This window comes from Citrobacter sp. wls711 (assembly GCF_005281055.1).
Taxonomy (GTDB): Bacteria; Pseudomonadota; Gammaproteobacteria; order Enterobacterales; family Enterobacteriaceae; genus Citrobacter; species Citrobacter gillenii.
In genome coordinates this window covers 1-115343 of record NZ_SZXC01000009.1, presented here as the reverse complement: position 1 = coordinate 115343, position 115343 = coordinate 1, and the positions used below count along the sequence as shown (strand labels likewise).

98 protein-coding genes and 1 riboswitch (1 of these 99 running past the window's edge) are annotated in these 115343 nt (G+C 50.8%); of the genes, 33 read left to right on the top strand and 65 right to left on the bottom strand.

Going from position 1 to position 115343, the window contains the following annotated elements; all coding sequences use genetic code 11:
• The 38 genes from ugd to FDW98_RS04770 form a co-directional block, all read right to left on the bottom strand.
• A protein-coding gene (ugd, locus tag FDW98_RS04955) for a UDP-glucose 6-dehydrogenase (RefSeq protein ID WP_096756616.1) crosses the window boundary here: on the bottom strand, positions 1 to 377 show its 5' portion. 790 nt of this gene lie to the left of the window's left edge; 377 of the gene's 1167 nt are visible here — the first part of the coding sequence; it begins with the start codon at positions 375 to 377; its stop codon lies off the left edge, out of view.
• 235 nt (positions 378 to 612) lie between these two features.
• Positions 613 to 2019 carry an NADP-dependent phosphogluconate dehydrogenase gene (gene gndA / locus FDW98_RS04950; RefSeq protein WP_096756615.1) on the bottom strand — a complete coding sequence of 469 codons (1407 nt, stop codon included), beginning with the start codon at positions 2017 to 2019 and terminating at the stop codon, positions 613 to 615.
• A gap of 171 nt (positions 2020 to 2190) precedes the next feature.
• Entirely contained in the window at positions 2191 to 2940 is a 750-nt protein-coding gene (locus tag FDW98_RS04945) for a glycosyltransferase (protein WP_096756614.1), read from the bottom strand.
• A 36-nt stretch (positions 2941 to 2976) separates the two neighbouring features.
• Positions 2977 to 3873 (bottom strand): glycosyltransferase family 2 protein, encoded by an 897-nt coding sequence (locus FDW98_RS04940; protein ID WP_226794672.1) that lies wholly within the window; start codon positions 3871 to 3873, stop codon positions 2977 to 2979.
• Positions 3874 to 3878: 5 nt separating this feature from the next.
• Positions 3879 to 5369: a glycosyltransferase gene (locus FDW98_RS04935; RefSeq protein WP_096756612.1), complete on the bottom strand. Its 1491-nt coding sequence runs from the start codon at positions 5367 to 5369 to the stop codon at positions 3879 to 3881.
• A complete protein-coding gene (locus FDW98_RS04930) occupies positions 5353 to 6444 on the bottom strand; it encodes a DegT/DnrJ/EryC1/StrS aminotransferase family protein (RefSeq protein WP_096756611.1) in 1092 nt (363 codons plus the stop codon). The genes FDW98_RS04935 and FDW98_RS04930 overlap by 17 nt, the downstream gene beginning before the upstream one ends.
• 13 nt (positions 6445 to 6457) lie before the next feature.
• Complete coding sequence (locus FDW98_RS04925; protein WP_096756610.1) at positions 6458 to 9007, bottom strand: FkbM family methyltransferase; 2550 nt, start codon at positions 9005 to 9007, stop codon at positions 6458 to 6460.
• A 2-nt stretch (positions 9008 to 9009) separates the two neighbouring features.
• Positions 9010 to 9990 (bottom strand): GNAT family N-acetyltransferase, encoded by a 981-nt coding sequence (locus FDW98_RS04920; RefSeq protein WP_096756609.1) that lies wholly within the window; start codon positions 9988 to 9990, stop codon positions 9010 to 9012.
• Complete coding sequence (locus FDW98_RS04915) at positions 9980 to 10210, bottom strand: acyl carrier protein (protein WP_096756608.1); 231 nt, start codon at positions 10208 to 10210, stop codon at positions 9980 to 9982. The genes FDW98_RS04920 and FDW98_RS04915 overlap by 11 nt, the downstream gene beginning before the upstream one ends.
• A 2-nt stretch (positions 10211 to 10212) precedes the next feature.
• Positions 10213 to 11817 (bottom strand): HAD-IIIC family phosphatase, encoded by a 1605-nt coding sequence (locus FDW98_RS04910; protein WP_096756607.1) that lies wholly within the window; start codon positions 11815 to 11817, stop codon positions 10213 to 10215.
• Positions 11801 to 12208, bottom strand: a complete 408-nt coding sequence (locus FDW98_RS04905; RefSeq protein WP_096756606.1) for an FdtA/QdtA family cupin domain-containing protein — start codon at positions 12206 to 12208, stop codon at positions 11801 to 11803. Before FDW98_RS04905 ends, FDW98_RS04910 begins: the two co-directional genes overlap by 17 nt.
• 10 nt (positions 12209 to 12218) lie before the next feature.
• Complete coding sequence (rfbC, locus tag FDW98_RS04900) at positions 12219 to 12767, bottom strand: dTDP-4-dehydrorhamnose 3,5-epimerase (RefSeq protein ID WP_096756605.1); 549 nt, start codon at positions 12765 to 12767, stop codon at positions 12219 to 12221.
• Between the two features lie 4 nt (positions 12768 to 12771).
• Positions 12772 to 13647 (bottom strand): dTDP-4-dehydrorhamnose reductase, encoded by an 876-nt coding sequence (gene rfbD, locus FDW98_RS04895; protein ID WP_096756604.1) that lies wholly within the window; start codon positions 13645 to 13647, stop codon positions 12772 to 12774.
• Positions 13644 to 14507, bottom strand: coding sequence for a glucose-1-phosphate thymidylyltransferase RfbA (gene rfbA, locus FDW98_RS04890; RefSeq protein ID WP_096756603.1), 864 nt, complete (start codon positions 14505 to 14507; stop codon positions 13644 to 13646). Before rfbA ends, rfbD begins: the two co-directional genes overlap by 4 nt.
• A 1-nt stretch (position 14508) precedes the next feature.
• A complete protein-coding gene (gene rfbB / locus FDW98_RS04885) occupies positions 14509 to 15564 on the bottom strand; it encodes a dTDP-glucose 4,6-dehydratase (protein ID WP_096756602.1) in 1056 nt (351 codons plus the stop codon).
• A gap of 32 nt (positions 15565 to 15596) precedes the next feature.
• Positions 15597 to 16337, bottom strand: coding sequence for an ABC transporter ATP-binding protein (locus FDW98_RS04880; RefSeq protein WP_096756601.1), 741 nt, complete (start codon positions 16335 to 16337; stop codon positions 15597 to 15599).
• Complete coding sequence (locus FDW98_RS04875) at positions 16337 to 17104, bottom strand: ABC transporter permease (RefSeq protein WP_096756600.1); 768 nt, start codon at positions 17102 to 17104, stop codon at positions 16337 to 16339. Before FDW98_RS04875 ends, FDW98_RS04880 begins: the two co-directional genes overlap by 1 nt.
• A 730-nt stretch (positions 17105 to 17834) precedes the next feature.
• Positions 17835 to 18725: a GalU regulator GalF gene (gene galF, locus FDW98_RS04870; RefSeq protein WP_096756599.1), complete on the bottom strand. Its 891-nt coding sequence runs from the start codon at positions 18723 to 18725 to the stop codon at positions 17835 to 17837.
• 164 nt (positions 18726 to 18889) lie between these two features.
• Positions 18890 to 20284, bottom strand: a complete 1395-nt coding sequence (gene wcaM, locus FDW98_RS04865; RefSeq protein ID WP_096756598.1) for a colanic acid biosynthesis protein WcaM — start codon at positions 20282 to 20284, stop codon at positions 18890 to 18892.
• 11 nt (positions 20285 to 20295) lie between these two features.
• On the bottom strand, positions 20296 to 21516 hold the full coding sequence (wcaL, locus tag FDW98_RS04860; protein WP_096756597.1) for a colanic acid biosynthesis glycosyltransferase WcaL: 1221 nt from the start codon (positions 21514 to 21516) through the stop codon (positions 20296 to 20298).
• Positions 21513 to 22793 (bottom strand): colanic acid biosynthesis pyruvyl transferase WcaK, encoded by a 1281-nt coding sequence (gene wcaK / locus FDW98_RS04855; RefSeq protein ID WP_096756596.1) that lies wholly within the window; start codon positions 22791 to 22793, stop codon positions 21513 to 21515. The genes wcaL and wcaK overlap by 4 nt, the downstream gene beginning before the upstream one ends.
• Positions 22794 to 22858: 65 nt before the next feature.
• Positions 22859 to 24337 carry an MOP flippase family protein gene (locus FDW98_RS04850; protein WP_096756595.1) on the bottom strand — a complete coding sequence of 493 codons (1479 nt, stop codon included), beginning with the start codon at positions 24335 to 24337 and terminating at the stop codon, positions 22859 to 22861.
• A 2-nt stretch (positions 24338 to 24339) separates the two neighbouring features.
• The gene (gene wcaJ, locus FDW98_RS04845) at positions 24340 to 25734 is read right to left on the bottom strand and encodes an undecaprenyl-phosphate glucose phosphotransferase (RefSeq protein ID WP_096756594.1); all 1395 of its coding nucleotides are present in this window, start codon (positions 25732 to 25734) and stop codon (positions 24340 to 24342) included.
• A 54-nt stretch (positions 25735 to 25788) separates the two neighbouring features.
• The gene (cpsG, locus tag FDW98_RS04840) at positions 25789 to 27159 is read right to left on the bottom strand and encodes a colanic acid biosynthesis phosphomannomutase CpsG (protein WP_096756593.1); all 1371 of its coding nucleotides are present in this window, start codon (positions 27157 to 27159) and stop codon (positions 25789 to 25791) included.
• Between the two features lie 136 nt (positions 27160 to 27295).
• Positions 27296 to 28732 carry a mannose-1-phosphate guanyltransferase gene (cpsB, locus tag FDW98_RS04835; RefSeq protein WP_096756592.1) on the bottom strand — a complete coding sequence of 479 codons (1437 nt, stop codon included), beginning with the start codon at positions 28730 to 28732 and terminating at the stop codon, positions 27296 to 27298.
• Between the two features lie 3 nt (positions 28733 to 28735).
• Entirely contained in the window at positions 28736 to 29959 is a 1224-nt protein-coding gene (gene wcaI / locus FDW98_RS04830) for a colanic acid biosynthesis fucosyltransferase WcaI (protein ID WP_096756591.1), read from the bottom strand.
• Positions 29956 to 30435, bottom strand: coding sequence for a GDP-mannose mannosyl hydrolase (locus FDW98_RS04825; RefSeq protein WP_096756590.1), 480 nt, complete (start codon positions 30433 to 30435; stop codon positions 29956 to 29958). Before FDW98_RS04825 ends, wcaI begins: the two co-directional genes overlap by 4 nt.
• 2 nt (positions 30436 to 30437) lie before the next feature.
• On the bottom strand, positions 30438 to 31403 hold the full coding sequence (locus FDW98_RS04820) for a GDP-L-fucose synthase (RefSeq protein ID WP_096756589.1): 966 nt from the start codon (positions 31401 to 31403) through the stop codon (positions 30438 to 30440).
• A gap of 2 nt (positions 31404 to 31405) precedes the next feature.
• The gene (gene gmd / locus FDW98_RS04815; RefSeq protein ID WP_096756588.1) at positions 31406 to 32527 is read right to left on the bottom strand and encodes a GDP-mannose 4,6-dehydratase; all 1122 of its coding nucleotides are present in this window, start codon (positions 32525 to 32527) and stop codon (positions 31406 to 31408) included.
• 24 nt (positions 32528 to 32551) lie between these two features.
• On the bottom strand, positions 32552 to 33106 hold the full coding sequence (gene wcaF, locus FDW98_RS04810; protein ID WP_096756587.1) for a colanic acid biosynthesis acetyltransferase WcaF: 555 nt from the start codon (positions 33104 to 33106) through the stop codon (positions 32552 to 32554).
• Positions 33107 to 33115: 9 nt separating this feature from the next.
• Positions 33116 to 33862 (bottom strand): colanic acid biosynthesis glycosyltransferase WcaE, encoded by a 747-nt coding sequence (gene wcaE / locus FDW98_RS04805; RefSeq protein WP_096756586.1) that lies wholly within the window; start codon positions 33860 to 33862, stop codon positions 33116 to 33118.
• Positions 33863 to 33867: 5 nt separating this feature from the next.
• Complete coding sequence (gene wcaD, locus FDW98_RS04800; protein WP_096756585.1) at positions 33868 to 35085, bottom strand: colanic acid polymerase WcaD; 1218 nt, start codon at positions 35083 to 35085, stop codon at positions 33868 to 33870.
• Positions 35060 to 36277, bottom strand: a complete 1218-nt coding sequence (wcaC, locus tag FDW98_RS04795; RefSeq protein WP_096756584.1) for a colanic acid biosynthesis glycosyltransferase WcaC — start codon at positions 36275 to 36277, stop codon at positions 35060 to 35062. The genes wcaD and wcaC overlap by 26 nt, the downstream gene beginning before the upstream one ends.
• Positions 36274 to 36762, bottom strand: a complete 489-nt coding sequence (wcaB, locus tag FDW98_RS04790; protein ID WP_096756583.1) for a colanic acid biosynthesis acetyltransferase WcaB — start codon at positions 36760 to 36762, stop codon at positions 36274 to 36276. Before wcaB ends, wcaC begins: the two co-directional genes overlap by 4 nt.
• Before the next feature lie 2 nt (positions 36763 to 36764).
• Positions 36765 to 37607, bottom strand: coding sequence for a colanic acid biosynthesis glycosyltransferase WcaA (wcaA, locus tag FDW98_RS04785; RefSeq protein ID WP_096756582.1), 843 nt, complete (start codon positions 37605 to 37607; stop codon positions 36765 to 36767).
• A gap of 75 nt (positions 37608 to 37682) precedes the next feature.
• Positions 37683 to 39845 carry a tyrosine-protein kinase Wzc gene (wzc, locus tag FDW98_RS04780; protein ID WP_096756581.1) on the bottom strand — a complete coding sequence of 721 codons (2163 nt, stop codon included), beginning with the start codon at positions 39843 to 39845 and terminating at the stop codon, positions 37683 to 37685.
• Positions 39842 to 40291, bottom strand: a complete 450-nt coding sequence (wzb, locus tag FDW98_RS04775; protein WP_096756580.1) for a low molecular weight protein-tyrosine-phosphatase Wzb — start codon at positions 40289 to 40291, stop codon at positions 39842 to 39844. The genes wzc and wzb overlap by 4 nt, the downstream gene beginning before the upstream one ends.
• 5 nt (positions 40292 to 40296) lie before the next feature.
• Complete coding sequence (locus tag FDW98_RS04770; protein WP_096756579.1) at positions 40297 to 41436, bottom strand: polysaccharide export protein; 1140 nt, start codon at positions 41434 to 41436, stop codon at positions 40297 to 40299.
• Positions 41437 to 42091: 655 nt separating this feature from the next.
• Here FDW98_RS04770 and FDW98_RS04765 point away from each other — a divergent pair.
• Entirely contained in the window at positions 42092 to 43678 is a 1587-nt protein-coding gene (locus FDW98_RS04765; protein WP_137398747.1) for a TerC family protein, read from the top strand.
• Positions 43679 to 43726: 48 nt separating this feature from the next.
• Here FDW98_RS04765 and asmA read toward each other — a convergent pair whose 3' ends face one another.
• The 3 genes from asmA to udk all read right to left on the bottom strand — a co-directional run bounded on the left by asmA (position 43727) and on the right by udk (position 46921).
• Positions 43727 to 45580: an outer membrane assembly protein AsmA gene (gene asmA / locus FDW98_RS04760; RefSeq protein WP_137398746.1), complete on the bottom strand. Its 1854-nt coding sequence runs from the start codon at positions 45578 to 45580 to the stop codon at positions 43727 to 43729.
• Between the two features lie 26 nt (positions 45581 to 45606).
• Positions 45607 to 46188 (bottom strand): dCTP deaminase, encoded by a 582-nt coding sequence (dcd, locus tag FDW98_RS04755; RefSeq protein WP_096756576.1) that lies wholly within the window; start codon positions 46186 to 46188, stop codon positions 45607 to 45609.
• 91 nt (positions 46189 to 46279) lie between these two features.
• Positions 46280 to 46921, bottom strand: a complete 642-nt coding sequence (udk, locus tag FDW98_RS04750; RefSeq protein ID WP_005128328.1) for a uridine kinase — start codon at positions 46919 to 46921, stop codon at positions 46280 to 46282.
• A gap of 315 nt (positions 46922 to 47236) precedes the next feature.
• Here udk and FDW98_RS04745 point away from each other — a divergent pair, with 315 nt between their 5' ends.
• Positions 47237 to 50566, top strand: coding sequence for a diguanylate cyclase (locus FDW98_RS04745; protein WP_096756575.1), 3330 nt, complete (start codon positions 47237 to 47239; stop codon positions 50564 to 50566).
• Here FDW98_RS04745 and alkA read toward each other — a convergent pair.
• Positions 50534 to 51403, bottom strand: coding sequence for a DNA-3-methyladenine glycosylase 2 (alkA, locus tag FDW98_RS04740; protein WP_096756574.1), 870 nt, complete (start codon positions 51401 to 51403; stop codon positions 50534 to 50536). The two genes, FDW98_RS04745 and alkA, sit on opposite strands and share 33 nt — an antisense overlap.
• A 136-nt stretch (positions 51404 to 51539) precedes the next feature.
• Here alkA and yegD point away from each other — a divergent pair, with 136 nt between their 5' ends.
• Positions 51540 to 52892, top strand: coding sequence for a molecular chaperone (gene yegD, locus FDW98_RS04735; RefSeq protein WP_096756573.1), 1353 nt, complete (start codon positions 51540 to 51542; stop codon positions 52890 to 52892).
• Between the two features lie 98 nt (positions 52893 to 52990).
• Here yegD and FDW98_RS04730 read toward each other — a convergent pair whose 3' ends face one another.
• Complete coding sequence (locus FDW98_RS04730) at positions 52991 to 53050, bottom strand: type I toxin-antitoxin system Ibs family toxin (RefSeq protein ID WP_101741518.1); 60 nt, start codon at positions 53048 to 53050, stop codon at positions 52991 to 52993.
• Positions 53051 to 53328: 278 nt separating this feature from the next.
• Here FDW98_RS04730 and FDW98_RS04725 point away from each other — a divergent pair, with 278 nt between their 5' ends.
• The 8 genes from FDW98_RS04725 (at position 53329) to yegQ (ending at position 66603) form a co-directional block, all read left to right on the top strand.
• Positions 53329 to 54576: an MdtA/MuxA family multidrug efflux RND transporter periplasmic adaptor subunit gene (locus tag FDW98_RS04725; RefSeq protein WP_096756572.1), complete on the top strand. Its 1248-nt coding sequence runs from the start codon at positions 53329 to 53331 to the stop codon at positions 54574 to 54576.
• Entirely contained in the window at positions 54576 to 57698 is a 3123-nt protein-coding gene (locus FDW98_RS04720) for an MdtB/MuxB family multidrug efflux RND transporter permease subunit (RefSeq protein ID WP_096756571.1), read from the top strand. Before FDW98_RS04725 ends, FDW98_RS04720 begins: the two co-directional genes overlap by 1 nt.
• Positions 57699 to 60779 (top strand): multidrug efflux RND transporter permease subunit MdtC, encoded by a 3081-nt coding sequence (gene mdtC, locus FDW98_RS04715; RefSeq protein WP_096756570.1) that lies wholly within the window; start codon positions 57699 to 57701, stop codon positions 60777 to 60779.
• Positions 60776 to 62188, top strand: a complete 1413-nt coding sequence (locus tag FDW98_RS04710; protein ID WP_096756569.1) for an MFS transporter — start codon at positions 60776 to 60778, stop codon at positions 62186 to 62188. Before mdtC ends, FDW98_RS04710 begins: the two co-directional genes overlap by 4 nt.
• Entirely contained in the window at positions 62188 to 63591 is a 1404-nt protein-coding gene (baeS, locus tag FDW98_RS04705; RefSeq protein ID WP_096756568.1) for a two-component system sensor histidine kinase BaeS, read from the top strand. Before FDW98_RS04710 ends, baeS begins: the two co-directional genes overlap by 1 nt.
• Positions 63588 to 64310 carry a two-component system response regulator BaeR gene (baeR, locus tag FDW98_RS04700; RefSeq protein WP_096756567.1) on the top strand — a complete coding sequence of 241 codons (723 nt, stop codon included), beginning with the start codon at positions 63588 to 63590 and terminating at the stop codon, positions 64308 to 64310. Before baeS ends, baeR begins: the two co-directional genes overlap by 4 nt.
• 79 nt (positions 64311 to 64389) lie before the next feature.
• The gene (locus tag FDW98_RS04695; RefSeq protein ID WP_096756566.1) at positions 64390 to 65121 is read left to right on the top strand and encodes a tetratricopeptide repeat protein; all 732 of its coding nucleotides are present in this window, start codon (positions 64390 to 64392) and stop codon (positions 65119 to 65121) included.
• 120 nt (positions 65122 to 65241) lie between these two features.
• The gene (gene yegQ / locus FDW98_RS04690; RefSeq protein ID WP_096756565.1) at positions 65242 to 66603 is read left to right on the top strand and encodes a tRNA 5-hydroxyuridine modification protein YegQ; all 1362 of its coding nucleotides are present in this window, start codon (positions 65242 to 65244) and stop codon (positions 66601 to 66603) included.
• Between the two features lie 246 nt (positions 66604 to 66849).
• Here the strand turns inward: yegQ and clpA are convergent, their stop codons facing one another.
• Together clpA and clpS are read right to left on the bottom strand one after the other, a co-directional pair.
• Positions 66850 to 69126, bottom strand: a complete 2277-nt coding sequence (gene clpA / locus FDW98_RS04685) for an ATP-dependent Clp protease ATP-binding subunit ClpA (RefSeq protein WP_096756564.1) — start codon at positions 69124 to 69126, stop codon at positions 66850 to 66852.
• 29 nt (positions 69127 to 69155) lie between these two features.
• Positions 69156 to 69476 (bottom strand): ATP-dependent Clp protease adapter ClpS, encoded by a 321-nt coding sequence (clpS, locus tag FDW98_RS04680; protein ID WP_003036810.1) that lies wholly within the window; start codon positions 69474 to 69476, stop codon positions 69156 to 69158.
• A gap of 322 nt (positions 69477 to 69798) precedes the next feature.
• Between clpS and cspD the strand changes: the two genes are divergently transcribed.
• Positions 69799 to 70023, top strand: coding sequence for a cold shock-like protein CspD (gene cspD / locus FDW98_RS04675; RefSeq protein WP_096756563.1), 225 nt, complete (start codon positions 69799 to 69801; stop codon positions 70021 to 70023).
• 84 nt (positions 70024 to 70107) lie between these two features.
• Here the strand turns inward: cspD and macB are convergent, their stop codons facing one another.
• Together macB and macA are read right to left on the bottom strand one after the other, a co-directional pair.
• On the bottom strand, positions 70108 to 72054 hold the full coding sequence (macB, locus tag FDW98_RS04670; protein WP_096756562.1) for a macrolide ABC transporter ATP-binding protein/permease MacB: 1947 nt from the start codon (positions 72052 to 72054) through the stop codon (positions 70108 to 70110).
• Entirely contained in the window at positions 72051 to 73166 is a 1116-nt protein-coding gene (gene macA, locus FDW98_RS04665; protein ID WP_096756561.1) for a macrolide transporter subunit MacA, read from the bottom strand. Before macA ends, macB begins: the two co-directional genes overlap by 4 nt.
• Before the next feature lie 169 nt (positions 73167 to 73335).
• On the opposite strand from macA, the gene FDW98_RS04660 reads away from it, so the two are divergent.
• Complete coding sequence (locus tag FDW98_RS04660; RefSeq protein ID WP_096756560.1) at positions 73336 to 74286, top strand: VirK/YbjX family protein; 951 nt, start codon at positions 73336 to 73338, stop codon at positions 74284 to 74286.
• Here FDW98_RS04660 and FDW98_RS04655 read toward each other — a convergent pair.
• The gene (locus FDW98_RS04655) at positions 74283 to 75941 is read right to left on the bottom strand and encodes an ATP-dependent endonuclease (RefSeq protein WP_096756559.1); all 1659 of its coding nucleotides are present in this window, start codon (positions 75939 to 75941) and stop codon (positions 74283 to 74285) included. The two genes, FDW98_RS04660 and FDW98_RS04655, sit on opposite strands and share 4 nt — an antisense overlap.
• Positions 75942 to 76311: 370 nt before the next feature.
• On the opposite strand from FDW98_RS04655, the gene aqpZ reads away from it, so the two are divergent.
• From aqpZ to FDW98_RS04620, 6 genes are all read left to right on the top strand, one after another.
• The gene (gene aqpZ, locus FDW98_RS04650) at positions 76312 to 77007 is read left to right on the top strand and encodes an aquaporin Z (RefSeq protein WP_167456053.1); all 696 of its coding nucleotides are present in this window, start codon (positions 76312 to 76314) and stop codon (positions 77005 to 77007) included.
• Positions 77008 to 77276: 269 nt separating this feature from the next.
• Positions 77277 to 78176, top strand: coding sequence for a lysine exporter LysO family protein (locus FDW98_RS04645; protein ID WP_096756557.1), 900 nt, complete (start codon positions 77277 to 77279; stop codon positions 78174 to 78176).
• Between the two features lie 154 nt (positions 78177 to 78330).
• Entirely contained in the window at positions 78331 to 79983 is a 1653-nt protein-coding gene (gene hcp, locus FDW98_RS04640) for a hydroxylamine reductase (protein WP_096756556.1), read from the top strand.
• 11 nt (positions 79984 to 79994) lie between these two features.
• On the top strand, positions 79995 to 80963 hold the full coding sequence (gene hcr / locus FDW98_RS04635; RefSeq protein ID WP_096756555.1) for an NADH oxidoreductase: 969 nt from the start codon (positions 79995 to 79997) through the stop codon (positions 80961 to 80963).
• Between the two features lie 218 nt (positions 80964 to 81181).
• Positions 81182 to 83440 (top strand): NACHT domain-containing protein, encoded by a 2259-nt coding sequence (locus FDW98_RS04630; protein ID WP_137398745.1) that lies wholly within the window; start codon positions 81182 to 81184, stop codon positions 83438 to 83440.
• A 698-nt stretch (positions 83441 to 84138) separates the two neighbouring features.
• Entirely contained in the window at positions 84139 to 85755 is a 1617-nt protein-coding gene (locus tag FDW98_RS04620; RefSeq protein ID WP_096756551.1) for an FAD-NAD(P)-binding protein, read from the top strand.
• A 74-nt stretch (positions 85756 to 85829) separates the two neighbouring features.
• Here FDW98_RS04620 and FDW98_RS04615 read toward each other — a convergent pair whose 3' ends face one another.
• Positions 85830 to 86264, bottom strand: a complete 435-nt coding sequence (locus tag FDW98_RS04615; protein ID WP_096756550.1) for a DoxX family protein — start codon at positions 86262 to 86264, stop codon at positions 85830 to 85832.
• A 151-nt stretch (positions 86265 to 86415) separates the two neighbouring features.
• Here FDW98_RS04615 and poxB point away from each other — a divergent pair, with 151 nt between their 5' ends.
• From poxB to FDW98_RS04595, 4 genes are all read left to right on the top strand, one after another.
• The gene (gene poxB / locus FDW98_RS04610) at positions 86416 to 88134 is read left to right on the top strand and encodes a ubiquinone-dependent pyruvate dehydrogenase (protein WP_096756549.1); all 1719 of its coding nucleotides are present in this window, start codon (positions 86416 to 86418) and stop codon (positions 88132 to 88134) included.
• A 36-nt stretch (positions 88135 to 88170) separates the two neighbouring features.
• The gene (gene ltaE / locus FDW98_RS04605) at positions 88171 to 89172 is read left to right on the top strand and encodes a low-specificity L-threonine aldolase (protein ID WP_096756548.1); all 1002 of its coding nucleotides are present in this window, start codon (positions 88171 to 88173) and stop codon (positions 89170 to 89172) included.
• 10 nt (positions 89173 to 89182) lie between these two features.
• Positions 89183 to 90613 carry an SDR family oxidoreductase gene (locus FDW98_RS04600; protein ID WP_096756547.1) on the top strand — a complete coding sequence of 477 codons (1431 nt, stop codon included), beginning with the start codon at positions 89183 to 89185 and terminating at the stop codon, positions 90611 to 90613.
• 98 nt (positions 90614 to 90711) lie between these two features.
• Positions 90712 to 91725: an NAD(P)-dependent oxidoreductase gene (locus FDW98_RS04595; RefSeq protein WP_096756546.1), complete on the top strand. Its 1014-nt coding sequence runs from the start codon at positions 90712 to 90714 to the stop codon at positions 91723 to 91725.
• On the opposite strand, the gene FDW98_RS04590 is transcribed toward FDW98_RS04595, so the two are convergent.
• From FDW98_RS04590 to cspG, 6 genes are all read right to left on the bottom strand, one after another.
• Positions 91722 to 92552: an N-acetylmuramoyl-L-alanine amidase gene (locus FDW98_RS04590; protein WP_096756545.1), complete on the bottom strand. Its 831-nt coding sequence runs from the start codon at positions 92550 to 92552 to the stop codon at positions 91722 to 91724. The two genes, FDW98_RS04595 and FDW98_RS04590, sit on opposite strands and share 4 nt — an antisense overlap.
• Positions 92549 to 92872 carry a heavy metal-binding domain-containing protein gene (locus tag FDW98_RS04585; protein WP_096756544.1) on the bottom strand — a complete coding sequence of 108 codons (324 nt, stop codon included), beginning with the start codon at positions 92870 to 92872 and terminating at the stop codon, positions 92549 to 92551. The genes FDW98_RS04590 and FDW98_RS04585 overlap by 4 nt, the downstream gene beginning before the upstream one ends.
• A gap of 119 nt (positions 92873 to 92991) precedes the next feature.
• Complete coding sequence (locus FDW98_RS04580; protein WP_096756543.1) at positions 92992 to 94290, bottom strand: AppA family phytase/histidine-type acid phosphatase; 1299 nt, start codon at positions 94288 to 94290, stop codon at positions 92992 to 92994.
• 285 nt (positions 94291 to 94575) lie between these two features.
• Positions 94576 to 94749 (bottom strand): GnsA/GnsB family addiction module toxin, encoded by a 174-nt coding sequence (locus FDW98_RS04575; RefSeq protein ID WP_096756542.1) that lies wholly within the window; start codon positions 94747 to 94749, stop codon positions 94576 to 94578.
• Positions 94750 to 95043: 294 nt separating this feature from the next.
• A complete protein-coding gene (locus FDW98_RS04570) occupies positions 95044 to 95232 on the bottom strand; it encodes a cold-shock protein (RefSeq protein WP_096759373.1) in 189 nt (62 codons plus the stop codon).
• A 10-nt stretch (positions 95233 to 95242) separates the two neighbouring features.
• Entirely contained in the window at positions 95243 to 95455 is a 213-nt protein-coding gene (cspG, locus tag FDW98_RS04565; protein ID WP_046479624.1) for a cold shock protein CspG, read from the bottom strand.
• Between the two features lie 511 nt (positions 95456 to 95966).
• On the opposite strand from cspG, the gene FDW98_RS04560 reads away from it, so the two are divergent.
• The 7 genes from FDW98_RS04560 to yegS all read left to right on the top strand — a co-directional run bounded on the left by FDW98_RS04560 (position 95967) and on the right by yegS (position 101516).
• Entirely contained in the window at positions 95967 to 96482 is a 516-nt protein-coding gene (locus FDW98_RS04560) for a lipoprotein (protein ID WP_096756541.1), read from the top strand.
• Between the two features lie 226 nt (positions 96483 to 96708).
• On the top strand, positions 96709 to 97437 hold the full coding sequence (gene artP, locus FDW98_RS04555) for an arginine ABC transporter ATP-binding protein ArtP (protein WP_096756540.1): 729 nt from the start codon (positions 96709 to 96711) through the stop codon (positions 97435 to 97437).
• 16 nt (positions 97438 to 97453) lie between these two features.
• Positions 97454 to 98185, top strand: a complete 732-nt coding sequence (artI, locus tag FDW98_RS04550) for an arginine ABC transporter substrate-binding protein ArtI (protein WP_096756539.1) — start codon at positions 97454 to 97456, stop codon at positions 98183 to 98185.
• Between the two features lie 6 nt (positions 98186 to 98191).
• Positions 98192 to 98908 carry an arginine ABC transporter permease ArtQ gene (gene artQ / locus FDW98_RS04545; RefSeq protein ID WP_096756538.1) on the top strand — a complete coding sequence of 239 codons (717 nt, stop codon included), beginning with the start codon at positions 98192 to 98194 and terminating at the stop codon, positions 98906 to 98908.
• Positions 98908 to 99576: an arginine ABC transporter permease ArtM gene (gene artM, locus FDW98_RS04540; protein ID WP_096756537.1), complete on the top strand. Its 669-nt coding sequence runs from the start codon at positions 98908 to 98910 to the stop codon at positions 99574 to 99576. The genes artQ and artM overlap by 1 nt, the downstream gene beginning before the upstream one ends.
• Before the next feature lie 178 nt (positions 99577 to 99754).
• Complete coding sequence (artJ, locus tag FDW98_RS04535) at positions 99755 to 100486, top strand: arginine ABC transporter substrate-binding protein ArtJ (protein WP_096756536.1); 732 nt, start codon at positions 99755 to 99757, stop codon at positions 100484 to 100486.
• A 130-nt stretch (positions 100487 to 100616) separates the two neighbouring features.
• Complete coding sequence (gene yegS / locus FDW98_RS04530; RefSeq protein ID WP_096756535.1) at positions 100617 to 101516, top strand: lipid kinase YegS; 900 nt, start codon at positions 100617 to 100619, stop codon at positions 101514 to 101516.
• Here yegS and FDW98_RS04525 read toward each other — a convergent pair.
• From FDW98_RS04525 to fbaB, 7 genes are all read right to left on the bottom strand, one after another.
• Positions 101513 to 102286: an ABC transporter ATP-binding protein gene (locus FDW98_RS04525; RefSeq protein WP_096756534.1), complete on the bottom strand. Its 774-nt coding sequence runs from the start codon at positions 102284 to 102286 to the stop codon at positions 101513 to 101515. The genes yegS and FDW98_RS04525 overlap by 4 nt on opposite strands.
• Complete coding sequence (locus FDW98_RS04520; RefSeq protein WP_096756533.1) at positions 102283 to 103155, bottom strand: ABC transporter ATP-binding protein; 873 nt, start codon at positions 103153 to 103155, stop codon at positions 102283 to 102285. Before FDW98_RS04520 ends, FDW98_RS04525 begins: the two co-directional genes overlap by 4 nt.
• Complete coding sequence (locus tag FDW98_RS04515) at positions 103127 to 104032, bottom strand: ABC transporter permease (RefSeq protein WP_096756532.1); 906 nt, start codon at positions 104030 to 104032, stop codon at positions 103127 to 103129. The genes FDW98_RS04520 and FDW98_RS04515 overlap by 29 nt, the downstream gene beginning before the upstream one ends.
• Positions 104029 to 105066 carry an ABC transporter permease gene (locus tag FDW98_RS04510; protein ID WP_096756531.1) on the bottom strand — a complete coding sequence of 346 codons (1038 nt, stop codon included), beginning with the start codon at positions 105064 to 105066 and terminating at the stop codon, positions 104029 to 104031. The genes FDW98_RS04515 and FDW98_RS04510 overlap by 4 nt, the downstream gene beginning before the upstream one ends.
• The gene (locus FDW98_RS04505) at positions 105063 to 106679 is read right to left on the bottom strand and encodes an ABC transporter substrate-binding protein (RefSeq protein ID WP_096756530.1); all 1617 of its coding nucleotides are present in this window, start codon (positions 106677 to 106679) and stop codon (positions 105063 to 105065) included. The genes FDW98_RS04510 and FDW98_RS04505 overlap by 4 nt, the downstream gene beginning before the upstream one ends.
• Positions 106680 to 106752: 73 nt before the next feature.
• Positions 106753 to 107907: a mandelate racemase family protein gene (locus FDW98_RS04500; RefSeq protein ID WP_096756529.1), complete on the bottom strand. Its 1155-nt coding sequence runs from the start codon at positions 107905 to 107907 to the stop codon at positions 106753 to 106755.
• A gap of 259 nt (positions 107908 to 108166) precedes the next feature.
• On the bottom strand, positions 108167 to 109219 hold the full coding sequence (gene fbaB, locus FDW98_RS04495; protein WP_005129139.1) for a class I fructose-bisphosphate aldolase: 1053 nt from the start codon (positions 109217 to 109219) through the stop codon (positions 108167 to 108169).
• Between the two features lie 253 nt (positions 109220 to 109472).
• On the opposite strand from fbaB, the gene FDW98_RS04490 reads away from it, so the two are divergent.
• Genes FDW98_RS04490 through FDW98_RS04480 form a run of 3 tightly spaced genes read left to right on the top strand, consistent with a single transcriptional unit; the run spans position 109473 to position 112713 of the window.
• The gene (locus FDW98_RS04490; RefSeq protein WP_096756528.1) at positions 109473 to 110750 is read left to right on the top strand and encodes a nucleoside permease; all 1278 of its coding nucleotides are present in this window, start codon (positions 109473 to 109475) and stop codon (positions 110748 to 110750) included.
• Positions 110747 to 111751 carry an ADP-ribosylglycohydrolase family protein gene (locus FDW98_RS04485; protein ID WP_096756527.1) on the top strand — a complete coding sequence of 335 codons (1005 nt, stop codon included), beginning with the start codon at positions 110747 to 110749 and terminating at the stop codon, positions 111749 to 111751. The genes FDW98_RS04490 and FDW98_RS04485 overlap by 4 nt, the downstream gene beginning before the upstream one ends.
• Positions 111748 to 112713 carry a PfkB family carbohydrate kinase gene (locus FDW98_RS04480; RefSeq protein ID WP_096756526.1) on the top strand — a complete coding sequence of 322 codons (966 nt, stop codon included), beginning with the start codon at positions 111748 to 111750 and terminating at the stop codon, positions 112711 to 112713. Before FDW98_RS04485 ends, FDW98_RS04480 begins: the two co-directional genes overlap by 4 nt.
• Here FDW98_RS04480 and FDW98_RS04475 read toward each other — a convergent pair.
• Genes FDW98_RS04475 through thiM form a run of 3 tightly spaced genes read right to left on the bottom strand, consistent with a single transcriptional unit; the run spans position 112687 to position 115071 of the window.
• Positions 112687 to 113433 (bottom strand): GntR family transcriptional regulator, encoded by a 747-nt coding sequence (locus tag FDW98_RS04475; RefSeq protein WP_096756525.1) that lies wholly within the window; start codon positions 113431 to 113433, stop codon positions 112687 to 112689. The two genes, FDW98_RS04480 and FDW98_RS04475, sit on opposite strands and share 27 nt — an antisense overlap.
• Positions 113434 to 113485: 52 nt before the next feature.
• Entirely contained in the window at positions 113486 to 114286 is an 801-nt protein-coding gene (gene thiD / locus FDW98_RS04470) for a bifunctional hydroxymethylpyrimidine kinase/phosphomethylpyrimidine kinase (RefSeq protein WP_096756524.1), read from the bottom strand.
• Entirely contained in the window at positions 114283 to 115071 is a 789-nt protein-coding gene (thiM, locus tag FDW98_RS04465) for a hydroxyethylthiazole kinase (RefSeq protein ID WP_096756523.1), read from the bottom strand. Before thiM ends, thiD begins: the two co-directional genes overlap by 4 nt.
• Before the next feature lie 32 nt (positions 115072 to 115103).
• Positions 115104 to 115200: riboswitch (TPP riboswitch) on the bottom strand.
• Positions 115201 to 115343 lie beyond the last annotated feature (143 nt).

Genomic DNA, 115343 nt, shown 5'->3' with positions numbered 1-115343 from the left:
CTCTGAGTAAAGCCAACGGGCACGGTAGATTTAATAACCATTGTTGCACTGGGGTTTATTTCAATAACATCTTTAATTACAGATTCAACGCTGGACGTATTGAAATAATTTGTTTCAGGATCATAATCTGTCGGCGTTGCGATAATGACAAAATCTGCATCCTGATAAGCATAGGACTTATCTAACGTAGCTTTAAAATCAATACCGTTTGACTGTAGATACTGTTCAATTTCTTTATCGACTATCGGAGACATCCGATTATTTAGCATCTCGACACGTGAAGCGACAATGTCCAGAGCAATGACCTGATGATGTTGGGCGATAAGAAGACCATTTGACAGGCCAACATATCCGGTACCAGAAATGGTAATTTTCATTTCATGCTCTCAGTATTAACTTAATATTTAATCATGATGTCGTACATCCTGATAAGAGAATAATGTTTTAACGTTTTGATGAATATTGTGTCAACGAAGGTTAAAACAATTCAGATTTTCTTTATCAGGGTACGCCAGAAATATTAAGTAAAGATTAAGCAATCAACGTAAATCAATCAGATTTAAGATAAAAAAAAGCCCGGTTAGAGAACCGGGCCAGTGACTATCAGAAGACTTATTCCATCCATTCGGTATGGAAAACACCTTCTTTATCAGTACGTTTGTAGGTATGCGCACCGAAGTAATCACGCTGGGCCTGGATTAGGTTAGCGGGCAATACTTCTGCACGATAACTGTCGTAATAAGCGACAGCAGCAGAGAATGTCGGTACCGGGATACCATTCTGCACGGCATACGCTACGACATCACGCAGTGCCTGTTGGTATTCATCGGCAATGTTCTTGAAGTATGGGTCGAGCAGCAGGTTCGCGATACCAGGATTTTTAGCGTAGGCATCGGTGATTTTCTGCAGGAATTGCGCGCGAATAATACAACCCGCACGGAAGATTTTTGCAATCTCGCCGTAATTCAGATCCCAGTTATGCTCGTCGGATGCGGCACGCAGTTGTGAGAAGCCCTGAGCGTAAGACACAATTTTACCCAGATACAATGCACGGCGCACTTTCTCAATAAATTCTGCCTTATCACCCGCAAGCTGAGCTTTAGGTCCAGACAGGACTTTAGAGGCCGCAACACGCTGATCTTTCAGCGAAGAGATGTAACGTGCAAACACAGATTCAGTGATCAGCGACAGTGGTTCACCAAGATCCAGAGAGCTTTGGCTGGTCCATTTACCGGTACCTTTGTTCGCCGCTTCATCCAGAATGAAATCCACCAAATATTTACCATCTTCATCTTTTTTGGTGAAGATATCTTTGGTGATGTCGATCAAATAGCTGCTCAGCTCACCGTTATTCCACTCGGTAAAGGTGGTGGCCAGTTCTTCGTTGCTCAGGTTCAAACCACCTTTCAACAGTGAGTAGGCTTCAGCAATCAGCTGCATGTCACCGTATTCGATACCGTTGTGAACCATCTTCACGTAGTGACCCGCACCGTCGGCACCGATATACGTAACACACGGCTCACCATCTTCAGCAACCGCGGCGATTTTGGTCAGGATTGGCGCTACCAGTTCATAAGCTTCTTTCTGTCCACCCGGCATGATGGAAGGGCCTTTCAGGGCGCCTTCTTCGCCACCGGAAACACCAGTACCAATGAAATTGAAACCTTCTGCAGACAGTTCACGATTGCGGCGAATAGTGTCCTGGAAGAACGTATTACCGCCATCAATGATGATGTCACCTTTATCCAGATAAGGTTTCAGGGAGTCGATAGCAGCATCAGTTCCCGCGCCCGCTTTCACCATCAACAGGATCCGACGAGGCGTTTCAAGGGATTCAACAAACTCTTTTACCGTATAGTAAGGAACCAGTTTTTTCCCCGGATTCTCGGCGATAACCTCTTCCGTTTTTTCACGTGAGCGGTTGAAAACGGACACGGTGTAACCACGGCTTTCGATGTTGAGCGCCAGGTTGCGTCCCATCACAGCCATACCAACGACGCCGATTTGTTGCTTAGACATTATGTACTCCTGTCAGATTTGATTGCACATCAACCCAAGAGATGAGGTCAATGTTACCAATATCATTTTAACTTACAACTTTACTGCTGTGTAATATACAGATAACTTCTATGGTAGATTAAATCTGTATAAATATTCTATAGACTATATAAATCAGCGCCAGACTCTCGTTTACCAACCAGTATGATAAGCAATATAACTCCGTAAATACCATACAAAATTTTTCGATAAAATGTTTCTGTTTCGATATGCACCAAAATGAGTAGCTTTCAAATCTGGATAATATATTATCTTATACCCATATTTTCTTGCCCGACGGCATATGTCAACATCCTCAAAATACATGAAGTATTTTTCATCAAAACCACCTAACTCCTCATAAACAGATGCTTTAAAGAGTAAAAAAGATCCAGCAGCCCAATCAACAAAAACCTCACAATCAATAGACTCCTTATGATATTCATCAGGATTCCTCCCTAATAAAAAAGTAATCGCAGGAGTGAATACACCGGGAAACCTTCTAATAGAACCTTCTGTATTTTTCAATTCTAAATCTTTAAATAAGTTAATGGTTGCAATACCTATATTTCTATTAACTACCCGATCTAGTAATTGATGAATAATATGAATATCAATAATAACATCTGGGTTAAGAGTTAAGAAATAGTCATCAGGCTGCATTCCTAAATTACTTTTACAATACTCAAAAGCAATATTATTGTTATCACCAAAGCCACGAGAATACTCATCATCAATGATATGAATGTTATTTTCTTTCTCTAACGAACGGAGAAGATCTGTGCATTTGGTATTACATTTAACAACAACCTCATAATTAGAACTTAACGAAGGCAAGACATTGTTCTCGACAATCATCTGATCATTATTATGACTTACCGTCGAAACAAACAAGCGCACCATCTTTATTAAAACCTCGTTATCACATCGTCAAAATTTTTATTTGAGCAATAAATAAAATACTCGTTTAATGAGTTTTATCTTCTCAAACTCATACTCACACTTATAGAGAGGGGTAGCATTAAAGGCACTGGCATGATTAACTACTTTAAGTAACTGATCCATTTGACGCAAATAATGTTTTGTTTTTTTTATTTGCTGGAAGATACTCATTACATACCCAACATAACTCTTAGATTCCTTAGCACCAACTTGATTACCACCATGTTGTCTGTAGTAAAGTAATGGCTTATCAATGTAACTTACTACCCCAAAGTATTTTGCCAAGATAGCAAGCCACCAATCATGCATACTAATAGATTCAACTTCAATACAAGTCAATGATTTCAAAAGTAAATCGCGAAGCTCAGCATTAATGGCAGATGAGGCTCCTTGTACACAATTTTCAAGCAAAATAGAATCGTCAAGTAAAATGTCAATATTCAAACTGGCAGAATTAATAAAACTATCACTCAATACCCTGAGCTTCTCATCAGTTATATATGAATCCGAAAAAACGAGCGCAGGAACAGTATTATTTATACTAGTAAATGAATCAGCAAATATAACAGCCTTATCTTTTGTCCATACATCATCCTGATCAGAAAAGAAAAGATATTCAGAGGTTGAATATTTAGCACCATGAAAAAAATTATTCGCTATCCCATTGCATGGCCCTTTAATTATTTGAAAATTTGTATATTCGTGAGTATTAAAACATGACACGCAACGAAAGAGCGTTGAATCTGTAGACTCATCATCTGAAATAATTATCTTTTGCGGTTTAATTTCTTGCTCTAAAATACTTTCAATTTGGCTTTCAATGTATTTTTCTCCATTGTAAGTGCAAATTAAAACATCATACTCAAAATTATCAAGAAAACATCTATTTTTCATCGTATTCAAATTGTCATATTGAGTTTAAATAAAGATATCCTGAATCGTCTCCGCCCATTAATAAAATAAGAACACACCTTAACCTTCTTGCCATGGCAATATAAAACACGAGGTTTCGCGTTAAATAAATATATGAATCTATCGAGAAGACTAAAATCGACTACCATTTCTTGAAGCGTATTTTTAACACCGGTTTTTCTATTACCATCAGCTAACTTATAAGCAGCTTTAACTTTCGATTGCCATAGAAATAAACTTTGATGTTTACTAAAAGCTTCGAAAGAAGAGTAAATAAGATGTTCTTTGTATTTAGCATCATCAAGTAATTTATGAGTTTTATCAATTAACTCTTTAGGCGTTGCACAATAAGATTCTGTTTGATATGTATAATCAAGATGCCCAGTTACGCAGCATAAAGATAGTGTAGCCTTGCCTGACTCAACAACATCACTCAATGCCGTTCCGCCGCTCATAGGGAAGCTATCAATAATAATATCACTATTATTAATACACCGCCTGTACTTATCTCCAATTAGTTTGCCATGCATTTTCACTCTATCACCGTACTGACTTATCAAGTTTAACCACTCAGGATAATCAGATGGAGTTGGTCCTACAATATTAAAAACCACATCATCACGGGACTTAAGAATAGCGGTCATGTAATCAAATAATGAGAATTCTCCTGGTATGTCTAAAAATTTATGTGGCATTCCAATACTTGTAATTACTTTGACTTTTTTATATTTTCGTACTTCTAGCCCATTACGGACATTTAAATTATTATTATTTGGAATTCCAAGCACAATGTTTTCAGAAATCCCTCGATAATTTTTAGAGAAAATCATACCCCATGAACGAGTCTCACAGATGAGATGTGAGATGTTTGCCCCAATCCAAAACAAATGATCGGCATGGTTATATAATATGACTGTCCTTTTAAACTGCTCAGAACCAAACGCCAGAAGAGGAATGATATCATCCATATGAGTATGAAGAATAACTCGTTCATACTTCATAGCAATACGTCTCAAATGTAAAGCATTGCCAACATCAAAGAAATGCTTCTCACCTGTATATACCTCACCTCTAGTCTCTTTTACGCAACGAAAAAAAACATCATTGACTTTATTCATTTTCATGCGAGTAAAATAAATCGAATGCTTCTCACCTGGAGCATGATAGTTAATCCACCTTTCAACTACCTTTGAATGCCCACCAACACCGTAACATTCACTCACAACGTGTAAAATAGATTTTTCTTCATAGGACTGAGGAAGTTCAACATTAAATTTATTAGCAACCGAAATAAAAAAATTTTCAATTTCTGATGATCCGTAAATCCCAACGCTTCCTCTTACAGCCAGTTTAATAGCCCTTTTATATAGAATAAATTTCTTTAAAAAAAAACTAGTTGACCGAGCCCGGTCAGTTAAACTCATAAAATGGGCTCGGTCTTCCTCTAGAAATACGGCAAGTTTATCCTTTATATTCATTTATTAGGCCAACAACTTTCTCAACCTCTAGCATAGTCATTACAGGACTAATAGGCAATGAAACCACTTCAGCGTGAATTTTTTCTGTTATTGGAAACGCTAAATGATTCCATTCTCTATAAGCTACCTGCTTATGTGGAGGTATTGGATAATGGATAAGTGTTTCTACACCATGCTCTTTAAGATATGTAATGAAATTTTCGCGATTAGCAACACGAACAGCAAAAATGTGCCAAACATGAGCAAGGCGCTCTGCAACATTAGGCAATATAACTTGAGTATTATTAATATTATTCAGATAGAATTCAGCAATCTTACGACGATACTCATTATCCACATCAATATAAGGCAATTTAACATTTAAAACTGCAGCCTGTACTTCATCTAATCGCGAATTAACACCCTTATAAATATTGTGATACTTGATTTCAGATCCATAGTTTGCTATTGCTTTAATCTTTTTATATAACTCCAAATCATTTGTCGTAATACCTCCAGCATCACCTAAAGCTCCAAGATTTTTACCAGGATAGAATGAAAATGCTCCGGCATCACCCAAATTACCGATCCGCCGATTCTGATACAAACCGCCGTGAGCTTGGGCACAATCTTCGATTATTTTTAAATTATACTTTTCTGCCAATTGCCAAACTTTTTCCATCTGCACAGATTGTCCATATAAATGAACCACCAAAATAGCTTTTGTTTTTTCTGTGATATGTTGCTCTATCAAATCCACATCAATGTTGTAAGTATTGATGTTAGGTTCAACTAATACTGGAGTACAACCGTTTTCAGAAATTGCTAAAATCGAGGCAATATAGGTGTTTGCAGGAACAATAATCTCATCGCCTTTACTGAAATCATATGCCCTAATGATCAAATTTATTGCATCAAGCCCGTTGGCAACACCTACGAAATATTTTACCCCGCAAAATTCGGCGAAGTTCTTGGCAAACTCATTATTTTTTTGGCCAAGTAAATACCAGCCACTGTCCAGAACTTCGCTGATAGCAGCATTTATATCAACACCGTATTTATCATTAATTTTTTTCAAATCTAAAAACTTAATCATTATCACCTCTAAATTAATAAACTTCAGCGATTAGCATTGTATCGACAATTATAGACTTATCAGAAGGCTTACGTATTTTAAATTTATACCCAAGGTTGTATCGGTCTATGATATTTTTTATTGTGAAAAAATCTTCAGCACTATGATATATGCTTATAATTAGAATCGGCTTTTGTTTTCTAATCGTTTCCTCTGCACCCTTAAGAAAATTCTTTTCAAACCCTTCAATATCTACTTTGATTAAGCCAACATCGATGCTATTAGCTTCAACATAACTATCAAGAGTTATAACTTCTACATTTTCTGTTTGATACACATTCCCATTTTCTCGATTTAATGATGAAAAATCATCATTAATTGATATTTCTAAGTGTTCATTTTTATCACCCAGTGCAAGTTTATTCAATACAACGTTACTTATATTATTCTCTGAAATTGTTTTTTTTGCAAGATTAAACATTTTTGTTGTTGGTTCAAAAACGTAAACCTTTGATTTCGTTTCATGTGCAAAAATTAAAGCTGAGTCACCAAAACTTCCACCAACGTCAATGATAGCTTTATTTTTAAATTTAGCATCGTCTAATAATTCGTTGATGAAATATTTATAGTAGAATACAGTAGTAGTTATTAACTTAACGGGGATGATATATCTTGCATAGGCAAAATATTCACAATTAAGTCTGATGATACTTGAGGCATGCTGATCTTCTATTTTGCTTAGTGCGTCCCGCTCCTCCATAGTGAAATGAAAATAGCTGGTACCTTGCTCTCGGTATTTTTGGATTCTTGATATAACTCTATTAACTACACGAACACTTTCATCATCAAGACCAGAAATAAGATTAATATAATCGTTTTTTATATCACCACAAAAATAACTTAGTGACTCCTCAGAAAGAAGTTTCTCACAAGTATCCATCTGCTGGATTTGTTTATTCAATAACAATTGGTTATTTGTTTTTATTTCTAAATATTGAGAGGAAATTGAATTATGCAACTCAGCAATATGCGTTTGCATCATATCTTTATTTTCAAGAGATAACTTATCTAATTTTCCAGAGATATTGAGAATCTGTTGATGCAAATGACTTACCACTTCGATAAAATTAGTGTCTGTAGGATATTTTCTGGAAAACTCTATTTCCTTTTTCAGCTCTTCTTTGATATGCATATTTAAAGCTGTCAGATGCTGACCTTGCATAGTAATTTGATTACGAATTTGGCTAAGGAAACGGAATTTAAATTTTTTACCCCCAAGATATGCAATCTCAAAACATGGAAGTCCCATGAAATATAATCTTTTCCAAGGTGAATCAGGCATTGGCCTAAAATGAAAGAGATTTATTTTTTGTAATACCCGCGCATATAAATATCCAAACTTTCCTTTATACAGGTCGAAAACTGGGAATCCTAATAAGTTAATTGATTTTATAACAGGGACAAAATTCTTAGTTGAATTACAAAAATCACGGTAAAAAAGAGATGAGTTTTGTAATATGTTTTTAAATGGTTTGATCGTATTTTCAATACTATGATTGGCTTCATAATATTCATAAGCCATTTGACCAAGAATAGCTTTCTTGTTATTTATATAAATATCATCAAATATTGATTTCAAAGAAATAGGTGTGATTTGTAGTTCATCGAACTGGTCATCATACCATCCTAGACAATATCCACTCGAATCCTGCAAATATACATAGCTATCACAACTAATGGGATGCATATTGTGCGGGATAATTATTGAAGGTAGATAAAGGGCTGCTCCCTCAAGGACTGACGTTCCCATCGCGAAAAGTATATCAACATACTGTGTCAAGTATATTTCAAGCTCTTCGCTGGAAAGTGTGCCTACAAATATAACATTTGATTTTTTGTAATGGGCTTCATTGATAATTTCCTTATCTGGGCCATCGCCAATTATATGCACATTAACTTTACTTTCAATATCAAGTTTTTCAATATTGTCTAACAAATTTATGATGCTATAAATTTTATCCGTACAGAGCCTTCCTAACACAGCAATATTGTAATTATCCTGAGAGATAAGACTAGTTAATGCTCTTGTACTTTTCTTAGGCAAACTAATAGGAACAATATCTTTAGAGAAAACTATATTATCAGTATTTTGTCCTAAGCGATGCGACTCGTCACAAAAGAAAACAGAGGATGTATCCCGTACAAGTCGAAGAAAAACTTGCATGTCTTTATCCGAGATACGCCAGTTATACTGCAGGGTTGACACACAGCACATATGCCAGTTTATAAATACAATTTTACTATCTGGGTGTAATTCAGGTATCCAACCTGCAAAATAAATAGGTGTAATAAGAATGACCGGGAACGGTTGCTTTATTGAAAAATCATCAACAGAAACAACTATTTTTTTCACCTTAGTGTTTTTTATAAGACTATCAGAAAGACTATTCTCATAATCTGTATAGTATACTTCATAGTCATCAAATTCTGCTAGTTTATCTGCCAGCCTTGTCAGATAAATAGGCCCACCTGAAACTTCATTCCAAGGGAAATAAAAAACAACTTTAACAGGCGTCCCGACCATTTTTACACCTCAATAAACTCAATGATAAATTTATTCGGAAGAACAAAAAAACAAATACGTTTTTTAAAATACACCGAAATTTCTGGTTTTGTTAAAGCACGAATTCTTTTATGCCTAATAGATTCCAGCATCGAATCAAATTCTTTAATTTTGTAAGCAAAGTGATAATTCTTAACATTAGCATCTATCCATTTATCTAATGTATTTCTTCCTGGTAAATTCTCCAAAAGTTCGAGCCTAGGTCCGTTGTCACTTACAATAAACTGACCTTTAATCCCCTGTATCTCATCGGTGAAAGATTTACCCTCTCGGCGATATCCAAAAGTTCGATAGCAACTAAACTCTTTCTCAATATCTGAGGTTGCAACACCAATATGGTGGAACTCTAAATCTCCAAAATACTTCCTAAGATTTCTTTTATAAATAAATAATGACTTACCTTCTAAAACCTCACGTATATTTTCATAATAATAATCTTTTGGAACAAAATGCTCTACGACATCAAATAAAACGTCATCCAATTTTACATGATTCTCAATCACACCACGTTTTAACTCATTTAATGAGTCATGAAAAGACACAACAGCATGGTTATTTGTAATAGTGCGGCAATAGACCTCAGATAATCCGATATAATCAAACGCTGCCTTAAAAATCAAGTCAACACTTTCAATTGCAGCAAGACTCGATCTCTCGATTACCCAACGCCCCCACTCGCCACGTCCATTTTGAATATCGTAAATTCCAATTAGACCTTCTGGATTCCCTGAAAATAAATTTTCCACTACAAAATAATAGTCATTATTCCGGTTTAAATATTTCTTAATCCATTCTTCCTGAGTTTCAATATCATGAGAAATTTTATTGATAAATTTATTCCGTTCAGCATCAGCCAAACGTATATCAATTATAAATTTTGCATCTGATAATTTTACTGGCCGAATTCGATATGATGCTCCATCGATAATGATGTTATGATTCATTATTCAACTTATCCTCTACACCTCTGATTAGAAGTTCTGGTGTCAACATTTCTGATATTTCTTCTGGCTCAAACATAATACTAAATTTTTCCTCAAGTGCCAAAATAAGCTCTAAGTGAGTAAACGAATCCCACAGCCCTTTCTGATCAGAATTATCAATAATTTCACTAACATTTTTTTTTGCAACGGTAGATATAATCTCAAATATTTTATTACGCATTATTAATCCTTAATATTAATTTGTACAAGTTCATTTGGAATCGTATATTCAAAAACTGAAGGAGTTAAATACTGTTCCAATTTTGAATCGAAGAATATTTTTGCTGGTAAATTTCGTTCGCCTTCTATGTAGCTAGCACGAAGCACTTTTATACCTAATTGCTTTAAGCCAACAGATATTGCTCCTAACACGATAATATCATCAATTCCTCGACCCAGAGCGCGGCAACTAACAAAACATTCTTCAAGCTTCGCGCATTGATTTTCTTTGTCATTTTTTAATACCAATACTCCGACGATTCCAGAGTTTGCCAGTTTATCTTTAACTGAAACAGCAACAACTACACTTTCTCTAGCATCTATAATATTTTCAATTTCAGCTGTAGTATATCTTTTGTAGTTAAAGATGAATTGATTTGTTTTATTGGAAAGTTCAGAAATACGATAAGCTTCATTCTTAGGATCAATCATGAAATCTAACTGAATATTCATCTGTTTAATAAAATCTTCTTTTGTCGTTGCATCGATGATTTTTTTTCTTTCTTCGTTAGCCTTAGAGTCAATATTTCGCAAGGAGTCTTCGTTTGTTTGACCACGTTTTAACAAGCCAGGATAATTATTCAGAACATCTAATGTAACAGTAGCATCCTCTTTTGCTAAGATCGTTTTTATAGATGGATGTATCTGTTTTACCGAAAGAAGTTCTCCTATGTTATCATCAATAAATAATATACTATCAATGCCAATATTCAATTGTTCCGCAATTTCAGAAATTGCTTTTGCCTTAGCATCCCATGAGGCCTTAGAGATTATTATATTTTTGCTGTTTACATAGAAATCGTTACGATTCCGTAGAAGAAAATCAACATCACGTTGATCATTTTTAGATACAATGCAAACAAAAAATCCATTCGATGCAAGCTCTGCAACACGTTTTTGTAGTTGCTTATGGGCTTCGGTTAATTCAATACCATCAACTCCATCCTCACCTAGTACACCTCGATATAGAGTATTATCCAAATCCAGAACAATACATTTAACTGAGGGTCTTAGGAGAGATGGTAGATAATTTAAACCCAAGTCTCTAGATACCGTCAGCATCAGTGGCATACTCATTTTGGTTCCAGAGAATCGTTCAAGTCTTAGATCTTCGTATTTGTCACCAAATTTTTCACGCCATTTACTTATATTGTATAGTGTTATTTGTGAATCAGCTATTGCGATGTCATTTTCAATATCATAGCCATAGTAGCAAAATAAAATATTCCTTTTATAGATATTTTTCAAGATTGCCAACCGTTGCTTGATAAAACTATCAACATCAGATAAATACCGACTCAGATCTAACCAAATAATCACAAGATCGGCTTCAACATCAAGCTCAAAGAAAGATAATGAATCATCATAATCACTATAAGCAAACTCAATATTCAGTTCTGCGAAATCTAAGAATGCAGAAATAGACTTTTCAATTATTTCAAATGAGTGATTTCGATATATGTAGACCTTAAATGTATTTCCATCATTATTTTTTTTATAATTTAATAATTCTTGTCTACCCGGATTAGATTCAAATATAAAATTCTGGAGTTCATAAGTTTGATTCATTTCTAATCTCCATTAAATACTCATCATAATCAAAAACGTATTCATGTTTATCATATGGTTCACTACATAACACTAAAAGAACAGCGTTATCACTAAAATGATGCATTTCTTTCCACACCATTTTGTCCAAGAATAATCCTTTCGTCGGATTATCGAGAACAATATCGACATCATTGACACCGTCCTTTACAGTTACTGTGCATGAGCCATTAACTGAAACCAGGACAAATTTTGTTTTTCGATTTGCATGACAACCTCGCGGCACATCACCTTTGGTACCATACACATAGAAAACTCGTTTGAGGTCAAAAGGAATATGAACTCCCCCTTCTAATGCCACAAGCGCGCCTCTGGAATCTCCCATCTCTGTAAAATCAATCAATTGATACATTATCTAGCCTTTAAATTTCTATGTAGTCTGCATTTTTAAACAAACAACCATTATCATCTTTTGATGAAATAATCGGGGTGTCAATCCCCCAATTAATACCTATATCAGGGTCGTCCCATTTAATGGTCCTTTCACTTTCAGGATGATAGTATGCGGTCGTTTTATAAAAAATCTCCACATCATCCGTCAATGCCAGAAAACCATGTGCGTAACCCTCAGGGATCCATAATTGATAGTTATTTACATCACTAAGATTTATACTAAACCAATGACCTAATGTTTTAGAGCCTGCACGAATATCAACAATGACATCAAGCACCTCTCCTTTCAAAACCCGAACTAATTTTCCCTGTGCATTAGGATGTAATTGATAGTGTAATCCTCTTATCACATCTTTTTTACTTCTACTCTGATTATCTTGTTTGAAAGAAATAACTTTACCCACGACAGTATCGAAATCAACGGAGTTATAACTCTCATAGAAATGACCTCGAGAATCCGTATGAACAGTTGGCACTAATATTTTAACATCACTGAATTTTGTGCTAATAGCTTTCATAAATTCACTTTAAGTCAAGTATTATATTTTCTAACGTATCATTCCAGTTTTTTTGCTCAACGCCAAAAATAGATTTGATTTTACTACAATCTAATCGGCTATTTAATGGCCGTTTTGCCGATAATCCTAAATCGCCAGACAATATATTATTTACTTTTATACTGCTGTTAACTAATTTTTTTTTCTGCGCAAGTTTAATAATTTCTTTGGCAAAAAGATTCCAGTTTGTGTATGGTGAACCACTATAATGATAAATGCCATACATGAACTCTTTGCCATACTCTATGTGATCTATAATATCGAGGACAGCATTCGCAATATCAGGTGCGTATGTTGGTGCACTATATTGATCTGTTACGATATCAAGCGATTCATTTTTCATTGCAAGTTGTAATAACTTTTGAGGAAAGCTATTTCCTTTCGTTGAAAAAACCCATGATGTACGAATTATAAAATATTTATCCATGTTGTTTTGGACATTTTTTTCTCCAATTAACTTAGTTTTACCGTAAAAATTAATAGGGAATGCTTTATCACTTTCATGGTATGCGTAGGAGCTAGTTCCATCGAATACATAATCAGTTGAAAAATGGAATAAAATAGCCCCTATTTCCCTAGCACCCTCAGCAATATATTCTAACGCTGTGCCATTGACTCTTAGAGCAACGTCTCTTTCTCTTTCTGCTGCCTCTACATTTGTGTATGCTGCGGCATTGAATATATAGTCAGGCTGAAATCTACGTATTTCATTTATTACCAATTCCTTGTCGGTGATATCCAACTCCTGACGGCCTTTAGCAAGTACGTCATACTTATCGTTGAATAAATGATGTAAATGTTTACCTAATTGCCCCTGAGCTCCAAGTATCAATATTTTCATTTTATCAATTCTAATAAATATTTCCCATATTCGTTTTTTGACATACTCAATGCTATTTCATATACCTCATTGGTTGACAACCAACCATTTCTCCATGCTATTTCCTCAAGACAAGCAACCTTGAGCCCCTGAACATCCTCAATCGTTTGAACAAATGAAGATGCGCCATGCAAGCTTTCATGAGTACCTGTATCCAACCAGGCAAACCCACGTCCAAATAATTCTACATTTAGTTGATTTTTATCCAGATACATCTGGTTAATAGTTGTAATTTCTAATTCTCCACGTTTAGATGGCTGTACACATTTTGCCATATCAATAACTTGGTTATCATAGAAATACAAACCTGTTACAGCGTAATTAGATTTTGGTGATATTGGTTTTTCCTCAATTGATATTGCTCTCATATTTTTATCAAATTCAACAACACCAAATCGTTCTGGATCTTTGACTTGATAACCGAATACGGTAGCACCATCTTTCTTTTTCGCCGCATTACTTAGCATTTGGCTAAATGATTGACCATAAAAAATATTATCCCCTAAAACTAGGCACACATTTTCATCGCCGATGAATTTTTCACCAATAATAAAAGCTTGTGCTAGCCCTTCAGGTTTCGGTTGCACTGCGTAGGTAATATTGATGCCAAAACTACGACCATCCCCCAATAACCGTTTAAAACTTTCGTTATCCTCTGGTGTTGTGATAACCAGAATATCCCTTATACCTGCTAACATTAGCGTCGATAGTGGGTAGAAAATCATAGGTTTATTATATACAGGTAGTAACTGCTTAGACACTCCACGCGTAATTGGATATAAACGGGTGCCGGAACCACCTGATAAAACGATGCCTTTCATGCTATTGACTCTCTTTTAAATTATTAGGTTTATTTAGGATGTTGCCCCACCAATTTTTATTATTTAAATACCACTCTACCGTTTTCTTTATCCCTGTTTCGAAAGTTTCATGTGGTTTCCATCCCAACTCCACCTCAATTTTATTTGCATCAATTGCATATCGTACATCATGGCCAGGACGGTCTTTAACAAATTTAATTAATGAATGATAGCTAGATATTTCATTAACTTTTTTAGAAATAATTTCATCTAAGATAGTGCAAATTATTTCAACAATTTCTATATTAGCTTTCTCATTATGCCCACCAATATTATAAGTTTCCCCAACTAGACCCTTTGTTACAACCGTATATAGAGCTCTTGCATGATCTTCAACATAAAGCCAATCTCTAATCTGTTGTCCATCTCCATATACCGGTATGTCTTTTCCTGAAAGCGCGTTAATTATTATTACTGGAATGAGCTTTTCAGGATAATGATAAGGACCATAATTGTTAGAACAATTAGTAATTATTACCGGCAGACCATAAGTGCGGTGCCAGGCTCGTACAAGATGATCACTAGATGCTTTTGATGCTGAATATGGACTACTGGGATTATAGGGCGTTTGCTCAGTAAAAAATAGTCCTGAATTTTCTAAATCACCGAATACTTCATCAGTCGAAACATGATGAAATCTAAAATTATTTTTCTTATCATTATTGAGACTACTCCAGTATTTGCGCGCAGCCTCCAACATAGTATAGGTTCCAACGATATTAGTTTGTATAAATACTGCAGAGCCATTAATGGAGCGATCAACATGTGATTCTGCAGCCAAATGCATAACCGCATCAGGTTGGTATTGGTTGAATACTCTATCTAGTTCTATTTCATCACAAATATCTATTTGTTCAAAAAAATATCTTGAGTTGCAATTTACTTCTGATAACGAATCTAGATTGCCAGCATAAGTTAATTTATCTAGATTAATGACGCTATCATTTGTGTTGTTGATTATATGGCGGACAACTGCAGAACCAATAAAACCAGCGCCCCCAGTGACTAATATTTTCATAACATTTCTCATTAGTGAATTACTAGAGCTTATTAACTCATTGTTTTTACAAATTCATCAGTAACTTTTTTTGCATCACCGATCATTTTTACTTTATGATCTTCAATCCATACAACTTTATCACAAATTTTAACCACATCGCTCATACTGTGACTGACAAAAAGGATTGTAGTACCTTTATCTCTGAAAGCATTGATAGTATTTATGCATTTATTTTGAAATGCTATATCCCCAACAGCTAGAACTTCATCAATAATTAATATATCAGGCTGTATTTGAGTTATAACAGAAAAACCTAACTTGGCTAGCATACCGCTTGAATAGACCCTTATTGGCTCATCAATAAATGTACCCAACTCTGAAAAACATATTATTTCATCTATTTTCTGTTCTATTTCTTTTTTTCGTAAACCAAGTAAGGAGGCATTTAATTTGATGTTTTCCCTACCCGTTAGATCTGGATGAAATCCGCCACCCAATTCAAGCATTGAAGCAACACGACCATGAACAATCACGTCACCAGAAGTTGGCTTTATTACTCCAGCAACCAAACCTAGAGACGTACTTTTACCCGCACCATTTCGACCAATAAGAGCAACTGACTCACCTTTTTTAATATTGAAACTAACACCATCGATAGCCAGATAAGACCTTTCTTTAAGCATCTTCCATGCATTTCGTGGATTAAATATTAACCCTTTAATACCAGCACCCAAATGATGGTAGAGAGGATAACGTTTGACAACGTTAACAAACTGGATAACATTTTCCATTATAAAATCTCAGCAAATCTAAATTTAAGCTTATTAAAAATAATGAAACCTATAATTAAAGTCACAACCCCGATGATATACAATGATGTAATCTCTCCCCAATTTAGATAACCATTGAGGAATAAATCTCGCCAGCTATTAATCATAGCAGTTAATGGATTATACACCTCAACCCATTTATATTTTTCTGGAATTAAATCACTTGAATATAATACCGGCGTACAGTAAAACAACAACATAATACCTAAGGTTATAAAGCGTTCTAAATCCCTTAGAAATAAATTTAAAGTAGAAAAAATTAGAGAAAAACCATAGAGCAATATAATTTGCCCTAAAGAAATAATGGGAATTCCGATAAACCACTCTACTGTAGGTGATATACCATAGACTTGCAAAAAAATTATAATCACTGGAATTGTACAAATAAAATGCAGAAACTCCATTAGCACATTGCTTAGTGGTATTATAGAACGTGGAAATAGTGTTTTTTTTATTATCTGAGCATTAGCAACATATGCTAACAACGATGACGATACTACACCAGCAAACCACTGCCATGGAAATAATCCAGTAATGAGAAATGCTGTATAATTTGGAATTTGAACTCTCAAAATCAATTTGAATATGAAATAATAAATCATTGCAAATAATAAAGGATTTGCAACAGACCATACATAGCCAAGTATGCTATTTTTATATCTCACTTTCAATTCTTTCTGCGTAATAATCAAGATTAAATCATAAATATATCCAATACTATACTTCATATTATAGACTCTTAAACATTTCAAAATAAATATAATGGAGTTAGAAGGAGAATAGCATACTACATCAAGAGTACTTATCTTAACAATATAATAAATTATTTGAATTCTAAGACAGCGATGTCCCTGTATGATTCATTTATTAATATGATAATGACTCTTATAAGTGTAGATAAGCTGTAGTAACCGTACTCAAATCGGATAGTTACATACTTATAATCTCTTACCAGTCAAACACTGTTCACTTTGCAGCCAGAACTACCGTAATTCAAGTTTTAACGGATAAGTACGATTTGATGTCTTGCCCAAGGAAAGGGGCGATGATTGTGATTTTTATAATCATCACAAACACCCGTAAAAACCTTATTTATCAGTTAGTTAATAACAAAATGATAGAATAATATCATCTCCATTCAACGAGAATTGGGCACGCTACCGCACTGGCTCTACAGCTACCAGGACACTGCTCACGTTTTGTTGGGCTAAAAAATCACAGACAGCCCCTGAATTAAGGAATATCTAAGCCGGATATTCTCTTATGTATTTACGGTGTAGACAAGAAAAATGTCCCTATGCAGACCAGTAATTTCTTACTGGCCTACCTGTTTTAGTATTTGAAATTTATGAAAAACATTTGTAGCAGCATGCTGCGGGTATCAGACAAATCATTACTCTTTACATATACTGCTGCGATACTTGGTGCAAATCCTGGGCAATGATAGTTGCAGTGGCACTAGCTCAGCAGTTTTAAAATTCGACCCCTGAACTTCGGCCCTTCCTTCAGGTTGCGCAGTCCGTACTTCACAAATGCCTGCATGTAGCCCATTTTCTTACCACAATCGTAGCTATCTCCGGTCATCAGCATGGCATCAACAGACTGCTTTTTCGCCAGTTCAGCAATAGCATCCGTTAACTGAATACGCCCCCAGGCACCAGGTTCCGTTTTTTCCAGTTCAGCCCAGATATCAGCTGACAGCACATAGCGCCCTACTGCCATCAGATCGGAATCCAGCGTTTGCGGCTGATCGGGTTTTTCAATGAATTCAACGATGCGGCTGACTTTACCTTCGTTATCTAACGCTTCTTTGGTCTGAATGACCGAGTACTCAGAAAGATCGCCATCCATACGCTTGGCCAGCACCTGGCTGCGCCCGGTTTCATTAAAACGTGCCACCATCGCGGCAAGGTTGTAACGCAGCGGATCGGCACTCGCCGTATCAAGCACAACATCAGGCAGCACCACCACAAATGGGTTGTCACCGACGATGGGGCGCGCGCAGAGGATAGAATGGCCCAGACCCAGCAATTGCGCCTGGCGCACGTTCATAATGGTCACGCCCGGCGGACAGATGGACTGTACTTCTGCCAACAGTTGACGCTTCACGCGCTGCTCAAGAAGTGATTCTAATTCATAAGAGGTGTCGAAGTGGTTCTCAACGGCATTCTTGGATGCGTGCGTCACCAGAACGATTTCTTTGATCCCAGCAGCCACAACCTCGTCGATAATGTACTGAATCATCGGCTTGTCGACGATCGGTAGCATCTCTTTAGGGATGGCCTTCGTGGCAGGCAACATATGCATCCCCAGACCCGCTACCGGAATAACTGCTTTCAAATTAACCATTAAGTCATTCACCTATTTTATAGTTGCTGAATTATAGCTTTTTAGCGTGTTTTAGCCAGTATGAATTACATCGTTCAGTTGGCGAGTATGTTACGCCGCTTATCCCCAGAATGCAGTAATCATAATCCCAAGCTGCAGCCCTTTAGCCAGGAATGGTCGTAAAATTACCTTCCCCGCTCCGGCAGTCGAAAATTCACCGCCTCGACGTTCACCACCTGATGATTCACTCTGTCGATATCAACCGAGCTTTGCCCGGTTTCATTCACCGCATGGACGTTGGCCAGTGACAGCAGCGTGTCCTGTTTAGCCATAAACTTGCCGCGCACGTCCTGACGAAGATCGAAGTGCATCTTCAGCGCGGGCCCAACCGCGGATTTTTGCATCACCTTAATATTGCGTAAAAAAAGATGTTGCGGTTGATTGTGCAGTTCCAGCGTCGCCCGCGTCATCTCCACGTTGGTAATGGCGACAAACGACGTTGCATTGCCTGATGAAATTTGAATACCGCGTAATGTAGACTCGAGCTGACTGTTATCCAGATGAATATTATTTAGCTTAAAGTTTTGCGGGATAGATAAATATCGCCCTTTGATGACGCCGTAACCAATTAACATGCCTGCACTCTGTTTCATATTGATATTATCAATAACGAAATTGTCACAACCATAAATAGCTATCGTGGCATTATCGATGCCCGCTTTCTTACTGAAATCCGGAGTGATGTTGCGGGCATTAACGTTACGAATGATAAAGTGCTTGCCGTTCTCCACGTGGACTAACTGGCGACAATCAGAACCGGTGATATTCGCCACCACAAAGTTTTTCACCGCCTGCGCGTCCGGGTAGCTATTGTCATACGTGCTGCCCGCCAGTCCGATGCCAATTCCCCAGTTCACGTTGCCATTGGTACAGTTAATGCGCTCAATAACATGATCCGAGATGAGAATGTCGCGGTCGTTAATCGCCACATTCCACTCGATGGCATCGCCCTGCAAATCACTAAAATGACCGTTAGTGATCCGTACGCCGTCCATCTGGTTGTGAAATCCCTGGCGCAGGATGCCATAGTTCGCGTGGCTGACGCTGATATCATCAATCATCAGATTGCGCATCTGCCGCGGGGTCTTGCCGCCGATATAAATTTGTGTCACCGGGCCGAAACCGCTCATCGCCAGTCCTTTGATAACACAATCTGAACCCCGCACGTCGAGGGTGATATTGTGCAGGCTCCCACTGCCCTCCCCGGTTACCTGACTTCCCTCCTGCAGAACAAACCGCCCGCGCCCGTTGCCGCTCACGCGTCCAAGTATGCGTAACGTTTTGCCCGGTGGGATAAATACGCCGGTATTCATGTTTTCACAGACCACACCCGCAGGGACCACGACGGTTTGCCCCTCAGCGAAGGCCTGGAGGAAAGAAGCGACCCAGTCATTCGGGTTATAATCCTGAATATTGACGCTGCGCGCGGCTTCCAGCGCCCTTACAGCGGGAGAATGGAGTACGACAAGCGCAGAGCCTGCCGTAATAAAGGTACGTCGGGAGAGTTTTTTCTCTGGCATACAACCTCGGTTTACAGCGCGTGCAGCAGGCTGGCTAACTGTTTATTGATGGCGTATTGATTGAATTCCGTGGCGATTTTTTCACGCGCGCGCAGCACAATCGGTGTCACCTCCTGACTATCAAGCTGGCTGAACGCCGCCAGCCGTTCAGCCAGCGACTGCGCATCGTTTTCAGGCGCCAGCCAGCCGGACTTACCGGACTCCACCAGCTCAGGAATACCGCTGTGAACAGTAGACACTACCGGGATCCCCACCGCCATCGCCTCCATCAACGCTACCGGGATCCCCTCCATGTCGCCATCCGCTCCCGTGATGGAGGGCAGCAGAAATACATCCGCCTGTTCTAACATCGCTTTGACCTGATGACTGGGCATAAAGCCGGACATCTCAATCACATCATCGAGTTGATACTGTTCAATCAGCGTGCGCAGGCGCCGCTCCCACGGGCCAATTCCCAGAATGCGATACCGAAACGCCACACCCTGCGCTTTTAGCTGACGACAGGCTTCGATAGCCACATGCAGCCCTTTTTTCTCGGTGAGTCGCGCAACCGAAAGAATTTCCAGCGTTTCTCCCGGCACTTTCATCTCGCGGGGGGTAAAGCGCGTCATATCAATACCCATGCGCGATACGGCAATCTTCTGCGGCGGACAGCCCATATTTTTTAACCTTCCGGCCCACAGATGGCTGATGGGCAGCATCAGATCGCCGCGCTGAAACAGCGTTTGATACTCCGGAGTATAGCGGGCGAGCACCTCCCGGTGCGAAATGTCAATGCCATGAAACACCGTGGCAATTTTGCCGCTTAACACGCCCAGTTCACGCAGCTTCGCCGCCGTCACGCCCGCCGGTCCAAAGTGGGCAATAAACACGTCGGCATGAAACGTTTTACGGGTTAACCCGCATATCGCCGCCAGAATTAGGTTGCGCGCCTCTTCGCCATAGCGAGAGATATTCAGCGCTTTCCAGGTCGCAGCCCGGCTAATGCCCTGCCACGCCGCCACGCCCCGGTATTGCAGCTTAGCTCGCTTGCCTTGCGGCTCGTCGAGCAGCCAGTGCGTTTTGTCTGCTAATCGGTACGCCTCATAGGCAGCATGTGTGTTTTCGAGATCGCCCTTGTGCAATGCGACAATTTCGACGTCATGACCCATATCGATAAACGCGGTTATCTGATTCAGCACAAAGGTCTCAGATGAGAGCGGAAATTTAAGCAGAAAAAAGCCAACCTTCATTTTTGCTCCTCAATGCGCGTCAGTACCGATTGCACCATGCGCATGCCGTGTTCACGCTCACGCTGCACGGCCTCTTTCAGCCGTATACTGAGGGCTGGCAACTGCCCGAGCACGTCGGCCACCTGCGTTTGCAGACTGCCGTCCAGCAGATAGCTGATGTCAATCGCCATCTCCGACAGCCCCAGCTGCTGCATAATCCCCGCTGATTTATGCTCGTAGTTGATGGCAATCGCCGGGGTATCAAAGTTCATGGAAATAATGGCGGAGTGCAGACGGGTGCCCACGGTTAACTCGCACGCCCCGAGAATTTTCCCCATCTCGAGGTCGTTCAGTTCGTCCATCACCACATGATATCGGGCCGGATCGTTAACGTACTGACGCAGGTTCAGTGCTACCATGCGGTCATCTTTGTTGTAACTGTCGATGCCGGTACAGGTTGACAGCGCCATCACCTGGTAACCCTCGTCGAGGATACGGTTCACCACCCCGGCAAACGCCTGCTCATAGGCCTGCTGCGTGGTGCCCAGACGTTTATCAAACGGCGCCAGCTCCCGCAGGGTGATGGCGACGGTTTTTTGCTGTGCCACTGTGTGTAGCCAGTGCCGGACGGCATAGCTGGGTTCAAAATCGGCCTGATGATTATCAACCAGCCAGGCGGTATCGACGCCGTGCTCCACTTTCTCGGTAGTGATTTCGCTGCGTTTCATCAAGTCCAGACTGACGGACTCACGCAAAATCAGGGCATTACAGTGGCCGAAGACGTAATTTGCCAGTTGGTTAAATTGTGCATCCTGGAACGGCCCGACGCTGTGACCGATCATGTACAGCGGCTTTTTCGCCATAAATGTGCACAGAGCATGTTCAAACTGCGGCACGCCGTACAGATCGACAAAAAACGATCCCCCCACCTGGATGATGGCGTCATAGCGCGACAGCAGACGGACAAAATCAGTAAACCCCTGGGCAATGGCGATATTGCGCAGGTTACCGGAATCGGTCACGCGCGAGAGCAAAACCTGATGCTGATAGCGCCGACGCAGGACTTTCTTCACCCGCCCCACTACGCCGGCGGCGTTATTGTGCTGCTTCATCTGCGAATACAGCGGATCCCCCATCACCGGGCGATTGAGCAGCCAGGAAGAGCTCACCGGATAACGGCTCATCACATCCACTTCCGTCTGCGGTTGCAGCGTGTTAATGGCATCCAGCAAACCGCGCAAAATGGCGCTGTCGCCACGGTTGCCGCAGGTATGGTTGCCGAGAATTAATACTTTCATCATGACCTCTTTCAATCATTGCCGGATGGCGGCTGTCGCCTTATCCGACCTACAACAAACCCAATTCAGCCTGCGCGGAGCAAGGTTTTCATTTTTTCACTGCGGCAAAACGGGCGTTTGAGTTCCGCCACCAGCGGGTGGCGCGACAGCACAATCGTCACCGCAAATGCCAGCACGCCCGCCGCTACCTGCAGACCCAGCAGCAGGCTTAACGCCAGTTGGCCCTGCAGCACAATGCCCAGTCCATAGCTAATCACCAGCGTCGGTATGGAGAGATAAAACGGCAGCCACAGGCTGAGCATGTACTGCCTGTAGCTCGGCCCCAGCACCGGTTTAATCATCACGAAGTAGCTGAGAATGGTGTTGACTACCTGCACCAGCAAAAAGCCCAGCGTCACGCCCATCGCGCCTGCCAGATGTCCGCCAACGAGAATGGCCGGAATAAAGAGACAGGTTTTGAAGACATTGAATTTGAAGCTGATATCAACGCGGGCTTTTGCCATCAGCAGCGAACCTATCGGATTACCGACAGAGCGCAGCAGCCCAACGACGCACAGCAATTGCAGGATGGGGACGATGGCGCGCCATTTCTCACCGAACACCAGCGGTACCAGATTGTTCGCCACTACCATCAGGCCCAGCAGCGCCGGGAAGTTGATAATGCCGACCACCGACAGGAGCTTGTAAAAATTCACCCGCAGTTTTTCGCTGTCGTCCTGTATTTTGGCAAACGCCGGAAACAGCACGCGGGTGATAATCGGGTTCAGCTTGATGGGCGGGACCACCGCCACGTTCCAGGCCAGATTAAATCCGCCCGCCACGCCTGCGCCCAGCGTTCGGGCCAGCACCAGCGTGGAAAGGTTGGTATTGACATAATTGATGATGCTGTCGGCCGTCAGCCAGGCACCAAAGCGCAGATTCGACATCACCGATGCAAGTGAAAAATGCAGCCCGGGGCGGTAAATCTGGCGACCCAAATAACCAAACAGCAGCGTACGCAGCGCGCAGTTCACCAGATACCCCAGAATGGCAGTCATCGCCAGCGGCCAGAAATGGGCGCCGATCACGGTCACGGTAAACCCGGCCAGTACCGCGCTGGTTTCAATCATGCCAATTTTGTTGAACGCCATGTCCTTTTGCATCAGCGCACGGAACTGCTGCCCGTGCGGGATCAGCACAAACGCCAGCGACAGCGTTTTAATCAGCGGTGCCAGGTCGGGGTTATTCAGGACATCAGCAATCACCTCACTGAGCAGGAACATCGCCAGGCACACCACCATACCCAGCCCGACGTTCAGCCAATACAGGGTGGTAAGTTCAAGATAACCAATCGCTTTGCGCTGGATAATGGAGTTGGCAATGCCGAAGTCGGAGAGCGTATCGGCCAGCGCGATAATCACCAGCGACACGGTCAGCAGACCGAACTGATGGGCGTCAATGATGCGCGCCAGCACGGTCATCTGAATCAGCCCAAGGCCAATGATGAAAACCGTGGCAATCGCCGACCACTTGGCACCGTTAAGGGTTTTTTCTCGTAAGCTCATGTTTAATACGCCGCTTTGTTAACAAAACCCTTAAATACCGTCAGAAAAACAATCTTGATATCGAACCACACGCTCCATTCGCGAATGTACTCAAGGTCAAATTCCACTCGTTTTTCCATTTTTTCCAGCGTGTCGGTTTCCCCGCGCCAGCCGTTGATTTGTGCCCAGCCGGTAATGCCGGGTTTCACCTTATGGCGCAGCATGTAGCCTTCAATAAGCGTGCGGTATTGCTCGTTGTGTGCCACCGCGTGCGGGCGCGGCCCGACGATCGACATACCACCGGTCAGCACGTTAATAAACTGCGGCAGCTCATCGAGCGAGGTGCGGCGCAGGAAATTACCCACACGGGTGACGCGCGGATCGTTTTGTGTCGCCTGGGTGACGACCGCGTCGTTTTCCATCACCTTCATCGAGCGAAACTTCCACACCTTGATCGGCTTGCCGTCCATGCCGTAGCGGGTCTGGCGGAAAATCACCGGCCCCTTTGAGGTGAGCTTCACCGTCAGCGCAATGCCGCACAGCACCGGGGAAATCAGCAGCAGGATCAGCGAAGCCAGCACGATATCTTCCGCGCGTTTCAGCAAGCGATTAATGCCCGACAGCGGCGTGTCGTACAGCGGCACCACCGGCACGCCATTCATCTCTTCAATGCGTGAATGCAGGATGTTGAAGGTAAAGACGTCGGGGATCAGGATCACCGAACAGGTGGTGTCGGCCAGGTCGCGCACCAGTTTTTTTACGCGGGTGCCGTCATTCATCGACATGGCGATATAGACATTGTGAATGCGGGCAGCTTTAGCGTCATCCACCAGCTGTTGCAGATTTCCGGCCCAGTCGCGGGAGTTTTTTCCTGGGACGGGATCGTGATAGACGCCCGCTACTTCAAAGCCCAGCCACGGTTCATGACGAAAGCTGTCCAGCAGCAGCTGTCCGGCAGGGAGATCGCCCGCTACCGCCACCCGACGGGTGTTATATCCACGATTGCGCAGCCACCCTGCAATGTAGCGAATAAACGCGCGACACAGCAGCAGACCGACGCTGGACAGCAGATACCACGCCAGCCAGACGGCGAATCGGTTATCAAAATCGTTGTTAAAGGCAATTAACCCTGCGCTGAAGACCAGGCTCAGCGTCCAGTTTTGCAGCAGCAGCACCAGCTCGGTGGAAATTTTGACGCCGCGCCAGGAACGGTAAAAATCGGTGATCCCCCCCAGCATCTGAAAAACCACCAGCGTGATCAACGCCACCAGCAGGTGCATGTACAGGAAGGGCAAACCGCTCAGTTCACAGACCAGCCACAGTCCGCCAAACATGATGGTGATATCTGAAAAGCGTTGCACCATTGAGATTAACGACGCATTGGTTTTCGCGCGTTGGCGCTTTTTTAGATGTGTCATCGTGGTTCCTGTTAGTCACCCCTTGCCCACTGTAGGGCAAGGGAAGCACCGGCATTACTGATTCAGCAACGCCAGAAGAGTGCGCGTTCGCGCTTCCATCAACGGAATGTCTCCGCGCGATTCCACGTTCAGGCGCACCACCGGTTCGGTATTGGAGGAACGTAAATTGAAGCGCCAGTCGACAAACGACATGCTGATACCATCGGTTCTGTCCACCGCCAGCGCCTCGCCGGAGAAATGCTGCTCTACCCGGTCAATCGCCACCTTCGGCTCTGCCAGAGTGCTATTGATTTCCCCGCTCGCCGGATACGCCGCCATGCGGTCGCGAACCAGTTCGCCAAGCCGCTGTCCTTTCAGGCACACCAGTTCCGCTACCAGCAGCCACGGGATCATTCCGCTGTCGCAGTAGGCAAAATCACGAAAATAGTGATGGGCGCTCATTTCGCCACCGTAAATGGCATCTTCATGACGCATTCGTTCTTTAATGAAGGCATGACCGGTTTTCGACATCACCGGCTTACCACCCGCCGCCGTCACCACATCGACCGTGTTCCACGACAGACGCGGGTCATGAATGATCTTCGAGCCCGGATTTTTCTCCAGAAACGCCTCCGCCAGCAGGCCGACAATGTAGTAGCCCTCAATAAACTGGCCGTTCTCATCAAACAGGAAGCAACGGTCAAAATCGCCGTCAAAGGCAATCCCCATATCCGCGCCGTGTTCAATCACCGCATTACGGGTATCCGCCCGGCATTCCGGCAGCAGCGGGTTGGGAATACCGTTCGGGAAGGTGCCGTCAGGCGTGTTGTGGATTGTTATCAATTCAACCGGGACACCAAGAGACTGAAAACGGGCTTCAATGGCGTCCAGCACCGGGCCTGCCGCGCCGTTACCGGCGTTAAGCACCAGCTTCATCGGTTTAAGGTTTTTGACGTCGATGTAACCAAGCAGATGGTCAATGTAAGCCGCGCGAGGATTGATTACGGTGTAACGGCCACGTCGGGACGCATCCACAGGCGGGAAGTCGTTGGCTTCCGCCAGCCGTTGGATCTCGCGCAGACCGCTATCGCCGCTGATGGGCCGCGCGCCCTCACGTACCAGCTTCATGCCGTTGTAATCCAGCGGATTATGGCTGGCGGTCACTTCAATACCGCCGTCCACGCCGAGGTGGAAGGTGGCGAAGTAAATCTCTTCGGTACCCGACATGCCGATATCCAGCACATCCACGCCCGCATCCTGCAGCCCTTTTGCCAGCGCCATCTTCAATGCGTTGCTGGTCAGGCGGACATCACCGCCCAGCACCATGGTTTTCGGTTGCAGATACTCACCGCAGGCGCGGCCAATGCGCCAGGCGATGTCTTCATTGAGCTCTTCGCCCAGCCTGCCGCGAATGTCGTAGGCTTTGAAACAGGTTAATGTCGTCATGTTTTACCCTTCTTCAGGCAACAGTTGGCCCTGACCGGAATATGGCCAAAATAGGTGGTTGTTGTTGATTACCCGGATGCGCTGCGCTTAGCGGGCCTACAGTGTTGTAGGTCGGATAAGCGCTGCGCATCCGGTATCAGGTGCGCCCGTAGCGATCGGCAAAGCGCACTACGTCGTCCTCTTCGAGGTAGGATCCCGATCGCACTTCAATCAGATCGAGCGGGATTTTTCCGGGGTTCTCCAGACAGTGCGTCGCTCCCAGAGGGATATAGACAGACTCGTTTTCGCCGAGCAGTTTGATGTCATCATCGATCGTCACCTTCGCCGTCCCAGCCACCACCACCCAATGCTCTGCGCGGTGATGGTGCATCTGCACCGACAATCCCTCGCCCGGTTTTACGGTAATGCGTTTAACCTGGTAACGTTCTCCGGCGTCGATGGAGTCATACTTGCCCCACGGGCGGTACACTTCGCGGTGAATATGATGCTCATGGCGGCCGTCAGCTTTAATCTGCTCCACCACTTTTTTCACATCCTGGACCGCGTTGCGATCGGCTATCAGCACCGCGTCTTTGGTCTGCACCACCACCAGGTCTTTCACTCCGACTGTGGTCACCAGTCCGGACTCCGCGTACACGTAGCTGTTTTCGGTTTTATGGCTGATCACGTCGCCGTGATGCACGTTGCCTTCGGCGGTATGAGCGCTGATCTCCCACAGCGAAGACCACGATCCCACGTCACTCCAGCCCGCGCTCATTGGCATCACCACCGCGTCCGCGGTATGTTCCATCACCGCATAGTCCACCGACTCTTCCGGGCAGGCGAGAAACGCCTCTTCATCAACACGGACAAAATCGAGATCGGGATCGACCGTGCTCATTGCCTTTTCGCAGGCGCTCAGAATATCGGGGCGGTACTTTTTCAGCTCTTCCAGATAGCGCCCGGCACGAAACAGAAACATGCCGCTGTTCCAGTAATAGTCTCCGCTTGCCACGTAGGCTTGTGCGGTGTCCTGATCCGGTTTTTCCACAAACTGTGCCACCGCAAAGGCAACCGTATCGGTAGTTGCGGGGCAAACGTCACCGCGACGAATATAGCCGTAGCCGGTCTGTGCCGAGTCCGGCACGATACCAAATGTCACCAGTTTGCCCGCCTCGGCATAAGGCATCGCATTGCGAACCGCCTCGCGAAACGCCTCTTCGTCAGTAATCACATGATCTGCCGCCAGCACCAGCATCAGCGGGTCAACGTCCGGACTGTGACGTTTTGCCGCCAGCGCGGCCAGCGCAATCGCCGGGGCGGTATTACGCCCGGCGGGCTCCAGAATGATATTTTCGGTCAACTTGTTGAGTTGTCTGAGTTGTTCGGCAACGATAAAGCGATGCTGCTCGTTGCAGATAACCACCGGGCTTTCGCACTCCACGCCGTTCAGACGGCATATCGTGGTTTGCAGCATGGTGAGTTCGCCCTTCAGGCACAGGAACTGCTTGGGATACAGGACGCGGGACAGCGGCCACAACCGGCTACCGGAGCCACCGGCCATCACCACCGGAAAGAGTGTGCGTTGACGCATGATTTATCCCCGTATATCTGCAATAAATTGGCTAAGCACGCGGTCTTTTTCCAGCGTGCGTTCGGCATAGTCACGTGCCACCGTGTTGATGTCAGGCATGATTAGCGCCTGGGTAATTCCGGCCACCAGCGCGCTCACCGACTCCGGCTCCACGCATACCGCAATCCCCGGATGGTCCTCGCAGAGCTGGCCCAGTTCGGTATCAGGCTCGGCGGTGATCACCGCATTGCCACCCACGGCAAGAATATTGGTCAGCTTGGAGGGCAATACCGCATCCGCCGCACCGCGCTTTTGCACCACTAAATGACAGTCGGCCATCTTCAGCAGCGCAGGCAGTGCGTCATAAGATTGCAGGGGAAAAAATTTAACGTTTTCCAGGCCGCGCTCGCGAACCCTGTTTTCCAGTCGCGCCTTGCCGCCGCCCTGCCCGACAATCACAAACAGCCAGGGCTGAGCACTAAGCCCGTCGGCGGCATCAATCACGCTCTCCAGTCCCTGCTTTTCACCGATGTTGCCCGAGTAAAGAATGATTTTTTTTCCTTCAGGCACACCGAGTTTTTGCCGCAACGCCCGGGCATCATCCGCGGTCACGTCGCGAAATCGCGCCACTTCAGACCAGTTAGGAAAGAAGATGACCTTTTCTTCAGCGACCCCTTTTTCCTGCGCTTTATTCATCATCGAACGCGAGATGGTTGAGACATAGTCGACGTTATGCAGGCCGCTGCGTTCAAACGCGCTGGCCAATGTGGCCACTTTGCCGCCCCTGCTGTTCCCGGCCATTCCGAGGCCAAGCATGGCGTCAACTTCATAATCCTGAATGTGCAGCAGCGTGCGTGCCCCGGAGAGTTTCGCCAGCAGGCGCATCCCCGGTGTGCAAAACAGCGTCGGCACCACGCCAATAATGCGATCGGGCTTCCAGCGTCGCTGCGCCATCAGCGGGAAAAAACTGCTCACGGCAAAACTGCCCAAATGCAGCAGACGTTTCAGCGTTGAGGGCTGCTTTGGCACATACAACGGACAGCGCCAGACGGTGGCATCGCCTTCTTCCCGACGATAACGCCAGGCGGAATAACGGCCGTTCACTTTCCATTGCGGGTAGTAAGGCGGCGCGGTGATCACCCGTACTTCATGCCCGGCTTGCGCCATCCACTCCACCATTTCGCCGGTGTATTTGCCGATCCCGGTCAGTTCCGGCGAATAATTAATGCCGTACACCAGAATTTTCATAAGCCCGGCACTCCGGCCTGACGTTGCGGCATAAAGTACGCCCGGCTGTTATCGTGAACGTTATCGCTGGCCAGCAACGCCTTCGGCGTCAGCCAGCGGTAGTCGTCATGCTGGGAATCGGGCAGACGCAGGTCTGCCTCGCTCACCTTCAGGCGAAAACCGAGCACCACATAATGGGTGGTGAAATCGGTACCCGAAAAGTTATCGTCATAGAAGTGCTGCCAGACGCCGTAAAACTCCGCGGAAGACAGCGGCAAACGTAACCCCAGTTCCGCCAACGTCAGGCGCTCAAACGCGTTCTCAAGCCGTTCATCCTTCTGCACGCGTCCTCCTGGCACAAACCAAAGTCCCTGAGCGGGACGGTTGAGGCGTTGGCCCAGCAGGTACTCACCGCGCGCATTTTCCACCAGCAAATCAATGGAAATCAGCGGCGCACAGCGCACTACCGTGGCAAATTCTTCCTGACGTAAAAACATATTTACCCCCGGTACCGCTGCTGATTTTCAAGGAACCACTGATACGTGCTGGCAAGCCCGTCCTCCAGCGAGACCTCGTGGTACCAGCCCAACTGGTGTAAACGCGTAACATCCAGCAATTTGCGTGGCGTACCGTCGGGTTTGCTGGCGTCAAACACCACGCGACCTTTGTAGCCCACGACCTTCGCGACCGTTTGCGCCAGTTCGCGAATGGTGCAGTCCACGCCGGTTCCCACGTTAATGTGCGACAACATCGGCTGGGTGTGCTCCTGCCAGACCTCGCGGTCCAGTTCCATCACATGAATGCTGGCGGCAGCCATGTCATCCACGTGCAGGAACTCGCGCATTGGCGTGCCGCTCCCCCACACCACTACATCCGGCGCATTTTGTGCGCAGGCTTCATGAAAGCGGCGCAGCAGTGCCGGGATCACGTGCGAGTTACTCGGATGAAAGTTATCCTGCGGCCCGTACAGATTGGTGGGCATCACCGAGCGGTAATCGCGGCCGTACTGACGGTTATACGACTCGCACAGTTTGATCCCGGCAATTTTGGCAATCGCGTAGGGCTCATTAGTGGTCTCGAGCGTTCCCTGCAACAGTTCGCTTTCGCGCATCGGCTGGTTAGCCCGCTTCGGATAAATACAGGATGAACCGAGAAACAGCAGCGTGTTCACGTTGTGGCAGTGCGCCGCGTGAATGATGTTGCTCTCAATCATCATATTTTCGTAAATAAAATCAGCGGGGTAAGTATTGTTTGCCACGATTCCACCCACTTTCGCCGCCGCCAGGTACACCTGGTCGATACGTTCGGTGGCAAAAAAATGCTGCACCGCACGGGCATCCAGCAGATTGAGTTCGTCACGGGTACGCAACACCAGCTCCACGTTGTCGCGCGTGGCCAGCAGCCTGACGATGGCGGATCCCACCATCCCGCGATGGCCCGCCACAAAAATACGTTGTTTCATCATCCTCAGTACTCCAGCGCGATGGCGACCTCATAGCCGTGAGATTTCAGCAGAGAATGTTTCTTCGCCGCTTCCAGATCGTTGGCAACCATTTCACTGACCATCTGGCTCAGGGTGATTTCCGGCTTCCAGCCTAGCTTGTCGTGCGCTTTTGCCGGGTCACCGAGCAACGTTTCGACTTCTGCCGGACGGAAATAACGCGGATCGACCGCAATCATCACGTCACCCGGCTTCACGCCCGGCGCATCGTGTCCGGTCACAGACACGACAATGCCTTTCTCCTCAACGCCCTGCCCTTCAAAACGCAATTTAATGCCCAGCTGCGCGGCCGCCATTTCGACAAACTGGCGCACGGAGTACTGCACGCCGGTGGCAATAACAAAATCTTCCGGCTGATCCTGTTGCAGCATCATCCACTGCATGCGCACGTAATCTTTGGCGTGGCCCCAGTCACGCAGGGAATCCATGTTGCCGAGATACAGACACGACTCCAGCCCCTGCGCAATGTTGGCAATCGCCCGGGTAATTTTGCGGGTAACGAACGTTTCGCCCCGGCGCGGAGACTCATGGTTAAACAGAATGCCGTTGCAGGCGAACATGCCGTAGGATTCACGGTAATTGACGGTTATCCAGTAGGCGTACAGTTTGGCGACCGCATACGGAGAACGTGGGTAGAACGGCGTGGTCTCTTTCTGCGGCGTTTCCTGTACCAGGCCGTACAGTTCAGATGTGGAGGCCTGATAGAAGCGGGTTTTCTTTTCGAGACCGAGGAAGCGGATCGCCTCCAACAGGCGCAGCGTACCAATCGCATCGACGTCCGCGGTGTATTCCGGGGATTCAAACGATACTGCCACGTGGCTCATCGCCCCGAGGTTATAGACTTCATCCGGCTGAACTTCCTGTAAAATACGGGTCAGGTTGGAGGTATCCGTCAGATCGCCGTAATGCAGATGAAATTTCGGATTACCCGAGTGCGGATCCTGATAAATATGATCCACTCGCTCGGTGTTAAACGACGACGCACGACGTTTAATCCCATGAACTTCATACCCTTTTTCCAACAGAAGTTCTGCCAGGTAAGAACCATCCTGCCCGGTTACGCCAGTAATGAGAGCGACTTTTGACATGTTTACACCTCTTAAATGATCCCCTCAGGGAGTAACTTTCTCAACGCGTTCGCGCGTTACGACCGCAGGATTTCCTCGACAAACGGCATTGGCGGGCAGCGATTTAAAAACGCTGCTTCGCGCCCCGACGACGGTGCCCGCCCCAATCGTCACGCCGGGTGCGACAAATACATCTGTCGCCAGCCAGCATTTCTCGCCGATCACAATCGGCGTGGCGTTAATATCAAAGTGCGGGCTGGCATAATCATGGCTACCGGTACATAAATAACTTTTTTGCGAGATAACAGCATTGGCACCAATCGTAATCGTGCCCAGCGTATATAACACCGCGTCATCACCCACCCATGCGTAATCACCCAGGGTTAATTTCCACGGATAGGTTATTTTTACTGAAGGTCGAATAACGACGTTTTTTCCTATCTTCGCGCCGAATAAACGTAATAAAAATGCGCGCCAGCGGTACATCACCTGCGGTGATAGTCGAAATAATGTTGACTGTACCGCCCACCATAATTGCACTTTAATTGCACCACCTCCGCGAAAGCCTTTCGGCATCGTGAAGCCTTTTAAATCCTGCATAGTTACCCCTTACATTTTGCCATATAAGGTTTTGGCCTTACCGGTGGTGCGTAAGCGCAAATGCCAGGACAGTTCGGCCCAAAAGCCCGGCATATGTAATATCTGACGCTGGACCTTTTTTGCATCCCGACATAACTCAAGATTATTTGTCGTCGATACGCCGCCCATAGAAAACTCAGAGACCAGGCCGCTTAATTTTTTAAAGGCATAACCAGATTTATATAATTTTGCGGCCAGCGCATAATCAGACGACACGTTAAATTGCAGATCGTAGCGCCAGGTATGCAGTCCACTGACCGGAAAAAATATCGCCTGATGACTGGCCGGCAGGCTGTGGTAAATATACCAACCGGGCTTGGCACGACGCTTAATTTTGTTTCCATCGCCAAAATCCAGCAGTGCATCGCCGATCACCATCGCCTTGTCGCTTTGCGTTTTGAGCTGGCGGATAAATGACGCAGCATCCGCATGCAGAATATCCCCGGAGTTCAGAAACAGTGCGAACCGCCCTCGCGCCAGGGCAATGCCTTTGTTCATCGCATCATAAATACCGTTGTCCGGTTCGCTGACAAACCGTAACCGGTGCTCACCGTTGAGACTTTCCAGAAACGCCTGCGTACCGTCCGCAGAACCGCCATCGATCACAATCCATTCAAAGCTGATGTCGCCCGCCTGCGCCAGATGGGCTAGCGATGCGTGGGTTTTGACGATTCCCTGCAGATTACGAAAGGCGACGGTGATAATAGTGAGCAGCATAGGAATTACCTCGCGATATTTAGCGCCTTGCGCAAAATAAATGGACAAACAATTAAAAACGCATATTCCGGGCTAAATACTGAACCGGTAAAAAACAGCGACAGCGGCGTAAAAAGATAAAGCTGCACCTGATAATTCGGATTATCGCCAAACGCATTCAACATCATTTTCAGAACCTTTCCCATGTACCACACCGCTAATATCACAGCGAACCATGAGAAATAAATAATCAGCAGATACAAACCATTGTCTATTGTTTTTCCGACATCTGCACCGTTAAAGATTCCGAATGACGCTACATATTCATAAAGTGAGCCAAATCTGACTACGCCATCGATATTGAGCAATGAATAACCGACCATCACCAGCGGCCCCACAATACGGTAATACGATGACGACCCTTCCGTGCCTAAATCACCAAGTCGTGCGGCAATGTAGGGGAAAGCAAATATTACGCCAACCATAAACACGCTAAGTGAGATTATCGCCAGCGGTAACTTCTTTTTTATCGCTTCTTTGTTCAGATACTGAAATGCCCACTCCAGCAGGTAAAATAAAATAAAGGTCATTACCCCTGAAAATGATCCTGATAATATCACCCCTGCCAGAATCATAGCATCGGTCTTAGGCGTTTTGATACCAAACTGCTTGATGCTGAGCCAAATTGAGATTAATGCCAGAGCAAAGAATGCCGGTTCGAAATAAAGCGCGGTAGTTCGTTTACCACCAAACTTAATAAAGTTCAGAACATAACTGTTGCTGTAAATAAGATATTTCGAAATTGTTTCCATTAAACTGCTGCCACCGGTGAGAATAATCTGCGCCATCTCAACCGCAGCCAGCGCCACCACCAGCCCCACCACCAGCCAGAAAAAACGTAAAATCTTACGGTGGTTATGCGGGGAGACGGTTTTAAAGCGAATACTCCAGACCATGCCAATAATGATCACCGTATAGACAAACAGCATGGTGGAAGTCACATATTTGCTGGCATCCAGCGACTGACCAAACAGGTAATTAAAGGCCGTCAGCCCACCGCCAATCCCCAGCGCAATCAGCAGTTTTTTGATATTGATACGCTCAACAAACAGCAACAACAGCAGCGGCAAAAACGTGACCACGGTGACCGGAAAACTTTCCCCCAACTGCACAAGCTTGACGTTGACCAGCAGATACAGCAGTGGCAGCATCAAATAGCTACAGATTCTGATAGAACGAGACATAGTCCTCCAGCATCTGTTGGCCGCTGTAGGCGCTGCGGCTGCGCTGGCGAAAGGCCGCCAGCGACGTACCGAATACCGCCTGCGCGATCGCCGTTTTATTGCACTGCACCAGCTGCAGGACATCCTCTTCACTGAAGGTTTTGCCCCCCGATTTCGCCAGCACTTCCTGCGCGGCCTCACTGTGCGTGGCAATCACCGGTACGCCGATAGAAAGCGCTTCGCATAAAATCAGCGGGTAGTTATCCACTCGCGAGCTGAACACCAGTCCATCCATCAGGTTAAGCGCACTCATCAGTATGCGCTTGTCGGTTTCAAATCCATGATTGACCACGTTCGCGCCGCTAAACGGCGAGAATTTGCCGAAGGTATGCAGCTCTATTTTGTCGCCCAGCGCCATCATCTGTCGCACCAACTGTTGGTTGGTTTTACCGTCATAGCGCAGGTCGTGAGCCACAATGGCGATTTTCGGCCGGCTGCGAGGCTCATCGTTTAGCGGCAAATCACTGAGAATGGCTTCGGTCGCGACATCGATCCCGTTGTTGATAATGGCGCAGCGCCCCGCGCCGTACAGGCTGTTAAACGCGTCAGCCACATGCTGACTGGGGGAGATAAACTGACAACCCAGCGCCAGCATGGCGCGAAACATCTGGCGTTTGCCGGGCAGTTGTTGATGCGCTTTATCAACCTTAACCGGCGGATAATTACTCAGCGTCGGGCATTTCCGGCAGCCGGTTTTCCAGCCTTCGCAGCCGTCAGTAAACGCGCAGCGCCCGGTCACGCTCCAGTGATCGTGCAGCGTCCAGACAAAGGTGATATCCGGTTTATGCGCCTGCACCTTTTGACAAAACGTCACCACCTGTTCCAGATTCAGCCAGTAGCTGTGCAGCACGTGAAAATGCAGCACCAGCGGGCCTGCGGTGCGGGTGACTGTACGATACAGATTGTCGAGATTGCCAAACAGGTCGCGGTTAGCGAAGCGAAACAGCGCAATATTCAGCGCCGACGTCAGGCGCGGCGTATGCTTGAACACTTGCGGATAGTGATGGTGGCTGAGGCTTTTCTTACCGCTTTTGCCGTAACCATAAATGAAGCGCGACGACAGCCCATGTTCCAGCGCCCGCAGGTGTAAATCCAGCGCCACCCCTGCCGCGCCGCCTTCTGCCAGTCGGACATTAAATTGCAGGATATTCATTTTACGTCCTTTACTCGCGCTTTCTCACCCACCACCAGCGTATTGTCCGGCACGCTGTCCACGACAACGCTGCCAGCGCCAATCGTCACGTTATGACCAATGACGACATCGCCCAGCAAGGTGACATTGGCCCCCAACTCAACGCCGTTGCCGATCGTCGGACAGGCCAGATCGTTTGCGCCGAGGTTGCCGATGGTCACGCCATGACGCAGGGTAAAATCGTCCCCGGCCACCACGCGTTTGTTGATGACTACGCCATAGCCATGATGAATAGTAAAACGACGGCCGATAGTCGCAGCCGCCTGGATTTCATAGCCGAAAATACATTCGGTAATCAGGCGATACATCACCAGCACCGGTGCGGCCCACAGGTTATTCAGCACGTTTTTTTTGCGCCAGACAGAGCAAAAATGGGCGACCCGATAGGCCATCACCATGCAGCACGGACGCAGACTCCAGCTATTGGCGCGGATATCTTCCAGCATACTTAGCGCCCCCGTAGACCGTCGGCCAGGCGTTTACCGTTACGCAGCGACAACAGGGTCAGTAACGTGCGCCAGTTCATGCGTTTGTTGCGGATCTGATACAGCGTAAACAGCTGATATTTTTTGCTGGCGCGGTCAAATTTGCCTTTGTGCTTACGGTAAAACTGGAAGTAACCGGAGAATTTTTTCGGCGATGAGGTAATGCGCATCTCGCCGTGATTCACATGCAGGATCTGCGTGGCTTCATTGACCTTCCATGGCTCGCCATAGGCCACCACCATGCGCAGAAAAATGTCGTAATCCTGTGCCGCTTTCAGCGAGGTATCGAACAGGCAGGCTTTGAACCGCCACGCCCAGGTAAAGACCTGATTGCCAATAATGTTGCGTTTATAGAACCTGCGCCGTGAGTACACCGACTTGGGATACAGCGGCAGGCTGGCGGGCTGGGAATAGACTTCGCCTTCGCAGATATAATCATTGGCATACAGAAACGCCCGCGTGACCAGCTGATGGCGATCTTTAAGGAACACGCTCAGGCGATTCGGCGTCCACTCATCGTCGTCATCAATACCAGTAATGTACTGCCCGCTGGCCTGCATAATGGCCTGATTGCGCACCGCACACGCCCCGGAATTAAAGGCATTATGGGTATAGGTGACGCGCGGATCGTTCAGCTCTTCTACATACTGCTTTAATTGTTCATACGCAGAGGAGCAGTCATCCACGATGATCATCTCCCAGTGCGGATAATCCTGACGCAGGACCGATTTAATCGCCCGGATCGCCAGTTGCTGACGATTCCAGGTCGGCATATAAATTGAAATGAGCGGGTTGTCTGTGGTCATTTTCATTCCCAGGGTATAAATATGTTTCTGTAGGCCGGATAAGGCGTTTACGCCGCATCCGGCAGGGTTGGTTATTTATTTCGAATCCGACGTGTATGCATATTCGTAGTAGCCGTAATCCTGATACCCGCTTGCGCGTCGGAAGATGGAGTTGAGGATCACGCCCTTAACCTGAATCCCGTTTTGCTCAAAGCGGCTCAGGCTGGTTTCCACCTCTTTCAGGGTGTTGACGGCATAACGAGCGACCATCAGCGTGGTGCCAACATGACGGCCAACAATGGCCGCGTCGGTCACCGCCAGAATGGGCGGGGTATCAATCAGTACCAGGTCATAGCGCGCACTGGCCCAGGCAATCAGCTCGCCAAAACGCTCGCTCATCAGCAGTTCAGAAGGGTTGGGTGGCACCTGACCGCGCGGGACCAGATCGAAATGAGGAATAGACGTCGGTTTGGCGCAAGTGGCCATATCGCCCTTACCCACAAGGATGTCGGACAGACCGTTGACGTTATTGGTGCCCAGCAACTCATGCGTGTACCCTTTGCGCATATCGCAGTCGATCAGCAGCACGCGTTTATTGGTCTGGCTGATCACCGCCGCCAGGTTGGCACAGACAAAGGTTTTGCCAATTGATGGGCTGACGCCAGTGAGCATCAGCACATTATTGCGCGCCTGCATCATGGCGAAGTGCAGGCTGGTGCGCAGGCTGCGCACCGCTTCTATCGCCAGGTCCGTGGGGTTCCCCACCGCGAGCAGTTGGCTTTGCTTGTAACGTTTGATGCCTTTAATGGTCTGCACGTTATCACGCGCTTTTTGCCATTCCGACAGCGGAATACTGGCATACACGTTGATTCCCTGTTCTTCCAGCGCCTGCGGGCTTTCGATACCGCGGTTGAACAGCGAACGCAGCAGCACGCCGACCACTGATAGCATCAGGCCAAGCAGAATACTGCCGAGAATAATCAGCGCAGTTTTCGGCTTCAGCACGCCGGGCTGAGCAATGGCCGGGTCGACAATACGCACATCCCCTACCGTGCTGGCTTCGGTTATCTTTAGTTCCTGCTGCTTGTTCAGCAATTGCATATAGACCTGCTGACCGGACTCCACATCGCGGGTCAAACGGACAATTTCCTGCTGCGTTTTTGGCATCGCCGTCACCCGACCGTTCAGTTTGCCTTTCTCATCTTCCAGCGCCTGACGTTTTTCCAGCAGCGTGCGGTAAGCCGGATGTGCTTTGGTGAACAGCTTGGAGATTTCCGCCTCCTTGAACGTCAGTTCATTCAACTGGGCGTCAATGTTGACCATCGAATCCAGCACCGCTTTGGCTTCCAGCGGTAAATCGACCGAATCTTTATCCTGACGAAAGGCGTTCAGTTTGTTTTCGGCAACGTCCAGACGGTTACGCACCTCCGGCAACTGCCTGGCCAGAAATGCCAGGCTTTTGGCGGCCTCTTCGGATTTGCGTACGATGTTTTGTTCAAGGTAGTTACGGGTGATGCTGTCAAGGATCTGGCGGATCTGCTCGCGGTCCTCGCCGGTGAACGTCAGGCTCAAAACGCCGGTGTCTTTGCCGGTTTCCGTCACGCTGAGGTTGTTTTGCAGGGCGTTTATCATGCCCAGCGTGGAATATTTGCTGACAGTAAAGGCGCTGCCAGCAGCAGCATGAATAGCGTTGACCTGCATCGTGACGCCGCCGTGGTTTAACGGCTGTCCAACCTGACCCTGGGCGCTAAAACCGCCGTCACTGATCAGCTGATAACTTTTATCATTCAGTACCTTAAGGGTGAACGTTTGCTCATTCATTGCCTTTGGTAAGGTGAACGTCGTCACGTTAACCGTTTCGTTCTGGCGGCCCATCAGCCGGTCCCAACCCGCCCCAAACAGCGGGAACGTCTCCCTGGTGACGGCGATATCCAGATCCAGATCGTCCACCGTTTTCCCCAGCACCAGCCGCGACTTAATCAGCTGAATTTCGGCTTCCGAGGCGGGTGGTTTATTCGACAACGCCGAGCCGATATCTTGTACCAGTGAGTTGCCGGTGTTTTGCTCAATCTGCACCAGCGCATCGGCACTGTAGATAGGCGTGGCAAACAGCGTGTAAATGGCCGCGCACAGCGTAAAGGCCGCAGTAATACCCAGCACCCACCAGCGCGCTTCCAGCACCGTCCCGACCAGGCGGCCGATATCAATTTCATCATTGCCGGTTGCTGACGCAGCAGACTGTTTTACGTTCTCTGTCATTGTTTTCCCTGCTCCGCGTTCAGTGCCTGAGCCCATTGGCGGGCAGACTGTTCAAGTAAGGCGTACACCGCGTCAAACGCATCCTGGCTTTTACGGTACGGGTCAGGTATTTCGCGCTCACTGTCCCAGTGACCAAATAGCATCACCTTGCCGCGCATCTCCGGTGCCATGTCACACAGCGCGGTAATGTGCCGCTTCTCCATGGTGAGGATCAGGTCGTAATCCCGGCACATTTTTCCTGAGATTTGCCGCGCACAATGATTCTCCAGCGACAGGTTATGTGCCTGCGCCACGCTCACCGCACACGGGTCGGCGCCCTTGCCCACCAGCGCCCCGAGACCTGCAGAGGCGACCGTCAACGCCGGATGAAATTGCCTTAACAGGCGCTCTGCCGTTGGGGAACGGCAAATGTTCCCCACGCAGACAACTAATATTTTGTTAAACATGTCGATTACCAGTTGTGAAGGTCGCTGGCCGTATCCGTCATATAACGAACACCGCTAATGGTCGGCAGCAACTGATTGATCAAACGGTTCCAGCGGGCGACCGGTGCGGTAGTGACATACACCACGTCGTAAGGCTGAAGGCGGAATTCCGTCGCCATCACCAGAGAAGTGGCATCGGACATATCGAGCTGATAAATATTGGCAATCTTGCCGTTGCGTGCGCCCTCGCCTTTCAATGGTCGAATGACGAAGATGCCGCTGGCATTGGAGGTGGTCAGGTCGATCCCTTCCGCATTGCCCAACGCTTCGGTTAGCGTCATACCGCTGAAGTCCATTTTGAGGGTGCTCTGTTTCTTCACTTCCCCCATTACGAAGACTTTCAGATCGTCGTTACGTGGAACAAACAGGATGTCGCCTGGGTAAAGCAGTCGGTTCTGGCTGAGATCGCCATTTTGCATCAGTGCCTGCAGTGAAATTCGCTGCTCCTGACCGTTATGGGTCAGCACGACGTTACGCCAGTCCGCCGCCTCGGTCAGGCCGCCAGCGGCATTAATGGCGTCGAGAATGGTTAACGGTACGTTGGTAATGGCCTGCTGGCCGGATTTGTTCACCTGCCCGGAGACGTAAGCCTTCTGCGAGCGGAAAGCGGCGATATTAACGTCCACCTGCGGGTCAGCAATGTACTTCGCTAAGCGCCCGGTAATATCACTGCGGATTTCTGCCAACGTTTTCCCGGACACGTTGACTTTGCCAATGTAGGGATAAAACATGGTGCCATCGGGCTGAACCCAGTTGCCGGCATCGCTGGAGCTGCGGTATTGCCCCGCTGGCGTGGTCAGTTCCGGATGGTCCCAGACGGTCACATTCAGGACATCGCCCGGGCCAACGCGATACTGGTACCCGGAAATCTCCTGGTCCAGCGAAGTATTGGGTTGGGCGACGTTCGGCCGTGGGCGTAATTGTTCTACCAGTCGGGGCGTCAGTGGATAAACATTCACCATGCGGTCGAGATCGAAATCAGCGTCCTGCTGCTTAATCACGTCTTTACCCATCGTCGACATATTGCTGCCCGGTAGTACGGTACAACCGTTTATCAAGATCACCGACACCAGGACGGGTATCAATTTAATTTTGGATTTCATCATTGATTATTTATCACTTTGGCAGAGTCATTATCACGTGCTTTCTAAATGGCAGTTTCACCTGTTCACATTTACCTTGCCGTTAATTGAAACGAAATTTAACTGGCATCAATCCTAAAAATATTGAATTCATCTTCGGTCTGTTGACTGAATAAATCAGGCTGTTCATCAGGCGGCCAGGCACGCTACCGCCCCTGGCTTTGTTAGCTACCAATGCACTGATTAATTTAAATTTTTACCTTCCCCTTTATTTTCGCCATACCCTTCTCCGCGTCACATCAGGAAATGCAGCACGGAGCAAGGAAGAAATAGGCCTTTTGTTATATACGGAAAGAATTGTTGCAGCTAAAGGAATAGCAGGCAAGATAACAACGCCGCTACCTCTTGCTTTTAAGATTAATATTAAGAATGAAATTTGAATATTTTTAGGATTTTATTGATATTGACAGTGCTAATATAAAAAACAAACCACCTGCGATATTTCCTAAATATATTCCGCGTTAAAAAATTATTTCCTGCAGCAACATTAAGGCTATTTCTCGGCTGACTGTCGGATATCAATAACAGAGAAATCCGTTCCCGGCATTGCATTTTTCGCTGGCTTTATCCATGATCGAATTGTGACAATTGTCATACAACTATGGGTATCATTTTTACTATGGAATGGATTGCCGATCCGTCAATCTGGGCCGGACTCGTCACGCTAATCGTGATCGAACTTGTTCTTGGCATTGATAATCTTGTTTTTATTGCCATCCTCGCGGAGAAATTACCTCCAGCCCAGCGGGACAAGGCGCGTATTACCGGGCTCCTGCTGGCGATGGTGATGCGTCTGCTGCTGCTGGCCTCAATCTCCTGGCTGGTCACGCTGACCACCCCATTGTTTAGCATTCGGGATCTGAGCTTTAGCGCGCGGGACCTGATCATGCTCTTCGGGGGCTTCTTCCTGCTGTTCAAAGCCACGATGGAGCTCAATGAGCGGCTGGAGGGGAAAGACAGCGATAACCCCACCCAGCGTAAAGGCGCGAAGTTTTGGGGCGTGGTCGCACAAATCGTGGTGCTGGATGCCATCTTCTCGCTCGACTCGGTGATCACCGCCGTCGGGATGGTCGATCATCTGGCCGTGATGATGGCTGCCGTCATTATTGCCATTAGCCTGATGGTGCTGGCCAGCAAGTCGTTGACCCGCTTTGTCAACAGCCACCCTACCATCGTTATTCTGTGTCTTAGCTTCCTGCTGATGATCGGCTTCAGCCTGGTCGCCGAAGGGTTTGGTTTCCGTATTCCAAAAGGCTACCTGTACGCAGCTATCGGCTTCTCGGTCATGATTGAGGCATTAAATCAGTTGGCCATCTTTAACCGCCGCCGTTTTCTGTCAGCCAATCATACCCTGCGCCAGCGTACCGCTGAGGCGGTGATGCGTCTGCTGAGTGGACAAAAAGAAGATGCCGAACTGGATGCTGAAACAGCAGCCATGCTGGCCGATCATCATGAAGGTCAGATTTTTGCCCCGCAGGAGCGCTGGATGATTGAACGTGTGCTGAATCTGAATCAGCGCACCGTCAGCAGCATTATGACCTCGCGCCATGATATTGAGCATATCGACCTTAACGCACCCGAAGCGGAGATCCGCGCCCTGCTGGAGAAAAACCAGCACACGCGTCTGGTGGTCACCGGAGAAGATGAGCAGGAAGAACTGCTCGGAGTGGTACACGTCATCGACCTGCTGCAACAGTCGCTGCGCGGCGAACCGCTCGATCTACGCGCCTTGATCCGCCAGCCGCTGGTATTCCCGGAGACCCTGCCGCTACTGCCGGCGCTGGAGCAGTTCCGTAATGCCCGCACCCACTTTGCGTTTGTGGCGGATGAGTTTGGTTCCGTAGAGGGACTTGTGACGCTGAGCGACGTGATGGAAACCATCGCCGGAAACCTGCCGAATGAAGTGGAAGAGATCGACGCCCGCCACGACATTCAGAAAAATGCTGACGGTTCATGGACGGCTAACGGGCATATGCCGCTGGAAGATCTGGTGCAATACGTCCCGATTCCCCTTGATGAGAAACGGGAATATCACACCATTGCCGGGCTGTTGATGGAATATTTGCAGCGTATACCGAAAAACGGTGAAGAAGTGCAGGTGGGCGACTATCGACTGAAAACGTTGCAGGTGGAAAACCACCGGGTGCAAAAGGTCCAGTTAATACCGCTGCACACTAATGACGAAGAGATGGATTACGAAGTGTAGGTGACGTGCCGGATGAGACGCTCTCGCGCCGTCATCCGGCATTATCCGTCAGAGTTTATCCAGCAGTTTTTTCACATCTTTGCCGCTACGGGACTCTTTGTTGCGATCGGCCCAGTCGTTCAGCCGACGTTTCGCTTCATCCTGTACATGCTTACGCAGCAGCTGGTCCACCTGCAGGTTATAGTTCAACGCCTGCCATGGCCCATAAATACGCAGCGGAACCGGCGTGGCTTTCAGGAAGTCAATCAGCTTGCTTTCCCCATCCCAGCCGCCCAACACACGCACGTTAAACTGCGTGTCACACGTCTGCTCAACCAGATCCAGCGTCCCTTTACCGGAAAGCGCTAACATGGAAGACAGCCCTTCCATCTCATCCAACGACACCTTGCCGTTATCCAGCGACAGCTCGGTGACAAAACGATCCAGTCGGGTCACGTTGTCCAGACTCTGCTGAGACTTCACGTCGCCGCCGCTGCGCTCAACGGCCTGCTGTACCAGCTGCTGGAAGTTCATCCCTTCCATGCGTGTGTCGCTCATATCAACATGGGCCTGCCCTTGCCAGCTGTGACGGAACGCCTGCGCGTCAATATCAGAACCGGAAAAATCGCCCGCCAGCGACAGCTTGCCGGTAAGCGCAATCGGATAGTTAAAGGCTTTCAGGATGGTACCGATTTCGACGTTTTCCAGACGCGGATGAAAGACTGCGTGCGGCTGCGCCTTTCTGGCATCCAGCTTGCCGGGCAGCGAAATCAGCCCACCCTCACTCGTCCCCTGCAATTCAGTGATACTCAGCAAGCCTGACTGATTCGCCATTTTGGCTGAAACGTTATCAAAGGCCATTTTACGCCACAGAACTTTGTCTGCCTGTAGCGCAATGTCAGCGGCAAAGCCCCTGAGCCCCTGATACGACACGGCATCGACCTGGGAGGCAATCACCGGTCGCGCGAGCGTTGACTGGCTTTGCCCCTGTTGCACCTCGACGCTCGTTGCCGCCGCGGCGTCACGTTGCACCAGCAGGTTATCCAGATTGAGCAGGCCAAAGCGCAGCTCGACGCCCCAGTCCGGTTTATCAGACAGCGACACACGGGCTTGCCCGGACAGTGTGCTGTCGTTGGCCGTCAACGCAATCTGGTTAAACGCGAGCTGTTTATTCTCTTCCTGCCACTGAACCTGCAGATTACCCTGCCCCTGGATCCCCTGCGGCGGCAAATCGGCGCCCTGTAACTGCCAACTGAGCTTCTCGATATTGGCCGCCAGGTTATGCGGGTAGTCAGACGCATCAACGCTACCGTTAAAGGCTAACGCCAGATCGCGCTGATCGCGGTTTACGCGACCAGAGAAGTCAAAGGTTCCGCGGTGCTGAGCGTCCTGTTCCATTTCCAGGCGAATGTCGCGAACCGTAATCTGTTCATCGTCTTCATGCTGGAACACCAGCACGCTGTCAGCAACGCGCAGGCGCGCAATGTCAAACGACCATCCGCGATCTTCAGCAACATCCGGCAACGTATTGTCTTTCGGGGCAATGGGCGAATCTTCGCCACGCACCGCTTCAGTCTGCGGCGTCAGCTGAATAACGGCGCCTTTGAGCATCACCTGCTTCACGCTGAGCTGGTGGCTCAACAGCGGCCATAACGCGACGTCCAGACGCATATTGTCGGCACGCACCAGCGGTTCGCTGGCCCCTTCAGCCGTTAACACCATGCGTCCGGTGAGGATGCTAAGCTGGGGCCATACGTGCCAACGCAGGGGACCGTCCAGTTGTAATTGATATCCGCTACGTGCAGCAACCTGCTTCACCATGTACGCGCGAAAATCATTGGGATTCACCAACATTACTAACGCAGAAAAACCGGCCACCAGCACGACCAGGAGAATCATCAGCGTCGTCAGAAATCGTCTCATGCTATCCCCAAAGGACTGAAAATAAATCAGTCTTTATCAATCCGGCTGGCTACTGCGCCCTGCTGGTCGCGATACTTCGCATCCTGACGGCGATTATAGGGACGCGCAGCCGGACCGGAGAGCGGTTCAAAACTCAGCGCACCAATCGGCATACCCGGGCGCAAGGCCAGCGGTAATTTTCCGGAGTTATAAAATTCCAGCACAATGCACCCTGACCAGCCCGGATCGATACGATGCGCGGTCACGTGAACCATCAGGCCCAGACGCGCCAGCGACGAACGTCCGTCTAACCAGCCAACCAAATCTGCCGGAAGCGTCACGGATTCAAAGGTTACGGCCAGCGCTAACTCGCCGGGATGCAGGAAAAATGCTTCGCCTTCGGCAAGGACAATTTCATCACTCATCACGCGATCCAGCGCGGCGCTAACTTCATCCTTCGGCCCGCTCAAATCGATATACGCTGCCGTATGACCGCGGAACGTACGAAATTTATTGCCAAGACGCACATCTACCGTTGCGCCATTAATACGCTCGACAGGAGGACGTGGATTGATCGACAGACGACCTGCATCCAACCAGGCTTCAATATCTCGGTCACATAAACGCATGGCACTTTCTCCTTTCGTGCTTCAACCCCTTAACGCCAGGTGCGTTAAGGGTGAACCAGGTTATTACTGAACGGTACACAATTCGCTGAACTTATTCAAAGAACTGACTGATTTTCGCCTTCAGAATATCGATGGCAATGCGGTTTTTACCCCCGCGCGGCACGATGATATCGGCGTATTGTTTTGAGGGTTCAATAAATTGCAGGAACATTGGACGCACAGTTTTCTGGTATTGCGCCATCACCGAATCCATCGAGCGGCCGCGCTCGTTGACGTCCCGCTTGATACGGCGCATCAGACAAATGTCGAGCGGGGTATCCACAAAAATAGAAAAGTTCATCTCGTCACGCAAACGTGCATCCGTCAGCAGCAAAATGCCTTCGAGGATAATCACTTTCTTGGGTTCAATATGAATGGTCTCTTGCGTACGCGTGTGTTCAACATAGCTGTAGACCGGTAATTCAATCGCCGAACCGCGTTTCAGCGTTTGCAGATGCTGGAACAGCAGGCTGTGATCCATCGCGTTCGGATGGTCGTAGTTCGTTTTTACACGTTCTTCCATCGACAGATGGCTTTGATCTTTGTAATAACTGTCTTCGGGAATAACGCCAATATGTTCGTCACCCACTTGTTCACGCAATTCGCGATAGAGAGTACTGGCAATAAGACTCTTGCCGGAAGCCGATGCGCCGGCAATGCCGATAATGACGCACTGATGAGACTGATCAGTCATAAATTTAGCGACCTGATTAACCTGGATGTTAGGAAGGGGGCGTCGAAACGCCAAACGCGGCAATTATAGGGATTTCAGCGGCGCGACGCCAGCCCAGGCTGCACCAATGCAATCCCTGTCGCAAATTAAAATGGTCAGTTTTAAAGCAGGCACATAATTTATTCACCCACCTTAGGAATTAATAGCTTGAGAGTGTTATTTTATGAGCAGCTGGCGTATAAATTGTAAAATGTTTGTACTAGCATAATCACAGATTAAACATGATGCGTCCGGCATCTTCGCCACGGCGACATCGGCTATTCGGGTAAAGCGGTAATGAGTAAACCATCCCAACATGTTTTAGTTACCTTACCGCATCCTCTACTGCGCCTGGCCAGTTTAGGTCTGGTGGCGTTCATCTTTACGTTGTTCTCGCTGGAGCTGTCCCGTTACGGCACGCAGCTGGCACCGCTGTGGTTCCCGACCTCAATTATGATGGTGGCTTTTTACCGTCATGCAGGAAAGATGTGGCCGGGGATCGCGCTGGCATGCTCCCTGGGCAGCATCGGTGCCTCTTTGTTGTTCTTCCCGACCGACACGCTGAATTTCACCTACACTGCCATCAATATTATTGAGGCCGTTGCGGGCGCCATGTTATTGCGCAGGCTGTTGCCCTGGTACAATCCCTTACAAAATCTTAACGACTGGGCGCGTCTGGCATTCGGTAGTGCTGTGGTCCCGCCGCTGCTGGGCGGTTTTTTGATGTGGCTGCTGCTTCCAGGTGAAACGTCGTTAAATACGTTTCTAATTTGGGTGCTTTCAGAATCCATCGGCGCGCTCGCGTTGGTACCGTTAGGTTTGCTGTTTAAGCCGCACTATCTGCTGCGTCATCGCGATCCCCGTTTATTGCTGGAAACGCTCATCACCCTGCTGGTGACCTTAGCGTTTAGCTGGCTGTCGATGATGTATCTTCCATGGCCGTTTACCTGCGTGATCGTTTTGCTGATGTGGAGTGCCGTGCGTCTGCCACGCATGGAAGCGTTTCTGATTTTCCTCAGTACCGTGATGATGGTCTCGCTAATGCTGGCCGCCAACCCTTCACTGCTCTCCACCTCGAAAACGTTTGTCATGTCCAGCATGCCGTGGCTGCCGTTTTTGATGATTCTGCTACCGGCCAACATGATGACCATGGTCATGTACGCGTTTCGTGCCGAGCGTAAACACATTTCAGAGAGCGAAACGCGTTTTCGCAACGCCATGGAATACTCCGCTATCGGTATGGCGTTGGTGGGCACCGAGGGGCAATGGCTACAGGCCAATAAAGCCTTGTGTCAGTTTCTGGGTTACAGCCAGGAAGAGCTGCGCTCGCTGACCTTCCAGCAGTTAACCTGGCCGGAAGATCTGAATAACGACCTTGAGCAGTTGCAAATGCTGTCGCGCGGTGAAATCAATAGTTATTCAATGGAAAAACGCTATTACACCCGTGCCGGCGAGGTGGTCTGGGCATTGCTGGCCGTTTCACTGGTGCGTCATAGCGATAACACCCCGCTCTACTTTATTGCCCAGGTTGAGGACATCAACGACCTGAAGCACACGGAGTGGATCAATAAGCGGTTAATGGAGCGTATTACGCTGGCGAATGAAGCCGGCGGCATCGGCATCTGGGAATGGGAATTACAGCCTGACGTGATCAGCTGGGATAAGCGCATGTTCGATCTCTATGAGGTTCCTGCGCACATCAAACCCAGTTGGCAAATCTGGTATGACTGCGTGGTCCCTGAAGATCGCGAGCATACCGAAAACGTCATTCGCGATTCGCTGGCGGCACGTGTTCCTTTCAAACTTGAATTCCGCATTGCGGTTAAAGACGGCATTCGACATATCCGCTCGTTGGCTAACCAGGTGCTGAATAAAGACGGCGAAGTGGAACGTTTGCTCGGTATCAATCTCGACATGACCGAAGTGAAGCAACTCAACGAGGCGCTGTATCAGGAAAAAGAGCGTTTGCATATTACGCTGGATTCCATCGGTGAAGCGGTGATTTGTATCGACGTCGACCTGAACGTCACCTTTATGAATCCGGTGGCCGAGAAAATGAGCGGCTGGTCGCAGGAGAGCGCGTTAGGGATCCCGTTGCTCACGGTGCTGCGCATTACTTTCGGTGATAACGGCCCGCTAATGGAAAATATCTACAGCGCCGACATGTCGCGCACGGCGATGGAGCAAGAAGTGGTCCTGCATTGTCGTAACGGCACCAGTTACGATATTCAGTACAGTATCACGCCGCTCAGCACCCTCGACGGCGGTAGCATTGGCTCCGTGTTGGTGATTCAGGATGTCACCGAATCACGCAAGATGTTGCGTCAACTCAGTTACAGCGCATCGCATGATGACCTCACGCATCTGGCCAACCGGGTCAGCTTCGAAAACCATCTGAAACAATTGCTGCATACGGTACACAACTCCCATCAGCGTCACGCGCTGGTCTTTATCGATCTGGACCGTTTTAAAGCCGTCAACGATAGCGCCGGTCATGCGGCAGGCGATGCCTTGCTGCGTGAACTGTCTTCCCTGATGCTCAGCATGCTGCGCACCAGCGACGTGCTGGCGCGTCTTGGCGGTGATGAGTTCGGCCTGCTGCTGCCAGATTGTAATATCGAAAGCGCCCGGTTTATCGCCGGTCGTGTCATTAACGCCATCAATGATTACCACTTTACGTGGGAAGGTCGCTTGCACCGCATTGGCGCCAGCGCCGGGATCACGCTAATTGATGACAAAAATCATGTCGCCACCGAGGTGATATCGCAGGCAGATATTGCCTGCTATGCGGCTAAAAATAGCGGACGTGGACGGGTATGCGTCTATGAACCTCAGCAGAACCAAATGCATGCGGCGCGCGGGATGCTGTCACCCGAGGAACAACGCAATATCATTACCCACAATCCAATGTTGATGATCGCCCACGGCGTCGCATCTCCGCGTATTCCTGAGACCTTTAGCTTCTGGCTGTTGTCGCTGCGTTTATGGAGCAGCGAAGGCGACGTCATTGAGGAGCAGGCTTTCCGCGCCAGTCTGGTCGATCCTGCACTGAATCATGCCCTCGACCGTCGGGTCTTTACTGAATTTTTCCAGCATTCTGCCTCCGCTGTTGCCGGTAAAGGGCTTAGCGTTGCCCTGCCCCTTTCCGCCGCCGGGTTGCTCAATCCCGTGCTGGTTGATGAACTGCTGGCATGGATGGAAAACAGTCCGCTTCCGCCTCGTTTATTGCATCTGAGCGTACCGGGAGAAGTGATGAAAACGCATCCAGCGCAGGCCATGCCCGCCATGCAACGATTACGCCAGGCGGGTTGTCGCATCATTTTAAGCCAGGTCGGTCGCGATTTAGAGGTCTTTGACAATCTCAAGTATCACGTCGCTGATTACCTGTTACTTGACAGCGAACTGAGCGCCAGCGCGCACGGCAATCTGACGGATGAAATGTGGGTTTCCATTATTCAGAGCCACGCACAACGTCTGGATATCAAAACTATCGCCGGACCGGTAAACATGCCGCTGATTATGGATGTCCTGTCTGGCATCGGTATTGATATGATTTTTGGCGATATTATTGCCGACGCCCAACCGCTGGAGTTGCTACTCAACACCAGCAATTTCGCCATCAACTGATGGTTGCCAGCCTTCCGTATACCAGATATGCAGTAGCGCGTAGGAACGCCAGGGCTTCCAGCGCTCTGCGTAGCGCCGGATTTGCGCCGGCGTCATGCCTGGAAAACGCTGTTTAATCAAGTAATCATCGGGAAGAAAAATGTCCTTCGCCTGCCACCCGCGCAGCGCGAAGTAATTGGCCGTCCAGCGCCCAATGCCTGGAAACGTTTGTAACTGCTTCACCCCCTGCTCGATATCAGGCGGGGCAACAGGCTTAAGCGAGCCATCCAGCGCCGCCCGGGCAAGGTGAATCAGCGCTTCCGCACGTTTAAGCGGCATGCCCAGCGCTTTCAGCGCCAGCGGTTGTGCGGCGGCAAGCGCCTCAGGGGTAGGAAAGCACACGTACTCTGGTGCGTCGGCAAGCCTATCGCCATACAGATGTACCACCTTCGCCGTCAGTTTTGCCGCCATCGCCACGCTGACCAACTGACCTAAAATCGCGCGAACGCCCTGTTCGAACGCATCAACCGATCCCGGTAGACGCAATCCAGGGCGTGCCGCCCCCAGACGCCCCAACGCGCTGACAATGTGCTGCGGACAGCAGTTCAGATCGAACAACTGTGCCATTTTGGTCAGACACTCGCGGGCAACGGGCTGAAGTCCCAGGCTTAACGTTACCTGCAGCACGTTGGCCTCCAGATCCGGGACAACGCTCACCACCCCACGATGCTGGCCAATCGCCAGGCTCCTTGCATACGTCAATGTGCCTACAGTTTCTACGCCATCCACGGCACGGTCAGCGAGAAACCCCAGCATCCAGGGCCAGTCATAGGGCGATTGCCAGTTCAGTGTATACATGTCCGCGTCCTTTTTTTACCAGCCTACAGCATAAATGCTATTCCGCCGATGCGCCTTGCTTTCATATTCCAGTTGTCGGGACGACAACATTTCGCTAAAGTCTCGCCCCTTCTTGACTGCCCTGGGGAGCTTTACGGTGTTTATTGGTTTTGACTATGGTACGGCGAACTGTTCAGTGGCCGTCATGCGTGACGGGCAGCCGCAATTGCTCAAAATGGAAAATGACAGCACGCTACTGCCCTCCATGCTGTGCGCCCCGACGCGTGAAGCGGTCAGCGAGTGGCTGTATCGCCATCATGATGTCCCGGCAACGGATGACGAAACGCAGGCATTACTGCGTCGTGCGGTGCGCTTTAATCGCGAAGAAGACATCGATGTGAACGCCAATAGCGTGCAGTTTGGTCTGGCATCACTGGGCCAATATATTGATGACCCGGAAGAAGTCTACTTTGTTAAATCACCAAAATCGTTTTTAGGTGCCAGCGGCCTGAAACCGCAGCAGGTTGCGCTATTTGAAGATTTAGTCTGCGCGATGATGCTGCACATCCGCAACCAGGCACAAAACCAGCTCCCCGAAGCGATCACCCAGGCCGTTATCGGTCGTCCGATCAACTTCCAGGGGTTAGGCGGCGACGACGCCAACGCCCAGGCACAAGGTATTCTTGAGCGTGCGGCCAAACGCGCCGGTTTCCAGGATGTGGTGTTTCAGTACGAGCCGGTCGCGGCGGGACTGGATTATGAAGCTACGCTGCAAGACGAAAAACGCGTGCTGGTGGTGGACATCGGCGGTGGAACCACCGACTGCTCGTTGCTGCTGATGGGCCCGCAGTGGCATCAGCGCGCCGATCGCGAAACCAGCCTGTTAGGCCACAGTGGCTGTCGCGTAGGCGGTAACGATCTGGACATCGCGCTGGCCTTTAAACACCTGATGCCATTGCTCGGCATGGGAGGCGAAACCGAAAAAGGCATCGCCTTACCTATTCTGCCGTGGTGGAACGCCGTCGCCATTAACGACGTTCCTGCCCAAAGTGATTTTTACAGTACCGCCAACGGACGCTTGTTAAACGATCTGATCCGCGACGCGCGTGAAGCAGACAAAGTCGCGTTACTGCTCAAAGTCTGGCGCGAGCGTCTGAGCTACCGGCTGGTACGCAGCGCTGAAGAAAGCAAAATTGCGCTTTCCGCACAAGCTAACGTCACGGCGGCGCTGCCGTTTATCAGTGATGAACTGGCGACAGCAATCAGTCAACAGGGGCTGGAGGCGGCGCTCAATCAGCCACTGGCGCGTATTCTGGAGCAGGTGCAGCTGGCGCTGGATAATGCCCAGGAAAAACCGGATGTTATTTATTTGACCGGTGGCAGCGCACGCTCACCGCTTATCAAAAAAGCGCTCGCCGAACAGCTACCGGGGATCCCTATCGCCGGTGGCGATGATTTCGGCTCGGTGACTGCCGGTCTGGCACGCTGGGCAGACGTGGTTTTCCGCTAAGCGGCTCGCAGGCTGAAAAGTGTGCGTATTGACATCATCGTGACTGTGGCTTATGGTCAGGAGTGAGGGTTAGGGAGGGTTTCCCCTCCCCTGGTGTCTTAGTAAGCCGCGAAGCTAATCACTAAGAGTATCACCAGTATGATGACGTACTTCATCATAACCCTTTCCTTATTTTGGCCCCTTCCTCGGGAGGGGCTTTCCCGTTTCAGCGTCCGGCTGAAATCTCTGGCTGACCTCCTTTTGCCTTGTCCGCACTCTAGCGCACTCTTTCGCATTGGCGATTTTCACCGCCCATTGTTGCGTAACGCCTCGCAAAGCCGCGCAGCCATTCAGACGAATCCCGACAGTGTTTCATAATTCCTCCATCTTTCGCCCTTGATCGCTGGCTAAACTAGTATCATTACGCGAAACGTTTCAGGATGAGAAACTTATAACAATGAAAGGCAGTAACAAATCCCGCTGGGTGATAGCAATCGTGACCGTCGTGGCGGCCATCGCCGCATTTTGGTTCTGGCACAGTCGCAGTGAATCTCAGGGGAATGCCCCCGGTGCAACCGGGCAAGCACAGCACGCCGCAGGCTCAGGGCGTCGCGGCATGCGTTCTGGTCCGCTAGCCCCCGTGCAGGTAGCCACCGCAACGGAACAAGCCGTTCCGCGCTACCTGACTGGGTTGGGTACCGTGACGGCCGCGAATACCGCAACGGTTCGCAGTCGGGTAGACGGTCAGCTTATCGCGTTACACTTTCAGGAAGGACAGCAGGTCAAAGCCGGCGACCTGCTAGCTGAAATAGACCCCAGTCAGTTCAAAGTCGCCCTTGCCCAGGCGCAGGGACAGTTAGCCAAAGATACCGCGACGCTGGCAAATGCCCGTCGCGACCTGGCCCGCTATCAGCAACTGGTGAAAACCAATCTGGTCTCCCGTCAGGAACTGGATGCTCAACAGGCATTGGTGAACGAAACGCAAGGGACGATCAAAGCCGATGAAGCCAGCGTCGCCAGCGCCCAGTTGCAGCTTGACTGGAGTCGCATCACCGCCCCTGTCGATGGCCGTGTCGGCCTGAAACTGGTCGACGTAGGTAACCAAATCTCCAGCGGTGATACCACCGGGATTGTCGTCATTACGCAAACCCATCCCATCGACCTGATCTTCACCTTGCCAGAAAACGATATTGCGACCGTGCTACGGGCGCAAAAAACGGGCAACCCGTTAAAGGTCGAAGCCTGGGATCGCACCAATTCGCAGAAACTCAGTGAAGGCGTACTGCTGAGCCTCGACAACCAGATTGATGCCACCACCGGCACCATCAAAGCGAAGGCTCGCTTCAACAATCAGGATGACACGCTGTTTCCGAATCAGTTCGTTAACGCCCGTATGCTGGTCGCCACCGAGCAAAACGCCATCGTGATCCCCACTGCCGCCTTACAAATGGGCAATGAAGGTCACTTTGTCTGGGTGCTGAATACAGAGAATAAAGTCAGTAAACATCTGGTCAAACCGGGCATTCAGGACAGTCAAAAAGTGGTGATTACCGCCGGGCTGTCGGCGGGCGATCGCGTCGTCACCGACGGTATTGACCGCCTGACGGAAGGGGCAAAAGTTGACGTTGTGGGGGCGCATAGCGCCACGGCCACAAACGATAAAGCCACCGCACGCGAGTACGGCAAAAAAGGAGCACGCTCCTGATGCAGGCGTTACCTCCGGACAACACCGGCGGCCCATCCCGCCTGTTTATTCTGCGCCCTGTTGCCACCACGCTGCTGATGGTGGCGATTTTACTCGCCGGGATTATAGGCTATCGCTTCCTGCCCATCGCGGCGTTGCCGGAAGTGGATTACCCGACCATTCAGGTGGTGACACTCTACCCTGGCGCCAGCCCGGATGTGATGACCTCCGCCGTGACGGCTCCGCTTGAGCGCCAGTTTGGGCAGATGTCGGGTCTAAAACAGATGTCCTCACAAAGCTCCGGTGGTGCATCCGTGGTGACATTGCAGTTTCAGCTCACGTTACCGCTGGACGTCGCCGAACAGGAAGTCCAGGCCGCGATTAACGCCGCCACCAATTTATTACCGAGCGATCTGCCCAACCCACCGGTGTACAGCAAAGTGAACCCGGCGGATCCGCCGATCATGACGCTGGCGGTGACCTCTACCGCCATGCCCATGACGCAGGTGGAAGATATGGTCGAAACCCGCGTGGCGCAGAAAATCTCTCAAGTCTCCGGCGTGGGCCTGGTTACACTGTCTGGCGGACAACGTCCCGCCGTGCGCGTAAAACTTAACGCACAGGCCATTGCCGCGTTAGGGCTGACCAGCGAAACCGTCCGCACCGCCATCACCGGCGCCAACGTCAATTCAGCCAAAGGTAGCCTGGATGGCCCGACGCGCGCCGTCACCCTGTCCGCCAACGACCAGATGCAGTCTGCCGATGAGTATCGTCAGTTAATCATTGCCTATAAAAACGGTGCGCCAGTGCGCCTCGGCGATGTCGCAACCGTCGAGCAAGGGGCGGAAAACAGCTGGCTGGGCGCGTGGGCCAATAAGCAACAAGCTATCGTGATGAACGTTCAGCGTCAGCCTGGTGCGAACATTATCTCCACCGCGGACAGCATTCGCCAGATGCTGCCTGCGCTAACAGAAAGCCTGCCAAAATCGGTCAATGTCACGGTGCTTTCGGATCGTACAACCAACATTCGCGCTTCCGTTTCCGACACCCAGTTTGAACTGATGCTGGCGATTGCGCTGGTGGTGATGATCATTTACCTGTTCCTGCGCAATATACCGGCCACGATTATTCCCGCGGTCGCCGTACCGCTATCGCTGATAGGTACCTTTGCGGTAATGGTATTCCTCGATTTCTCGATCAATAACCTGACGCTGATGGCGCTGACCATCGCCACAGGTTTTGTGGTCGATGACGCGATTGTGGTTATCGAGAATATTTCGCGCTATATCGAAAAAGGGGAAAAACCGCTGACCGCCGCGCTGAAAGGAGCAGGCGAGATTGGTTTTACTATCATCTCATTGACGTTTTCCCTGATCGCGGTGCTGATCCCGCTGCTGTTTATGGGCGATATCGTCGGGCGATTATTCCGCGAATTCGCCGTCACGCTGGCGGTGGCGATTTTGATTTCCGCCGTCGTATCACTGACGCTCACGCCAATGATGTGCGCCCGCATGCTCAGCCAGGCGTCATTGCGCAAGCAAAACCGATTCTCCCGTGCCTCGGAAAGAATGTTCGGGCGCGTCATTGCCGGGTACGGTCACTGGCTGGCAAAAGTGCTTAACCACCCGTGGCTGACGCTTGGCGTCGCGCTCGCCACGCTGGCATTAAGCGTGATGCTGTGGATCTTTATCCCGAAGGGCTTCTTCCCGATCCAGGATAACGGCATTATTCAGGGCACGTTGCAAGCACCGCAGTCCAGCTCATTTGCCAGCATGGCTCAGCGCCAGCGTCAGGTCTCTGATGTGATCCTTAAAGACCCGGCAGTAGAAAGCCTGACCGCGTTCGTCGGCGTTGATGGCACCAACCCGGCGCTGAACAGCGCGCGCCTGCAAATTAACCTTAAGCCGCTGAATGAACGCGATGACCGCGTGCAAAAGGTCATCGCTCGCCTGCAGGATGCAGTGGATAACGTGCCCGGCGTCGACCTCTATCTCCAGCCTACCCAGGATCTGACCATTGATACGCAGGTGAGCCGCACCCAGTATCAGTTTACGCTGCAGGCCACCTCGCTGGACGCTCTCAGCACCTGGGTGCCGCAGCTACTGGAAAAACTTCAGCAGTTGCCACAGCTGTCTGACGTCAGCAGTGACTGGCAGGACCAGGGACTGGTGGCGTATGTAAATGTTAATCGCGACAGCGCCAGCCGTTTAGGCATCAGCATGGCAGATGTCGATAACGCGCTGTATAACGCTTTCGGACAGCGGCTGATTTCAACCATCTACACCCAGGCAAACCAATATCGGGTGGTGTTGGAACATGATACCGCCAGTACGCCGGGGCTTTCCGCGTTGGACTCCCTTCGCCTGACCAGCAGCGACGGCGGGATCGTCCCGCTTAGCACCATCGCCAGCATTGAGCAGCGTTTTGCCCCGCTGTCGATTAACCATCTCGATCAGTTCCCGGTCACCACCATCTCGTTCAACGTGCCGGATGACCACTCGCTGGGCGATGCGGTAGAGGCAATACTGCAGGCGGAAAAAACGCTGGACCTGCCGTCAAGTATTACCACCCAGTTCCAGGGCAGTACGCTGGCCTTCCAGGCCGCGCTCGGCAACACAATCTGGCTGATTGTAGCGGCGGTCGTCGCGATGTATATCGTGCTCGGCGTGCTGTATGAGAGCTTTATTCACCCAATCACCATTCTCTCCACGCTGCCGACGGCGGGCGTCGGGGCACTGCTGGCGCTGATGATTGCCGGTAGTGAACTGGACGTTATCGCGATCATCGGCATTATTTTGCTGATCGGCATCGTCAAGAAAAACGCCATCATGATGATCGACTTTGCCCTTGCCGCCGAGCGCGAACAGGGCATGGCGCCGCGCGACGCCATATTCCAGGCGTGCCTGCTGCGTTTTCGCCCGATCCTGATGACCACGCTGGCAGCGCTACTGGGGGCGTTACCGCTGATGTTAAGTACCGGCGTGGGCGCAGAGTTACGTCGCCCATTAGGCATTGGCATGGTCGGCGGGCTACTGGTCAGTCAGGTATTAACCCTGTTTACCACCCCGGTGATTTACCTGCTGTTTGACCGACTGTCGCTGTACGTGAAAAACCGCTTCCCGCGTCAGGAAGAGGACGCGTAAATGAAATTTTTTGCTCTCTTCATCCATCGTCCGGTAGCGACCATTCTCCTTTCCGTCGCCATTACCCTGTGTGGCATTCTGGGCTTTCGCCTGTTACCGGTCGCGCCGCTGCCGCAGGTAGATTTCCCGGTGATCATGGTCAGCGCCTCGCTGCCGGGAGCATCACCCGAAACCATGGCGTCGTCCGTCGCAACGCCGCTGGAACGATCGCTTGGGCGTATCGCAGGTGTGAATGAAATGACGTCAAGCAGTTCGCTTGGCAGCACGCGCATTATTCTTGAGTTTACGTTTGATCGCGACATCAACGGCGCGGCGCGGGACGTTCAGGCCGCCATTAACGCCGCCCAAAGCCTGCTGCCCAGCGGAATGCCCAGTCGGCCAACGTACCGAAAGGCGAATCCATCCGATGCGCCTGTCATGATCCTGACGCTAACCTCGGATACGTATTCTCAGGGCGAATTGTATGATTTCGCCTCGACACAGCTGGCGCAAACCATCGCGCAAATTGACGGCGTTGGCGACGTCGACGTCGGCGGCAGCTCCCTGCCCGCCGTGCGCGTTGGCCTGAACCCGCAGGCGCTGTTTAACCAGGGCGTCTCACTGGATGACGTGCGTAGCACGATCAATAGCGCCAACGTGCGTCAACCACAGGGCGCGCTGGAAGATGAAACCCGCCGCTGGCAGGTGCAAACCAACGACGAGCTCAAAACCGCGGCTGAGTATCAACCGTTGATTATTCACTACAACAACGGTGCGGCCGTACGTCTGGGTGACGTCGCCTCTATCACTGACTCGGTGCAGGACGTGCGTAACGCCGGGATGACCAATGCCAAACCGGCCATTCTGTTGATGATCCGCAAACTCCCGGAAGCCAACATCATCCAGACGGTGGACAGCATCCGGGCCAAATTACCAGAGTTACAAACGCTGATCCCGGCCGCCATTGATTTGCAAATTGCCCAGGATCGTTCGCCGACCATTCGTGCGTCGCTGGAAGAAGTGGAACAGACGCTGATTATCTCCGTGGCGCTGGTTATCCTGGTGGTGTTTGTTTTCCTGCGCTCCGGGCGCGCGACGCTGATCCCCGCCGTAGCAGTGCCCGTCTCGCTGATTGGCACGTTTGCCGCCATGTATCTGTGTGGATTCAGTCTGAACAACCTGTCGCTAATGGCGCTGACCATTGCCACCGGGTTTGTGGTCGATGACGCCATCGTGGTGCTGGAAAATATATCCCGGCACCTGGAAGCGGGAATGAAGCCGCTCCAGGCGGCATTACAAGGCACGCGCGAAGTCGGATTTACGGTGCTTTCCATGAGCCTGTCGCTGGTGGCGGTGTTCCTGCCGCTGCTGTTAATGGGCGGTCTGCCGGGACGATTACTGCGGGAATTTGCCGTGACCCTGTCGGTTGCCATCGGGATTTCACTGCTGGTCTCGCTGACGCTTACGCCAATGATGTGCGGATGGATGCTCAAATCCAGCGCCCCACGAGAACAGTCTCGTAAGCGAGGATTTGGCCGGGTGCTGGTTGCCTTGCAACAAAGTTACGCCACCTCGCTGCGGTGGGTGTTACGCCATACCCGAATGGTGGGCGTGGTATTACTGGCAACCATTGCGCTCAACGTCTGGCTGTATATTTCCATCCCCAAAACCTTTTTCCCGGAGCAGGACACCGGCGTACTGATGGGGGGGATCCAGGCCGACCAAAGCATTTCTTTTCAGGCCATGCGCGGGAAGTTGCAGGATTTTATGAAGATCATCCGTGACGATCCGGCGGTGGACAACGTCACCGGTTTTACCGGCGGCTCCCGTGTTAACAGCGGCATGATGTTTATTACCCTGAAGCCGCGCGCAGAGCGCCAGCAAACCGCTCAGCAGGTGATCGACCGCCTGCGCGTGAAGTTGGCCAAAGAGCCGGGGGCGAACCTGTTTCTGATGGCGGTGCAGGATATTCGCGTCGGGGGACGGCAAGCCAACGCCAGCTACCAGTACACGCTGCTGTCGGACGATCTCGCCGCATTACGGGAATGGGAACCGAAAATCCGTAAAGCGTTAGCCACCCTGCCCCAACTGGCTGACGTCAACTCCGATCAGCAGGACAACGGTGCAGAGATGAGTCTGACCTACGATCGTGACACCATGTCACGTCTGGGGATCGACGTCGAAGCCGCCAACAGCCTGCTGAATAACGCCTTTGGTCAGCGGCAAATATCGACTATCTACCAGCCGATGAACCAGTACAAAGTGGTGATGGAGGTCGACCCGCGCTACACCCAGGACATCAGCGCGCTGGATAAAATGTTTGTCATTAATAGCGATGGCAAAGCCATCCCGTTGTCGTACTTTGCTAAATGGCAACCGGCAAACGCCCCGCTGTCGGTGAACCATCAGGGGCTGTCTGCCGCCTCAACCGTGTCATTTAACCTGCCGACCGGCGCATCACTTTCTGAGGCCACAGAAGCCATTAACCGGACCATGACCCAGCTTGGCGTTCCCCCAACGGTGCGCGGCAGTTTTGCCGGTACGGCGCAGGTTTTTCAGGATACGATGAACTCACAGGTGATCCTGATTATCGCCGCCATCGCCACGGTTTATATCGTGCTGGGCATGCTGTATGAAAGTTACGTTCATCCGCTAACTATCCTCTCAACGCTGCCTTCTGCCGGGGTGGGTGCGCTACTGGCACTGGAATTGTTCAATGCCCCGTTCAGCCTAATCGCCCTGATAGGGATCATGCTATTAATTGGCATTGTGAAGAAAAACGCCATCATGATGGTCGACTTTGCACTTGAGGCGCAGAGAAACGGCAAGCTGACGCCGGAAGAAGCCATTTTCCAGGCCTGCCTGCTGCGTTTTCGTCCCATCATGATGACCACGCTGGCAGCACTCTTTGGCGCGCTGCCGCTGGTGCTATCGGCTGGCGACGGTTCGGAACTGCGCCAGCCGTTGGGGATAACTATCGTCGGCGGGCTGGTAGTGAGCCAACTGCTGACGCTGTACACCACCCCGGTGGTGTATCTCTTTTTCGACCGTCTGCGGATGCGTTTTTCGCGTAAAAACAGCAACCCGGTAGCAGACTTATGACAGAACTTCCCGACAGCACCCGCTGGCAGCTTTGGATTGTGGCGTTCGGCTTTTTTATGCAATCGCTGGATACCACCATCGTCAACACCGCGCTGCCTGCAATGGCCAAAAGCCTCGGCGAAAGCCCGCTGCATATGCATATGGTCATTGTGTCGTATGTCTTAACTGTGGCGGTGATGCTGCCCGCCAGCGGCTGGCTGGCAGACAAGATCGGCGTACGTAATATTTTCTTCACCGCCATCATCCTGTTCACGCTGGGATCGCTGTTTTGCGCCGGGTCCAGCACGCTCAATGAGCTGGTAATGGCCCGCGTGTTACAAGGCGTCGGCGGTGCGATGATGGTGCCGGTCGGCAGGCTGACGGTGATGAAGATTGTCCCGCGCACGCAGTATATGGCGGCAATGACCTTCGTCACCTTACCGGGGCAAATTGGCCCGTTGCTCGGCCCGGCATTAGGCGGCATTCTGGTGGAGTATGCGTCCTGGCACTGGATTTTCCTGATTAACATTCCCGTCGGCATTATTGGGGCAATAGCCACCTTAATGCTGATGCCTAACTACACGTTGCAAACCCGGCGCTTCGATCTTTCGGGATTTATGCTGCTGGCCGTTGGTATGGCGGCACTGACACTGGCGCTGGATGGCAGCAACGGCAGCGGGATCTCAGACATTACGCTGGCGGCGCTGGTTATCTGCGGCGTGCTGGCAATCCTTCTGTATATCAGACACGCCAGCAACAACCCGCGTGCACTGTTCAGTCTGCATCTGTTTCGCACCCCCACCTTCTCATTAGGCCTGCTTGGCAGTTTTGTCGGGCGCATTGGTAGCGGAATGTTACCGTTTATGACGCCGGTGTTTTTGCAGATTGGGCTGGGCTTTTCACCGTTTCATGCCGGGCTGATGATGATCCCGATGGTACTGGGCAGCATGGGCATGAAGCGTATTGTGGTTCAGGTCGTCAACCGGTTTGGTTATCGTCGGGTGCTGGTTGCCACCACGCTGGGCCTGTCGCTGGTCTGCCTGTTGCTGATGACCACCGCCCTGCTCGGCTGGTATTACGTGCTGCCCTTCGTGCTGTTTTTACAAGGCATGGTCAACTCCACCCGTTTTTCATCGATGAACACCCTGACCTTAAAAGACTTACCTGACGATCTCGCCAGCAGCGGCAACAGCCTGCTGTCGATGATCATGCAGCTGTCGATGAGTATCGGAGTAACCATCGCTGGCCTGCTGTTGGGCATGTTTGGTCAACAGCATATCGCTCTCGACAGCGGCAGCACCCATACCGTCTTTATGTATACCTGGCTATGCATTGCCCTGATTATCGCGCTGCCAGCGATGATTTTTGCCCGCGTGCCAAACGATACGCAAACCAACGCGGTGATTTCACGGCGTAAAAGGAGCAACTGATGAAGTTATGGCGACCCGGAATAACCGGCAAACTGTTTCTGGCGATTTTTGCCACCTGCATTGTGCTACTCATTAGCATGCACTGGGCCGTACGGGTAAGCTTCGAACGCGGATTTATTGACTACATCAAACACGGCAACGAACAGCGGCTACAAATGCTGAGCGACGCGCTGGGCGAACAATACCAACAACATGGCAACTGGCGATTTCTGCGCAATAACGATCGTTTTGTTTTTCAGATCCTGCGTTCTTTTGAACACGACAACAACGATGACAAGCCAGGCCCCGGTATGCCGCCGCACGGCTGGCGTACCCAGTTTTGGGTCATCGACCAAAACGCCCGCGTGCTGGTCGGCCCGCGTGGTCCGGTTCCCGGCGACGGCACGCGCCGCCCAATCACGGTTAACGGGATCGAAGTGGGTGCCGTCATCGCGTCGCCCGTAGAACGCTTAACGCGTAATACAGATATTAATTTCGATAAACAGCAGCGCCGTACCAGTTGGCTGATCGTCGCACTCTCCACTATCCTGGCGGCGCTGGCTACGTTTACACTGGCGCGTAGTCTGCTGGCCCCCGTCAAGCGTCTGGTGGACGGCACGCACAAGCTGGCCGCAGGGGATTTCACCACCCGCGTTGCCCCCACCAGCACCGATGAACTGGGCAAACTGGCGCAGGATTTCAACCAGTTGGCCAGTACGCTGGAAAAGAACCAGCAGATGCGCCGTGATTTTATGGCCGATATTTCTCACGAACTGCGCACGCCGCTGGCGGTGTTGCGCGGCGAGCTGGAAGCGATTCAGGATGGTGTTCGCCAGTTCACCCCAGATTCGGTGGCCTCTTTACAGGCCGAAGTGGGCACGCTGACCAAACTGGTGGACGATCTCCATCAGCTCTCAATGTCAGATGAAGGCGCTCTGGCCTACCAAAAAACCTCCCTGGATCTGATCCCGTTACTGGAAGTCGCAAGCGGTGCGTTTCGCGAGCGTTTTGCCAGCCGCGGACTGACAATACAACTCTCGCTGCCGGACAGCATGACGGTGTTTGGCGACCGGGATCGTCTGATGCAACTGTTCAATAACCTGCTGGAAAACAGCCTACGTTATACCGACAGCGGCGGCGGGCTGCGTATTTCCGCCGAACAGCGCGAGCGCCAGGTCTTACTGACCTTCGCCGATTCAGCCCCAGGCGTAAACGATGCACAGTTGCAAAAACTGTTTGAGCGATTTTACCGCACCGAAGGTTCGCGTAACCGCGCCAGCGGAGGCTCCGGTCTGGGACTGGCGATTTGCGTCAATATTGTTGAGGCGCACAATGGGCATATCCGCGCCGCCCATTCGCCTTTTGGCGGGGTAAGCATTACAGTAGAACTACCGCTGGAACGCGACTTACAGAGGGATGTATGACAGAGTTACCCATTGATGAAAACACGCCGCGCATTCTGATCGTGGAAGATGAACCCAAGCTGGGACAATTGCTTATCGACTACCTGCGTGCCGCGAGCTATGCCCCGACGCTCATCAACCACGGTGACCAGGTTTTACCGTACGTGCGCCAGACGCCACCCGATCTGATTTTGCTGGATCTGATGCTGCCAGGCACTGACGGCCTGACCCTGTGTCGGGAAATTCGACGTTTCTCTGAAGTGCCGATCATGATGGTCACCGCCAAAATCGAAGAAATTGACCGTCTGTTGGGACTGGAGATCGGTGCCGATGACTACATCTGTAAGCCCTACAGCCCGCGTGAAGTTGTCGCCCGCGTAAAGACGATCCTGCGCCGCTGTAAACCCCAGCGCGAACTGCAGCAACTTGATGCTGCCAGCCCGCTGATCGTTGATGAAGGCCGTTTTCAGGCGTCATGGCGCGGGAAGATGCTCGACTTAACCCCGGCGGAGTTCCGCTTACTGAAAACGTTGTCGCATGAACCAGGAAAAGTCTTCTCCCGCGAGCAGTTGCTTAACCATCTCTATGATGACTACCGGGTCGTGACCGATCGCACCATCGACAGCCATATCAAGAACCTGCGGCGCAAGCTGGAGTCGCTGGACACCGAACAGTCGTTTATCCGCGCAGTGTACGGCGTCGGGTATCGTTGGGAAGCGGATGCCTGTCGGATAGCGTAATTAAAAAAATCTCACGCTTCGCAGTTATAGGCTACAGTGTAGGGAATTTACACCTACATCGTAGTCAAAAGGACTGTCCATGGTTCAGGATGAACGCATACTCAACGCCAAATTACTTCTTTACCCCCTGCTAATGGTTTGTTTTGCAGCCAGAGCAGAAATCACCGAGCAGCAGTTGCAAGCCGACTGCGCGAAAGTCCCTACCTACGCCAGCCAGGGTGAGCACTTCTATAAAGCCAGGAACTATGCCAAAGCGCGTGAAGCCTTTGAAAAACAGGTGACCTGGAGTGAAGGTTGTCAGCTCGATCATAAAACCGTGGCGACGGCCTATAACAACGTGGCGCTAACCTGGATGCGTCAGGGTGAATGGCGCAAAGCGCAAGCCTGGCTGACCATTAATCCCAACGATACCAAATCAATCTACAACCTGGGGCTTATCAAAGAGAAGTTAGCCGCATTGCCGAAAAACGACTCCCCTGCCGGGGAATACTGGAACTACGCCGGTCTGGCAACCTGGGAAACGCTGATTGTTAAACCTACAGAGAAAAAATCAGACTTTCAGGTTGATTTCCAAGGGTATTATTTCGGCATGATGGCCCTCTATTACGGACCAAACATCGGCGAATTCTCAGAACTGGTCACGCTGAAAAACAATAAAGGCGTGATTGCACTCAGAGAGAGTGACTACATCCACTGCGATATCTCGCTAACGGTCACACCTGAAGGCATCGACGCCAGTACCGACGATCCGCAAAACTGCGGCTTCGGTATGAACGTGCGCGCCGACGGGCACTATCTGCGGGTTGATTGAACCCGCAAGGTTTACTGTCTCCTCGCGCAGCGCTACAATGCCCGCCCTTAATATGGGGGCACTCCCCTAACCGCCTCACCGAGTGAGGCGAGTCTGACCTGTCATCAGAACGAGAAAATTATGTTTAAACCGGAACTCCTTTCCCCGGCGGGAACGCTGAAGAACATGCGTTACGCTTTTGCCTATGGCGCAGATGCCGTCTACGCGGGCCAACCACGTTACTCCCTGCGCGTACGCAACAACGAATTCAACCACGAAAACTTACAGCTCGGCATCAATGAAGCCCATGAACTGGGTAAAAAATTCTATGTAGTGGTCAACATTGCGCCACACAACGCCAAGTTGAAAACCTTCATTCGTGACCTGAAGCCGGTGGTGGAAATGGGGCCGGATGCATTAATCATGTCCGATCCAGGTCTGATTATGTTGGTGCGCGAAAACTTCCCGGACATGGATATTCACCTGTCAGTACAGGCGAACGCCGTAAACTGGGCGACGGTAAAATTCTGGAAACAGATGGGGCTGACCCGCGTGATCCTGTCCCGTGAACTGTCACTGGAAGAAATCGAAGAGATCCGCACCCAGGTGCCGGATATGGAGCTTGAAATCTTCGTTCACGGCGCATTGTGCATGGCCTACTCCGGCCGCTGCCTGCTCTCCGGTTACATCAACAAGCGTGACCCAAACCAGGGAACCTGCACCAATGCCTGCCGCTGGGAATACAACGTGCAGGAAGGCAAAGAAGATGTGGTGGGTAACATCGTGCACAAGTACGAGCCTATCCCGGTACAAAACGTTGAGCCGACGCTGGGTATTGGCGCGCCAACGGATAAAGTGTTTATGCTCGAAGAAGCCCAGCGTCCGGGCGAGTACATGACCGCGTTCGAAGACGAACACGGCACCTACATCATGAACTCCAAAGATTTACGCGCCATTGCCCACGTTGAGCGCCTGACCCAAATGGGTGTGCACTCGCTGAAAATCGAAGGTCGCACCAAGTCTTATTACTACTGCGCACGTACCGCGCAGGTGTATCGTAAAGCAATTGACGATGCCGCCGCCGGTAAACCGTTCGACCCGCAGCTGCTGGAAACGCTGGAAGGCCTGGCGCATCGCGGTTATACCGAAGGTTTCCTGCGTCGCCATACGCATGACGACTATCAGAACTACGAATATGGTTTCTCCGTTTCCGAACGCCAGCAGTTTGTCGGTGAATTCACCGGTGAGCGTAAAGGCGAACTGGCTGCGGTTATCGTGAAAAATAAATTCACCGTCGGTGACAGCCTGGAGTTGATGACCCCGCAGGGCAACGTCAATTTCACGCTCGAGCAGATGGAAAATGCCAAAGGCGAAGCGATGCCTGTTGCGCCGGGCGACGGTTACACCGTCTGGCTGCCGGTCCCGGAAGATATCGATCTGAATTATGCATTGTTAATGCGTAATTTTGCCGGTGAGTCCACGCGCAACCCGCATGAAAAGTAGTTAGTTACGGTTATTTTTCAGCGTTCGGAAGATTCTTAGAAATCGATCACATACCGTTTCGTTCAATAAGGGTATTATCCGTTTCGCTGAAAAACATAACCCATAAATGCTAGCTGTACCAGGAACCACCTCCTTAGCCTGCGTAATCTCCCTTACGCAGGCTTATTTTTTGCCTGTAATTTACCTTTCCGAAAACCAGGCGAAAAAAAACCGGGCATTACGCCCGGTCTGTGATGCGATAGAAGATTAATGTGCGGCTTCTGGCTTGTGCTTTTGTGCACTCTGGAAGCCATAGGTCAGCTCATTTTTCTCTTTATCCAGCGCTACGGTCACCTGACCGCCATCGACAAGCGAGCCGAACAACAGTTCGTTGGCCAGCGGTTTCTTCAGGTTATCCTGGACTACACGCGTCATCGGACGTGCGCCCATTGCACGGTCATAGCCTTTCTCTGCCAGCCAGTCACGTGCTTCCTGACTCACTTCCAGAGAGACGCCTTTCTGATCCAGCTGCACCTGAAGCTCAACAATAAATTTATCGACCACCTGATGGATTACCTCGGTAGAGAGGTGATCGAACCAGATAATGTTGTCGAGACGGTTACGGAATTCCGGCGTAAATACTTTTTTGATTTCCCCCATCGCATCAGTGCTGTTGTCCTGATGAATAAGGCCAATCGATTTACGTTCGGTTTCACGCACCCCGGCGTTGGTGGTCATCACCAGCACCACGTTGCGGAAATCCGCTTTGCGCCCGTTATTGTCGGTCAGCGTACCGTTGTCCATCACCTGCAGCAGCAGGTTGAAGACATCCGGGTGCGCTTTCTCAATTTCATCCAGCAGCAGCACCGCGTGCGGATGCTTAATGACCGCATCGGTCAGCAAACCGCCCTGGTCATAACCGACATACCCCGGAGGCGCACCAATCAGACGGCTGACGGTATGGCGTTCCATATACTCAGACATATCAAAACGCAGCAGTTCAATGCCCAGCGCTTTAGACAACTGCACCGTCACTTCGGTTTTCCCGACACCGGTCGGACCGGCAAACAGGAACGATCCCACAGGTTTGTGCTCGTGGCCCAGGCCAGCACGGCTCATCTTGATGGCTTCGGTCAGCGCCTCAATGGCTTTATCCTGTCCGAATACCAGCATTTTCAGACGGTTGCCCAGATTCTTCAGCGTATCGCGATCGCTTTGCGACACGCTCTTCTCCGGGATCCGCGCTATGCGGGCTACCACGGACTCGATATCCGCCACGTTGACGGTTTTCTTACGCTTACTGATCGGCATCAGACGCGCACGCGCGCCCGCTTCATCGATCACGTCAATCGCTTTATCCGGCAGGTGACGATCGTTGATGTATTTCACCGCCAGTTCCACCGCCGCACGTACCGCTTTGGCGGTGTAGCGAACGTCATGGTGCGCTTCGTATTTCGGTTTCAGCCCGTTGATGATCTGCACGGTCTCTTCCACCGACGGTTCCGTAATATCAATTTTCTGGAAGCGGCGCGCTAACGCACGGTCTTTCTCGAAAATGTTACTGAACTCCTGGTAAGTGGTTGAGCCAATCACGCGGATCTTACCGCTGGAGAGCAGCGGTTTGATCAGGTTTGCCGCATCCACCTGGCCGCCCGATGCCGCACCCGCACCGATAATGGTATGGATCTCATCGATAAACAGGATGCTGTTGGTATCCTGTTCCAGCTGTTTCAGCAGCGCTTTAAAGCGTTTTTCGAAATCCCCGCGGTATTTGGTGCCCGCCAGCAGCGAACCAATATCCAGAGAGTAAAGCGTGCAGTCGGCCATCACTTCCGGCACATCGCCCTGGACAATACGCCAGGCCAGACCTTCGGCAATCGCGGTTTTACCGACGCCAGACTCACCGACCAGCAGCGGGTTGTTTTTACGACGACGGCACAGTACCTGAATAGCCCGCTCCAGCTCTTTTTCGCGGCCAATGAGCGGGTCAATCCCACCCACGCGAGCGAGCTGGTTAAGGTTAGTGGTGAAGTTCTCCATACGATCCTCCCCGCCAGCTTGCTCTTCGTTATTTGGCTGATTACCGGAGTCAGCAGACTGACTCGGTTCGTCTTTGCGCGTGCCATGAGAAATAAAATTCACCACGTCCAGTCGGCTAACTTCATGCTTGCGCAGCAGATAGGCCGCCTGAGATTCCTGCTCGCTGAAGATGGCAACCAGTACATTGGCGCCCGTCACTTCATTACGCCCCGAGGACTGAACATGGAAGACCGCGCGTTGCAGCACACGCTGAAAACTCAACGTCGGCTGCGTGTCACGCTCTTCTTCGCTCTCAGGCAATACGGGAGTGGTTTGTTCAATGAAGGCTTCGAGTTCCTGACGGAGCGCCACCAGGTCCACAGAACACGCTTCCAGCGCTTCGCGGGCCGATGGGTTACTGAGCAACGCCAGTAACAAGTGCTCGACGGTCATAAACTCATGTCGGTGCTCGCGCGCTCTGGCGAAAGCCATGTTTAAACTGAGTTCCAGTTCTTGATTGAGCATAGGCACCTCCCCCAATGTTTATGCCTGATTCAGGCTTTTTCCAGCGTACATAGCAACGGATGCTCGTTCTCCCTCGCATATTTGTTCACCATCGCCACTTTGGTCTCAGCCACTTCGGCGGTAAATACGCCGCAAATAGCCTTACCTTGATAGTGAACAGCAAGCATCAGTTGCGTTGCACGTTCTACATCATAAGAAAAGAATTTTTGTAACACGTCAATAACAAACTCCATCGGAGTGTAATCATCATTGACTAATATCACTTTATACATAGATGGCGGTTTTAGCGCGTCGCGCAATTTATCTTCCGCCAGCAGATCGAAATCCAGCCAGTCGTTCGTCTTACCCATTGTCAGTCGTCATCTTCAGTTACGGTTACCGGCAGAATAACTTGCCGCTGACAAGAGCCTATGCGCACAATCAATCTACCTCAATTATTAGATAACTATCATCTATCAGTGTCATCCGCGACATCTGTCACATATCCGACAATAGCGTTAACTGCTTCAAATTTTGATGCATTTTTACCCGATTCCGCCCGTCTGGCGCTTGACGCCCCGCCTGATTTCTCTAAATTGTAGTCTCGAGAGTTGGCGAGGTTTTGAACAGCCCCCACTCCGCCACCGGTTCATTCCATCTTACTTATATAAGATTTACGAAGGATGTCGAAGTATGGAAACGGGTACTGTTAAGTGGTTCAACAATGCCAAAGGGTTCGGTTTCATCTGCCCTGAAGGCGGCGGCGAAGATATCTTCGCTCATTACTCCACCATTCAGATGGATGGTTACAGAACGCTAAAAGCCGGACAATCTGTCCAGTTTGATGTCCACCAGGGTCCAAAAGGCAATCACGCCAGTCTTATTGTGCCCGTACTTGAAGCAGAAGCTGTCGCATAGCTCTTCTGTCTCATTGTGTACATCCTGCAGACAAAATGCCAGCCCCCAGAGCTGGCATTTTTATTTCTTTTTCAATACAACACGTTATTCCCGCGCCAGGGCATCCACCGGGTCCAGCCTTGCCGCGTTGCGCGCCGGGAGCCAGCCGAACAAAATCCCGGTCGCCGTTGAACACAAGAAAGCCGTCAAAAGGGCGAAAGGTGAGAATCCGATTTCCCAACCGGGCAGGAAAAGCTGTAGCGTGAAAGCAATCAGCATCGATAAACTGATACCGAGCGCCCCACCAACGAGACACACCAGCACCGCTTCAATCAAAAACTGCTGCAGTACATCACTGGCGCGCGCGCCAACCGCCATACGAATGCCAATCTCGCGCGTTCGTTCGGTGACGGAAACCAGCATAATATTCATCACGCCGATCCCGCCCACCACCAGCGAAATGACCGCCACCAGCGTCAGGAACAGCTGTAAGGTGCGCGTGGTTTTTTCAGCTGTTTTCAGAACGCCATCCATATTCCAGGTGAAGAAATCTTTTTTACCATGCCGCAACGACAACAGTCGGGTAATCTGTTGCTCCGCCTGAGTGCTGTCAAAACCTTCCTTCACGCGAACGGTAATAGAGTTCAGCCACGATTGCCCCATAATGCGCCCGGACATGGTGCTGTAAGGCAGCCAGACCCGCAGAATTTTGCTGCTGCCAAACATCGACTGCTTCTCTTCCGCCACACCAATGACGGTGGCCGGCATATTGCCGACCAGCACGACCTCACCCACCACCTTCGCTTTATTCGGGAACAACTGGCGTCGGGTGTTACTGTCCAGCACCACCACCTGCGCCCGACCATTTAACTGCTCGGCGTTAAAGGTGTTTCCCTCGCTGAACGTCATACCATAGACATTGAAGTAATCGCCGCTCACGCCATTAGCGCTGGCTGCCACGTCGATGTTGCCATAACGCAGCCGTAGGTTCTTCGACACGGCAGGCGTCACGGAACTGACCCACGGTTGCTTCTGAATCGCCGTCAGGTCGTCATACTTCAGCGCTTGCTGATATTGCGGGTCATCGTCACCAAAATCTTTGCCGGGATAGATATCAATAGTATTTGTGCCGATAGCGCGAATATCGGCCAGTACCAGCTGTTTTGCTGCATCGCCGACCACCACAATCGACACCACCGACGCGATACCAATAATGATGCCCAGCATAGTGAGCAACGTACGCATCTTGTTGGCAGCCATGGCCAGCCAGGCCATGGTCAGCGCCTCGCGAAAACCACTGACAAACTGACTCCAGCCGGATGCCGTCGTTACCGTAGGTTCGGTTATGCCGTGTCCGCTGGCTGTTTTGTGCGACGGTGGATTGCGCACAATTTCACCGTCACGAATTTCAATCACCCGTTCAGCCTGCGCCGCAACCTGCGGGTCGTGGGTGACAATAATCACCGTATGCCCGCGATCGCGCAGCTGATGCAGAATGGCCATCACCTCTTCGCCGGAATGGCTGTCCAGCGCACCGGTAGGTTCGTCAGCGAGAATGACCTGTCCGCCGTTCATCAGCGCACGCGCAATACTGACGCGCTGCTGCTGGCCACCGGAAAGCTGGGAAGGTTGATAATCCACACGATCGCCCAATCCCAGGCGCTGCAGTAACGCGTGTGCCCGCGCCAGACGCTGCTTGCGTTCGGTTCCGGCGTAGACCGCTGGCACCTCCACGTTTTGCGCCGCCGTTAAATGCGAGAGCAAATGATAGCGCTGAAAAATAAAACCGAAATGCTCGCGCCGCAGTTGCGCTAACGCATCACTATCGAGCGTGGAGACGTCACGCCCCGCTACCCGATACGTGCCGCTGGAAGGCTTATCCAGACAGCCGAGGATATTCATCAGCGTCGATTTCCCCGAACCAGACGCCCCGACAATCGCCACCATTTCACCCGCCTGGATGCTCAAAGAGACGTCCTTTAGCACCTCTACCTGCCCTTCGCCTGACGGGTAGCTGCGGCGGATATGGCTCAGCTCAAGCAACGCCGTCATTGTGCCGCTCCGGGTTTCGCCTCGCTGATGATGACTTCATCACCCTCTTCCAGCCCCTTGACGATTTCCACATCGGTATCGTTACGGGCACCGATAGAAACTTCGCGCTCGCGGGATTCGCCGTTGCGCAGCAGCCTGACGTTATAGCGGTTGTCGCCAACAGGCTCGCCCAGCGCCGCCAGCGGGATGGTCAGGACGTTTTTGACGTCCGTCAGTTGGATATGTACCTGCGCGGTCATATCCAGGCGCAGGATCCCTTTCGGGTTGGGTACTTCGAAGCGGGCATAGTAGAAAATCGCGTCGTTCACTTTCTCAGGCGTCGGCAGCACATCTTTGAGCGTACCTTCGTAGCGCGTCTGCGGATCGCCCAGCACGGTAAACCAGGCTTTTTGTCCTGGATGCAGGTGAATGACATCTGCCTCGGAAACCTGGGCTTTAACCAGCATGGTGCTCATGTCAGCCAGCGTAAGAATGTTAGGTGCCTGCTGGGCGGCGATCACGGTTTGCCCCTGCAGGGTGGTAATTTGCGTCACTTCGCCAGCCATTGGCGCCACAATACGGGTGTAGTCGAGGTTCGTTTTTGCCGTATCAAGAGAAGCCTGATTACGCTTAATTTGTGCATCAATGGTGCCAATTTGCGCCTGTTTGACCGCCATCTGCGTGGCTGCTGTATCGAGATCCTGCTGCGAAACCGCCTGCGTTTTAGCAAGCTGTTGCTGGCGAGAAAGCGTCACCCGCGCCAGTTTCCACTCGGCCTCAGCTTGCATACGTTGGGCACGTAGTTCCATCAGCGTGGCTTCGACTTCTTTGATCTGGTTTTGCGCCTGCTCAGGATCAATAACGCCAAGCAGCTGATCTTTTTTGACTTTATCGCCAATCGCCACGGACAGCGTTTTTAACTGCCCGCTCACCTGCGCCCCGACGTCAACTTTGCGCAGCGCATCCAGCTTCCCGGTTGCCAATACGCTTTGCTGAAGATCGCCGGGTCGCACAATTAATGTTTGATATTGCGGCAATGGCGCATTAAGCGTTCGCCAAAGTGCAATTACCGCCACAATAATGATGACAGCGAAGATAAAATAGCGTTTTTTGATTTTTCCCTTGAGCTTCATAAATGTCCCAATTCCCCGAAAACGTCCACCAGAGTGGCGTGTTAAACGTCAACGATAAATAAATAGCCGTTGAAAAGCGTCAAGAATAACAGAGTTATTGATGAATGGTTAAGATCCGCTGTGCTGAAATTACTACAAATACGTCTCAGACTTCCATCGGATTTATATTATGAGTCAACTAACTGAAAGTACTTTTCATTCCAGCAATCCTGTCACCAGCTTTAACCTTTTTTACAACCTAAGTCGTGGCCAATTACGTCCCGGACAATGCTGGGATCAACGGAGTTTTCGCCGTAAGTTTATCTGGCGTTCTTTACTAATACCCCACCTCACCCGTGAATGGATGACTGAACTGGCACAGTGGCCGGAGTTAGATAGCCTCCTCACCCTCCAGCCCCGGCTACCGGTCCGTCTTCATCGTCCGTATCTTGCATTAAACCTCGATCGAAAAATGAAGCTGGATGCTGTGCGATTTCACTACAACTTTATCCGCCATTCATTTTCATCTGCAGAATTAAACGGGTATTTAAGCCCTGAAGGGTTACAACTTGCACAAATTGAGGGCAAAGAGGGCGAATTATTCACCCTGGTTTTAACGGCATTAATTACCCTAGATAAAGAAGGTGAAAGCACAATACTTTTGCGTAATAGTGTCGGTGAAACGTTGGCGGAAATAACCTTTACGATTTGTGAGCATGAAGAGAAAGCCACTGTTTTTATTGGTGGATTGCAAGGAGGAAGCCGCCTGTTGCCTCACGAAGCAATACAAAAAGCAACGAAGTCCTGTCACGGAATTTTCCCAAAACGGGTTGTGATGGAAGCGATTTGCCGTTTGGCCGAACGGTTGAATATCGAAAACGTGATGGCTGTCAGCAATGAACAGCATATCTTTCGCAGCCCACGTTACCATGATAAAAATAAGGTTATTCTCTCCGACTATAATGCGTTTTGGGCGTCGGTTGGCGGTGAATGCGACAGCCGCGGGTATTACCATATTCCGCGCACGCTGGCACGAAAAAGCGAGGCGGAGATTGCCAGTAAGAAGCGGGCGGAATATCGCCGCCGCTATCAATTACTGGACACTATCCACGAACAGCTGTCGCTGATGTTCCGCCACTAATCAGCACGTCCGCGTGCCAGCCACAGCACGCGCGAAAACATTTTTCGCAGCAGGGTGGGAACGGCATCAACACCGCGCCGCCCTGCTTCCATCGCCACTTCAATCGCCAGATCCGGTTTTGACGAACGATGAATCGCTTTGGAGATAATTTTACGCATATTCATCGGCACGTTTTCCGGAATTTGTGCCACCCGGTGAAAGACGTCTGAGAAGCCCTGGCGATACATAAAGTGCTCCATATCCAGCGCGGGCAGCATCGTCAGGTGATCGCGTTCTTCTTCGCGGTCGTTACTCAGCAGACTGCGTACGGTGGCGGCATATTTTTTCCCGGCCTCATCGCCATCAACCAACACGTGCCACTCTATTCCCATCCGCCGGGCAAATTTCACCAGCGGCTTAAGCCCGGACTGGGCAAATTCAATCACTTTAATCCCTTCGGCATCAAAGTGATGACCGCACTGACGGGCCAGTTCGTTGATCACCCAGGTTTCCGTTTCGCCTTCCACCAGCAGCCAGCAGCGGGCAAACAGCGACGATGCGCGATTAAAGCGAATATGAAAGGCAATCCGCCGCCCGTCTTCGGCGCTCAGCCCACCAGGCCCCAGACGCCAGGCGGCGACACGGGAAGATTCACGCACCAGGCGCACCACATGTTCAACGGGGGTAAGCGACAGCAATTCACCGGAGTTGGTAGTCGCCACACGCTGCAGAGGTAACAGATTCAGCAACTGCCAGGCCACCGACAGCATTATAGGATGCAAACGCGTTTCCGGATCTTCGACCAACAGCAAAGGACGGGCATCTTTGTCCAGCCTGAGGGTACCTTTCGCCTGGAGCAGCGTTGAAAACAGCCCCAGCAGGATCACGCGATGCGTACGCCCGCCAGGCTTATCAATCATCCGGTTGATAATATCCAGATAGCGCCAGCTACGCTGCTCATTATTGGAACGCCGACGCATCAGACGATAGCGAGACTGGCCCGCACCTTGTTCAGAAAAGTAGTGTTCCAGCAGTTGTACCATCGCCGACAGCCCCTGGCGGATCTGGCCGTCCGTCAGATTTTGTGGCCGGGTTGCCAGTTCACGCGCCAGGAAATCCAACTGGCGGGCGGTCACTTCGACTTCCGCAATATTCGGCACCGTGCCGTTGCGGATACGCCGCATAAAGCGCGCATCGCGCAGTCGCAACACCGGCATCAGACGCACGAGGTGGCAAGCCAGGTCGTTAATATTGTCGAGCGCGAGCGGACGCCCTTCGCCATCAAGGAAACTGCGCAGCGTCAGGACGCTACCGTCATCCGCACACTCGCCCTCCAGACGATAGAAAATACGGTGATAGTCATCGTGACAGGGAGACCAGCAGGCTTCCAGCGGACGATAGCGGCGCACCCGATGACGGCCCGGCTGCGATTCACGAAAAGTAAGAATAATATGTAGATGATGTTCCCGGCCCTGGATATCACCCGGCGGAAACCAGAAGTCTTCACGGTCAAAATGATACAAGTCCGATTCCGGTGACAGCAGCAAGGTCAACGCATCCAGCAGGCTGGACTTACCCCACGCGTTCTCCCCAATCAGCACGTTGTTCTGCTCCAGCATCAACGACAGCCGATTAATACCACGAAACCCAACAATCTCAACGCGTTCGAGAATCATATAGCCTCCGGAAATGCTAACTTTTTCCTTCAAGTTATCAGGAGTATAGCGTCAAGCTGGCGTGCAGAACACCTGAGATCGCACAGACAGAAATCAGAACAATAAAAAAATAAGAATATTCTTCTTTAAATTCACGCCAGATATTATTACAGGGGACAACCATTTGCTTTTCGCTAATTGAACTATGCTGTATTCACCTCAACACCAAAAAGGATTCACATCATATTGCCTTAAATCAAATTTTTTCATTAATTTAAGTGGCAAAGGGATGATATTTTTTTCTAGAATACGCGCTCTTTAATCATCGTCCCTTTTAGCGATGAAATACCGGGCCAGGAAAACGAACCCGGAACTTTTAATTGAGGTGGTTATGTTCAGGAAATTAGCAGCTGAATTCTTCGGTACGTTTTGGCTTGTGTTTGGTGGGTGCGGAAGTGCCGTGCTGGCCGCAGCATTCCCGGAGTTAGGGATTGGTTTTGCCGGTGTCGCACTGGCATTCGGTCTGACAGTATTAACCATGGCATACGCCGTGGGACATATTTCAGGCGGCCATTTTAACCCGGCCGTGACATTAGGCCTATGGGCGGGCGGTCGCTTCCCGGCAAAAGACGTGATTGGTTATGTTGTTGCGCAAGTTATCGGCGGGATTGTTGCGGCAGCGGTGCTGTATCTGATCGCCAGCGGTAAAGCAGGCTTTGACGCCACGGCCAGCGGTTTTGCATCAAACGGCTATGGCGAACATTCGCCAGGCGGTTATTCCATGCTTTCTGCCATTGTTATTGAAATTGTGCTGACCGCAGGTTTCTTGTTAGTGATCCATGGCGCCACGGATAAACATGCTCCGGCAGGTTTTGCGCCGATTGCTATTGGTCTGGCACTGACGCTGATTCACCTGATCAGTATTCCGGTAACTAACACCTCTGTAAACCCGGCGCGTAGCACCGCGGTAGCCCTCTTCCAGGGCGGTTGGGCGTTACAACAGCTGTGGCTGTTCTGGGTTATGCCAATTATCGGCGGGATCCTCGGTGGCCTTATTTATCGCACGCTGCTGGAAAAACGTGATTAATCGATAACGAAAAAGACCTGGCATTACGTCAGGTCTTTTCCTCCCCGCTTTATTTCCTTTTATTTGCAACTTTACTCCCCTCTTTGCTTTCAGTAGTGTGTATACCCGTCATACTTCAAGTTGCAGATGTGTTGGCTGCGCTCTTTCCCCCCAGTCACGTACTTATGTACGCTCCCGGGGATTCACTCCCTTGCCGCCTTCCTGCAACTTGAATTATTTAGGTTATAGTGGCGCATTTCGTCTTACTTCTCAGCAAGGACCGGGTTTTCATGTTTTCAGGGCTGTTAATCATTCTGATTCCACTTATTGTGGGCTATCTTATTCCGCTTAGGCACAGAGCGGCATTAAAACTCATCAATCGCCTGTTGAGCTGGATCGTTTACCTTATTCTCTTCTTTATGGGTATCAGTCTGGCGTTTCTGGATAATCTCGCCAGCAATCTGTTATCGATATTGCATTATTCTGCGGTCAGCGTGACGGTCATTCTGCTCTGTAATATCGCCGCGCTGTTGTGGCTCGAGCGTTCACTTCCCTGGCGGCACAACCATCGGCAGGAAAAGCTGCCATCACGCATTGCCATGGCGCTGGAGTCGCTACAACTTTGTGGCGTTGTTGTGCTGGGGTTTCTGCTGGGACTCACCGGGTTCTCATTCTTACAGCACGCCACCGAAGCCAGCGAATATACGCTGATCTTTTTATTGTTCCTGGTCGGTATCCAACTGCGTAACAGCGGCATGACCTTAAAACAGATTGTGCTGAATCGTAGGGGGATGATTGTGGCCGTCGTCGTGGTGGCAAGTTCAATGCTGGCTGGCGTGATTAATGCGCTTATCCTCGGGCTGCCGCTGAAAACCGCGCTGGCGATGGCCTCGGGTTTTGGCTGGTATTCCCTGTCCGGCATTCTGTTGACCGAGTCATTCGGTCCCGTCATTGGCAGCGCCGCCTTCTTCAACGATCTGGCTCGTGAGCTGATCGCCATTATGCTGATTCCGGGCTTAGTCGGCCGCAGTCGTTCCACCGCATTAGGACTGTGTGGCGCCACCTCAATGGATTTCACCCTACCCGTTTTACAACGCAGCGGCGGGCTGGAAATGGTACCTGCAGCCATCGTTCACGGCTTTATTCTTAGTCTGCTAGTGCCTTTGTTGATGGCCTTTTTCTCCGCCTGATACAGTACAAATACCCCTCTGGCGGTAGTCACCTACCGCCAAAATTGCGCTAAATCAATCTCCCTGCAAGTTGTAGCAGAAATCCCTTTAATCCCTTCGCGCGCAGGCATAATCTTAAACATGTATATTAAATATAACTTTAAAAGGTGTGACCATGTTTTGTGTGCAATGTGAACAAACCATCCGTACTCCGGCAGGGAACGGCTGCTCTTACGCGCAAGGTATGTGCGGTAAAACGGCAGAAACCTCCGATTTGCAGGATCTGCTGATTGCTTCCCTACAAGGTCTGTCTGCATGGGCTGTTAAAGCGCGTGAATACGGTATCATCGATCATGAAGTGGATAACTTTGCCCCGCGCGCATTCTTCTCTACCCTGACCAACGTTAACTTCGACTCTCCACGTATCGTCGGCTATGCCCGTGAAGCCATTGCCATGCGTGACGCCCTGAAAGCGCAGTGTCTGAACATTGATGCCAACGCAACGGTTGAAAACCCAATGGCTGACCTGCAGCTGGTGAGCGACGATTTGGGCGACTTGCAGCGCCAGGCGGCTGAATTTACCCCGAACAAAGACAAAGCGACTATCGGCGAGAACATTCTCGGCCTGCGTCTGCTGTGCCTGTACGGCCTGAAAGGTGCGGCAGCTTACATGGAGCATGCGCACGTTCTGGGTCAGTACGACAACGATATCTACGCGCAGTACCACAAAATCATGGCATGGCTGGGTACCTGGCCTTCCGATATGAACGCTCTGCTGGAGTGCTCTATGGAAATCGGCCAGATGAACTTCAAAGTGATGAGCATTCTGGATGCCGGTGAAACCACCAAATACGGTCACCCAACCCCAACTCAGGTCAACGTTAAAGCGACCGAAGGTAAATGCATCCTGATTTCAGGTCACGACCTGAAAGATTTATACAATCTGCTGGAGCAGACCGAAGGCACCGGCGTTAACGTCTACACCCACGGTGAAATGCTGCCAGCACACGGCTATCCGGAACTGCGTAAATTCAAACACCTGATCGGTAACTACGGCAGCGGCTGGCAGAATCAACAGGTTGAGTTCGCCCGCTTCCCTGGCCCAATCGTGATGACCTCTAACTGCATCATCGATCCAACCGTTGGCGCATACGACGATCGCATCTGGACCCGTAGCATCGTCGGTTGGCCGGGTGTGAGCCACCTCGAAGGCGACAACTTTGGTCCGGTTATCGCGCAGGCACAACAAATGGCGGGCTTCCCGTACAGCGAAATCCCGCACCTGATCACCGTAGGTTTCGGTCGTCAGACGCTGCTGGGTGCTGCTGATACGCTGATCGACCTGGTGAGCCGCGAAAAACTGCGTCACATCTTCCTGGTCGGCGGTTGCGATGGCGCACGCGGCGAACGTAACTACTTCACCGATTTCGCCACCAGCGTACCGGACGACTGCCTGATCCTGACCCTGGCCTGTGGTAAATACCGTTTCAACAAACTGGATTTCGGTGATATCGAAGGTCTGCCGCGTCTGGTTGATGCCGGTCAGTGTAACGATGCATACTCTGCCATCATCCTGGCGGTGACCCTGGCTGAGAAACTGGGCTGTGGCGTGAACGACCTGCCGCTGTCTCTGGTGCTCTCCTGGTTCGAACAGAAAGCGATTGTTATTCTGCTGACCCTGCTGTCTCTGGGCGTGAAAAATATCGTCACTGGCCCGACTGCACCGGGCTTCTTCACGCCGGACCTGCTGGCTGTGCTCAACGAGAAATTCGGTCTGCGTTCCGTGACCACCGTTGAAGAAGACATGAAGCAGCTGCTGAGCGCGTAAGGAGTTAAGTCATGACAATGCCAACCCATCAGTGCCCGTGGCGGATGCAGGTTCATCACATCCATCAGGAAACGCCGGATGTATGGACGATTTCGTTGCTGTGCCACGATTATTATCCTTATCGTGCCGGGCAGTATGCACTGGTCAGCGTACGTAACTCAGCGGAGACGCTGCGTGCCTACACCATCTCTTCAACGCCAGGCGTTAGCGAGTACATCACGCTGACCGTCCGCCGCATTGACGACGGTGCGGGTTCACAGTGGCTAACCCGTGACGTGAAGCGCGGCGACTATATCTGGCTGTCTGATGCCATGGGTGAGTTTACCTGTGAAGATAAAGCAGAAGACAAGTTCCTGATGCTGGCGGCCGGCTGTGGCGTGACGCCTATCATGTCGATGCGTCGCTGGTTGGCGAAGTACCGTCCGCAGGCCGATGTGCAGGTGATCTTTAACGTTCGTTCGCCGGAAGATGTCATTTTTGCCGACGAATGGCGCGAGTATCCGGTGACGCTGGTCGCTGAAAACAATGCCACCCATGGCTTTGTTTCTGGCCGACTGACCACCGACCTGCTGAAAAGCGTACCGGACTTAACTTCACGTACCGTGATGACTTGCGGCCCTGCTCCGTACATGGATCTGGTCGAAAAAGAAGTGAAAGCGCTCGGCGTAACGCGCTTCTTTAAAGAACAGTTCTTCACGCCGGTAGCGGAAGCCGCCACCAGTGGTCTGAAGTTCACCAAGCTACAACCGGCAAAAGAATTTTATGCGCCGGTAGGCAGCACGCTACTGGAAGCACTGGAAAGCAATAAAGTGCCGGTTGTCGCCGCATGCCGTGCAGGCGTGTGCGGCTGCTGCAAAACCAAAGTGGTTGATGGTAACTACACGGTTTCCAGCACCATGACGCTAACCGATGCGGAAATCGCCGAAGGCTACGTACTGGCCTGCTCCTGCCACCCGCAGGGTGATTTAGTGCTGGCGTAGTTGTTGAGCATCTGAGATTAAAAGGCTGCCTGGTTATGCTGGGCGGCCTTTTTTTTGCTTGTGAGGCACGTATGTTGGTTTGCAGGTTGTGTATGTTGAGATGATTGTCTGCTATGTGCCAGAAGCAGAAGTTGGTGTACTATTTGCATTTGTTGCTGACATGAAAACTGAGAGTAAGTAATAAATTGATTTTTGTTGAATACTTTTAAGGTAAGCAAATGAAACCAGAATACTTAAAAAAAATAGAATCATTGCATCGAGAAGTTGATGATTTTCATCCAGTGCTAAGAGTGCTCCTACCACGTTTGCCGACGGTTACACATGTCGAATATAAGCAAGGACCAACAGAAAAGGGTGCTGATTTTGTCATAATTAAAAGAGATGAGGCATTAGATGAGGAAATTTATATTGGAGTTATTTGTAAGGTTGGAAAAATAACTCAGTCAAATAGCGAGGTGGAACGACAAATAGAGGAGTGCCAATTATTTCCGCGATTTATTTATTCTGGATCTAAAAACATACATTTGAATGAAATTTGGGTTATTACCAACTCATCCATCTCAAACAATGCTCAAGAAAAAATATACTTAAAGTTCAAATCTACAAATATAAAGTTTGTAGATGGTGAAAAAACATGCTCTTTAATCAGCAAGTATTACCCAGAGTTTTGGGATTTTGAATCTATTAATTATGAGCAATACTTAACAGACACATTGCAAATTATTAGTGATGCTCCTGAAAGTTCTTTTTTCGGGAGTGTAGGTATTAATAATCTTATTGATAGATATGTTAGCAAGGAAAATCATAAAAAACGCAGGCACAAACCGTTGAAGTTATATAGCGTTGTGAGAACCGAACGTTTTATTTTTCTAGAAGGGCCAGTTGGCTCTGGAAAAAGTACCTTGTTGAAGCAGTTAATTAGAAAAATAAAGGAAGAATATTCTTACGAAAAAGACTGCATTCTTCCCATTTTTTGTCAATACAAGGATCTTCTAGAAAAAGAACTTGATGTTGAAAATATAACACAAAGTGTATTGAACAAGTACAAAATACAGCATGAGGGGAATGTTTTATTAATTATCGATTCTGTAGACGAAGTCAAAGAATCGCTTGAGGAAAGACAGGGTAACTTCAGGGGCATTGTAGAGAGAGTATCTAGGAATGATAAAATCCGGGTGCTAGTTGCATCAAGGGTTATGGACTCTCTTCAGGACTATGAGGTTATTGATAAGATGTTTACAAGATACTCTATAATTCCGCTCAGTACAGGCCAAATAATTGATTTTGTAGATAAAATATGCAATGACATTAAAATCACAAATAAACTTAAGAATGGAATAGAAAAAACTCCACTATTTAAATTCATTCCTAGGACTCCGGTGAGTGCTATCCTTCTGGCAAGAATACTCTCTGATGAGATTAAAGAACTACCATCTACCATGACTGAGCTATACTCAAAATACAGTGAGATAGTTTTAGGCCGATGGGATACATCTAAGGGGTTGTTATCGCAAACAGAATATGATGTGATAAGTAATGTATTAGTAGAAATTGCAATGTTTATGATGGATAACTCTCTAAACTGCATATCAATTTCTGAAGTGCAGGATATGTTTTTAACATATTTGGCCAAAAGAAACTTGAATGTTGATGAGGATAAACTTTTCAAAAGACTAATTTATCGCAGTGAAGTAACAACAGTTAACGTCAGAACTAATACATTCTCATTTTTGCACAGGTCATTCATGGAGTATTTTTACGCTGAAGGACTCAGGAAACGTGGCGTAATTGATATAAATGATAATATTTATGATATTTATTGGGCGAATAGTTATTTCTTCTATTTCGGTTTATTAAGAGATAATGAATACCTTATTGATAAGATCAATGAACTTAAACCAAGTAATGATAAAATAAGGTTTTTAAGGCTGTTTTATAATGGTTCGTTTTATTTGGCTTCTTATCTAACACCGTACAGCAAAATAACAAGAGGAGTCCTTTTATCATATATTGATGCAGGTAAATTATATGTTGATATTCTCAAGGGAAATACTGATATACCGCTAAAGGAGTTTTCACCAGTAGCTCTTCTCTGCATTTTTACAAAATGTTTAAGTAACAATTATTCATATGAGTTTTTCAAATCTGCGTTGGTAGATTTGTCGGTTCAAATTGAACAATATGAGGAAATTGGTGAGCACATTGATTATGCACGTTTCTTCATAGCATCAACACTGAATGAGCTCGGAGATGAATCCGCATTTGATTGTTTAGTAGAAAATAATAAATTAGGTGTTTTGATTAATTTAGGGATAACTCACGTAACAGATGATTCAGGATTACTTAGTACCACAGTTGATAAGTATTTGAAAAAATTCAATAAAAAAGTGCGAAGTAACCATGATATGTCCAATTACATATCTAAGCTATATGATGAATCTACTGGAGCCTTACGTACAAATCTGCAGATACAATAATAAATAGATTATCACATTGAAGGTAGCGTTTAGACCTTCAATGTGAAGAGCATATTCTTCAAAATATATCTTAATCTGCTCCTAACTCATTAAGGTATAGAGGTAGCTGGAAAGTCTCAATCAGCAGCGGAAGTGATCGTAAACTTCCGCAATTCGCTCAAAGCAGACTGCCATCAATCACTAAATTTTTTGAAAAAATTGGTACTCTTCGTAAAGGTCTTCTTGAGTTCGACATTTTCCAACATCAACACCGCCGCCTAAAAAATCCAGCCAATCGCTGGGTTCAGATTGCTGACAAAGGTATCTTCGGGTAGCCCGGCCGAACAAAGTGACGGCAGGAACATCCCGGAGTCGGTACTTATGCGCCTCGTCCGGGCTACTCGGGGATGCCCCCTGATACCGCGCCTTCCTTTATCCCACTGCTTTCACCGCCAGCTCCAGTATCAAACCCGGCCTCCCGCAACCCCTTGCCGCTCAACTTCAGCGCAGGCGTGCTGGTACGCGATTAGGTACATAACCTATGGCGTAAAGACTTTTATTTTTAACAGGTTACTGAGAAATTGGTGAATCTGTGTGGGGATCGTAGTCGCAAAAAGGTGAGCATAAACATTTCCCCCCTCAATTTTTCAACCACAATTAACATTCACAAACTAATCAATATCCCCGACCATCGTCGAGCTTTTCAAAAAAGGATCCCCATGAAAAAAGTGGCCATCGTCGGCGTCGGCCCCACTGGAATCTATACCTTCCATGCCCTGATTGAACGCGGTGAACCGTTGACCGTGCAACTCTACGAGCAAGCGGAAGAAGCGGGTGTGGGCATGCCTTACAACAACGACAATAACGCGGACCATATGCTGGCGAATATTGCCAGCATTGAAATCCCGCCGATTTACATCACCTATCTGACGTGGCTACAAAACCAAAGCGATGACTATCTGACACAATTTAGTATTGAACGCACGTCGTTGCATGAACGGCAATTTTTACCCCGCGTGATCCTTGGCGACTATTTTCGCGATCGCTTTTTAGCCATTGTCGATAAAGCCCGTGAGTCCGGTTTTGAGGTTTGTGTTCATGAATCCAGCGAAGTCACCGATCTGCGCGCAAACCCGCAGGGTGTTACGTTGTGGGTAAACCACGCACCACAGCCTGTCGAGGTGGATTTTGCAGTTATCGCCACCGGTCATCTGTGGCCTGAGGGAGACGACACACCGCGTGAGTTTTTCCCCAGCCCGTGGACCGGCCTGATGGACGCACAAATTAACGCCTGCAGAGTGGGCATTCTGGGTACGTCGTTAAGCGCTATCGATGCGGCAGTAGCCGTGGTCAGTCAACATGGCGCCTTCACCACCGATGCTGATAACACCCTCCATTTTACGCGCAAACCCGGTAGCCAAAGCCTGAAGTTGACTCTGATGTCACGCAGCGGTGTGCTGCCGGAGGCCGATTTTTACTGCCCTCTCCCTTATGAACCGCTGAACATCGCCACCGGTCAGGCGATTGAACACGTCATTGAACAGGGCCAACGCGGATTACTGGATCGCCTCTTCTCGCTTATCGTCAAACAGCTGCAAGACGCGGCACCGCAGTGGAGCCAGCAGATAGCGCTTGAGACGCTGACGGCCGATACGTTTTCTGACATCTATTTTGCTGACCGAATTCAGCACAATGCTTTTGACTGGGCGAAACGCAACCTGCAGGAAGTCGAACTTAACAAGCGAGAGCAACGCACCGTCACGTGGCGCTATACCCTGCTGCGGCTGCATGAGGTCATCGAACAGGTCGTGCCTCATCTTGACGATGGCGACAGAGAACGCTTCAAGCACGGTCTGGCACGCGTGTTTATCGATAACTATGCGGCGATCCCTTCGGAATCTATTCGCCGCCTGTTGGCGCTGCATGAGGCCGGGTTAATTGAAATCCTCGCGCTGGGCTCAGATTATCAACGCCAAAATGAGCAAGGTATGACGGTTATTTACCACAACAATCAGCGTAGCGAATTTGATGTGTTTATTGATGCCCGAGGGCAAAAAGCGTTGAAGAGCAAAGATATCCCGTTCCCCACGTTGCGCCATCAACTCCTCGCCTGTGGTGATGAGATCCCGGATATCAGCGAAAATTATACGCTGCGTGCGCCAAAGGATGCCTGTGGTCGCATCGCCTTTGGCGGGCTGCCATGGCTAATGCACGACCGCCCTTTTATTCAGGGTCTGGTCGTCAGCGCAGAAATCGGCGCAGCGATGGCAAACGCCCTGACACAAGGCACGGTGGGACGTCGGCGAAAACGCTGGGACCGTAACGAGGAAGACTAACGACCTGATAGAATCAGGAGGCGAGCAGCAATGTAACTACGTTGTCGCCTCCGCATTTGTCGTCCGATGGCAAACTAGCGCCAGGCCGACTGACCGCCCAATGCGTATTTTCCGGCACCCAAAAATGCCACCGCCAGTGCGCCAATAAAGAAATACACCAGGCTTTCAATAGCCCATGCGCCGGTTTTATCCAGCGACCAGGTTTCACCCATTCCAACCATCAGCCACGCGACAACCATAGTGAATGCCAACCCTAATGCAGCCGGACGCGTCAGAATGCCGAGAATAATCAGGCACGGTGCCAGCACCTCGCCAAGCAAAACGCCGTAGGCAATGAAACCCGGAAAACCTTTCGCTATCAGCATGCCGCTAATGCCATCAATTCCGGCAAACAGTTTATGCAGACCGTGGAACAGCATCAGCCCCCCCACCGCCAGGCGTAACAAAAACTTGCCAAAGTCCTCATGCGTCAGCATGCGATTTACTGCATTTAATAAGTTCGTAACCATTTGAATTCGTTCCTTGTTTACCATGTCCACAGTCAAGCTACGCGTTATCTTCGTCCAATGTAAGCTGCCGAAAATAAGGGGTAATGAGAAGCATAACTATTATCTTCATCTAAACTTGTAACCGGTATCACATTAAAGGAGATGGAAAACCATGAAACAAACGGTTGCCGCTTTTATTGCTAAAACGCTTGAACAGGCTGGTGTGAAACGTATTTGGGGCGTAACGGGTGATTCACTGAATGGTCTTAGTGACAGTCTCAATCGCATGGGAACGATCGACTGGATGCCAACCCGGCATGAAGAAGTTGCCGCCTTTGCCGCAGGCGCGGAAGCGCAACTGACCGGTGCACTGGCGGTGTGTGCCGGTTCATGTGGACCGGGAAACTTGCACCTGATTAACGGCCTGTTTGATTGCCACCGCAACCATGTCCCGGTGCTGGCGATTGCCGCACATATCCCCTCCAGTGAAATTGGCAGCGGCTATTTTCAGGAGACCCACCCGCAAGAGTTGTTCCGCGAATGTAGCCACTATTGCGAGCTGGTTTCCAGCCCTGAACAGATCCCACAGGTGCTGGCGATTGCCATGCGCAAAGCAGTGTTAAACCGCGGTGTGTCAGTCGTCGTGCTCCCGGGCGATGTTGCGCTCAAAGCCGCGCCGGAAAGTGCCAGCACGCACTGGTATCATGCGCCGTTACCGGTGGTCACCCCGGCGGAAGAAGAGATGAGAAAACTGGCGCAACTGCTGCGCTATTCCAGCAACATTGCGCTGATGTGCGGCAGTGGTTGCGCGGGTGCGCACAAAGAGCTGGTGGAGTTTGCCGCAAAAATCAAAGCGCCGATTGTCCACGCCCTGCGCGGCAAAGAGCACGTCGAATATGACAACCCCTACGATGTGGGTATGACCGGACTGATCGGTTTTTCATCCGGTTTTCATACCATGATGAATGCCGACACGCTGCTTTTACTGGGCACCCAGTTCCCCTACCGTCCCTTCTACCCCACCGACGCCAAAATTATTCAGATTGATATCAATCCGGCAAGCATTGGTGCGCACAGTAAGGTGGATATGGCGCTCGTTGGAGATATCAAAGCCACGCTGCGCGCCCTGCTGCCGCTCGTAGAAGAAAAAACCGACCGTAAATTCCTCGATAAGGCCCTGAGTGATTATCGCGATGCGCGCAAAGGACTGGATGATTTAGCCAAACCCAGCGAAAAAGCCATTCACCCGCAGTATCTGGCGCAGCAAATCAGCCACTTCGCCGCTGATGACGCCATCTTTACCTGCGATGTCGGCACCCCCACGGTGTGGGCCGCGCGCTATCTGAAAATGAACGGCAAGCGCCGCCTGCTCGGGTCGTTTAATCACGGGTCGATGGCGAACGCCATGCCGCAGGCGCTGGGTGCACAGGCAACGGAACCCGGACGCCAGGTGGTCGCCATGTGCGGCGACGGCGGCTTCAGCATGCTGATGGGCGATTTTCTTTCGGTGGTGCAGATGAAGCTGCCGGTGAAAATCATCGTGTTCAATAACAGCGTGCTGGGCTTTGTCGCAATGGAGATGAAGGCCGGTGGGTATCTGACCGACGGAACGGAACTGCACGACACCAACTTTGCCCGCATTGCCGAAGCCTGCGGGATCACCGGTATCCGCGTGGAAAAATCGTCGGACGTCGATGAGGCGCTGCAAAGAGCGCTGTCGATTGATGGCCCGGTGCTGGTCGACGTGGTGGTCGCGAAAGAAGAGCTCGCCATACCGCCGCAAATCAAACTCGAACAAGCGAAGGGTTTCAGCCTGTATATGCTGCGCGCTATCATCAGCGGACGCGGTGATGAAGTGATCGAACTGGCGAAAACCAACTGGCTAAGGTAAAACAGTGGGCATTACCTCACTTAAAAAGGAATGCCCGTGATCGACCTACGTAGTGATACTGTCACCCGCCCGAGTCGCGCCATGCTGGAAGAGATGATGGCGGCCCCGGTCGGGGACGACGTCTACGGCGACGACCCTACCGTCAATGCCCTTCAGCAGTATGCCGCTGAACTTTCTGGTAAAGAAGCGGCTATTTTCTTACCGACCGGCACCCAGGCAAATCTGGTGGCGCTGCTCAGCCACTGTCAGCGCGGCGAGGAGTACATCGCAGGCCAGGGCGCGCATAACTATTTATACGAAGCCGGTGGTGCCGCGGTACTCGGCAGCATTCAGCCGCAGCCTATCGACGCCGCGCCGGATGGCACGCTGCCGCTGGACAAAGTTGCCGCTAAAATCAAAGCCGACGATATTCACTTTGCCCGTACCCGCCTGCTCAGTCTGGAAAACACCCATAACGGCAAAGTGCTGCCGCGTGAGTATTTGAAGGAGGCCTGGGAATTCACCCGCGAACGAAATCTGGCGCTGCACGTTGACGGCGCGCGTATTTTTAACGCCATCGTCGCCTACGGTTGTGAGCTTAAGGACGTCACCCAATATTGTGACTCGTTCACCATTTGCCTCTCCAAAGGGCTGGGGACGCCGGTCGGGTCACTGCTGGTCGGCAGCCATGATTACATCAAACGTGCGATTCGCTGGCGCAAGATGACCGGCGGCGGTATGCGCCAGGCCGGTATTCTGGCGGCTGCCGGGCTGTATGCGCTCAAAAATAACGTGGCGCGCTTGCAAATTGATCACGACAACGCTACCTGGATGGCAGAACAATTGCGTGAAGCGGGTGCCGACGTTATGCGTCACGACACCAATATGCTGTTTGTCCGCGTGGGTGAAGAACACGCTGCTGCGCTGGGCGAGTACATGAAATCTAAAGACGTGCTGATTAACGCCTCGTCGATTGTGCGTCTGGTGATGCATCTGGACGTTTCGCGTGAACAACTTGCTGAAGTCGCCGCTCACTGGCGTGCTTTTTTAAACCGCTAAGGAGACCGGCGTGCCGCAACGGATTTTGGTACTTGGCGCCAGTGGTTACATTGGTCAACATCTGGTAAAAGCGCTCAGCCAGCAAGGGCATCAGGTGCTGGCGGCGGCACGTCGCATCGAGCGACTGGACAAACAGCAACTGCCCGGCGTCAGTTGTCATAAAGTTGATTTAAACGAACCAGATACCCTGACGCCGCTGCTAGCCGGCGTTGATACGGTCTATTACCTGGTGCACGGGATGGGTGAAGGCGGTGATTTTATCGCCCACGAGCGTCAGGTGGCGCAGAATGTCCGCGACGCCCTGCGTCATACGCCAGTCAACCAGCTGATTTTCCTGAGCTCCTTACAGGCCCCCAAGCATGAACAGTCCGATCACCTGCGCGCACGGCAGATAACGGCTGACACGTTGCGCGAATCCGGCGTCCCGGTTACGGAGTTACGGGCGGGTATTATCGTCGGCGCGGGCTCTGCGGCCTTTGAGGTGATGCGTGATATGGTCTACAACCTGCCGGTACTCACCCCACCGCGCTGGGTACGATCGCGTACCACACCGATTGCGCTGGAGAACTTGCTGTACTATTTAGTTGCGCTGCTGGCGCACCCGGCAAACGGCCACCGCGTACTCGAGGCGGCGGGGCCGCAGGTATTAAGCTATCAAGAGCAGTTCGAACATTTTATGGCGGTCAGCGGCAAGCATCGCCTGCTTATCCCCATCCCTTTCCCGACCCGCTGGATTTCAGTGTGGTTTTTAAATGTGATCACCTCGGTTCCACCGACGACCGCCCAGGCGCTGATACAGGGCCTGAAACACGATCTGCTGGCCGATGACACCGAACTGAGGGCATTGATCCCCCAAAAGCTCATCGCCTTTGACGATGCGGTACGCAGCACGCTGAAGGAAGAAGAGAAACTGGTCGACTCCAGCGAGTGGGGATACGACGCGCAGGCCTTTGCCCGCTGGCGACCGGAATACGGCTATTTCGCCAAACAGGCCGGTTTTAGCGTCGAGACCCCCGCCAGCCTGAAGGCTTTGTGGCAGGTGGTGAATCGCCTCGGCGGCAAAGAGGGTTATTTCTTTGGCAATATTCTGTGGAAGACGCGCGCAGCCATGGATCTGCTGGTGGGGCATAAACTGGCAAAAGGTCGGCCGGAGCGTCCGCTTTTACAGGTCGGCGATACCGTGGATAGCTGGAAGGTCATTATCGTCGAACCGGAAAAGCAGCTAACACTGTTATTTGGTATGAAGGCGCCAGGACTCGGTCGTCTGAGTTTTACCCTGGAAGATAAAGGCGATCGCCGTCGCATTGACGTCCGGGCCTGGTGGCACCCGCACGGTATGCCCGGTCTGTTCTACTGGCTGCTGATGATCCCGGCTCACCTGTTTATTTTCAGGGGTATGGCAAAGCGTATCGCCAAACTTGCAGAACAAATCACAGACTAAAGACAAAAAGATGCTGTATTCTTTCATGTTTCCCATTGCATACAGGCGTAATTCACGGAAGAATGCGCACGAAGTTCTATTAAACACAGCGGATTGATATGAAGGTACTGGTTACCGGAGCCACCAGCGGCTTAGGCCGAAACGCGGTTGAGTTTTTACGCAAGAAAGGCATCAGCGTCAGAGCTACCGGTCGCAACGAAGCGATGGGTAAGTTGCTGGAGAAAATGGGCGCAGAATTTGTGCATGCGGATTTGACCGAGCTGGTCTCTTCGCAAGCAAAAGTGATGCTCGCAGGCATCGACACGCTGTGGCACTGTTCCAGTTTTACCTCGCCGTGGGGAACACAGGAAGCCTTTGATCTGGCTAACGTCCGCGCCACCCGCCGTCTGGGCGAGTGGTCGGTTGCCTGGGGCGTGCGTAACTTTATTCATATCTCCTCCCCGTCGCTCTATTTTGATTATCACCACCATCGCGATATCAAAGAGGACTTTCGCCCACACCGCTTCGCCAACGAATTCGCCCGCAGTAAAGCAGCCGGCGAAGACGTGATTGCGCTGTTAGCCCAGGCCAATCCGCAAACTCGCTTTACGGTACTGCGTCCGCAGAGCCTGTTTGGCCCGCATGATAAAGTTTTTATCCCCCGCCTGGCGCACATGATGCATCACTATGGCAGCGTCCTGCTCCCACACGGCGGCAGCGCACTGGTGGATATGACCTACTATGAAAATGCGATTCACGCGATGTGGCTGGCAAGTCAGGAAGCCTGTGACAATCTGCCATCAGGTCGTGTGTATAACATTACCAACGGTGAGCATCGCACGCTGCGCAGCATCGTGCAGAAGCTGATTGACGAACTGAATATTGATTGCCGCATCCGCTCCGTGCCTTATCCAATGCTGGACATGATTGCCCGCAGCATGGAGCGTCTGGGGAATAAATCGGCGAAAGAACCCAAGCTCACACACTACGGTGTCTCAAAGCTCAATTTTGACTTTACGCTGGACACCACCCGCGCCCAGGAAGAGCTGGGTTATCAGCCTGTCGTGACGCTGGATGAAGGGATTGAGCGTACCGCGGCCTGGCTGCGCGACCACGGTAAGCTGCCGCGTTAACCTTGCCCGTATTTCTCCAGTAGCGCTTCGGCAATGGCCTGCGTTTCGGCATCCGCCACGCCGTTCCACAACGCCGGGCGGAAGTGCATCTGGAACGCCATAATCACCCGCTGCTGTTCACGCGGCGTCAAGTCCGGTTTCACCTCGTAGCCGTAGCGCGACAGCAAATCAAGTAACGATGCGGTGTCCACCGGCGTATGGGGTGCGCGTCCGCCAAGATAAAACGCGACGCGCTGAGCATCCGGCCAGGCGCCAATACCCTGCGCCGCCAGTTCACGCCACGGAAACAGCGGGCCGGGATCGTCTTTACGCTGCGGAGCAATATCCGCATGCGCCACCACGTTCTGCGCCTTGATGTCGTAGCGGGCAATAATGTCCTTTGCCAGCGGGATCAACGCCTGGATCTGCGTCGCTTCAAATGGCGCAAAATATTTCACGCCCGCTGATTTTTGCCAGCCACGGTTTTCCAGTTCAATCCCAATCGACGTGTCGTTAATCCGCGTAGCGCCTCGCCAGAAGCTGATCCCTGCATGCCAGGCCAGATCCTTTTCCGGGACCAGCTGCCAGATCCGCGGCTTGCCGCCGTGCAGCGGTGGTACTGCCGGGATCAGATAGTGCGAGCTGACGTTTTTATCCGTCAGCGTGGCCAGCGATGAGTCAAAATCATCAGCCGTGTAGTGAATTACCAGCACTTTAATGCGTGGATATGCCGCCTGCGCCTGGCGTCGGGTATCCAGTTGATACCCGTCTTTGTCAACAATACCTGACTCGCGGGCACAGCCCGTCAGCAACACAGCAAATGCCAGCAGCCATAACAGACGCTTCATCGGCGAGTTTTCACCGCAGTCCCGCTGACGCTCACCATCAGCATGCTGCCATCTTTACCCACGGTTTCGTAATCAATATCAATACCAACGACCGCATCTGCTCCCAACGCTTTCGCCTGTTCGCCGAGTTCCTGAAAGGCAATTTCACGCGCTTTGCGCAGCTCTTTTTCGTATGAGCCAGAGCGACCGCCGACAATGTCCCGGATCCCGGCAAAAAAATCGCGGAAGATATTCGCGCCTAAAATCGCTTCACCGGTTACCACACCGCAGTATTCCACGATGCTTTGCCCTTCCAGCGTAGGGGTGGTCGAAAACTGCATGGTATATCTCCTTATTACGCTAACAACGCTGCCTTAAGGCATTATCGAACCGATACCCTATCATTGAAAGGTTCCGATTGTTTAATTTTCAACATGACCGAAATGATGCAATAAAAATATTATTTCTCAGCACATTCGGACACGCGAACGGAATCAATCAGTGCAGAAAAACTTTTTAATGAGCACATTCCCTGCGTATTTTTCTCATCGCAGGCCGCTAAGGGCAGCACAATTTTTCCGGGAGGCGATTGCAACGACAAAGGTTGCATATCACGCATTTCCTGCAATGTCTGATACATAAAAGAAACCTGCACCCAATCAGAATGATCGCTGACCCGTTTCCACCTTTCGAAAACAAACTCTCCACCCGGCGGCGTATTATCTGGCTGACCGGGCAGAGACACGTTAAGGCCTAATGCCCCGCTGATATTGGCAAGATTGGTGTCATGCCCCGCAATAAACAACAAAGAGACGGGCAACTGAATTGCGTATTTATTTTCTGTTGCCCCCTGTGTTACGAGCGCTGTACGTATCAAATCAAGTAACGGTGTGGCTCTGCTACGGGCAACCTCCGGGGTTTTCTGCAGAAGGTCAAACTGCGCATTGTGCAGACTTAATAATGTACGCCATTCTTTATCGCCATGAATACGCCCCCAGGCCACCTGCGACATCCCTTGTGCTTGTTGCAGCAGGAAGATTTCCGTCAGGGTTGAAGCCAGTCCCCATGAGCCTGACAACGATATATTTTCAGGAGAGACCTTGAGTTCAGCAGGTAAGACGTCGGTTAGCGTACACTGTGCAGACTGCCCGGCTGTTTGACACTTTTCTGACTGGGAGAAATTTAACACCCGTTCCAGGGCTTGAAATGCGGGTTGGTAGTGGCGCGTGTACTCATCAAGACTTCCGCCAGCCCGGGTCAGGATGGCCTCTTTCACCTGCGATGTGTTCAGCGAACACTGCCCCGCCTTGATGGGATTAAAAAGGGGATCAGATTTTGACTTATCTTGTTGATAATGAACCTGTACTTTACATTCCGGGGCCAGTCCTGCCAGGAATGCTTCACCCGTTTTACGGGTACGTTGATCGCTATCGGCAATGACCGCGACCTGCCCTGCCGTTGGACACGTTTTATTATCCAGCAGACCTTTGTCCGCCAGGCGTAAACGTTGATACCGTCCTAATTCAGTAATGAGTGCCCCGCCGCGAGGAGTCAACCACCCCAGAGGAACGTCCCATTGCGGCCAGCGGTCGGGAGTGACTTGCTGCATAAGCGGTGTGAACTTTGTCGGTGCCCTGACGCCATGACGACTGACGATGACAACACGCTCAAGCTGCATTCCGCTCTGTTCATCGGCGCGTAATGAAACAGGGGCCAATATAATCGCTAAGAACAATAAACGAATGATCAGTGTACTCATTACCAGCACCACCTCGTCGTTAATGAATAATCAGAAGCCCGCACACGACAGGACGAACGTCTTATCTTGTCGACAGCAAAATCATCCTACGCCTGTGATAATAAATATCCACCAGGATGAAATACTGAGTTATCGCGTACGGCTGAAATTCACACATTTTTGCCACCGCCTCGTTCACACACGGAAGAGATCACACTTATAATTTCACTTTGAAATTATAAAAATAAAAAGCACCGCCTCAGCTGGACGGCGATGCTTTAACGCATACTGGATGGTATTTGAAAATTAGATCAACTTAATTTTAATGTCATAACTTTCAAGCCCGGTCATTTTCTCACGAGCGATAAACTGAATATCGGAAACCTCTTTCCCGGTCTTTTTCTTCAGCTCAACAATTTTCTTTGTGATGAACTCAGATATATCCGCTTCAGTTTTATTTTTTAATTTCTCGACGTCCATTATGCACCTCTTCTGGTCTGTAACGGCATCAACGCGCCAGTAGATAGTATTATCTGTATAACCATGGATATCTATAAACTATACGATAAAAAGATTCAATAACCCAGGCGCAACTGGTCATTACACACCCAGAAATTGTTTGCATATTAAACGATAAGAGAGGGACTGAAGGCAGGTTCGCAGTAAACGATGTTCTCGCATCACGACAACAACATCAAGATGACGTTCTCATGACAAACAGGTAGAGTCATCTGTTAAGTCGTTAAAAAAGGCCCCTTGAAGGGGCCTAAAAAATTATTTTCTGAAATCCAGCGGAGTCTGGCCAGAACGAATGTACATTGCAACATTATCAAATGTAATCATTTTAGATTTGCAAAAAATACATTTCGCGCCAAACGGATTTCCGTCAGTCACATCGAAGCTTGATGTTCTGTACTGTGAACCGTGGCAACATGGGCAACGGAAGTGAATATGATTAGTAATAATAGTTACCTTAGAGCGCCACAACATTAACAGCGGATGGGCCTTTAGGTCCCTGCTCCACGCTAAACTCGACTTCCTGATTTTCATTCAGCGTTTTAAAGTCGTTACTTTGGATAGCAGAAAAATGCACAAACACATCTTTGCTACCATCTTTCGGAGTGATGAATCCAAAACCTTTCTCAGGATTAAACCACTTAACTAACCCTGTCATTTTATTAGACATATATTTTATTCCTTAATTTGAGCCTTTCGGCATATTTGGTTTTATTACAGAATCGACTTAGTGCTTAGCGGAGTGACTCAAAGAAGGGATAAATGGATAAACCTGAAAATGAGAACTGCGGAAGTAAACTACTTTGTAAATCGTCTGTTCTTCAAACCGACCCAACTATTAACGCACGGGCACAGAAATTAATCAACCCTTATTTTAGCCATCCGGATACCCTGGTAGCCTAAGGCCTCACTCCGTTGTCTCGCATTTTATCGCCTCGTAAATAAGCATGCAGATACGTGGATGGTCTATACACTATAGGGAGCATCCTTGGCGACAACATCATGCCGCAGTTTGATATACTGAACCGAGGTAAGCAGTCAATAGCCACAGATGTACCAGTCGGTGAAATTTGCGAATTTATGCAATTAAAAACAAAGTGTTAATCGATTGTACAGTCATTGAAAGGATAGAATTTTTCATCGTAGAATACTATTAGTAGAAAGCTAATAAGGAAATCATTATGCGCTACTCGAAACTCTCTCTGTTGGTCCCCTGTGCACTTCTTCTCAGCGCCTGTACCACCGTTACTCCGGCTTATAAAGACAACGGCCCGCGTAGCGGCGCTTGCGTGGAAGGTGGGCCAGACAGCGTGGCACAACAGTTCTATGATTACCGCATTCAGCATCGTAGCAACGACATCACCGCCCTGCGTCCGTACTTAAGTGACAACCTGGCGAAATTGCTGACCGATGCCAGCCGCGATAACTCGCACCGCGAGCTGCTGACCAGCGATCCCTTCTCCAGCCGCGCCACCTTACCGGACAGCGCCAGTGTCGCCAGCGCCTCGACCATTCCGAATAGTGATGCACGTAACATTCCGCTGCGCGTAGAGCTTAAGCAGGGTAATCAAACCTGGCGTGATGAAGTACTGATGATCCGTGAAGGCCAGTGCTGGGTCGTGGATGATGTTCGCTATCTGGGCGGCAGTGTACATGCGCCAGCCGGGACGCTGCGCCAGTCTGTCGAAAACCGTTAATCCCGCCATTCATCCGTTCAAATCATAAACCCCATAAATTGTCTGGCATTCTGCATAGAATGCCGACAATTATTCTTGCCCACTGGTGACCCCGCTATTTTGTGCTATGTTTAGAGAAGAATGCGGTTTGCATTTAACTTTTAACGCATAAATATTGCATAACTATTCTGCCAAAGGTAGTATCTGCGGCTTCAATAGCTATCAGACTGCCAGTATACGAGTGTCAATGAGTATTCAATTAAACGGCATTAACTGCTTCTACGGCGCACATCAAGCGCTGTTCGATATCACGCTGGATTGCCCTCAGGGCGAAACACTGGTGTTACTTGGCCCAAGTGGAGCCGGGAAAAGCTCGCTACTGCGCGTACTCAACCTGCTTGAGATGCCGCGTTCGGGCACGCTCTCTATTGCCGGTAACCGTTTCGACTTCACGAAAACACCTTCTGATAAAGCCATTCGCGAACTGCGTCAGAACGTGGGCATGGTCTTTCAGCAATATAATCTTTGGCCGCATCTTACGGTACAGCAGAACCTGATCGAAGCGCCCTGCCGCGTGCTGGGTCTGAGCAAGGACCAGGCGCTGGCGCGTGCCGAGAAGCTGCTGGAACGTCTGCGACTGAAGCCCTATAGCGATCGTTACCCACTGCATCTTTCCGGCGGCCAGCAACAGCGTGTGGCCATTGCCCGCGCGTTAATGATGGAGCCACAGGTGCTGCTGTTTGATGAACCGACCGCAGCGCTTGACCCGGAAATTACCGCACAAATCGTCAGCATCATTCGTGAGCTGGCAGAAACCAATATTACTCAGGTGATCGTCACCCACGAAGTGGAAGTCGCCCGTAAAACGGCCAGTCGTGTGGTGTATATGGAAAACGGTCATATCGTCGAGTTTGGGAATGCGAGCTGCTTTGCCAACCCGCAAACCGAAGCGTTTAAAAACTATCTCTCTCACTAAGATTCGGGACAATACAATGAAAAAAGTTCTGATTGCCGCGCTAATCGCAGGTTTTAGCCTTTCCGCTACCGCAGCCCAAACCATTCGCTTCGCTACCGAAGCGTCTTATCCTCCGTTTGAATCCATTGATGCTAATAACAACATCGTGGGTTTTGACGTTGACCTGGCAAATGCGCTGTGTAAAGAGATCGACGCCACCTGTACGTTCACTAACCAGGCTTTCGACAGCCTGATCCCAAGCCTGAAATTCCGCCGTTTTGACGCGGTGATGGCCGGAATGGACATCACGCCGGAGCGTGAAAAGCAGGTGTTGTTCACTACGCCTTACTACGACAACTCAGCGTTGTTTGTTGGTCAACAGGGTAAATACACCAGCATTGACCAGCTGAAAGGCAAGAAAGTGGGCGTACAAAACGGCACCACGCACCAGAAATTCATCATGGATAAACATCCGGAAGTCACCACCGTTCCGTATGACAGCTACCAGAATGCCAAACTCGACCTGCAGAACGGGCGTATTGATGGCGTCTTTGGTGATACTGCTGTCGTGACCGAATGGCTGAAGGACAATCCGAAACTGGCCGCCGTTGGCGATAAAGTTACCGATAAAGATTACTTCGGTACCGGTCTGGGCATCGCCATGCGCCAGGGCAATACCGAGCTGCAGCAGAAATTCAATGCTGCGCTGGAAAAAGTGAAGAAAGATGGGACGTACGAAACCATCTATAACAAATGGTTCCAGAAGTAATATTAGATGAATGAATTTTTTCCTTTAGCAAGCGCCGCCGGGATGACCGTCGGCCTTGCCGTTTGTGCGCTGATCATTGGCCTGGCTCTCGCAATGTTGTTTGCCGTCTGGGAGTCTGCTAAATGGCGTCCAGTGGCATGGACGGGTTCAGCCCTGGTGACGCTCCTGCGCGGACTGCCGGAAATTCTGGTGGTTCTGTTTATCTATTTCGGTTCCTCCCAGTTGCTGCTGACACTGGCCGATGGGTTTACGATAAATCTTGGCATCGTGCAGATCCCGGTGCAGATGGAGATCGAAAACTTCGACGTCAGTCCGTTCCTGTGCGGCGTCATTGCGCTGTCATTGCTGTATGCGGCCTATGCGTCGCAAACGCTGCGTGGCGCACTGAAAGCCGTCCCGCTCGGGCAATGGGAGTCTGGTCAGGCGCTGGGGTTGTCCAAAACCGCGATCTTCTTTCGTCTGGTGATGCCGCAAATGTGGCGTCATGCCCTGCCGGGACTGGGTAACCAGTGGCTGGTTCTGCTGAAAGATACCGCGCTGGTAAGCCTGATCAGCGTCAACGATCTGATGCTGCAAACCAAAAGCATTGCCACACGTACTCAGGAGCCGTTTACCTGGTACATCGTGGCGGCGGCCATTTATCTGGTGATAACGCTGTTGAGTCAGTACATTCTCAAACGCATTGACCTGCGCGCGACACGTTTTGAGCGGAGACCGGGCTGATGCTTGAGTATTTACCAGAACTGATGAAAGGGCTGCATACCAGCCTGACGTTGACGGTTGCCTCCATCGTGGTTGCGCTGGTCATGGCGCTGATTTTCACCGTCATCCTGACGCTGAAAACTCCGGTGCTGGTGTGGCTGGTACGCGCCTACATTACGCTGTTTACCGGTACGCCGTTGTTGGTGCAAATCTTCCTGATCTACTACGGTCCGGGGCAGTTTCCCGCGCTGCAGGAGTATCCGGTCCTCTGGCATCTGCTGTCAGAACCCTGGCTGTGCGCCTTGATTGCGCTGTCGTTAAACAGTGCCGCGTATACCACGCAGCTGTTCTACGGCGCTATTCGCGCAATCCCGGAAGGTCAGTGGCAATCCTGTGGTGCATTGGGGATGAGCAAGAAAGATACGCTGGCCATCTTGCTGCCGTACGCCTTTAAACGCGCCCTCTCCTCGTACTCCAACGAAGTGGTGCTGGTGTTCAAAAGTACCTCCCTGGCCTACACCATCACGCTGATGGAAGTCATGGGTTACAGCCAGCTGTTGTATGGTCGCACCTATGACGTCATGGTCTTCGGCGCGGCGGGCGTGATTTATCTGATTGTTAACGGCCTGCTGACGTTGATGATGCGCTTAATCGAGCGTAAAGCACTGGCGTTTGAACACCGCAATTAAGTCAATAACTGCATAAAGCTGAATAGTAAAGGCGGACATGTCTCTGGACTGTCCGCTTTTTTTTATTCCATATAAAATATTTAATCATTTTTATTGCATACAAATTCATTAAATGGCATTGTAAATCAACGCCGCAGACACGGTGATCATCATAAGATTGACAGACGGGAGTTCCACCATGAAAAAGTTAGTCCTGGCCGCATTACTTGCTACCTTCGCCACCGGCGCCTCTGCTGCTGATAAAATCAATTTCGGTGTCTCAGCAACCTATCCGCCATTCGAATCGCTGGACGCCAGCAATAAAATTGTTGGTTTTGACATCGACCTGGCTTCAGCATTGTGCAAACAAATGCAGGCTGACTGTACTTTTACTAATCATGCGTTCGACAGCCTGATCCCCGCGCTGAAATTCAAAAAATACGATGCGGTGATTTCCGGTATGGACATCACACCAGAACGTAGTAAGCAGGTCTCCTTTACTCAGCCCTACTATGCCAACTCAGCGCTGGTCATTGCGAAAAAAGACACCTATAAAACCTTTGCTGATTTGAAGGGCAAACGTATCGGCATGGAAAACGGCACCACGCACCAGAAATACCTGCAGGATAAACATCCTGAAGTGAAAACCGTGGCGTACGACAGCTACCAGAATGCGATCATTGACCTGAAAAACGGGCGTATTGATGGCGTATTTGGCGACACTGCCGTAGTTAACGAGTGGCTGAAAACCAATCCGCAGTTAGGCGTAGCAACGGACAAAGTAACTGACCCGCAATACTTCGGCACCGGCCTTGGCATTGCCGTTCGCCCGGATAACACCGCGCTGCTGGAAAAACTGAACACTGCGCTGGCCGCCATTAAAGCTGACGGTACCTATCAAAAAATCAGCGATCAGTGGTTCCCGCAGTAATCCCTGCCTTACCTGAAAAAGCCGCAAATCGCGGCTTTTTACGTTTAACGTCCGCGCTTTCGGTCAGTTCTTACGCCATAAACCCATTCCTGGCATACACTTGTTAAAACGATAAAAGTGAGGCAACAGGATGATAGCATTCCCAGCCAGCTTACTGATCCTGAATGGAAAAAGTGCTGATAATCCCCCGCTGCGCGAGGCGATTGCCCTGCTACGCGATGAGGGCGTTGAGATCCATGTGCGCGTCACCTGGGAAAAAGGCGACGCCCGCCGTTACGTTGATGAGGCCCGCCAGTTGGGCGTTGCCACCGTCATTGCGGGCGGCGGTGATGGCACCATCAACGAGGTCTCCACCGCGCTCATCCATTGCCAGGGGGAGGATATACCCGCACTGGGGATTTTGCCGCTGGGAACCGCAAATGACTTCGCCACCAGCGTGGGTATTCCTGATGTTCTGGATAAAGCCTTGAAGCTGGCCATCGCCGGCAATGCGGTTGAAATAGATATGGTGCAGGTCAATGATAAGACCTGTTTTATCAATATGGCGACGGGCGGATTCGGCACGCGAGTCACGACAGAAACACCAGAAAAACTCAAAGCCGCGCTGGGCGGCGTGTCGTACTTTATTCATGGGCTCATGCGCATGGACACGCTGAAGCCCGACAGTTGCGAAATTCGCGGGGAAAACTTTCACTGGCAGGGAGACGCGCTGGTGATCGGCATCGGCAATGGTCGTCAGGCTGGCGGCGGGCAGCAACTTTGCCCCACAGCACTGATCAACGACGGTCTGCTGCAACTGCGCATTTTTACCGGCGATGAGCTTCTTCCGGCGCTACTTTCGGCACTTACCCAATCCGACGACAACCCCAATATTATTGATGGCGCGTCATCCTGGTTTGATATCCGTGCCCCGCATGAAATCACGTTTAATCTCGATGGCGAACCGCTAAGCGGGCAGGAATTTCACATCGAAATCCTCCCCGCCGCGCTGCGCTGCCGGTTACCGCCTGGTTGTCCCTTGTTACGCTAGTACGCCGCCACTTCCCGCGCCAGTTCGCGGGAATAGCGCTGGCTGCCGCTTATTAACATCCGGGTATACTCGGTTTGCGCCTCACCGTTGACCAGCGCATCCACGGTGAGCGTTTCAAGAATTTTTCCGTATTGCATCACCGCCACTTTCTGACACAAATGCGCAATAACCCCCAGATCGTGAGTGACCAGCAGATAGGTCAGGCTGGACTCCTTTTGCAATTCAGCCAGCAGGTTAAGAATTTCGGCCTGTACCGATACGTCCAACGCAGAGGTCGGCTCGTCCAGCAACAGCACCTGCGGTTCGAGGATTAGCGCCCGCGCAATCGCCACACGCTGGCGCTGCCCGCCAGAAAGCTGATGCGGATACCGGTCGCGAAATGCCCGGTTCAGACCGACCTTATCCAGCAGCCCGTTAACCCGCCGATCCCGGTCAGCAATGCCGTGGATCAACAGCGGCTCTTCGAGGATATCGCTGATGGTATGCCGGGGATGCAGCGAACCATATGGGTCCTGGAATACCATCTGTACCAGGCGGCAGCGTTCGCGGCGAATACGGTGACCCAGGGCTTGTCCGTCGATCGCCAGTTCACCCTGCCAGTGGGTAAACAGTCCAGCCAGACACTTCAGTACGGTTGTCTTTCCCGAACCAGACTCTCCAACCAGACCGTAGACCTCTCCGGGCTGAACCCCAAACGTCACGTCATACAGCACCTGATTGCGTTTTTCTCCCTCACCAAATGCCAGGTTCAGATTTTTAACGTCGATCATATCCCCTCCTCACTCAGCCAACTGGCCTGACGTTGCAGCACCGGCAGCACCGCCCGGCGGTTGTGGATTTCTGGCAATGCGCTAATCAGCCCCTGAGTATAGGGATGCTGCGCATGGTGGAGATCGCCTGCAGCGATGGATTCCACCACCCGCCCGGCATACATCACCAGGACGCGATCGCAGAAGCTGCGCACCAGGTTGATGTCATGACTGATAAAAATAAGCCCCAACCCGCGCGACTCCACCAGCGAGTCAAGCAGCCCCAACACCTGCAGACGCACCGACACGTCCAGCGCCGAGGTGGGTTCGTCGGCAATCACCAGTTCCGGATCGGTGATTAACATCATCGCGATCATGACACGTTGCCCCTGGCCGCCAGAAATCTCGTGCGGATAGAGCTGATACACCCGCTGCGGCTGACGAATGCGCACCACTTCCAGCATTTCCAGCGCCCTGGCTTTGGCCTCAGCCTTGCGCCCCGGATGATGGGTAAGCCAGGCTTCGGCAATCTGTTCGCCAACGCTCACCACCGGATTGAGGGAGTATTTCGGGTCCTGCATAATCATCGAGATACGCTTGCCGCGAATTTGCCGCATCAGCGCCTCGCTGGCATGGGCTAAATCCACATCGCTAAACTGCATTTTGTCTGCCGTAACCCGTGCTTTTTTCGGATGCAGGTGCAACAGCGCTCGCCCGACGGTGGATTTACCGGAGCCTGACTCACCAACAATCGCCAGTTTTTCACGTCCGAGTTGAAAGGAGACGCCGCGCACCGCTTGGGTAACCGCGCCGCCGTTGATAAAATCGACGTGCAAGTTACGCACATCAAGCAGAGGCGAATCATTCGCTGCGAGGATCGAGGATGTCACGTAAGCCATCTCCTAAGAAGTTGAACGCCAGGCTGTTGATCAAAATCGCCAGCCCCGGAATAGTCACTACCCACCAGCATTCCATCATGTAGGTGCGCCCGCTGGAGATCATCGCCCCCCATTCCGGATCCGGTGGCTGAGCCCCTAACCCCAGAAACCCAAGGCCCGCAGCGGTCAGAATGATCCCCGCCATATTCATGGTGATACGAATAATCACCGATGGCAGGCACAGCGGTACGATGTGACGCCACAGCACACGTCCTGCCGATGCCCCCTGCAGGCGAACGGCAGAGATAAAATCGGCCTGACGCAACGAGAGCGTTTCCGCACGAGCCAGACGCGCAATCGGCGGCCAGGCGGTCAGCGTAATGGCAATTACTACGTGCTCCAGCCCCGGACCGAGTGCCGCGACAAAGGCCAGTGCCAGTACCAGGCTTGGAAAAGAAATGAAAATGTCGGTGACGCGCATCAGTACCATGTCGACCTTGCCACCGAAGTAACCCGCCGTGACGCCAAGCAGCAGACCGAGCGGCCCTACGGTGACCGACACCAGCAGCACGATATACAGCGTGATGCGCGAGCCATACACCAGGCGGCTAAAGATATCGCGGCCAAACTCATCGGTCCCGAACCAGTGCTGCGCGTTCGGCGCCACCAGCGCACTGTTTAAATCCTGCACCAGCGGGTTGTACGGTGCGATAAGCGGGGCAAAAATGGCCACCAGCAGTAACAGCGCAATAATTCCGCCGCCAATGGCGGTCAGCGGGTTACGCGCCATCTTGCCCATGAACCCGCGCGCTCGCAGCAGCGCCTGCTTCGCCCGCAGACGTTGTTCGCTATTGCCGCTATCCCGCGGCGTATCCAGAGAAACCGTCATGATTTTGTCCTCGGATCAAAGAATTGATACAGCATGTCGGAGAGCAGATTGAGCATGACGAAAACCACCCCAACCAGCAGCACGCAGCCCATCACCGCATTCATGTCACCCAGCAGCAGACTGCCGGTTAAATAGGAGCCAAAACCGGGCCAGGAAAAGACGGTTTCAATCAGCACCGCGCCTTCCAATAGCGAACCGTAGGCCAGCGCAACCACCGTGAGCAGTTGCACCAGAATATTGCGAAACGCATGGTTCCAGATGACCTGACGCTCGGTCAGCCCTTTGACGCGCGCGGTGATAATGAACTCCTGTGAAAGCTGCGCCAGCATAAAGCTACGGGTCATACGGCTGATGTAAGCCAGAGAGTGAAAACCCAATAGCGCAGCAGGCAAAACCAGATGATTAATGGCATTCCAGAACACGGTGGCATTACCGGCCAACAGCGCGTCGACGGTCATTAATCCGGTCTGGCGCGGCACCAGCCCGTCCAGTCCGAGATCCAGACGCCCCGCGCCGCCCACCCAGCTTAGCCAGGCGTAGAACACCAGCAACCCCATCATCCCCACCCAGAAAATCGGTGTGGAATAACCTGCCAGGCTAATGATGCGCACCACGTAATCCGACAGGCTATTGCGTCGTGCCGCCGCCAACACCCCCAGCGGGATCCCCAGACCCGCCCCTACCACAATGGCCATCGTCGCCAGCTCAATGGTGGCCGGGAAAACGCGTACAATGTCATCCATCACCGGCTTACCGGTCAGCAGCGCATTACCCAGATCGCCGTGCAGCAGATTGGTGAAGTAAATACCAAACTGCGCCGCCAGCGATTTATCAAAGCCTAACTGGTGATACACCTGCTGATAGGTACTCTGATCCGCATCAGGTCCCACGATCGCCAGTACCGGGTCGATCGGCATGACGCGACCGATAAAAAAGGTCAGCAGCAGCAATCCAAACAACGTCATTGCCACCTGTATCAGACGGGTCGAGACACGCCGGGCGCGTGAGCCAGGTGCAAGTATGGCAACGCTCATTGTTCACCTCCGGTTTTATACACATCACGCAAAAACGTGGTGGCCGACGGATGCGGCTGATAATTCTGCACCTCACGGCGCACAACGACCGAATCCACCATTTGCGACAACGGAATTAGCGCGGGAACGAGCTGGTCGTAGCGGGTCTGGATCGCCTGATACGCGCGAGTTTGCGTTTGCGGGTCACGCTCCAGCAGGGCGCTGTCGATCATGTCATTAAGCGGTTTATCGTAGAAACCAGTGCGCCAGCCCTGAAAGTTGGTAAGCCGGGCTGCATCGCTGTTATCCGGGTTATAGACCAGCGCCCGCAGGCTGGAGTGCGGATGCGGTTCCATGCCGCTGCCGCCGCGCCCGACCAGCATGTCAAATTTACGCTCGCGCATTGCGCCGTAGATCTGATTACCGGTTCCGGTGATGATTTTGGCGTTAATACCCGCCTGCATCAGCGTGGACTGCACGGCAATCGCGATATTCTGGAAAGGCTGGTCAGCCAGCACCCGCAGCGTGGTGTCGAAACCGTCCGGGTATCCCGCCTCCGCCAGCAGCTTTTTAGCGCGCGGAATGTCGAGGCGATAGCCGGGGTCAGGCAGCGTGGAGGGCATTCCTGCCTTGATAGGTCGCTGATGCAATACGCCGTATCCCGGCATCAGCGCTTTATTGATCCCCTGATAATCAATCAGGTAACGCACGGCTTCACGGACTTTCGGATTGGCGAAGTGCGCCTCCTTCATGCTCATTGCCACGTAATACATCGTGCCTCGCTGGACGGCATCTACGCTCAGGTCAGGATCGCTACGCAGGGCATTGATGTCCGAAACCGCCATATTACTGGCAATATCCAGATCGCCCTTGGCAATCATCAGACGCAGGGTCTGGGATTCCTGAAAATGGCGCAATACCACGCGGCTCATTTTCGCCTCGCCGCGCCAGTAGTTCGGGTTACGCGTCATGCGCAGGACATCTTTCGCCTGCCAGGTATCGAGGGTAAACGGGCCAGACCCGGCTTCATTGGTGGTCAGCCAGTGGTTGCCCCAGTCGTTATTCAGCACATGTTGCTGCACGGTTTTGCTGTCCAGCACGCCGAGATTCCCCAGCGCCCCCAGTGAATAGATAATCAACTGCGGATCGTTGGCTTTGGGCAGCGTGATTTTCACTGTAAACCTGTCCGGGGCGCTGACCTGTTGGTCGATATTTTTTTTGCTAAAGCCGTAGGATTTCCACACCGACGACTGCGCCAGATTCAGGTGCAGGATCCGACGCATCGACCACACCACATCGTCAGCAGTCAGCGGATTACCGGAGTGAAAGGTCACGTCATCGCGCAGATGAAAAGTCAGGGTGGTGCCATCCGGACTGACATCCCAGGATGTCGCCAGCGCGGGTTTCACATGGGTCAACTGGGCAGGATCCAACTCCACCAGCGAGTCATATAAATTCACCACAATGCCCACCACTTCGTTGCCAGTCATGGCGGCCGGATCGAGGGTCAGCAGGTTATTCATGTTCATACCAATGATGAGCTGATCGGGCGGCGTTTTGGCGTACGCCGCACTGCTCCCCATCGACACGGCGAGTGCGAGTAAACACGCGCCCAGTAAGGAGGTTTTTTTCATCTATTGTTTGCCTGTACTGTAGGGTACATGTTGCCGGATGACGCTTGGCTTATCCGGCATTTATTGTTTTCAGTCAGTCGTGGCTGACGGTGTTGGCTTCGATATAGGCAAAATTGATGTCTTCCCCCAGACCGGGGCGCTGTGGCAGATGCACAAAACCGTCGGCGTCCATCGGGTCAACAATGCTGTTCAGGTAGGCGGCTGGTTCGTCGTAGTCGAGGAACGGATGCAGCAGGCCGCGCTCGTACCAGCGACAGTTTCGAATCGCGCCAATCACCGCGAGGCTCGCCGCACCGTTGCCGTGTACTTCGCAGTCCATGCCAAACGACTCGGCCAGGTTGGCCACTTTCAGGGTCGGCGAGATCCCCCCCACACCGTTGGCACCAGCACGTAAAATGTCGCATGCGCCCGCCTTCACCCAGTCCGCGCGGCTGTGGTGTTTTCCACCGAGGCTTTCCGGGCCAACGATCGGAATGGAGAGATTTTCGGCAAGCCAGGCGTAAGACGCCATGCTCTCTTCTTCCATCGGCTCTTCAAACCAGGCAAAGTTGAGTTTTTCCAGTTCCTTGCCGATGTACAGCGCTTCTGTACGGCTGTACCAGTGATAGCCGTCGATCATCAGATCAATATCCGGTCCGACCGCCTCGCGCACGGCGGCGCAGGCTTTCACATCCATCTTCGGATTTGGCGCGAAGGAGACCGGCGGCATCCAGGTATGCAGTTTGATCGCCTTATATCCACGAGCGACCAGTTTTTCGGCAAAGCAGGCATATTCTTCCGGCGTCGACAGTCCGCCGGGCAGATCGTCACCACACATGGTGCTGCCGTAGGCCGGGACCTTATCGCGAAAACCACCCAGCAGCTTGTAGACCGGCATGTTGAGCTTGCGGCCTATCAAATCCCACAGCGCCTGCTCAACAAAAGACAGCGCGCGTTCGGTCAGTTGATGCGCGCTTCCCCGCTGCCAGTGCACCAGATCCTGCCAGATGCGCTCCCGATTAAACGGGTCCTGACCGACCATCACTTTGCGAAAAAAAGTATTCACCACAAACGGGCGCACCACTTCCGGCGGTGCAAACGAATACCCCTGGGTTCCGTCATCGGCGGTAATGGTCAGCATGGCCATTTTGGCGAGGCTTTCCGGCCCCGGATGGGAATGTCCGGCGGTATCAGAAACCCGGCGGGTGGGATACTGGAAGACGGAGACATTGATAGCTTCAATTTTCATTATTGGGTCCTTAGCGCAACTTTGAAATGCTGTTTCACATCTAAATGTATGTGCAAAAAAGCAACTTTGCCTCGGACATTCCGCGCTAAGGCATGACTATTTTCTGTGCAAGTGCACAGGGAGAGGTGATGCTTTTCACAAAAGGCAGGAGAAACGTGAGGTAGATCGGACTAATATTGCGATTATACTGAAATGATATTTTGAATTTAATTTTTCAAGAAACGCGGGTTGCCGTGACATGACCACAACCCGCGATAATTTACGCAATGGTTACTTTGTTATCCAGATAAACGTCCTGCACGGCGTTAATCAACTTAACGCCATCTGCCATGGTTTTCTTGAACGCTTTACGTCCGAGGATCAGACCCATACCACCGGCACGCTTGTTAATTACCGCCGTGCGCACCGCATCGCTGAGATCGGTTTCGCCCCCTGCCGCACCGCCGGAGTTAATCAGCCCGGCGCGGCCCATATAGCAGTTCGCCAGTTGATAACGCACCAGGTCAATCGGGTTGTCGCTGGTCAGCTTGCTGTAGACGCGATCGTCGGTATAGCCAAAGTTAACGGCCTTATACCCGCCGTTATTTTCCGCCATTTTCTGCTTAACAATATCCGCCCCGATGGTGGCCGCCAGGTGGTTTGCCTGCCCGGTCAGGTCGGCGGAAACGTGATAATCCACCCCGTCTTTCTTAAATGCGGAGTTGCGCAGATAGGCCCACAGCACCGTCACCATCCCCAGTTCATGCGCACGTTCAAACGCTGCAGAAATCTCTTCAATCTGACGACGCGATTCCTCGGAGCCAAAATAGATCGTAGCCCCGACCGCCACCGCGCCCATATTGAATGCCTGCTCCACACTGGCATACAGCGTCTGGTCAAAGGTATTCGGGTAGCTGAGCGTTTCGTTGTGGTTAATTTTTACGAGGAACGGAATACGGTGTGCATAGCGACGAGATACGGAAGCCAGCACGCCGTAGGTCGACGCCACGCAGTTACAGCCCGCTTCGATAGCCAGCTCCACAATATTCTTCGGATCAAAGTACAACGGGTTGGCGGCAAACGAGGCTCCGGCGGAATGCTCCACGCCCTGGTCGACCGGCAGAATCGACAGGTATCCCGTGCCAGCGAGTCGGCCCGTGTTGTACAGCGTCTGCATATTACGCAGCACGGCAGGCGGGCGATTATTGTCTACCATCACGCGGTCGACGTAATCATGCCCTGGCAGGTAAAGTTGGTCAGAAGGAATGGTCATACAACGATGCTGTAAAAGGTTGTCGGCATCTTTGCCAAGCAACTGCGCAATATCAGTCATAGCTATGCTCCCGTAAGTTCCGGTTGGATACCGGAATGTGAATTGTCCTGACCCGCCTTGTTGCGGGCAGCCATAAGCCTGGTACCGACTGCGCTTTTTTTCCATCTTTAGCGCACTTTTCAGTCATTTCCGCTGGCTCGATTCAGGCATTAAAAAACGTTAAGGCGGTCAAAATTAAAACACAAAGGTATTTTAAAGGTATTATCTACTGGTACTATGAAAACGTACCTTACCTGTCATGAAGGATGTAAAGATGAAAACTACAGCAAAGCTGTCGTTCATGATGTTCGTGGAGTGGTTTATCTGGGGCGCCTGGTTTGTACCGCTTTGGCTGTGGCTGAGTAAAAGCGGATTCAGCGCCGGAGAAATTGGCTGGTCCTACGCCTGTACCGCCATTGCCGCAATCCTGTCACCGATTTTTGTCGGTTCGCTCACTGACCGCTTTTTCTCCGCGCAAAAAGTCCTGGCGGTGTTAATGTTCGTCGGCGCCATTCTGATGTACTTCGCCGCGCAGCAGACCACCTTCGGCGGCTTCTTCCCGCTATTGTTGGCGTATTCACTGACCTATATGCCCACCATTGCGCTGACCAACAGTATTGCCTTTGCCAACGTCCAGGACGTCGAGCGTGACTTCCCACGCATCCGCGTGATGGGCACCATTGGCTGGATTGCCTCCGGTTTAGCCTGCGGGTTCTTACCGCAAATGCTGGGCTACAGCGATATCTCCCCCACCAATATCCCGTTGCTGATCACCGCCGGGAGCTCCGCGCTGCTGGGTGTCTTCGCCTTCTTCTTGCCGGATACGCCGCCAAAAAGTACCGGCAAGATGGATATCAAAGTCATGCTGGGGCTGGATGCACTGATCCTGCTGCGTGATAAGAACTTCCTTGTCTTTTTCTTCTGTTCGTTCCTGTTTGCGATGCCGCTGGCGTTTTACTACATCTTCGCCAACGGTTATTTGACCGAAGTCGGAATGAAAAATGCCACCGGCTGGATGACGCTGGGTCAGTTCTCGGAAATCTTCTTTATGCTGGCGCTGCCGTTCTTTACTAAGCGCTTTGGCATTAAAAAGGTATTATTGCTTGGTCTTATTACTGCAGCGATCCGCTATGGCTTTTTCGTCTACGGCGGCGCGGAAGAATATTTCACCTACGCACTGCTGTTTCTCGGCATTCTGCTGCACGGCGTCAGTTACGATTTCTACTATGTTACGGCCTATATCTACGTGGATAAAAAAGCGCCTGTGCATATGCGTACCGCCGCACAGGGGTTGATCACCCTCTGCTGTCAAGGATTCGGCAGTCTGCTGGGCTATCGCCTGGGCGGGGTGATGATGGAAAAAATGTTTGCGTATAAAGAGCCGGTTAACGGTCTCACCTTTAACTGGGCGGGCATGTGGGGATTTGGCGCAGTCATGATTGCCGTCATTGCCGTACTGTTTATGATTTTCTTTCGCGAGTCTGACAAAGAAATCACCGCAATTAACGTGAACGACCGCGATCTGGCATTGAAAAAAGGGGAAGTAAAATGAAAGCAGAGCGTATTCTCGGTGCTCTTTATGGGCAGGCGTTAGGGGATGCGATGGGCATGCCGTCAGAGCTATGGCCCAGAACCCGCGTGAAAGCACACTTTGGCTGGATTGACCGCTTTTTGCCCGGCCCCGCGGAAAATAACGCCGCCTGCTATTTTAACCAGGCTGAGTTCACTGATGACACAGCCATGGCGCTGTGCCTGGCAGATGCTCTGCTGGAATGCGACGGGAAAATTGTCCCCGACGTCATTGGCCGAAATATCCTGGCCTGGGCGGAAGATTTCGATGCCTTCAGTAAAAACGTGCTGGGCCCCACCTCGAAGATTGCCCTTAAGGCCATCCGCGACGGAAAACCCGTTACGGAGCTGGAAAACAACGGTGTCACCAACGGTGCGGCCATGCGCGTTTCACCGTTAGGCTGCCTGCTCCCGGCACGCGATCTTGATGCCTTCATTGATGATGTGGCGCTGGCGTCCAGCCCGACTCATAAATCGGATCTGGCGGTGGCCGGGGCCGTGGTAGTCGCTTGGGCAGTGTCGCGCGCGATCGACGGCGAACAATGGTGCGATATTGTCGATGCGCTACCCACCATTGCCCGCCACGCCCAGCAAAAACGGATCACTACCTTTAGCGCATCGCTCGCGGCGCGCCTCGAACTGGCACTGAAAATCGTCCGCGATGCTAACGGTACCGAGTCTGCCAGTGAGCAGCTGTATCAGGTGGTGGGAGCTGGCACCAGCACCATTGAATCCGTGCCCTGCGCTATCGCCATGGTGGAACTGGCACACACCGACCCTAAGCGCTGCGCTATTTTGTGCGCGAATCTTGGCGGTGACACCGACACCATCGGTGCCATGGCGACGGCAATTTGTGGCGCACTGCACGGCGTCGGCGCGATTGACCCTGTGTTGAAACAGGAACTGGATGTGGTCAATCAGTTGGACTTTACCCGCTACGCCAGCGGATTAATGCGCCTGCGTGAGCAACGGGAGGCGCGATGAGCACCACGCGTTTGCAGGCACTTATCCCGCAATTGCACACCCTGCGCCCGGTGACGGTAGTCGGTGCAGCGGTGATCGATGTAATTGCCGATGCGTATGCCCTGCCCTGGCGCGGTTGTGACATCGAGCTTAAACAACAAGGCGTTAATGTTGGCGGCTGTGCGCTGAACATCGCCGTCGCGCTTAAGCGTTTAGGTATCGACGCCAGCAATGCCTTGCCGTTAGGTCAAGGCGTGTGGGCAGATATCATCCGCAACCGGATGGCAAAAGAGGGTTTACACAGTCTGATTGACCATGCCGAAGGTGATAATGGCTGGTGTCTGGCGCTAGTTGAGCCGGACGGTGAACGTACCTTTATGTCCTTCAGCGGCGTCGAAAATCAGTGGAACGCCGACTGGCTTGCGCAGTTGACGATCCCGCGCCACAGCCTGGTGTATCTTTCCGGCTATCAGCTGGCTTCGCCGTGCGGCGAGCTGCTGGTGCAGTGGCTGGAGAGTCTGGATGAGGTGACGCCGTTTATCGATTTTGGGCCACGCATCGGCGACATCTCCGATGCCTTAATGGCGCGAATACTGGCCTGTCACCCGCTGGTGTCACTGAATCGGCAGGAAGCAGACATTGCCGCAGAACGGTTCAGGTTAAGCGTGGATGTCGAGGGCTTTGGCGCTGAGTGGGTGAAGCGCTTTGCCACGCCGGTGGTAGTTCGCCACGATAAAGACGGCGCATGGTATTTCAGTGAAACGACATCCGGCTGCGTGCCTGCATTTCCAACGACCGTGGTTGACACCATTGGCGCTGGCGACAGTCACGCTGGCGGCATGCTGGCCGGGCTGGCATCTGGCTGGTCGTTGGCCGATGCCGTGTTGCTTGGCAACGCGGTGGGATCGTGGGTGGTCGGGCATCGCGGCGGCGATTGCGCCCCCTCCCACGACGCGTTACTCCTCGCACACAAAGACGTATAGGTCGCTGCGGCAGTAACTGATGCTGTATTCAATGGGCCGGTGCTGCTGGTCAAGCGCGACCTGCTTGATCACCAGCACCGGCACTTTGCTGTCCATCTGAATGTGCGACTGGAACTCCGCATCCGGCATGCGGGCGCTGACGCGGGAGCGCGTGCGCTGCGGGAAAATATGCTGGCTGCGAAAATAGTCGTACAGCGAGACGCCGATGGCATCCACATCATGAATAAGATGCGCAGGGACCCAGGACTCTTCAATGGATACGGCGTCTTCATCCACATAGCGAATACGCTTAAGCAGAAAAACGTCACTGCCGGCGGTAATAGCCAGCTGCTGCGCCACCTCTTCCGGACACGGCACCACGCGTTTATTGACCCACAGCGTATCTGGTTTTTTTCCGCGTAACACCACCTGCTGAGAAAAGCCGCGCGCTTCTTTTAGCGAATATTCAAAGATATTGTTGATCTGCGTTCCGTAACCACGGGCGCGGGTCACTACCCCTTCTTCCTCCAGCGCCTGCATCGCTTTACGCACCGTAATGCGCGAAACGCCGGTCAGCTGGCTGAGATCGCGCTCACCAGGCAGAATATTGCCATGCTCGAGGATGCCGCTGCGGACAGCGTTCTTCACCGTTTGGGCGAATTTAAGATACAGCGGCGTGTTATCCGCCGCCGAAATGCGTTCATTCAGTTGCGCGATAAGCTGGGTATGCGCTTGTTCCATTTATCTTTTTCCTGACCGCTGAATCTTCAGCCAGTATACGCATTTATCCCTGTTACCACCACGCGTGGAAATGGTGTACCGGACCTATCCCCTCGCCCACTTCCAGGGAATCTGCCTGGGCCAGTGCCGCCGAGAGCCACATTTTGGCCTCCTGCACCGTATCAGCCCAGCTTGCATGACGCGGACGTAGCGCAGCCAGCGCTGCCGACAGCGTACAACCGGTGCCATGGGTGTTTTTGGTCTTCACTCTTGGCGCGGTAAAGCGCTGCTCGCCCTCGCGGGTAAATAGCCAGTCAGGGCTTTGCGCGTCATCCAGATGACCGCCCTTCATCAGCACCGCCTCGCAGCCCAATGCCCGCAAAGCACGCCCCTGCTCCAGCATTTCCTGCTCCGTTTGGGCATGGGTTGTTTCGAGCAATGCGGCGGCCTCCGGCAGATTCGGGGTAATGATCGACACCTGCGGCAGCAGGCGAGTACGCAGCGTTTCTACCGCAGAGGAGGACAGCAGCGGATCGCCGCTTTTCGCCAACATCACTGTATCAAGCACCACATTTCGTACCTGAAAGCGGCGTAAACGCTCAGCGACCGCTTCCACAATATCCGTTTCTGCCAGCATACCGATTTTGGTGGTATCTATGCGCACATCGCTGAACACGGAGTCCAGTTGCGCGGCAACAAAATCAGGTTCGATCCGATAAACCGACTGCACACCGCGCGTATTTTGCGCTACCAGAGCCGTGATGACCGAGCAGCCATAGGCCCCGAGCGCAGAGAATGTTTTTAAATCCGCCTGAATACCTGCACCACCGCTGGGATCGGTTCCGGCAATTGTTAATGCGTTAATCCGTTTCATGCCAGCTCCTGCGCGTTCAGGTTATATAAAGCATCAAGGAATGCAGGGATAAAGCTTCCTGGCCCTGTCGAGTGTTCAGTGGCGAATTCACCGGCCTGTTTCATCCAGCTACAGGCAGACGCGACGTTACTCAGCCGATCCCCCTGCAGCGCACAGCTGGCAGCCACCACCGCCGACAGCGCACATCCGGTGCCAACGACACGCGTCATCAATGGATCGCCACCGCGAATACTCACGGTACGCTGGCCATCGGTAACGTAATCCACCTCCCCGGTTACCACGACGATGGAGGCGACCCGGCATGCCAACGCCTGTGCCGCCGGCAAAGCAGCGGCGGCTGTATCGGTGGTATCTACACCACGCCCACCTCCGCGCATTCCCGCTAGCGCGAGTATTTCAGAGGCGTTACCGCGAATAGCAGCAGGCTGGAGCGAGAGCAAATCCAGGCAAAAACGACGGCGAAACTCCAGTGCCCCAACGGCAACAGGATCGAGCGTCCAGGGCGTATTCGCCCGCTGCGCCTGCTCGACCGCCGCACGCATAGCAATGGCGCGGCTCTCGGTCAGTGTACCGACATTAATCAGCACTGCATGGGCAACAGCCGCAAACTGGCTGGCTTCTTCGGGTTCAATCACCATCGCAGGTGACGCGCCCAATGCCAGAAGCGTATTGGCGGTAAAATTCTGCACGACCTCATTGGTCATACAATGCGTGAGCGGAGAAAGGGTTCTAAATTGCTGTAAGGCGTGGGCCGCGAGTGCGCGGCTGTGCAGGTCAGGCTGCATGGTTCAGCTCCTGCCCGCGTGAAAGAAGGGACACGAGCAGTGTCAGACTTCCCTACGCTGGCATTATCCAGATCAGGTGGTACGGGTATTTCTCAGCCTTCACAAGGAAGGGCACCCCGAGTCATTTCATTTATAAAACAATCACTTACACATTGAATATGTGTAGATATTTAGTGTAACCGGGGCTTAGCCCCAGGAGCAAGAATTTTCGATTTAACACAGCATTTATCACAGTGCTTATCTCACCGAATGGCTGCGGGTTTTCCCTTCCA

What these genes read in the sequence shown, in the direction of transcription:
- gndA (WP_096756615.1), bottom strand. Translation starts at nt 2,019, where the DNA reads ATGTCTAAGCAACAAATCGGCGTCGTTGGTATGGCTGTGATGGGACGC.
- FDW98_RS04945 (WP_096756614.1), bottom strand. Translation starts at nt 2,940, where the DNA reads ATGGTGCGCTTGTTTGTTTCGACGGTAAGTCATAATAATGATCAGATG.
- FDW98_RS04940 (WP_226794672.1), bottom strand. Translation starts at nt 3,873, where the DNA reads ATGAAAAATAGATGTTTTCTTGATAATTTTGAGTATGATGTTTTAATT.
- FDW98_RS04935 (WP_096756612.1), bottom strand. Translation starts at nt 5,369, where the DNA reads ATGAATATAAAGGATAAACTTGCCGTATTTCTAGAGGAAGACCGAGCC.
- FDW98_RS04930 (WP_096756611.1), bottom strand. Translation starts at nt 6,444, where the DNA reads ATGATTAAGTTTTTAGATTTGAAAAAAATTAATGATAAATACGGTGTT.
- FDW98_RS04925 (WP_096756610.1), bottom strand. Translation starts at nt 9,007, where the DNA reads ATGGTCGGGACGCCTGTTAAAGTTGTTTTTTATTTCCCTTGGAATGAA.
- FDW98_RS04920 (WP_096756609.1), bottom strand. Translation starts at nt 9,990, where the DNA reads ATGAATCATAACATCATTATCGATGGAGCATCATATCGAATTCGGCCA.
- FDW98_RS04915 (WP_096756608.1), bottom strand. Translation starts at nt 10,210, where the DNA reads ATGCGTAATAAAATATTTGAGATTATATCTACCGTTGCAAAAAAAAAT.
- FDW98_RS04910 (WP_096756607.1), bottom strand. Translation starts at nt 11,817, where the DNA reads ATGAATCAAACTTATGAACTCCAGAATTTTATATTTGAATCTAATCCG.
- FDW98_RS04905 (WP_096756606.1), bottom strand. Translation starts at nt 12,208, where the DNA reads ATGTATCAATTGATTGATTTTACAGAGATGGGAGATTCCAGAGGCGCG.
- rfbC (WP_096756605.1), bottom strand. Translation starts at nt 12,767, where the DNA reads ATGAAAGCTATTAGCACAAAATTCAGTGATGTTAAAATATTAGTGCCA.
- rfbD (WP_096756604.1), bottom strand. Translation starts at nt 13,647, where the DNA reads ATGAAAATATTGATACTTGGAGCTCAGGGGCAATTAGGTAAACATTTA.
- rfbA (WP_096756603.1), bottom strand. Translation starts at nt 14,507, where the DNA reads ATGAAAGGCATCGTTTTATCAGGTGGTTCCGGCACCCGTTTATATCCA.
- rfbB (WP_096756602.1), bottom strand. Translation starts at nt 15,564, where the DNA reads ATGAAAATATTAGTCACTGGGGGCGCTGGTTTTATTGGTTCTGCAGTT.
- FDW98_RS04880 (WP_096756601.1), bottom strand. Translation starts at nt 16,337, where the DNA reads ATGGAAAATGTTATCCAGTTTGTTAACGTTGTCAAACGTTATCCTCTC.
- FDW98_RS04875 (WP_096756600.1), bottom strand. Translation starts at nt 17,104, where the DNA reads ATGAAGTATAGTATTGGATATATTTATGATTTAATCTTGATTATTACG.
- galF (WP_096756599.1), bottom strand. Translation starts at nt 18,725, where the DNA reads ATGGTTAATTTGAAAGCAGTTATTCCGGTAGCGGGTCTGGGGATGCAT.
- wcaM (WP_096756598.1), bottom strand. Translation starts at nt 20,284, where the DNA reads ATGCCAGAGAAAAAACTCTCCCGACGTACCTTTATTACGGCAGGCTCT.
- wcaL (WP_096756597.1), bottom strand. Translation starts at nt 21,516, where the DNA reads ATGAAGGTTGGCTTTTTTCTGCTTAAATTTCCGCTCTCATCTGAGACC.
- wcaK (WP_096756596.1), bottom strand. Translation starts at nt 22,793, where the DNA reads ATGAAAGTATTAATTCTCGGCAACCATACCTGCGGCAACCGTGGCGAC.
- FDW98_RS04850 (WP_096756595.1), bottom strand. Translation starts at nt 24,337, where the DNA reads ATGAGCTTACGAGAAAAAACCCTTAACGGTGCCAAGTGGTCGGCGATT.
- wcaJ (WP_096756594.1), bottom strand. Translation starts at nt 25,734, where the DNA reads ATGACACATCTAAAAAAGCGCCAACGCGCGAAAACCAATGCGTCGTTA.
- cpsG (WP_096756593.1), bottom strand. Translation starts at nt 27,159, where the DNA reads ATGACGACATTAACCTGTTTCAAAGCCTACGACATTCGCGGCAGGCTG.
- cpsB (WP_096756592.1), bottom strand. Translation starts at nt 28,732, where the DNA reads ATGCGTCAACGCACACTCTTTCCGGTGGTGATGGCCGGTGGCTCCGGT.
- wcaI (WP_096756591.1), bottom strand. Translation starts at nt 29,959, where the DNA reads ATGAAAATTCTGGTGTACGGCATTAATTATTCGCCGGAACTGACCGGG.
- FDW98_RS04825 (WP_096756590.1), bottom strand. Translation starts at nt 30,435, where the DNA reads ATGTTTTTACGTCAGGAAGAATTTGCCACGGTAGTGCGCTGTGCGCCG.
- FDW98_RS04820 (WP_096756589.1), bottom strand. Translation starts at nt 31,403, where the DNA reads ATGATGAAACAACGTATTTTTGTGGCGGGCCATCGCGGGATGGTGGGA.
- gmd (WP_096756588.1), bottom strand. Translation starts at nt 32,527, where the DNA reads ATGTCAAAAGTCGCTCTCATTACTGGCGTAACCGGGCAGGATGGTTCT.
- wcaF (WP_096756587.1), bottom strand. Translation starts at nt 33,106, where the DNA reads ATGCAGGATTTAAAAGGCTTCACGATGCCGAAAGGCTTTCGCGGAGGT.
- wcaE (WP_096756586.1), bottom strand. Translation starts at nt 33,862, where the DNA reads ATGCTGCTCACTATTATCACCGTCGCCTTTCGTAATCTGCAGGGAATC.
- wcaD (WP_096756585.1), bottom strand. Translation starts at nt 35,085, where the DNA reads ATGTCTCGTTCTATCAGAATCTGTAGCTATTTGATGCTGCCACTGCTG.
- wcaC (WP_096756584.1), bottom strand. Translation starts at nt 36,277, where the DNA reads ATGAATATCCTGCAATTTAATGTCCGACTGGCAGAAGGCGGCGCGGCA.
- wcaB (WP_096756583.1), bottom strand. Translation starts at nt 36,762, where the DNA reads ATGCTGGAAGATATCCGCGCCAATAGCTGGAGTCTGCGTCCGTGCTGC.
- wcaA (WP_096756582.1), bottom strand. Translation starts at nt 37,607, where the DNA reads ATGACCACAGACAACCCGCTCATTTCAATTTATATGCCGACCTGGAAT.
- wzc (WP_096756581.1), bottom strand. Translation starts at nt 39,845, where the DNA reads ATGACAGAGAACGTAAAACAGTCTGCTGCGTCAGCAACCGGCAATGAT.
- wzb (WP_096756580.1), bottom strand. Translation starts at nt 40,291, where the DNA reads ATGTTTAACAAAATATTAGTTGTCTGCGTGGGGAACATTTGCCGTTCC.
- FDW98_RS04770 (WP_096756579.1), bottom strand. Translation starts at nt 41,436, where the DNA reads ATGATGAAATCCAAAATTAAATTGATACCCGTCCTGGTGTCGGTGATC.
- FDW98_RS04765 (WP_137398747.1), top strand. Translation starts at nt 42,092, where the DNA reads ATGGAATGGATTGCCGATCCGTCAATCTGGGCCGGACTCGTCACGCTA.
- asmA (WP_137398746.1), bottom strand. Translation starts at nt 45,580, where the DNA reads ATGAGACGATTTCTGACGACGCTGATGATTCTCCTGGTCGTGCTGGTG.
- dcd (WP_096756576.1), bottom strand. Translation starts at nt 46,188, where the DNA reads ATGCGTTTATGTGACCGAGATATTGAAGCCTGGTTGGATGCAGGTCGT.
- udk (WP_005128328.1), bottom strand. Translation starts at nt 46,921, where the DNA reads ATGACTGATCAGTCTCATCAGTGCGTCATTATCGGCATTGCCGGCGCA.
- FDW98_RS04745 (WP_096756575.1), top strand. Translation starts at nt 47,237, where the DNA reads ATGAGTAAACCATCCCAACATGTTTTAGTTACCTTACCGCATCCTCTA.
- alkA (WP_096756574.1), bottom strand. Translation starts at nt 51,403, where the DNA reads ATGTATACACTGAACTGGCAATCGCCCTATGACTGGCCCTGGATGCTG.
- FDW98_RS04725 (WP_096756572.1), top strand. Translation starts at nt 53,329, where the DNA reads ATGAAAGGCAGTAACAAATCCCGCTGGGTGATAGCAATCGTGACCGTC.
- FDW98_RS04720 (WP_096756571.1), top strand. Translation starts at nt 54,576, where the DNA reads ATGCAGGCGTTACCTCCGGACAACACCGGCGGCCCATCCCGCCTGTTT.
- mdtC (WP_096756570.1), top strand. Translation starts at nt 57,699, where the DNA reads ATGAAATTTTTTGCTCTCTTCATCCATCGTCCGGTAGCGACCATTCTC.
- FDW98_RS04710 (WP_096756569.1), top strand. Translation starts at nt 60,776, where the DNA reads ATGACAGAACTTCCCGACAGCACCCGCTGGCAGCTTTGGATTGTGGCG.
- baeS (WP_096756568.1), top strand. Translation starts at nt 62,188, where the DNA reads ATGAAGTTATGGCGACCCGGAATAACCGGCAAACTGTTTCTGGCGATT.
- baeR (WP_096756567.1), top strand. Translation starts at nt 63,588, where the DNA reads ATGACAGAGTTACCCATTGATGAAAACACGCCGCGCATTCTGATCGTG.
- FDW98_RS04695 (WP_096756566.1), top strand. Translation starts at nt 64,390, where the DNA reads ATGGTTCAGGATGAACGCATACTCAACGCCAAATTACTTCTTTACCCC.
- yegQ (WP_096756565.1), top strand. Translation starts at nt 65,242, where the DNA reads ATGTTTAAACCGGAACTCCTTTCCCCGGCGGGAACGCTGAAGAACATG.
- clpA (WP_096756564.1), bottom strand. Translation starts at nt 69,126, where the DNA reads ATGCTCAATCAAGAACTGGAACTCAGTTTAAACATGGCTTTCGCCAGA.
- clpS (WP_003036810.1), bottom strand. Translation starts at nt 69,476, where the DNA reads ATGGGTAAGACGAACGACTGGCTGGATTTCGATCTGCTGGCGGAAGAT.
- cspD (WP_096756563.1), top strand. Translation starts at nt 69,799, where the DNA reads ATGGAAACGGGTACTGTTAAGTGGTTCAACAATGCCAAAGGGTTCGGT.
- macB (WP_096756562.1), bottom strand. Translation starts at nt 72,054, where the DNA reads ATGACGGCGTTGCTTGAGCTGAGCCATATCCGCCGCAGCTACCCGTCA.
- macA (WP_096756561.1), bottom strand. Translation starts at nt 73,166, where the DNA reads ATGAAGCTCAAGGGAAAAATCAAAAAACGCTATTTTATCTTCGCTGTC.
- FDW98_RS04660 (WP_096756560.1), top strand. Translation starts at nt 73,336, where the DNA reads ATGAGTCAACTAACTGAAAGTACTTTTCATTCCAGCAATCCTGTCACC.
- FDW98_RS04655 (WP_096756559.1), bottom strand. Translation starts at nt 75,941, where the DNA reads ATGATTCTCGAACGCGTTGAGATTGTTGGGTTTCGTGGTATTAATCGG.
- aqpZ (WP_167456053.1), top strand. Translation starts at nt 76,312, where the DNA reads ATGTTCAGGAAATTAGCAGCTGAATTCTTCGGTACGTTTTGGCTTGTG.
- FDW98_RS04645 (WP_096756557.1), top strand. Translation starts at nt 77,277, where the DNA reads ATGTTTTCAGGGCTGTTAATCATTCTGATTCCACTTATTGTGGGCTAT.
- hcp (WP_096756556.1), top strand. Translation starts at nt 78,331, where the DNA reads ATGTTTTGTGTGCAATGTGAACAAACCATCCGTACTCCGGCAGGGAAC.
- hcr (WP_096756555.1), top strand. Translation starts at nt 79,995, where the DNA reads ATGACAATGCCAACCCATCAGTGCCCGTGGCGGATGCAGGTTCATCAC.
- FDW98_RS04630 (WP_137398745.1), top strand. Translation starts at nt 81,182, where the DNA reads ATGAAACCAGAATACTTAAAAAAAATAGAATCATTGCATCGAGAAGTT.
- FDW98_RS04620 (WP_096756551.1), top strand. Translation starts at nt 84,139, where the DNA reads ATGAAAAAAGTGGCCATCGTCGGCGTCGGCCCCACTGGAATCTATACC.
- FDW98_RS04615 (WP_096756550.1), bottom strand. Translation starts at nt 86,264, where the DNA reads ATGGTTACGAACTTATTAAATGCAGTAAATCGCATGCTGACGCATGAG.
- poxB (WP_096756549.1), top strand. Translation starts at nt 86,416, where the DNA reads ATGAAACAAACGGTTGCCGCTTTTATTGCTAAAACGCTTGAACAGGCT.
- FDW98_RS04595 (WP_096756546.1), top strand. Translation starts at nt 90,712, where the DNA reads ATGAAGGTACTGGTTACCGGAGCCACCAGCGGCTTAGGCCGAAACGCG.
- FDW98_RS04590 (WP_096756545.1), bottom strand. Translation starts at nt 92,552, where the DNA reads ATGAAGCGTCTGTTATGGCTGCTGGCATTTGCTGTGTTGCTGACGGGC.
- FDW98_RS04585 (WP_096756544.1), bottom strand. Translation starts at nt 92,872, where the DNA reads ATGCAGTTTTCGACCACCCCTACGCTGGAAGGGCAAAGCATCGTGGAA.
- FDW98_RS04580 (WP_096756543.1), bottom strand. Translation starts at nt 94,290, where the DNA reads ATGAGTACACTGATCATTCGTTTATTGTTCTTAGCGATTATATTGGCC.
- FDW98_RS04575 (WP_096756542.1), bottom strand. Translation starts at nt 94,749, where the DNA reads ATGGACGTCGAGAAATTAAAAAATAAAACTGAAGCGGATATATCTGAG.
- cspG (WP_046479624.1), bottom strand. Translation starts at nt 95,455, where the DNA reads ATGTCTAATAAAATGACAGGGTTAGTTAAGTGGTTTAATCCTGAGAAA.
- FDW98_RS04560 (WP_096756541.1), top strand. Translation starts at nt 95,967, where the DNA reads ATGCGCTACTCGAAACTCTCTCTGTTGGTCCCCTGTGCACTTCTTCTC.
- artP (WP_096756540.1), top strand. Translation starts at nt 96,709, where the DNA reads ATGAGTATTCAATTAAACGGCATTAACTGCTTCTACGGCGCACATCAA.
- artI (WP_096756539.1), top strand. Translation starts at nt 97,454, where the DNA reads ATGAAAAAAGTTCTGATTGCCGCGCTAATCGCAGGTTTTAGCCTTTCC.
- artQ (WP_096756538.1), top strand. Translation starts at nt 98,192, where the DNA reads ATGAATGAATTTTTTCCTTTAGCAAGCGCCGCCGGGATGACCGTCGGC.
- artM (WP_096756537.1), top strand. Translation starts at nt 98,908, where the DNA reads ATGCTTGAGTATTTACCAGAACTGATGAAAGGGCTGCATACCAGCCTG.
- artJ (WP_096756536.1), top strand. Translation starts at nt 99,755, where the DNA reads ATGAAAAAGTTAGTCCTGGCCGCATTACTTGCTACCTTCGCCACCGGC.
- yegS (WP_096756535.1), top strand. Translation starts at nt 100,617, where the DNA reads ATGATAGCATTCCCAGCCAGCTTACTGATCCTGAATGGAAAAAGTGCT.
- FDW98_RS04525 (WP_096756534.1), bottom strand. Translation starts at nt 102,286, where the DNA reads ATGATCGACGTTAAAAATCTGAACCTGGCATTTGGTGAGGGAGAAAAA.
- FDW98_RS04515 (WP_096756532.1), bottom strand. Translation starts at nt 104,032, where the DNA reads ATGACGGTTTCTCTGGATACGCCGCGGGATAGCGGCAATAGCGAACAA.
- FDW98_RS04510 (WP_096756531.1), bottom strand. Translation starts at nt 105,066, where the DNA reads ATGAGCGTTGCCATACTTGCACCTGGCTCACGCGCCCGGCGTGTCTCG.
- FDW98_RS04505 (WP_096756530.1), bottom strand. Translation starts at nt 106,679, where the DNA reads ATGAAAAAAACCTCCTTACTGGGCGCGTGTTTACTCGCACTCGCCGTG.
- FDW98_RS04500 (WP_096756529.1), bottom strand. Translation starts at nt 107,907, where the DNA reads ATGAAAATTGAAGCTATCAATGTCTCCGTCTTCCAGTATCCCACCCGC.
- fbaB (WP_005129139.1), bottom strand. Translation starts at nt 109,219, where the DNA reads ATGACTGATATTGCGCAGTTGCTTGGCAAAGATGCCGACAACCTTTTA.
- FDW98_RS04490 (WP_096756528.1), top strand. Translation starts at nt 109,473, where the DNA reads ATGAAAACTACAGCAAAGCTGTCGTTCATGATGTTCGTGGAGTGGTTT.
- FDW98_RS04485 (WP_096756527.1), top strand. Translation starts at nt 110,747, where the DNA reads ATGAAAGCAGAGCGTATTCTCGGTGCTCTTTATGGGCAGGCGTTAGGG.
- FDW98_RS04480 (WP_096756526.1), top strand. Translation starts at nt 111,748, where the DNA reads ATGAGCACCACGCGTTTGCAGGCACTTATCCCGCAATTGCACACCCTG.
- FDW98_RS04475 (WP_096756525.1), bottom strand. Translation starts at nt 113,433, where the DNA reads ATGGAACAAGCGCATACCCAGCTTATCGCGCAACTGAATGAACGCATT.
- thiD (WP_096756524.1), bottom strand. Translation starts at nt 114,286, where the DNA reads ATGAAACGGATTAACGCATTAACAATTGCCGGAACCGATCCCAGCGGT.
- thiM (WP_096756523.1), bottom strand. Translation starts at nt 115,071, where the DNA reads ATGCAGCCTGACCTGCACAGCCGCGCACTCGCGGCCCACGCCTTACAG.